Annotated in this window: 95 protein-coding genes, 4 tRNA genes and 3 pseudogenes (2 of these 102 only partly in view); 55 read left to right on the top strand and 47 right to left on the bottom strand. The window is 39.9% G+C overall.

Annotation, left to right across the window (positions count from 1 at the left end; all coding sequences use genetic code 11):
* Window positions 1-433, bottom strand: partial view of a ComEC/Rec2 family competence protein gene (locus CBM24_RS08160; RefSeq protein ID WP_088160834.1) — the 5' portion only. It extends 635 nt beyond the left edge of the window; only the first 433 of its 1,068 coding nucleotides appear in the window; it begins with the start codon at window positions 431-433; its stop codon lies beyond the left edge, outside the window.
* 565 nt (window positions 434-998) lie between these two features.
* On the opposite strand from CBM24_RS08160, the gene CBM24_RS08155 reads away from it, so the two are divergent.
* Entirely contained in the window at window positions 999-1,235 is a 237-nt protein-coding gene (locus CBM24_RS08155) for a hypothetical protein (RefSeq protein ID WP_088160833.1), read from the top strand.
* 8 nt (window positions 1,236-1,243) lie between these two features.
* Here CBM24_RS08155 and CBM24_RS08150 read toward each other — a convergent pair whose 3' ends face one another.
* The 4 genes from CBM24_RS08150 to CBM24_RS08135 all read right to left on the bottom strand — a co-directional run bounded on the left by CBM24_RS08150 (window position 1,244) and on the right by CBM24_RS08135 (window position 4,771).
* Entirely contained in the window at window positions 1,244-1,924 is a 681-nt protein-coding gene (locus tag CBM24_RS08150; protein ID WP_088160832.1) for a hypothetical protein, read from the bottom strand.
* Between the two features lie 206 nt (window positions 1,925-2,130).
* Window positions 2,131-3,591 carry an SIR2 family protein gene (locus CBM24_RS08145; RefSeq protein WP_198386063.1) on the bottom strand — a complete coding sequence of 487 codons (1,461 nt, stop codon included), beginning with the start codon at window positions 3,589-3,591 and terminating at the stop codon, window positions 2,131-2,133.
* Entirely contained in the window at window positions 3,588-4,136 is a 549-nt protein-coding gene (locus tag CBM24_RS08140; RefSeq protein ID WP_088160830.1) for a toll/interleukin-1 receptor domain-containing protein, read from the bottom strand. Before CBM24_RS08140 ends, CBM24_RS08145 begins: the two co-directional genes overlap by 4 nt.
* Window positions 4,137-4,159: 23 nt before the next feature.
* The gene (locus tag CBM24_RS08135; protein WP_088160829.1) at window positions 4,160-4,771 is read right to left on the bottom strand and encodes a TIR domain-containing protein; all 612 of its coding nucleotides are present in this window, start codon (window positions 4,769-4,771) and stop codon (window positions 4,160-4,162) included.
* 758 nt (window positions 4,772-5,529) lie between these two features.
* On the opposite strand from CBM24_RS08135, the pseudogene CBM24_RS08125 reads away from it, so the two are divergent.
* Both CBM24_RS08125 and CBM24_RS08120 read left to right on the top strand, forming a co-directional pair.
* Window positions 5,530-6,237, top strand: a pseudogene (locus CBM24_RS08125) (NAD(P)/FAD-dependent oxidoreductase); the annotation flags it as partial.
* Between the two features lie 53 nt (window positions 6,238-6,290).
* On the top strand, window positions 6,291-6,890 hold the full coding sequence (locus CBM24_RS08120; protein ID WP_232475724.1) for a transposase: 600 nt from the start codon (window positions 6,291-6,293) through the stop codon (window positions 6,888-6,890).
* A gap of 41 nt (window positions 6,891-6,931) precedes the next feature.
* On the opposite strand, the gene CBM24_RS08115 is transcribed toward CBM24_RS08120, so the two are convergent.
* Together CBM24_RS08115 and CBM24_RS28045 are read right to left on the bottom strand one after the other, a co-directional pair.
* On the bottom strand, window positions 6,932-7,759 hold the full coding sequence (locus tag CBM24_RS08115; RefSeq protein WP_410528386.1) for an IS3 family transposase: 828 nt from the start codon (window positions 7,757-7,759) through the stop codon (window positions 6,932-6,934).
* A complete protein-coding gene (locus tag CBM24_RS28045) occupies window positions 7,756-8,022 on the bottom strand; it encodes a transposase (RefSeq protein ID WP_185218669.1) in 267 nt (88 codons plus the stop codon). Before CBM24_RS28045 ends, CBM24_RS08115 begins: the two co-directional genes overlap by 4 nt.
* Before the next feature lie 63 nt (window positions 8,023-8,085).
* Here CBM24_RS28045 and CBM24_RS08110 point away from each other — a divergent pair.
* The 3 genes and pseudogenes from CBM24_RS08110 to CBM24_RS08105 form a co-directional block, all read left to right on the top strand.
* A pseudogene (locus tag CBM24_RS08110) lies at window positions 8,086-8,733 on the top strand (IS256 family transposase); the annotation flags it as partial.
* 474 nt (window positions 8,734-9,207) lie between these two features.
* Window positions 9,208-9,474, top strand: coding sequence for a transposase (locus CBM24_RS27500; protein WP_185218669.1), 267 nt, complete (start codon window positions 9,208-9,210; stop codon window positions 9,472-9,474).
* 20 nt (window positions 9,475-9,494) lie between these two features.
* A complete protein-coding gene (locus tag CBM24_RS08105) occupies window positions 9,495-10,298 on the top strand; it encodes an IS3 family transposase (RefSeq protein ID WP_198386062.1) in 804 nt (267 codons plus the stop codon).
* Between the two features lie 87 nt (window positions 10,299-10,385).
* Here CBM24_RS08105 and CBM24_RS08100 read toward each other — a convergent pair whose 3' ends face one another.
* The 18 genes from CBM24_RS08100 to CBM24_RS28035 all read right to left on the bottom strand — a co-directional run bounded on the left by CBM24_RS08100 (window position 10,386) and on the right by CBM24_RS28035 (window position 40,485).
* Entirely contained in the window at window positions 10,386-11,087 is a 702-nt protein-coding gene (locus CBM24_RS08100; RefSeq protein WP_088160827.1) for a phosphatase PAP2 family protein, read from the bottom strand.
* Between the two features lie 741 nt (window positions 11,088-11,828).
* Entirely contained in the window at window positions 11,829-12,152 is a 324-nt protein-coding gene (locus CBM24_RS28040; protein ID WP_353681976.1) for a DUF6660 family protein, read from the bottom strand.
* A 162-nt stretch (window positions 12,153-12,314) separates the two neighbouring features.
* Window positions 12,315-13,250 (bottom strand): cation diffusion facilitator family transporter, encoded by a 936-nt coding sequence (locus tag CBM24_RS08095; protein ID WP_198386061.1) that lies wholly within the window; start codon window positions 13,248-13,250, stop codon window positions 12,315-12,317.
* A gap of 282 nt (window positions 13,251-13,532) precedes the next feature.
* The gene (locus CBM24_RS08090) at window positions 13,533-15,692 is read right to left on the bottom strand and encodes a glycoside hydrolase family 97 protein (RefSeq protein ID WP_088160825.1); all 2,160 of its coding nucleotides are present in this window, start codon (window positions 15,690-15,692) and stop codon (window positions 13,533-13,535) included.
* Between the two features lie 12 nt (window positions 15,693-15,704).
* Window positions 15,705-18,209, bottom strand: a complete 2,505-nt coding sequence (locus CBM24_RS08085) for a glycoside hydrolase family 31 protein (protein ID WP_198386060.1) — start codon at window positions 18,207-18,209, stop codon at window positions 15,705-15,707.
* A gap of 9 nt (window positions 18,210-18,218) precedes the next feature.
* Window positions 18,219-19,970: a glycoside hydrolase family 66 protein gene (locus CBM24_RS08080; RefSeq protein ID WP_088160823.1), complete on the bottom strand. Its 1,752-nt coding sequence runs from the start codon at window positions 19,968-19,970 to the stop codon at window positions 18,219-18,221.
* An 80-nt stretch (window positions 19,971-20,050) separates the two neighbouring features.
* The gene (locus CBM24_RS08075; RefSeq protein WP_088160822.1) at window positions 20,051-21,514 is read right to left on the bottom strand and encodes a SusF/SusE family outer membrane protein; all 1,464 of its coding nucleotides are present in this window, start codon (window positions 21,512-21,514) and stop codon (window positions 20,051-20,053) included.
* Window positions 21,515-21,553: 39 nt separating this feature from the next.
* On the bottom strand, window positions 21,554-23,023 hold the full coding sequence (locus tag CBM24_RS08070) for a RagB/SusD family nutrient uptake outer membrane protein (protein ID WP_232475722.1): 1,470 nt from the start codon (window positions 23,021-23,023) through the stop codon (window positions 21,554-21,556).
* 36 nt (window positions 23,024-23,059) lie between these two features.
* Window positions 23,060-26,053 (bottom strand): SusC/RagA family TonB-linked outer membrane protein, encoded by a 2,994-nt coding sequence (locus tag CBM24_RS08065; RefSeq protein WP_088160820.1) that lies wholly within the window; start codon window positions 26,051-26,053, stop codon window positions 23,060-23,062.
* Window positions 26,054-26,265: 212 nt separating this feature from the next.
* Window positions 26,266-27,939, bottom strand: a complete 1,674-nt coding sequence (locus CBM24_RS08060; protein ID WP_088160819.1) for a DUF6377 domain-containing protein — start codon at window positions 27,937-27,939, stop codon at window positions 26,266-26,268.
* 1,088 nt (window positions 27,940-29,027) lie between these two features.
* Window positions 29,028-31,064, bottom strand: coding sequence for a heavy metal translocating P-type ATPase (locus tag CBM24_RS08050; protein WP_088160817.1), 2,037 nt, complete (start codon window positions 31,062-31,064; stop codon window positions 29,028-29,030).
* 5 nt (window positions 31,065-31,069) lie between these two features.
* Window positions 31,070-32,047, bottom strand: coding sequence for a hypothetical protein (locus CBM24_RS08045; RefSeq protein WP_088160816.1), 978 nt, complete (start codon window positions 32,045-32,047; stop codon window positions 31,070-31,072).
* Window positions 32,034-32,492 carry an MgtC/SapB family protein gene (locus tag CBM24_RS08040; protein ID WP_198386059.1) on the bottom strand — a complete coding sequence of 153 codons (459 nt, stop codon included), beginning with the start codon at window positions 32,490-32,492 and terminating at the stop codon, window positions 32,034-32,036. The genes CBM24_RS08045 and CBM24_RS08040 overlap by 14 nt, the downstream gene beginning before the upstream one ends.
* Window positions 32,493-32,530: 38 nt before the next feature.
* A complete protein-coding gene (locus CBM24_RS08035) occupies window positions 32,531-33,412 on the bottom strand; it encodes a bestrophin family protein (protein ID WP_088160814.1) in 882 nt (293 codons plus the stop codon).
* 249 nt (window positions 33,413-33,661) lie between these two features.
* Window positions 33,662-34,258 carry an HD domain-containing protein gene (locus CBM24_RS08030; protein ID WP_088160813.1) on the bottom strand — a complete coding sequence of 199 codons (597 nt, stop codon included), beginning with the start codon at window positions 34,256-34,258 and terminating at the stop codon, window positions 33,662-33,664.
* Between the two features lie 21 nt (window positions 34,259-34,279).
* Window positions 34,280-35,623, bottom strand: coding sequence for an efflux RND transporter periplasmic adaptor subunit (locus tag CBM24_RS08025; protein ID WP_088160812.1), 1,344 nt, complete (start codon window positions 35,621-35,623; stop codon window positions 34,280-34,282).
* Between the two features lie 6 nt (window positions 35,624-35,629).
* Window positions 35,630-39,952 (bottom strand): CusA/CzcA family heavy metal efflux RND transporter, encoded by a 4,323-nt coding sequence (locus tag CBM24_RS08020; protein ID WP_088160811.1) that lies wholly within the window; start codon window positions 39,950-39,952, stop codon window positions 35,630-35,632.
* A gap of 209 nt (window positions 39,953-40,161) precedes the next feature.
* Window positions 40,162-40,485 carry a DUF6660 family protein gene (locus CBM24_RS28035; protein WP_088160810.1) on the bottom strand — a complete coding sequence of 108 codons (324 nt, stop codon included), beginning with the start codon at window positions 40,483-40,485 and terminating at the stop codon, window positions 40,162-40,164.
* Between the two features lie 234 nt (window positions 40,486-40,719).
* Between CBM24_RS28035 and CBM24_RS08010 the strand changes: the two genes are divergently transcribed.
* From CBM24_RS08010 to CBM24_RS07990, 5 genes are all read left to right on the top strand, one after another.
* Window positions 40,720-41,742, top strand: coding sequence for an IS5 family transposase (locus CBM24_RS08010; protein WP_157698597.1), 1,023 nt, complete (start codon window positions 40,720-40,722; stop codon window positions 41,740-41,742).
* A 750-nt stretch (window positions 41,743-42,492) separates the two neighbouring features.
* Entirely contained in the window at window positions 42,493-44,172 is a 1,680-nt protein-coding gene (locus CBM24_RS08005) for a tetratricopeptide repeat protein (RefSeq protein ID WP_157698408.1), read from the top strand.
* A gap of 532 nt (window positions 44,173-44,704) precedes the next feature.
* Entirely contained in the window at window positions 44,705-45,100 is a 396-nt protein-coding gene (locus CBM24_RS08000) for a DUF3244 domain-containing protein (protein ID WP_088160807.1), read from the top strand.
* Between the two features lie 112 nt (window positions 45,101-45,212).
* The gene (locus CBM24_RS07995; RefSeq protein ID WP_088160806.1) at window positions 45,213-46,172 is read left to right on the top strand and encodes a helix-turn-helix domain-containing protein; all 960 of its coding nucleotides are present in this window, start codon (window positions 45,213-45,215) and stop codon (window positions 46,170-46,172) included.
* Window positions 46,173-46,751: 579 nt separating this feature from the next.
* A complete protein-coding gene (locus CBM24_RS07990) occupies window positions 46,752-47,099 on the top strand; it encodes a hypothetical protein (protein ID WP_088160805.1) in 348 nt (115 codons plus the stop codon).
* A gap of 59 nt (window positions 47,100-47,158) precedes the next feature.
* On the opposite strand, the gene CBM24_RS07985 is transcribed toward CBM24_RS07990, so the two are convergent.
* Genes CBM24_RS07985 through CBM24_RS07975 form a run of 3 tightly spaced genes read right to left on the bottom strand, consistent with a single transcriptional unit; the run spans window position 47,159 to window position 52,977 of the window.
* Window positions 47,159-48,538 carry a RagB/SusD family nutrient uptake outer membrane protein gene (locus CBM24_RS07985; RefSeq protein ID WP_088160804.1) on the bottom strand — a complete coding sequence of 460 codons (1,380 nt, stop codon included), beginning with the start codon at window positions 48,536-48,538 and terminating at the stop codon, window positions 47,159-47,161.
* A gap of 10 nt (window positions 48,539-48,548) precedes the next feature.
* Complete coding sequence (locus CBM24_RS07980; RefSeq protein WP_088160803.1) at window positions 48,549-51,617, bottom strand: SusC/RagA family TonB-linked outer membrane protein; 3,069 nt, start codon at window positions 51,615-51,617, stop codon at window positions 48,549-48,551.
* A gap of 7 nt (window positions 51,618-51,624) precedes the next feature.
* A complete protein-coding gene (locus CBM24_RS07975) occupies window positions 51,625-52,977 on the bottom strand; it encodes a TlpA family protein disulfide reductase (RefSeq protein ID WP_088160802.1) in 1,353 nt (450 codons plus the stop codon).
* A gap of 631 nt (window positions 52,978-53,608) precedes the next feature.
* On the opposite strand from CBM24_RS07975, the gene CBM24_RS07970 reads away from it, so the two are divergent.
* From CBM24_RS07970 to CBM24_RS07960, 3 genes are all read left to right on the top strand, one after another.
* On the top strand, window positions 53,609-54,025 hold the full coding sequence (locus CBM24_RS07970) for a hypothetical protein (protein WP_088160801.1): 417 nt from the start codon (window positions 53,609-53,611) through the stop codon (window positions 54,023-54,025).
* Between the two features lie 106 nt (window positions 54,026-54,131).
* Window positions 54,132-55,055, top strand: a complete 924-nt coding sequence (locus tag CBM24_RS07965; protein WP_088160800.1) for a response regulator transcription factor — start codon at window positions 54,132-54,134, stop codon at window positions 55,053-55,055.
* Between the two features lie 141 nt (window positions 55,056-55,196).
* Window positions 55,197-56,075: an RteC domain-containing protein gene (locus CBM24_RS07960; RefSeq protein WP_088160799.1), complete on the top strand. Its 879-nt coding sequence runs from the start codon at window positions 55,197-55,199 to the stop codon at window positions 56,073-56,075.
* Between the two features lie 556 nt (window positions 56,076-56,631).
* On the opposite strand, the gene CBM24_RS07955 is transcribed toward CBM24_RS07960, so the two are convergent.
* Window positions 56,632-57,582, bottom strand: coding sequence for a hypothetical protein (locus CBM24_RS07955; RefSeq protein ID WP_088160798.1), 951 nt, complete (start codon window positions 57,580-57,582; stop codon window positions 56,632-56,634).
* Between the two features lie 16 nt (window positions 57,583-57,598).
* Window positions 57,599-59,041 (bottom strand): hypothetical protein, encoded by a 1,443-nt coding sequence (locus CBM24_RS07950; protein ID WP_088160797.1) that lies wholly within the window; start codon window positions 59,039-59,041, stop codon window positions 57,599-57,601.
* 1,074 nt (window positions 59,042-60,115) lie between these two features.
* Here CBM24_RS07950 and CBM24_RS07945 point away from each other — a divergent pair.
* From CBM24_RS07945 to CBM24_RS07795, 31 genes are all read left to right on the top strand, one after another.
* On the top strand, window positions 60,116-61,096 hold the full coding sequence (locus CBM24_RS07945) for a toprim domain-containing protein (RefSeq protein WP_088160796.1): 981 nt from the start codon (window positions 60,116-60,118) through the stop codon (window positions 61,094-61,096).
* 638 nt (window positions 61,097-61,734) lie between these two features.
* The gene (locus CBM24_RS07935; protein WP_088160794.1) at window positions 61,735-62,148 is read left to right on the top strand and encodes a plasmid mobilization protein; all 414 of its coding nucleotides are present in this window, start codon (window positions 61,735-61,737) and stop codon (window positions 62,146-62,148) included.
* 16 nt (window positions 62,149-62,164) lie between these two features.
* The gene (locus tag CBM24_RS07930) at window positions 62,165-63,364 is read left to right on the top strand and encodes a relaxase/mobilization nuclease domain-containing protein (protein WP_088160793.1); all 1,200 of its coding nucleotides are present in this window, start codon (window positions 62,165-62,167) and stop codon (window positions 63,362-63,364) included.
* The gene (locus tag CBM24_RS07925; protein WP_232475721.1) at window positions 63,300-64,025 is read left to right on the top strand and encodes a ParA family protein; all 726 of its coding nucleotides are present in this window, start codon (window positions 63,300-63,302) and stop codon (window positions 64,023-64,025) included. The genes CBM24_RS07930 and CBM24_RS07925 overlap by 65 nt, the downstream gene beginning before the upstream one ends.
* The gene (locus tag CBM24_RS07920; protein WP_088160791.1) at window positions 64,022-64,390 is read left to right on the top strand and encodes a hypothetical protein; all 369 of its coding nucleotides are present in this window, start codon (window positions 64,022-64,024) and stop codon (window positions 64,388-64,390) included. The genes CBM24_RS07925 and CBM24_RS07920 overlap by 4 nt, the downstream gene beginning before the upstream one ends.
* Window positions 64,387-64,734 (top strand): hypothetical protein, encoded by a 348-nt coding sequence (locus CBM24_RS07915; protein ID WP_088160790.1) that lies wholly within the window; start codon window positions 64,387-64,389, stop codon window positions 64,732-64,734. The genes CBM24_RS07920 and CBM24_RS07915 overlap by 4 nt, the downstream gene beginning before the upstream one ends.
* Window positions 64,735-64,752: 18 nt before the next feature.
* A complete protein-coding gene (locus CBM24_RS07910; RefSeq protein ID WP_232475720.1) occupies window positions 64,753-65,052 on the top strand; it encodes a DUF4134 family protein in 300 nt (99 codons plus the stop codon).
* A gap of 34 nt (window positions 65,053-65,086) precedes the next feature.
* Complete coding sequence (locus CBM24_RS07905; protein ID WP_088160788.1) at window positions 65,087-65,401, top strand: DUF4134 domain-containing protein; 315 nt, start codon at window positions 65,087-65,089, stop codon at window positions 65,399-65,401.
* Between the two features lie 2 nt (window positions 65,402-65,403).
* Window positions 65,404-65,700, top strand: coding sequence for a DUF4133 domain-containing protein (locus CBM24_RS27700; protein WP_232475719.1), 297 nt, complete (start codon window positions 65,404-65,406; stop codon window positions 65,698-65,700).
* Window positions 65,681-68,161, top strand: coding sequence for a TraG family conjugative transposon ATPase (locus CBM24_RS07895; RefSeq protein WP_088160787.1), 2,481 nt, complete (start codon window positions 65,681-65,683; stop codon window positions 68,159-68,161). The genes CBM24_RS27700 and CBM24_RS07895 overlap by 20 nt, the downstream gene beginning before the upstream one ends.
* Before the next feature lie 30 nt (window positions 68,162-68,191).
* The gene (locus tag CBM24_RS07890) at window positions 68,192-68,854 is read left to right on the top strand and encodes a hypothetical protein (RefSeq protein WP_088160786.1); all 663 of its coding nucleotides are present in this window, start codon (window positions 68,192-68,194) and stop codon (window positions 68,852-68,854) included.
* The gene (locus CBM24_RS07885; protein WP_088160785.1) at window positions 68,851-69,510 is read left to right on the top strand and encodes a hypothetical protein; all 660 of its coding nucleotides are present in this window, start codon (window positions 68,851-68,853) and stop codon (window positions 69,508-69,510) included. Before CBM24_RS07890 ends, CBM24_RS07885 begins: the two co-directional genes overlap by 4 nt.
* Window positions 69,507-70,187 (top strand): hypothetical protein, encoded by a 681-nt coding sequence (locus CBM24_RS07880; protein WP_088160784.1) that lies wholly within the window; start codon window positions 69,507-69,509, stop codon window positions 70,185-70,187. Before CBM24_RS07885 ends, CBM24_RS07880 begins: the two co-directional genes overlap by 4 nt.
* A gap of 3 nt (window positions 70,188-70,190) precedes the next feature.
* Window positions 70,191-70,979, top strand: coding sequence for a hypothetical protein (locus CBM24_RS07875; RefSeq protein ID WP_088160783.1), 789 nt, complete (start codon window positions 70,191-70,193; stop codon window positions 70,977-70,979).
* Window positions 70,980-70,990: 11 nt separating this feature from the next.
* Window positions 70,991-72,130 (top strand): plasmid transfer protein, encoded by a 1,140-nt coding sequence (locus tag CBM24_RS07870; protein ID WP_088160782.1) that lies wholly within the window; start codon window positions 70,991-70,993, stop codon window positions 72,128-72,130.
* A gap of 11 nt (window positions 72,131-72,141) precedes the next feature.
* Window positions 72,142-72,762, top strand: a complete 621-nt coding sequence (gene traK, locus CBM24_RS07865) for a conjugative transposon protein TraK (RefSeq protein WP_088160781.1) — start codon at window positions 72,142-72,144, stop codon at window positions 72,760-72,762.
* A complete protein-coding gene (locus CBM24_RS07860; protein ID WP_088160780.1) occupies window positions 72,740-73,165 on the top strand; it encodes a hypothetical protein in 426 nt (141 codons plus the stop codon). The genes traK and CBM24_RS07860 overlap by 23 nt, the downstream gene beginning before the upstream one ends.
* Window positions 73,162-74,358, top strand: a complete 1,197-nt coding sequence (gene traM / locus CBM24_RS07855) for a conjugative transposon protein TraM (RefSeq protein WP_088160779.1) — start codon at window positions 73,162-73,164, stop codon at window positions 74,356-74,358. Before CBM24_RS07860 ends, traM begins: the two co-directional genes overlap by 4 nt.
* 11 nt (window positions 74,359-74,369) lie before the next feature.
* Complete coding sequence (gene traN, locus CBM24_RS07850) at window positions 74,370-75,209, top strand: conjugative transposon protein TraN (protein WP_088160778.1); 840 nt, start codon at window positions 74,370-74,372, stop codon at window positions 75,207-75,209.
* Between the two features lie 57 nt (window positions 75,210-75,266).
* Entirely contained in the window at window positions 75,267-75,698 is a 432-nt protein-coding gene (locus tag CBM24_RS07845; protein ID WP_088160777.1) for a hypothetical protein, read from the top strand.
* A gap of 101 nt (window positions 75,699-75,799) precedes the next feature.
* On the top strand, window positions 75,800-77,839 hold the full coding sequence (locus CBM24_RS07840) for a TraM recognition domain-containing protein (RefSeq protein WP_088160776.1): 2,040 nt from the start codon (window positions 75,800-75,802) through the stop codon (window positions 77,837-77,839).
* Window positions 77,840-77,868: 29 nt separating this feature from the next.
* Complete coding sequence (locus CBM24_RS07835) at window positions 77,869-78,468, top strand: M23 family metallopeptidase (RefSeq protein ID WP_157698407.1); 600 nt, start codon at window positions 77,869-77,871, stop codon at window positions 78,466-78,468.
* Window positions 78,469-78,474: 6 nt separating this feature from the next.
* Window positions 78,475-79,260 carry a DUF4099 domain-containing protein gene (locus CBM24_RS07830; protein WP_088160774.1) on the top strand — a complete coding sequence of 262 codons (786 nt, stop codon included), beginning with the start codon at window positions 78,475-78,477 and terminating at the stop codon, window positions 79,258-79,260.
* 6 nt (window positions 79,261-79,266) lie between these two features.
* On the top strand, window positions 79,267-79,821 hold the full coding sequence (locus CBM24_RS07825; protein ID WP_088160773.1) for a hypothetical protein: 555 nt from the start codon (window positions 79,267-79,269) through the stop codon (window positions 79,819-79,821).
* Between the two features lie 36 nt (window positions 79,822-79,857).
* On the top strand, window positions 79,858-80,715 hold the full coding sequence (locus CBM24_RS07820) for a hypothetical protein (protein ID WP_088160772.1): 858 nt from the start codon (window positions 79,858-79,860) through the stop codon (window positions 80,713-80,715).
* Between the two features lie 523 nt (window positions 80,716-81,238).
* The gene (locus CBM24_RS07815) at window positions 81,239-82,090 is read left to right on the top strand and encodes a DNA adenine methylase (RefSeq protein ID WP_088160771.1); all 852 of its coding nucleotides are present in this window, start codon (window positions 81,239-81,241) and stop codon (window positions 82,088-82,090) included.
* Window positions 82,091-82,098: 8 nt separating this feature from the next.
* Complete coding sequence (locus tag CBM24_RS27235; RefSeq protein WP_157698405.1) at window positions 82,099-82,275, top strand: hypothetical protein; 177 nt, start codon at window positions 82,099-82,101, stop codon at window positions 82,273-82,275.
* A complete protein-coding gene (locus CBM24_RS07810; RefSeq protein WP_232475718.1) occupies window positions 82,262-83,479 on the top strand; it encodes an ArdC family protein in 1,218 nt (405 codons plus the stop codon). Before CBM24_RS27235 ends, CBM24_RS07810 begins: the two co-directional genes overlap by 14 nt.
* A gap of 77 nt (window positions 83,480-83,556) precedes the next feature.
* Complete coding sequence (locus tag CBM24_RS07805) at window positions 83,557-84,078, top strand: hypothetical protein (RefSeq protein ID WP_088160770.1); 522 nt, start codon at window positions 83,557-83,559, stop codon at window positions 84,076-84,078.
* A 32-nt stretch (window positions 84,079-84,110) separates the two neighbouring features.
* On the top strand, window positions 84,111-84,752 hold the full coding sequence (locus CBM24_RS07800; RefSeq protein WP_088160769.1) for a hypothetical protein: 642 nt from the start codon (window positions 84,111-84,113) through the stop codon (window positions 84,750-84,752).
* 390 nt (window positions 84,753-85,142) lie between these two features.
* On the top strand, window positions 85,143-85,568 hold the full coding sequence (locus CBM24_RS07795) for a hypothetical protein (RefSeq protein WP_088160768.1): 426 nt from the start codon (window positions 85,143-85,145) through the stop codon (window positions 85,566-85,568).
* A 182-nt stretch (window positions 85,569-85,750) separates the two neighbouring features.
* Here CBM24_RS07795 and CBM24_RS07790 read toward each other — a convergent pair whose 3' ends face one another.
* Together CBM24_RS07790 and CBM24_RS07785 are read right to left on the bottom strand one after the other, a co-directional pair.
* Window positions 85,751-86,011 carry a hypothetical protein gene (locus tag CBM24_RS07790; RefSeq protein ID WP_088160767.1) on the bottom strand — a complete coding sequence of 87 codons (261 nt, stop codon included), beginning with the start codon at window positions 86,009-86,011 and terminating at the stop codon, window positions 85,751-85,753.
* A 395-nt stretch (window positions 86,012-86,406) separates the two neighbouring features.
* Window positions 86,407-88,149 (bottom strand): hypothetical protein, encoded by a 1,743-nt coding sequence (locus tag CBM24_RS07785; RefSeq protein WP_157698404.1) that lies wholly within the window; start codon window positions 88,147-88,149, stop codon window positions 86,407-86,409.
* Between the two features lie 101 nt (window positions 88,150-88,250).
* On the opposite strand from CBM24_RS07785, the pseudogene CBM24_RS27695 reads away from it, so the two are divergent.
* Window positions 88,251-89,033 (top strand): annotated as a pseudogene (locus CBM24_RS27695) (recombinase family protein); the annotation flags it as partial.
* A 733-nt stretch (window positions 89,034-89,766) separates the two neighbouring features.
* Here CBM24_RS27695 and CBM24_RS07775 read toward each other — a convergent pair.
* The 4 genes from CBM24_RS07775 to CBM24_RS07760 all read right to left on the bottom strand — a co-directional run bounded on the left by CBM24_RS07775 (window position 89,767) and on the right by CBM24_RS07760 (window position 94,364).
* Window positions 89,767-89,850, bottom strand: a tRNA-Leu gene (locus tag CBM24_RS07775).
* A 74-nt stretch (window positions 89,851-89,924) separates the two neighbouring features.
* Entirely contained in the window at window positions 89,925-90,803 is an 879-nt protein-coding gene (locus tag CBM24_RS07770; protein ID WP_075991755.1) for an exopolyphosphatase, read from the bottom strand.
* Window positions 90,804-91,169: 366 nt separating this feature from the next.
* Entirely contained in the window at window positions 91,170-91,712 is a 543-nt protein-coding gene (locus CBM24_RS07765) for a hypothetical protein (RefSeq protein ID WP_070570475.1), read from the bottom strand.
* A gap of 75 nt (window positions 91,713-91,787) precedes the next feature.
* On the bottom strand, window positions 91,788-94,364 hold the full coding sequence (locus tag CBM24_RS07760) for a phosphoenolpyruvate carboxylase (RefSeq protein ID WP_075991754.1): 2,577 nt from the start codon (window positions 94,362-94,364) through the stop codon (window positions 91,788-91,790).
* A gap of 386 nt (window positions 94,365-94,750) precedes the next feature.
* Between CBM24_RS07760 and CBM24_RS07750 the strand changes: the two genes are divergently transcribed.
* Window positions 94,751-96,943 (top strand): FUSC family protein, encoded by a 2,193-nt coding sequence (locus CBM24_RS07750; RefSeq protein WP_232475717.1) that lies wholly within the window; start codon window positions 94,751-94,753, stop codon window positions 96,941-96,943.
* Between the two features lie 31 nt (window positions 96,944-96,974).
* Window positions 96,975-97,955: a YpdA family putative bacillithiol disulfide reductase gene (locus CBM24_RS07745; RefSeq protein WP_088160764.1), complete on the top strand. Its 981-nt coding sequence runs from the start codon at window positions 96,975-96,977 to the stop codon at window positions 97,953-97,955.
* On the opposite strand, the gene CBM24_RS07740 is transcribed toward CBM24_RS07745, so the two are convergent.
* The gene (locus tag CBM24_RS07740) at window positions 97,948-98,565 is read right to left on the bottom strand and encodes a TetR/AcrR family transcriptional regulator (RefSeq protein ID WP_075991750.1); all 618 of its coding nucleotides are present in this window, start codon (window positions 98,563-98,565) and stop codon (window positions 97,948-97,950) included. The two genes, CBM24_RS07745 and CBM24_RS07740, sit on opposite strands and share 8 nt — an antisense overlap.
* 104 nt (window positions 98,566-98,669) lie before the next feature.
* On the opposite strand from CBM24_RS07740, the gene murB reads away from it, so the two are divergent.
* From murB to CBM24_RS07725, 3 genes are all read left to right on the top strand, one after another.
* Entirely contained in the window at window positions 98,670-99,686 is a 1,017-nt protein-coding gene (gene murB / locus CBM24_RS07735; RefSeq protein WP_088163488.1) for a UDP-N-acetylmuramate dehydrogenase, read from the top strand.
* A gap of 262 nt (window positions 99,687-99,948) precedes the next feature.
* Complete coding sequence (locus CBM24_RS07730; RefSeq protein WP_046671910.1) at window positions 99,949-100,458, top strand: RNA polymerase sigma factor; 510 nt, start codon at window positions 99,949-99,951, stop codon at window positions 100,456-100,458.
* A 31-nt stretch (window positions 100,459-100,489) separates the two neighbouring features.
* A complete protein-coding gene (locus CBM24_RS07725; protein WP_088160763.1) occupies window positions 100,490-100,735 on the top strand; it encodes a cytochrome b5 domain-containing protein in 246 nt (81 codons plus the stop codon).
* On the opposite strand, the gene CBM24_RS07720 is transcribed toward CBM24_RS07725, so the two are convergent.
* The 5 genes from CBM24_RS07720 to mgtE form a co-directional block, all read right to left on the bottom strand.
* A complete protein-coding gene (locus CBM24_RS07720; protein ID WP_088160762.1) occupies window positions 100,736-101,650 on the bottom strand; it encodes a PfkB family carbohydrate kinase in 915 nt (304 codons plus the stop codon).
* A 57-nt stretch (window positions 101,651-101,707) separates the two neighbouring features.
* Window positions 101,708-101,781: transfer RNA gene (locus tag CBM24_RS07715), tRNA-Asn, on the bottom strand.
* Between the two features lie 88 nt (window positions 101,782-101,869).
* Window positions 101,870-101,943, bottom strand: a tRNA-Asn gene (locus CBM24_RS07710).
* 50 nt (window positions 101,944-101,993) lie between these two features.
* Window positions 101,994-102,067 (bottom strand) — tRNA-Asn (locus CBM24_RS07705).
* Window positions 102,068-102,314: 247 nt separating this feature from the next.
* Window positions 102,315-103,691: a magnesium transporter gene (gene mgtE, locus CBM24_RS07700; RefSeq protein WP_088160761.1), complete on the bottom strand. Its 1,377-nt coding sequence runs from the start codon at window positions 103,689-103,691 to the stop codon at window positions 102,315-102,317.
* A gap of 684 nt (window positions 103,692-104,375) precedes the next feature.
* Between mgtE and CBM24_RS07695 the strand changes: the two genes are divergently transcribed.
* Window positions 104,376-107,186 (top strand): hypothetical protein, encoded by a 2,811-nt coding sequence (locus tag CBM24_RS07695; RefSeq protein WP_232475716.1) that lies wholly within the window; start codon window positions 104,376-104,378, stop codon window positions 107,184-107,186.
* Here the strand turns inward: CBM24_RS07695 and CBM24_RS07690 are convergent.
* The 3 genes from CBM24_RS07690 to sppA all read right to left on the bottom strand — a co-directional run bounded on the left by CBM24_RS07690 (window position 107,183) and on the right by sppA (window position 111,392).
* Entirely contained in the window at window positions 107,183-108,037 is an 855-nt protein-coding gene (locus tag CBM24_RS07690; protein ID WP_088160759.1) for an endonuclease/exonuclease/phosphatase family protein, read from the bottom strand. The genes CBM24_RS07695 and CBM24_RS07690 overlap by 4 nt on opposite strands.
* 181 nt (window positions 108,038-108,218) lie before the next feature.
* A complete protein-coding gene (locus CBM24_RS07685; protein ID WP_088160758.1) occupies window positions 108,219-109,409 on the bottom strand; it encodes a phosphoglycerate kinase in 1,191 nt (396 codons plus the stop codon).
* 216 nt (window positions 109,410-109,625) lie between these two features.
* Window positions 109,626-111,392, bottom strand: a complete 1,767-nt coding sequence (gene sppA / locus CBM24_RS07680; protein WP_088160757.1) for a signal peptide peptidase SppA — start codon at window positions 111,390-111,392, stop codon at window positions 109,626-109,628.
* Window positions 111,393-111,634: 242 nt separating this feature from the next.
* Here sppA and folK point away from each other — a divergent pair, with 242 nt between their 5' ends.
* Both folK and CBM24_RS07670 read left to right on the top strand, forming a co-directional pair.
* On the top strand, window positions 111,635-112,138 hold the full coding sequence (gene folK, locus CBM24_RS07675; protein WP_088160756.1) for a 2-amino-4-hydroxy-6-hydroxymethyldihydropteridine diphosphokinase: 504 nt from the start codon (window positions 111,635-111,637) through the stop codon (window positions 112,136-112,138).
* The gene (locus tag CBM24_RS07670; RefSeq protein WP_088160755.1) at window positions 112,119-112,463 is read left to right on the top strand and encodes an Hpt domain-containing protein; all 345 of its coding nucleotides are present in this window, start codon (window positions 112,119-112,121) and stop codon (window positions 112,461-112,463) included. The genes folK and CBM24_RS07670 overlap by 20 nt, the downstream gene beginning before the upstream one ends.
* Here the strand turns inward: CBM24_RS07670 and pssA are convergent.
* Together pssA and rho are read right to left on the bottom strand one after the other, a co-directional pair.
* A complete protein-coding gene (pssA, locus tag CBM24_RS07665) occupies window positions 112,460-113,146 on the bottom strand; it encodes a CDP-diacylglycerol--serine O-phosphatidyltransferase (RefSeq protein ID WP_088160754.1) in 687 nt (228 codons plus the stop codon). The two genes, CBM24_RS07670 and pssA, sit on opposite strands and share 4 nt — an antisense overlap.
* 74 nt (window positions 113,147-113,220) lie before the next feature.
* Window positions 113,221-114,720, bottom strand: coding sequence for a transcription termination factor Rho (gene rho / locus CBM24_RS07660; protein WP_088163487.1), 1,500 nt, complete (start codon window positions 114,718-114,720; stop codon window positions 113,221-113,223).
* 302 nt (window positions 114,721-115,022) lie between these two features.
* Between rho and CBM24_RS07655 the strand changes: the two genes are divergently transcribed.
* Window positions 115,023-115,343 carry the 5' portion of an MFS transporter gene (locus CBM24_RS07655; protein ID WP_088160753.1) on the top strand. It continues 1,407 nt past the right edge of the window, so 321 of the gene's 1,728 nt are visible here — the first part of the coding sequence; its start codon is at window positions 115,023-115,025; its stop codon lies beyond the right edge, outside the window.

Genomic DNA, 115,343 nt, shown 5'->3' with positions numbered 1-115,343 from the left:
CACCGATTGTTTTTTCAAAAGTTACACCTTCGACAATCCCTGTATCAGTCACGTAAGAGGGCGTTAAAATGATATGATTTTCTAATATATCCGGCTTTCTAAAATATTCAAAAATCAACTGCCCTGAATTAAATAATACAGTTCCTATAAGATCAGTCGCTTGGGGATCATTTTCGAACCAAGTAGTAAGACCCTCAATGTGATCATTATCAACATGGGTTAAAATTAGCAAATCTATTCTTTGGTCTTTATCTCTTATCAGCTCAACAGTATCACCAAAAGCTCCCATTATAATCTTACCTTTCTTATCCTTTTCGCAGTAAGTTTCCGCAGTTCCCCCGTCTATTATAATGTTTCTAATCTGGTCGTTTTCATCGGAAAAGGAAATCCAAATACAGTCGCCATTGACGGCTGGTAAAAATTTAGTTTGCATTAATAAAGTTTATGTTTACTAAGATAACAATGATTTTTTTAATAAGTGTAAACGTGCGCTGTACAATATTCTTGTGGTCAACATGCCCTATTTAACACATCAAGTTTCTATTTGTGTCTCCCTAAGTTCATTTCTTAAATGTGCTATTTTCGATTTACCCTCAATCAAGATTATTTCTCAAACCACGGAAAACTATTCACCTGTTTTACAACACGTTGATAAAGCCACCTTACATCGAATTAGTACCCAATTCTCTAGAGGCGAACTAGGATCACTATTATACACGGCAGACAAAACATCTAGCTTGACTGAATGATGATTTTATCCAAGTAACATCATGATGCACAAAATTGCAAAGAGCTGAACTAAATTTGTAATATACAAAAATAATTATCTAATTGATTTAATAAAACAACATTTCATTTTTCGGTCAAAAAGAATAAATGATGATTCAGAATAGTATTCTAAAGCAGCAGAAATTTGAAAATACATTTTTCAATCTTTAAACTTACTAATCTTAGATATAAATTCTATTGACATATAAATTTTCAAAAACCAAAAATTTATGAGTAGTGATAGAGATTACTTTAAAATATCTTACAACGAGTATATAGCATTGATTAATACAGATTACGAAAAAGATTCAAGCTTTGACCTCTGTTCCATTTCAATCGTTGAAGTGATCAAAACTTTTCACCATAATCGATCGGACTTAAATCACTACCGTATAAGCATCTATCATAGATCAAACTCTTTTTCGCCTCGTTTTGAGCAAAATTTGAAGAATTTTTTGGAAGCATAGAGCTAATTTTATTTCAATAAGTTTATTCCCTTAAAATCCCAATATTCATCCTGAAGGATATCTCTTTTACTTTTAATTTCTTCGACTAACTGGAGTACCTCTTCTGTAAAAACAGATTCGCCAAGATTCATTTCCACCTCTGTTTGAATCTTCCAGAGAGAATACGAAATCGTTTCAAGCTGATTTTTAAAAAACTCAATCCGCTCTTGACTAAGGTCATTATTTTCTCCCTCAATCCACTCCTCCAAAGAATATTTTTCCAAATCAAGAACATAGCTTTTTCCGGATTCAAATTGAAAGCCTAAATTTTGAGCAACTTTTAAAGACGCCTCGTAATTTAAATCGATCAATTGTGAACTATCGATGCTTATCGATTGTTTCTCTCTAGTCTGAGACAGGTATGGCAATATGATTTCCCTCATTGACTTTGTCAAAAGGCCTCTCTTTCTAAAATTAGGTGAGATGTACCAATGGAGATCATAAATCATATCATAAACTATCCCAACGTATAAACCGTCATCATTTTTGATAAAAAAACAAGGAAGTGGATCGAACTGAACTCCATTTTTGGTTTTTTCTAACCACACTTTTGCAATGTCAACATTCTTCTTCAATTCTCTTCTATGAATAGATGCTGATTCCCCTGTATTTGCATCATCCAGAATTTCTTGTAAATTTTCCTCTGTCATTGAGCACTATTTATAGGTTTAGTAGATACTTCAAAACTTTTAAATCGATCGAGACATCAAAGAATTTTTTCTTTTCGATCATTATCAAGTAGGCAATCATAACCTACAATTATAAATTTTAATATACCCTCGTTACCTAATATCAGTTCATTCTGTTTAATACTTGAGACCACAGCACCTCATTGTATACAAAACTCAAACGCCTTCTAAACCTTCTGTAATATATCTATTGTTTCGATAATTTTATCCGTTAAAGAATTTATAGAAAGATTTTCTTCTCCCAAATCCCTAATCTTAGAATATAATTCATTGTTGTCAGGATAGTAAGATGGAAGATCATTAACGACTGTCTCCCATAATTCCTTAGCTACTGACCCCGTGACACCAACAGGGATTGGAATGATATTGTTTTTTAAACAAATATCGAACTCTTCCAGCATTCCATCAGCTTTAACGATATCATTTCCTTCCTTTTTGTTTCCAAAAATAAAAATAGCGATTCCAGCCATTGAAATCATTTCATTTCGATTAATGGTACGCATTTCTTCTAAACTTAAACTTCCAGTTTGAACTTGAGGAAAAGGTCTCAAAATTAATAGATCATCCAAACTTCTAAAATTTGAATTTAACTTATAATCCAACGCACCATTAATTACAATACTCCCAATACCAATACCAAAACCTGATACTATTTTATATTTTTTGCTCGCTAATTTATAGCTCAAAGAGTGCACAAAATTTTTAGCATTTTCCTCACTAAACGGTGTATAATCATCTGAAGCTCCGGAAATGAAAATATTCTTTCTTTTAATCCTTTTTTCTATCTCAGAAAGAATGTCAGTTATTTCTGAATATGATTTAACAAGAATTGCCTTAATTCCATAACGTCGCAGGTCTTCAATTTTTAATTCTTGTCTGATATGGGCATACATGTAATCTTGATGATTTTCCTCTGGCTTTTTTCCCCCATCCTTGAAGTCATCCTCATTGACCTCTTTGAAAAAACAAAAATGGGTTGGTGTATTATCTCGTAATAATATCCTTATTCTACTTAATATATATTCAAGATTGGGATCATCAAAACTAAAACCAATAAAAAGGAAAGTTTTAGAAAGCAAATCGCCCCTTAATGCAGTAGAAAATAGCTCCTTCTTATCGTTATATGTTTCATAATCGTCTTTTGTCAAAACCGCTTCATCCGGAGAGTCTTTATCGCCATGCATCTTATATAAAATTGCATCTTTCTTCTTTATGTTGCTACCAAAATCTACATTGCGTATTTTTCTTTCAACAGTCTTCCCATAAGATTCTAAAGTTTTTTCTATTAATTGGTCATAATTAGTTGTCCAGAAAGTATCAATGTCTAAGCGAGAGAGAATAAAATGATTTTCACTGCCCTTACTAAGTGAGGTAAATTCATTCTTAATTTTTTCATTTATCTTACCTCTATTGAATTTATTTGTATGATATTGTGCAATTGAAATAAGATCATGCTCTTTTTTTATATCCAGTTTCAACTCTTCTGCAAGATCTTTCAATAATCCTTTCCAATCAACAAAACCAAGAGCAGCAGAAAGCCCGGCTCCAGCAAAAATGGCAGCATCTCCGTTGTTAATTTCTGTTATATATTGATTTATAAATAGTTTTTGCTCTGCTGTAAATTTCATTTTTGTAGCCATTTTTGTAATGGTATCCTTGATCCTTTATGCTCAACGTAATAAGTTCCAGGCACGAATGTATATTCAGAAGTTATGATAGGATAAATTTTTAAGTATTCAGATCCACTGAAAATATTATCTTCCTTTTCTGTAATAGGCATAATGGCTATATTTTCACCATATTTAAATGCATCTCCGTATCCCAGTTCCCAATTGCACCATCTCGAGCGTATAGCTTGTTCAGTTGCTAACAATATAAATTTTTCATTTTCTCTGATCTTTTCCTTAATTCTTGTAGCCGTATATTCATTCGTATTGGCAGGTATGCCCGAATCAAGCCAATCGACATATACGTCCACGCCTAGTTTATTAAGAAGTACAATAGCTTGCTGAATAATGTCCTTTTCATCATGCTTATGTGAAAGGAATACTGACGTCTCGTAAGAAAACTTTTTCCGTTCCCTTTTTTTCTCAGCTTGATTTTTTAGTTGAACAGATTCATTTAAGCTGCTAGCAACACTTGATAAAAGTTTTTTAGATAGTAAATTTTTCACGTGAATAGTTTAATAAATGCCCCTTAACTTATTTTACATAATTTGTAGTCCCATAAATTTTTACTCTTCATATATGCATTTTCAATATATTTTGCTGGATCCGTTAGAAAATCATCTTCTTCGATAATAGAAAAGTATGAGCCAGTCAATTGATCGAATGTTTTACAAGTTTTACAAGTGTACCTATCATTAGTTATTAAATTAAGACGATTATTTTTAATTATGTCAAATAGATAATTAGTATCCAAATATCTTGAAATACAACCATCTTGATTTTTCCTCCTTGAAACAATCCAATCATAATTACCATTTACTTTCATAATGACACCTAATATTCCATTTGTTTTTGACGCTCTCCCATCCCGGCTAATCTCTTTTAAAGAATATTCAATTTCCCACTCTATCCAATCGCTTTTTATCATATTAGGGGATATTATAACTATGGTCACCGATGTTCCATAAATCATATCTTTTAGATTGTTTTTTATGTTTTCCACCGAAGTAGTAACCAAATTAGGAGAGTCTGCAGTTTCCCCTCTATAATATTCAGCGTCCTTCCCTAACTTATCAATAATTTTATCCCGTAATCCCCTAGCCTCGCTATATTTGTAGGAAATAAAAGTCTCTCTTGCCATTTTCTAATAAAAAATATTAAAACCTATAGAATTAAGCATAGTTTAGCAACACACTTTCATACGAAAACCGCAACTCTATTACCTTAAACGAATATAATTAATAAAAATATCCCCGGTTACTAAAATAATCGCTGGAATTGAAATTCAAACAAGTTTTATGGCTACTACTATACTTTCACTAAGATAAGAAAAATTTTAACACATTTAAATAGTCAAATACACCAAAATTTTACACTAAATGTGTGTATACGTTGAATAAAATTCATATATAAGCCTGGCAATAAAATCAATATCCTCTTCCAATGTTTCAGAAAATCTCTCTAATGTTTTGGAAGGCATTCTTAATCTCTTTGTTTTACATTCGATGAATATTTTCTCGTTATCTGACAAGACAATCCAATCAGAGGTCTTGAGTGAATTCCGTTTGTATTCAAATACGATCTCTTCAGAAATAGTATATTCTTTCCCTTGACTATTTTTATTGAGAATTACGCCAACATATCTTTCAAAAGACTTACCAAAAGGATTAGCCAAATTGCATTCAGATTCTTAAATCTTAGTAATATAATAAACCTCTGAAAGTAGTTCCAAAAATTGTGATTAGAAAAGCACAAAGAATAGAAAATCAATTTTAAAAAAAAATAGATTTGATAATCGACTATTTCGACGAATTATTCGGAAGTTTTATTTCACATAGATTCTTATTTTTTTTGCTCTAATTTTGATTTCAACACATATGATAATAGATTAACATTACAATGAAAACAATCGAAAACGAGTTCGTAAAATGCGTAATTATTGGCTCTGGTCCAGCAGAATATAAAGCAGCAATTTATGCCGCTCGCGCAGATCTTTCTCCTGTTATGTTTACTGGGATGACTCCGGGAGGACATCTGACTCAAACTACTGAAGTTGATAATTTCCCTGGATATCCTCAAGGAGTAACTGGACCAATTCTGATGGAAGATCTCAGAATGCAAGCAGAAAGGTTTGGCACAGATATACGATTTGGATATGTAACTAAAGTTGACTTTTCAAAAACAGACGGCAATCATATATTGGAAATCGACGGATAAAAGAAAATTATTGCACAAACAGTAATAATTGCAACAAACGCAACAGCTAAATGGTTAGGTTTAGAATCGGAAGAAAAATATAATGGATTCGGTGTATCTGCCTGCGCTATATGTGACGGTTTCTTTTTCAAAGGACAAGATGTTGCAATAGTCGGGGCTGGAGATACTGCCGCGGAAGAAGCTACTTATTTTTCAAAGATTTATAATAAAGTTCACATGTTGGTTAGAAAAGATGAATTTAAAGCATAAAAAGCAATGTTCGCTAGAGTGATGGCCACATCAAATATTGAAGTACATTTGAATACGGAAGTTCAAGAAATACTTGGCGATGGAAGAGCAGTCAATGCTGTACTTGTTAAGAATAATATTAGCCACGAAAAAGAGACTGTAAAATAGACTGTGTCAAGGATAATAAATAGAAGTATTATTTTTGACATAGTATTATGAATATTAAAGAAAGCGATTTTGATTTTGAGTCCATGAAGGATAAAGCCCTGAAACAGTTAGGGAGCGGAGAATCACTTTATGGCAATAACGGAGCTTTTGCTCCATTAATGAAAAAGTTTTTAGAAGCAGCGTTAGAAGCAGAGATGGAGAGCCACATGGACGCGGCTCAGCGCTCCAGTGGTAATCGGCGTAATGGCAAGTCCATTAAGCAGATCCGAACTTCGGAGGGTACGATCGATATTGAAACACCCCGTGACCGTCAATCCAACTTCGAGCCCCAGCTCGTTAAGAAACGTGAGACTATCTTAGCTGAGAGCCTTGAGAAGAAGATTTTGGGTATGTATGGGCTCGGTATGAGTTTGCGTGATATTTCGAATCACATCAAGGAAATGTACGATACGGACATCAGCCACAGTACGCTTTCTTCCATTACCGATAAGATCATTCCTGAGGTCAAGGAATGGCAATCAAGAAGCCTGGATTCTCTTTATACGATCGTGTGGATGGATGCCATGCATTACAAGGTTAAAGAAGACCATCGTTTTTGTAACCCTCCCTATTTTCGGACTGGCATCCAGGCGAGTTTTCAAATTTAAAAATAGTTGTTATCAATAGGTCAATCTTTTTTAAAGTTGACCTATTGATAACATGCCGCCGGCAGGGCATCGTATTCCATTGGTGTCTTTCCTCCCAATGACTCATGTGGTCTTCTGTAGTTGTAATCCTGAATCCATTCTTCTGCAAGTATCTGTACTTGCTGTGTATCTTCAAAGAGGTAGGCATCAAGTATACTTTCCCGAAACGTGCGGTTGAAACGTTCAATGTAACCGTTTTGCATCGGCCTGCCTGGTTGAATGTACTGTATCTCTATTTCTTTGCCAGCACACCAATCTCGAAATTCCCTACTGATAAATTCAGGGCCGTTATCCGTACGGAAACGTGAAGGTTTTCCCTGCTCTTTTATGATGCGTTCCAATAGATAGGTTACTTTGTTTGCTGGCATACTGTGCGCAACCTCAATAGCGATGGCCTGTCTATTAAAATCATCAATGATATTCAGGGTCCTGAACTTGCGCTTATTGGTCAGTACATCGCTCATGAAGTCCAGAGACCATGTTCTAAGCGGCCTTTCTGGAATCGATAACGGTTGCTTTACCCGGGCTGGAAGTCGTCTCCTGACCTTTCTGCGACGGTTCATCCCCAAGAGTTGATACACCCTGCGGATTCGTTTGTAGTTCCACTTCAGTCCCTCGTGTCGGATACGTGAATAGTAAAGGTCCTGTCCTTCGGTTGGATACCGATCGGCCAGCTCTCGGAGCTTCGCTATCGTTTCGCTGTCGTCCTTCCTGTTTCTGTAATAATACATCGACTTGGGCAGGTTGACAACCTTGCAGGCCCTGCTGATGCTGATCTGGTGCATAGAAATAACATAAGCAGCCATATCCTTGCGCTGGCAGGGCCTCAGAACTTTTTTGAGAGTACGTCCTTGAGGATCTTGTGGTCCAGGGCAAGGTCCGCATACATCTGCTTGAGACGGCGGTTCTCTTCCTCCAGTTCCTTCATACGGCGCAGCTCTTGGCTGTCCATCCCGGAATACTTCTTCTTCCAAGTGTAAAAGGTGGCTTGGTGGACACCCAACTCCCTGCAGATGTCCGAAGTGCTTTTACCCGATTCATGTTGCTTGATCGCAGAAACGATCTGGCTCTCGCTGATTCTTGTCTTTTTCATTGTACTGTTCTAAGTTACGAATTTTCGCGTTTCAGACAGTCCGAATTTTCGGGAGGGTTACATTTTGTTTCTCGAGCAGTATACAATATCCTTGGCGTTGATCGAAAAGGGCACAAGCATTTACTGGGGATGTATGTTTCGGAAAATGAGGGTGCTAACTTTTGGCTGAGCGTACTGACCGATTTACAGAACCGGGGTGTGGAGGATATCTTAATCGCCTGTATCGATAATCTAAAAGGCTTTTCTGAAGCGATACAGAGTGTTTTTCCCGACACTGAAGTACAGACCTGTGTCGTGCACCAGATCCGTAATAGCTTAAAGTATGTGACCAGTAAGGACCAAAAGGAATTTATGAACGACCTAAAACCAGTTTACCGAGCCGATACATTGGATCTTGCCGGACTGCGGATGGATGAACTTCAGGATAAATGGGGTGAAAAGTATCCGGTGGTCATCGACTCGTGGCGGCGTAACTGGGATCGTCTGACCATCTATTTCCGATACGATAAATCCATCCGAAAATTGATCTACACCACCAATACGATCGAAGGATTCCATCGCCAGGTCCGTAAGGTCACTAAAACCAAAGGTGCGTTCACTTCAGACTTGGCGTTATTGAAATTGGTTTATTTAGCACATAAAAACATTAAGAAAAAATGGACGATGCCACTGGCCAATTGGGGAACTACGGCACAGAAATTAGCAATTTGATTTTCGGGAAGAATGGTGTTAGATTTGCAATAAGCAAAGTGGCTGAATTACCTTCTCGCGAGGAGGTAATTCAGCCAATGACACAGTTTATTTTACACTCCCACGAAATATACTATTCCCATATCTGGAATCTTTATTGCTATTGGTGTAAACCTTTCTTTCTCTTGACATAACTCTGTTAAGTTGTTAAATTCTCTTACCTTAATGTTCACTCCAGTCTAACAATTTTACTTCCTCAGAAATATACCATCTGTTAATTCCACAATTTTTAAAAATGTCACCTTTTAATATATCTCATCAAAAGAATAAATGACGAAACAAACAAACTTAAACAAGAAAAATAAAAGATAAATAAATTACTATTTACAATTTTAAAAATCCCAAATACAATAGATCCAAAAAATAGAGCAATTGTAACCCTCCCGAAAATTCGGACTGTCTGAAACGCGAAAATTCGTAACTTAGAACAGTACAATGAAAAAGACAAGAATCAGCGAGAGCCAGATCGTTTCTGCGATCAAGCAACATGAATCGGGTAAAAGCACTTCGGACATCTGCAGGGAGTTGGGTGTCCACCAAGCCACCTTTTACACTTGGAAGAAGAAGTATTCCGGGATGGACAGCCAAGAGCTGCGCCGTATGAAGGAACTGGAGGAAGAGAACCGCCGTCTCAAGCAGATGTATGCGGACCTTGCCCTGGACCACAAGATCCTCAAGGACGTACTCTCAAAAAAGTTCTGAGGCCCTGCCAGCGCAAGGATATGGCTGCTTATGTTATTTCTATGCACCAGATCAGCATCAGCAGGGCCTGCAAGGTTGTCAACCTGCCCAAGTCGATGTATTATTACAGAAACAGGAAGGACGACAGCGAAACGATAGCGAAGCTCCGAGAGCTGGCCGATCGGTATCCAACCGAAGGACAGGACCTTTACTATTCACGTATCCGACACGAGGGACTGAAGTGGAACTACAAACGAATCCGCAGGGTGTATCAACTCTTGGGGATGAACCGTCGCAGAAAGGTCAGGAGACGACTTCCAGCCCGGGTAAAGCAACCGTTATCGATTCCAGAAAGGCCGCTTAGAACATGGTCTCTGGACTTCATGAGCGATGTACTGACCAATAAGCGCAAGTTCAGGACCCTGAATATCATTGATGATTTTAATAGACAGGCCATCGCTATTGAGGTTGCGCACAGTATGCCAGCAAACAAAGTAACCTATCTATTGGAACGCATCATAAAAGAGCAGGGAAAACCTTCACGTTTCCGTACGGATAACGGCCCTGAATTTATCAGTAGGGAATTTCGAGATTGGTGTGCTGGCAAAGAAATAGAGATACAGTACATTCAACCAGGCAGGCCGATGCAAAACGGTTACATTGAACGTTTCAACCGCACGTTTCGGGAAAGTATACTTGATGCCTACCTCTTTGAAGATACACAGCAAGTACAGATACTTGCAGAAGAATGGATTCAGGATTACAACTACAGAAGACCACATGAGTCATTGGGAGGAAAGACACCAATGGAATACGATGCCCTGCCGGCGGCATGTTATCAATAGGTCAACTTTAAAAAAGATTGACCTATTGATAACAACTATTTTTAAATTTGAAAACTCGCCTGGATGCCAGTCCGAAAATAGGGAGGGTTACACAATAAATAATGGATAGTTTTCTCCTTTACCAATCCAATTCCACATTCCATATCTTTTAATAAATAAAATCCCTAGTATTCCAGAAATATAGCCTATAATACTTCCGAATAAAACATCTAATAAGAAATGAGCTCCTACCGCGACTCGCGTTAGACATAATATAATTCCTAAACAAACAATAAATGACGTCCAAAGAAGCTTAAAATACTTATCTGCAGGCATTAAAACTAAAAGAACAACAGTCAGGACAGTAAAAATTGTAATCGAATGCCCAGAAGGAAGACTATTGCTTCCATAATATGCTTTACCTATAATCACAAAACTATTTTCATGAAACGCTGATGCTGGTCTTGGAACTTTAAATAACCATTTCAAAGGGGAGCATATTAAACCAGAAATAATACTAGCTGATATAAGTGCTTCCCATAATTTAGGTATATAAACTAATAAAGGTGTGAGTAAGGAGAGAAAAATAAAAGCATCTCCTAGTTGTGTCAGATTGTATTGAATTAGTGGAAATTTTGCTAATTCAAAATTTAGGTAAAAAAAAGCTTCCTTCTGAATTTCTATATACGAATTAATAGAAAAAGCATCATTTAAATAAATATAAATGGTTATTATTAACAGTAGAATAAGTGGCAAATAAAGATAAGTGAGTTTTACTCTATTTACATTTAAAACGGTTTTTTCTTTCATTGTTTGATTAATCTTAAAATATTAGGCTTAAAAATTTTAAATACTTATTCTTATCCAAATACACCAGTAATCTTGTCTAAGAATAACTTTACACTGCGTTTATGAAAATTTTAATGTCTTATCCCTCTATAGTGTAAATAGGTATGTTTTATTTGAACAATAAAAGCTATAATCAATGCTATTAGAATTACAATTATAAAAAACACCATGAGTGGAGATCTTTTTCTTCTCTTATAGTGATTAGGAACACTTTTTACAACATTTCTTTTCCTTTTTTTAGTAGGAGATTGTCTTCGATAATACTTCTGCTTTTTTTTCATTCCAATTTTCAGATGTTAAAGCATTCTGTTATTTAATAATAATAAATCGATGATTTCGTGTAGAAGACATTGCTAAGGATATTCGTTATCAGACGACCGCCAATTACTATATTACTTTCAGGAAAATAGCATGCTTCAGAAAATAAATAGCAGGATGCCAAAACCAGTAATGACCTTGTTCTTAATATTGAATTTTATGATTATGCCAAACACAATGTATATCGCTAGTTAACATTTAAAAATCAAGCTTGCCCATATCTCGTGAACAAAAAAGGTAAGGAATAAAAGAAAGTAGTATAAGGTAGGAAGAATCAAATATTGCTTGATGACATTGATTAATCTTTTGGCATCACGCAGTAAGAAATCAAAAGTAATATATAAATATACATTATACCCTAACTCACTTAAATTTCAAATGAATTTAGGAGAAAAATTTTGGCGGCTGCCAGATAGTACCTGAATACTGGGAGAAAAAGCTACAATCCCACATTCTCATTTTTTTCTTTAAGAATAACTGTATTGGAACGTGCAATTCAGGAACATTAAAACTGAAGGAAACAACTGAGATACTACAGCATGTGCACTGGCAAAAGGGTGTACAATAATCGTCCTTGTCCTTGTCATGTCTATGGCTAGTTTCATTCGCGTATTTGGAAAGAGCTTCACAACTATTATTAATATCCCCACAAGGCACTGTAAAGAGTGCTAAGATATAAAATAACAATATAGCTGCTTTCCATCTCATATTTAAAACAAAAGTAATAAAAAAACTCCTTTCTTATTAATTTTGAATAAAATTATACTTACTATGCTTAAGTATTAGCAACACTATTTTTTATTGAGACCTTATATAATCTCTTATTTCATTTTTGTTTGCAAAGCCTTATAAAAATAGCTTTTTAATAAATTAGTCATGTACGTTAATGTCTTGCTGCCTCTTTGATTCAATTTGAAAAGTTGTATGCGACAGTTTAAAATCCTTTGTAGCCCTATCATTTAAAGCAGCAAGGATAATATCTGTATCCATTTTACTGTGCACCAAAACATGAGAACTCATAGCGTTGACGCCTGATGTGAGAGACCAGACATGGAGATCATGTATTTCTATTACGCCATCCACTTGTTCAAGTGTATTTCTCAGTTTTTCTATATCGACATCCTTTGGGGTGCTCTCCAACAAGACATTTATAGCTTCTTTCAAAAGTTTCCAAGTCCTAGGGAAAATAAGTAAGCCAATAGCAGCGGAAATGAGAGGATCGGCATAATACCAATCTGTAATCAGCATGATAATACCCGCAATCATCACCCCTATTGATGTTAACCCGTCAGATAAAACCTCAAAATAAGCACCTTTCATATTCAAACTTTCAGATGAATCTTTTCGTATGATTATGATTCCTATTATATTTACTATAAGGCCAATTCCCGCGACTAACATCATGCTGCCACTCTGTACCTTGGGAGGATCCATAAATCGCTGCCAAGATTCGAAAAGAACATAAATTGAGATAGCAAGCAGTACGACAGCATTTATAACTGCAGCCAATATCTCTGTTCTAAAATATCCAAAAGTCTTTTTAGAATTGGCTTTTCTTTCGCCAATCTTAATAGCAATAAATGACAAAAAAAGTCCAGCTACATCCGTAAACATGTGTGCTGCATCTGCCAACAAGGCTAGACTTTTTGTCAATATACCTCCTACGACCTCTGCAATTAAATAGGTTCCACTTAATCCTAAAACGATTAGTAGATTCCTTTTATGCCTACTGGATGCAGAAGGCTCTTTATAAGTTTGCTCCATAAAATATTTACCAATAATAAAATAGTACAATTTAACTGACAAGCAACGGCATTAAGAACACTTTGGAAATTAATTGATACAGAACTTAATATTCAACTGCTAATTACCACTAACAAATTCTTTCTATTTATATGTACATAAGTGACAATTGTTAAAATCAAATAATTCAAATTTCAGTATTTTTTATAAAAATGTGCTACAAATAATTTTAGCGATAGTATGTTCCTTAAATATAACTAATATCTTTTTCGTGGTCAATTTTTATACAAATTTTAAAATATAGACAAACGAGTCAAGATAATATGCTATATGAATGAAAATTAATTATAGTTCCACGATCCGAATAGCAAAGCCACCGCCAGGTGCAGACCTTTGTTTTAATTTACTTTTATTATTTATTTTAAGCTTTTTTATCACATAAGCCTGGGGATTGGTTTTGTAATGAGCATCTGGAGCATCAGCGTAGATCGTAGCTTCATATTTTTTGCCCGTTGTTAAAAAACCAAAATCCAAGATAGATTCATGTCCTTTCTCCCCGCTGACATTCCCGACAAACCATTCATTTTTACCTTTTGATTTACGGGCTATCGTTAGGTATTCTCCCGGTTCTGCTTCGAGATATAGGCTACTGTCCCAATCGACGGCAACATCTTTGATAAACTGAAAAGCATCGATAAAACGCTCATAATTCTCAGGGAGGTCGGCTGCCATCTGCAATGGACTGTACATGGTCACATACAATGCCAGCTGGTTGGCTAAAGTAGAATTGACATGGGATGTATTCTTAGGATTGATCTTTTGGATGTCCATCTCAAAGATGCCCGGTGTATAGTCCATCGGTCCACCGATAAGCCGCGTAAAAGGTAAAATGGTAACATGGTTTGCATGGTTACCCCCGAATGCCTGATACTCTGTGCCACGTGCAGACTCATTACCGATCAGATTGGGCCAGGTACGTGATAAACCTGTCGGACGTACGGCTTCATGCGCATTGACCATGATCTTATATTTAGCAGCTTTCTCCAAGGCATATTGATAATGGTTATTGATCCACTGACTATAGTGATATTCGCCTCGGGGAATAATATTGCCTACATAGCCACTTTTGACAGCCTCATAACCATTGTCTTTCATAAATCTATAAGCGCTATCCAAATAACGCTCATAATTGCGGACTGCTCCCGAGGTCTCGTGATGCATAATCATCTTAACGCCCTTTTGCTTGGCATAATCCCGGATGCCTGCCAGATCAAAATCGGGATAGGGCGTAACAAAATCAAACACATGATCTTTGGCATTGCCAAACCAATCTTCCCAGCCAATATTCCAGCCCTCGACTAATACGCCATCAAACCCGTGTTTTGCTGCGAAATCAATGTAACGTTTTACATTCGCCGTCTTAGCACCATGTTTGCCATGAGGCTTCACTTTGCTATAGTCCGTTTCACCTAGATGTACACTAGGAAGATCATAGGTATAGGACCACTCGCTCTTTCCGGTAATCATCTCCCACCATACACCTACATATTTAGTAGGCTTTATCCACGAAGGATCTTTAATTTTAGTGGGCTCATTGAGGTTGAGCGTCATCCGGGAAGCCAAAATATCTCTGGCATCATCACTCACCATAATTGTGCGCCAGGGGCTCCGAGCAGGCGTCTGCAAATTGCCCTTGGTCCCATTGGCATCGGGTGTCAGCCAAGATTGAAACACAAAATTTTTGTCATCCAGATTAAGATGCATACAGGCATAATTAATTAAAGCCGCTTCGTGGATATTGATATATAGCCCGTCGTCACTTTTCATCATCAAAGCCGTCTGTACACCTGTAGGCGAAAATGGGGTCTGCGAGGCATTGGGCGTAATCGCTTTGGCCATCAATCCTCTGATCTCAGACAGACGAGACTTGGTGTAATCATACTCCTGGGTATCGTAATCTCCTGGAATCCAAAAAGCTGTATGATCGCCATTCATTGCAAATTGCGTTTTTTCCTCTTTTACAACGAGATAAGTCATCTCCTTTTGCTCGGGAAATTCGTAGCGAAATCCCAAACCTTGGTCAAATAATCTGAAACGGACCACAAGTTTTCTTTTGGACGTTTTCTGTTGCAAGCTAATGGTTAGTTCGTTGTAATGGTTTCGAATCTCACTTTCTTCGCCCCAAACAGGATTCCAGCGCTCATCAACATGTTTGCTTTCTTGTGCCGTCTGTTCAAACTCGTCATACAGTGAACTGGACAACGGTTCTCCATTGCCTTCTCCTGCCCCTGAAAATTCAACTTTCTTGGTATTGCCGGTCAATTCCAATCCTAACTTACTGGGTTTGATTACAGCTTTGCCTTTATAACTCAAGGTATACGTCGGTGCACCTGATGCATCCAGTGAAAACTGAAGTTTCAATTTTCCCGAAGGCGAAAGCAGCTCTTGGGCTTGCAGTCCCAAAGTGATTAAAAATAAACTCATCAAGAGCGTCGTTTTCTTCATTTTTTATGATAATTAGTGGATTTTTATATTTTTCGCATTTCGATTATCCGTCAACTTAACGATACAGCTCCCCTGTTGGGCATCCCATGTCCAACTGGACTCATTTTTCTTTATCGTTGACGTTTGATTATTGTCCGCCACAGCATAGGGTATGGTCTTACCATCAATGGTGACGACATTGGGCTTGCTTTCAAGATGATAGCTTAAGTAGAGCTGTCTTCCTTTGGCAGGTATGTAGCCTTTATCCTGGGGCTGAATCGCTGTTTCAAAATCTCTTTCTGCCAGGGTTGTGCAGGTAAAGCGTGTCGTAGCACCAATACCTTTGAGATAATCCTGTGTCTCACCATCGTCTTCATAAAGTTCAAATGTAGCGGACTCTCCTTCATAATTGGGGAAGATATGGATATAAAGCGGATGTATTGGATCCTGACCGATATATTGCATGATCGGCATCATGGGTACGATAGCACCTTTTTTGACAAACATCGGAATTCGATTCAGAGGTGCTCGGTAGGCAATCTGCTGCCCACCCAGATATACCGTCTTTTTGTCGTTAAAATCAATCCATTCGCCATCGGGCAGATAGAGTTTTTTGATCCGTTCGCCTTTTTTCAGTACAGGGGCCACGAGGATTTCCTGTCCAAACATAAACTGATCATTGATCCCGATAACTTGGTCGTCTTGTGGAAATTCCATAAACAAGCCCCTTAATATAGGTAGACCTGTCTGATGCGCTTTGTACGCATGGGAATAGAGATATGGAAACAGTTGATATTTGAGTTCAATGGCTGTCTTGGCATTTTTTTCGGCGACCTCACCAAATAACCAGGGTTCGACCGCATTGTTGCCTTCGTGATGGGCACGGCTCAATGGATTAAAAATACCAAATTGCATCCAACGTGTATACAGCTCCGCCATAGCAGGGTAGTCTGTAATGTCTCCACAGTAACCTGAAATATCTGTCGTCCAGAATGGAATACCGCCAAGCCCCGCCGATAATCCGACCGCAACCTGATTGGCCAATTGACTCCAGCCTTCAGTCACTTCGGTTCCACTGCCACTATCGCCAGACCAACCAAAGGTATAGCGCTGAAGTCCAGCATATGCTGCGCGTGTCATCTGAAAGATCCGCTTGTTGGGATTACGCTTGTCAAACTGCTCTTTCACCACCTTATCCCAGGTAAGACCGTATACGTTGTGGATCTCGGCATGCATGCCTAACTGGTGTTGCATATGAAGTCTATCAACATCCTCTTCATTGCTCCAGGCAGGCTCCCCCATATCTGTCCAGAAACCACTCACACCATCGGCTAGGGGCTTCTGCTGGAGCTGCCCCCACCAGTCGGCCACAGATGGATTTGTAAAATCAACGACACCACAATTACCACCCCATGGCCAAGGCATATCATAAGATGTACCCGTACGACGGTCCTTGACAAAATATCCTTTTTGATGGGCCTCCTGCCACTGACTCTTATTTGATTGCGACACCACTGGATCTTGTGAGAGAATCATCTTAAAGCCTTTTTCATTCAGCTTTTTGAGCATTCCTTTAGGATCTTTATAATTTCCTTTACGCCAGTTGAAATCTTGCAGTTCCTGTGTCCAGCCTATATCCTGATAGATGATATCACAGGGAATTTCCCGCTTTCGAAATTCGGAAGCGATCTCCAAAGCTTGGTCTTCCCGTGTATAAAGTCCACGGCTCTGTGCAAAACCAAACGCCCACCTCGGTGGCATGATCGGTTTCCCAGTCAATGCGATATATTGCTGTTGGATCTCTTTATAATCCTTTCCATAGATAAAATAGTAGATGAAGGGACCATCTGGTGCTCCAAAGGAATAGGATTCTGTACTGCTGGTTCCAAAGTCAAAAGCTGTTTTATAGGTATTGTCCAAAAAAATACCATAATGGTAGCTGCTCATGAAAAAAGGAATACTCTTATACAATGGATCTTCTTGACTGCTATAACAGGGTTTGTCGCTATTCCACATCTTGTAAGACCGGCCTCTTCGATTGAGCGGCCCAGTCTTTTCGCCTAGGCCAAAGAATTGTTCATCGGGACGCAGTACTTTATGTGCCACCGTCTTGGTACCGCTCGTGCTGTGCCCAAGACTTTTATAATCACTGAAAACCAACTTTTGCCACTTATCGTAAATCAGCAATTGCATGGGATTCTTGTTGAGACGGACACGCAGCTTTCCGGTGAAGATTTCGAAGGTTGCCGGTTCGTTATTCACCTTGATTTCACCGATGTCTTCAAGCTGTTCATGAACTACTGCAAAGGAAGAATTCTTCCTTTGCAATGTGCCGCTGACATCATACCATATCCGAACAACAGAACTGCTGCAAAAATAAAGCTCCAACTTAGCGCCGTCGCTGCAATTGAAAGTCACCTTTCGCCCCTCGATCTGATAATCTTGGCATTGTGTCGCTTTCATCATCTGCCCTGCTGCTCCATGAACGATGGAGATCAGGCAAAACAGCATCAAATAAAAAGATTTTAGTTTATGCATAATAGGTTTTTAATATTCGATCACAACCATGTCCCAATACTTGAGCCCCGGCAGATCTATGGTCAATTTATTTCCTGTCTGCGCTTTAGTAAGCGGAATAGCGACGCCCCCTTGCATATCGGGCGATGCCAGCCATACACGCTTGACAGTACGTGTCACGTCGAGCTTGATCTGTAGGCCATCGATACTGGAGGGTTCCTGTTGGGTCCCATTGGTATCACGCCATTCCATAGTATTGGCATCCTTAAAATTGATCAAATGGATTACATCGCGGTTAGCAAAATATCGCCCATAGCTTGTAATACTGCCTGATCTTGCTTTACCATTACTGATAGTCAAAGCGTTTGTACCGGTGACACTAAAGACCGCGGCTGTACCACCATCTCGCAATACGTTTTGGTAAGCGACCATAAAGTCATAATATTGGATCAGCTTTTCCTTTGTTGTTCCTTTAAGCTGCAGGTTGTTATTTGCAAAATATTCATTGGTCAAATAATGTTCTCCCATTTCAAGGTGAGCCCCTCCATTGGCAAAGATGACCGCATTGGTCAGCAACACGCCTGGCTCATTGACAAAGCCTGCCTGATTGGACTTAGCATAGTTCATATAAGCTGCTAATACGGTATTCTTATTGTAATTGCTAAAACGGTCATTGTCTTGAATAATTTTCACCAATTCATCGTATGATTTGTTAGGATCCCAAACTTCGGTATATAAAAAATCAACAGCAGATGGTGCTATCCCAGACTCCTGACCGTATTGATTAACTGCATTCATCACGTGATACTTGCCCGGAAAAGCCTTCTTTGACGCTGCTATGAATGGGGCGTAGCGCTGCTCTAGTTTCACTTCTTTGCCAGTATAGTCATATAGTTTTCCGCGGTCTCCCAACTGATCAATATGATAGCCGTCAAAATTATAGACCGCAAATACATCTTGATGTCTTTTGTTAATGTAGGTCTGCCAGTCGGAGTTGCCGGGATCGACCAAATAGATATTGCTGCGAAAGGGTGCATTCAACGAATGCCTATCTTTCTCCTGATGTTGATTATCCTTAAAAAGGTACCATTGTTCGGATACCCCATCACTTGCCGCATTGGACAAAGCGCCATACAACAAGTTGTAGAACATCGCTTTCATCCCTTTATCATGAGCGGCCTGAATATAGCCATCCACGGTAGATTTGTAATTAGTCCGGCCGATGAGATCCAGCCAGGAATCAGCCGGATTGGATACTGAACCGGCCAAAGGTTTATGCTGATCCATCTGCCAGTCATAAAACTGGATTCCATTAATATGGAAACGGTTGAGCGTTTCGACATTGCGTTGTATTACCTGCTGATCAAGGCGATCGTAATTGGATACAAATCCATACCGTGGAAACTTGCGCCAGTCAGAAGATACATCAACGGCTATGCTGTAGAGCGGCTTTTTAGTTGTATCATCAGTTTTAAAAAGATAGACCATGTAGCCCCGAAAGTCTGTTGTAGGTGGTGTCCAGGTCCAGCTCAGCTGCGAAAGCGGCTCCTCTTTGATCAATTCGCCCAGATAGGTATAGGCGACACTCAAATTATTGTCGGAGATGGCAGCTGTAAATGTGATCTTTTCCCCAGGTTTATAAACAGCTTTATCTGTATTGATGACAGGCTTAAAATAGGTCTGCCCATAGGTGATCGGGTCTTTTTCAATATCGTAATAGTTGTTGCAGCTCGCGCTTAGAAGGATTCCGCCGGCAACCACAAGTCTGAATATTCGTTTCATCTGTAAATAATTATATCATGCACACAGAAGCTTATTAATTTCCTCCATTTTGTTGATGGAGGAAAAAGCTTAAGATTGATTTATTGTTTGATAATTGTGACTGTTTCCTGTAGCTGATCCAGTATGATACTGTATGTACCCGCAGTGGTCACTTTCCACTTATTATCTGGATTAGAGCCAGACTTGCTAAAGATCATCTGCTCGGTCTGCCCTGAGGGTGTCCTGCCATTTTGTGAAGCCAAAAACCATGCGCCATTCCAATCGGCCTGTTTATCGCAACTAAACTTTAATTCACCGGCTTTAAGTGTTCCAGACCAGGTAAACCTGTGGGGTGTATCACCCTTAACCATTGGGGTTGCTGTGGCAATATCCCAACCATTGGGTGTCGCATCGCCCACAAGATAAATAGCCGGAAACGATGTAAAAGGAGCAATGGTAATTTTATTGGCCCGTAGATCCAGTCTGATCTTATAGATTCCTTTATTAATCCGCCATTTATAATCATTCTTATTTTCACTTTCGGACCACTTGACGACAGGTAGGTCTGTTCCAACGCCTTGTTGATCTGTCTCTGGGCGCAAAAAGACAACGCTTGGATCAAAATCTGGCTTCGTTGCAATCTTAAACTCGTCGGTGCTATTATTAGAATTCAATACGGCATGATAGGTAAAAATAAAAGGGTCATTCGGGTCTTTCACCATAGGCTGAAAGGACCAACCGGTAAAGCCACCCACAAACCACAGTGCATCATACATAGCTCCCTCAATTTCAGTAATGACAATAGATCGATCGATCAGATTGACTTTGACTTGGTATAGTCCAGATTTGGCAACGGTAAATGGAACATCGTAGGGATCTGACTCCGACTCACGATAATAGAGCTTTTCATTATTTGTTCCTTTGTTGTATGAAGGTGTAAAATTGCCCAAGGTGCTGATAAACTTAAACTCGCCCCGGCTCAGTACACCTTGCCATATAAAGGCTCCTGGCGTACCCTGTATCGGATTCATCCTGCTGGCTTTGTTCGCATCCCAGCCGTTGCTTGTTGCGCTACCAAGGATATAGAGTGTTTCGGTAACCGGCTTGTAGGTTTTGATCTTTAAACTAATTATTTGAGACAACTGTGTTGCGCTTTGTCCGTCTTGGGTCTCTGCTATGACACGCGCTTCCAGCTGTGCTCCGCTTCCTGCTGTGATGCCAAGCTTTTCAATCAACAATTGATTAAAATCTTTGGTAACATATCTTTGTGACCGCAATCCTTTCTCAAAAGTACTGTTAATGGAAGGCTTAAAATCCTTACCTTTTTCACCGATTTCAAGGGTATACTTGATGGCTGCATTCGTTCCAAAATTAGAACCCGAAGTCCAGTCGAATACTACAGCTTCCTGCTCCGGGGCGGCAACATTCAATACAATATCTGATGTTGAGACACTGAGTTCTAAGGGACCATCGGGATAGATGACATTGCCAAAATCGTCTTTACAGGACTGACAGAACAAGGACGAGATCAAGATCAAATTGATAATATAATATAGTCTTTTCATCTTTTTAAATTTGTTAGTTGGTTAATTACCAAAATGGATTTAATAACCGGGATTCTGCTTCAAATTTGGATTGGCGTCAATCTCAACTTGAGGAATGGGTAACAACAAATGTTTTGCGGTGGCATTGAGCTTGCCGATGCTGTGCAGAAAGTTAAGCGCATACTGCCCGTTGTCCCAGCGAATCATATCAAACCAGCGTTGTCCTTCAAAAGCAAGTTCTATTCTTCTTTCGTGACGGATTTTTTCACGCATATCAGCTTGGGAAAGCCCTGTAATTGACTTTTTGTCGGTCAAACCTGCTCGTTGTCGCACCATATACAGGGGATCCACCGCTTGAGCCGTATTGCCGAGTTCATTGAGTGCCTCGGCTTTCATCAATAGCACGTCTGCATAACGTAACACAACGATATTGGCCGCATTGGTATTGTAATCGGGTGAAATGGACAATGGAACCAAAAATTTGCGCACGTTATATCCTGTGGACGACATATTGGATTTGTAGGCCTTACCGTCGAAAAGTGGTCCTCCTTCATACAAAACAGTTTTATCTTTGCGCAAGTCTCCAGTTTCGTATTGGGAGACAAACTCAGCTGTTGGCTGATTCCAACCGTAGCCGCCGCCCACCCAGCCCGAATTGCGTGGTCCCATATAGGTGCTCAGCCAGTTTGCCTGATTTTCATCGTCCCAAAATCCGGCCTTGGTAAGTCCATAATATTGTACTTCAAAGAGCGATTCGGCTGTATTTTTATGACGAGGCTCCCCCCCAAAACAATCACTATAGTCTGCATTAAGCACATACCCCAGCGACTCGACCTGATTGCATTGATCAATGCACAACTGATATTGTTTTAGTGTGAGGTAAACTTTTGCCAAAAGGCCTGCCGCAGCTCCTTTACTGACGCGTCCCTTATCCTGATCGGCATATTCCTCACGACGAGGTAACAGTGTAATGGCTTCCTTAAGGTCTGGTACAATGACTTCATTATAGATGCGTTCTTTGCTCACGCGAGCCGGTTTGAGATCATCTCCAGGTTTCGCGGGTACCAATGAAAGCGGCACATCGCCAAACAGCTGAACCAAAATAAAATAATAGTTCGCACGGAGGAATTTGGCTTCGCCAATCAATCTGTTTTTCAATTGGGGATCTATATCCATCGAAGGGACATTTTCCAAGACGGTATTACAATATAAAATACCGGGATTGGGTCCTCGCCAAAGATCAACCGCCGAAAAATTGTCTGGGCCAGTGGAAAAATTGGACAATTGGATCGTTTCTATTCCATCATCGCCACCACCTGCACCCACGGCACTATTCCCTGCCATAATGTCTAATGACCATATACGCATATTGTATAACTTGGGTCGTTGGAGTGGCTGATAAGCCGCATTGATCATTGCAACAGCAGCGGAAGCATCCTTGACGGATTCGGCACTGGGATCCTCAAGAGGTTCTTTATCCAAAAATTTTGAACATGAGCCCAACCAAAGGGGCATCGCCGCAAGGGCCATATAAAATATTTTTTTCATCATCATGAGTCTAATTAGTTAAAATCTAAGGTCCAATCCCAAGCTAAAGTTTTTTGTGATCGGGTAGTTACTATTGTCAACACCTCCTATCACTTCAGGATCGAAGCCAGAATACTTGGTCCAAGTAAACAAATTCTGCCCTGAAAAATAAAACCGCAACCGTCCTGCATGCAGACGTTTGGCTACAGCTTCAGGCAAGGTATAACCTACGGTCAGATTTTTCAGACGCAGGTATTTTCCCTGCTCAATAAAACGATCTGAATTACGTGTATTCTTATTGGGGTCGCTGTAAATCGCTCTCGGCACCTCATTGCTGGTTCCCTCAGCGGTCCAACGATCAAGAACCTTAGTCGTCTGATTTCGTATGGTATACATACCTTCCAAGGTAACCCTATTGGCATTATAGATCTGGTTTCCAGACACCCCCTGAAAGAATACTTCAAGATCTATATTTTTATAGGACAACTTATTATTCATGGCAAAACTCCAACTTGGTGTTGGATTGCCTAAATAGGTCCGGTCATAGTCATTAACAACTCCATCTTTATTGATGTCCCTAAATTTGATATCGCCGGGTGCCGTACTATTAGCGGGATCTGCCCCTTGATATTGATAAGCATAACTATTCACTTCGGCCCAGTTTTGAAAAATACCATTGGTCAAATAGCCATAAAATGATCCAACAGGCTGTCCAATGGTATGGGACTGATAACCGTAGTAAATAGGTACATCGCCATCAAGTCTAACGACCTTATTTCTATTATAGGAGATATTGAAATCGGTATTCCAAACCAATTCTCCTTTTAGGTTTTGGCTACGTAAACTTAATTCCCACCCCTTGTTTTCTACCTCTCCGGCATTGATCATTGGCGTATAGCTGTCTGAATATCCTGTCGTAATGGGCACGCTCATTTTGACAAGCATATCTGAGGTTTTTTTGATGTAAGCATCCATCGTCAACTGGATCCTGTTTTTGAAAAAACTTGCATCAATTCCAACATTCTGTTGTTTGATCGTTTCCCAGCGTATGCCCGGGTTAGGCATAACGAGTGGGTACAATGTCGAAACGGGAATACCATTGAAAACATATTGACCAGTTTTTAAGCGGGCTGATGCAGCATAGTTATCCAACACGGCCTGATTACCGGTAACTCCATAACCGATACGGAGTTTAACATCACTCCAAAAATCATTTTTGTTAAAAAAAGACTCTTCAGAGATACGCCAGGCGGCAGAAAAAGAAGGAAAAGTCCCCCAACGGTTGGCCGAAGCAATTCTTGATGTACCATCACGACGTACAGTGGCCGTAAGGAGATAGCGATTTTTAAACGTATAATTGGCGCGCCCGAAGAATGACAATAACGCCCATTCGTTGCGGCTCCCACCTACAGTTGGATCTAACAAGCCATTATTTAACTGGTTATTATTGTCGGAAAGAAATTCCTTGATACTTCCATTCATGTAATTATAATCATTGTTTTGCGCACTAGAACCTATCATCACATTGATTTCGTGTCCACCCCCGAAAGTATTTGCATAAGTGAGGGTATTGTCCCACAAATAGGTTAGGCTCTTGTTGAAACTTTCACTCCGATAGGAATTGGGAACGGGGATGGGTTTCCAATTGTATTTAGGCGAAAAGGTCATATTGTCCCAAGCCTTATAATCAAGGCCAAGCAAAGTTTTGAAGGTGAAATGATTCAAGAAATTTGCTTCCGCATAGATATTTCCAAGAAGATTATAGCCTTTCGTTGTATTTTGTTCAAGCATGGCAGTCCCGATCGGATTGCGCAGATCGCCATAGAATATAGCTTCATTTCCTGGCCCTGAATAGGTACCATCTTCATTAAAAATTGGTTGTGTAGGCAATGAGGCAAGCGTATTCAATACGCTATAGGAACCATTGTGTTTTACATCATGGCTTAGCGTGAGCGTATTGCCCAATTTGAGCCATGCTGTCTGTTTAGCTTCATTGTTAAACTGAAAATTATACCGTTTGTAATCGGTGTTTTTCACGATGCCATCCTGATTGAGTATACCAGCAGAGACGTAGTACGTATTCTTTTCTCCACCACCAGCATAACTAAGGGCATAATTAGCTAATTTACCTGTCTGTAGGAGCGCATCTAACCAATCTGTTCCTCGGCCAAGCAATGTAGGATCGGCAAAATCCGGTCGTTGACGGTTATTGTTGTTGGCCATCATCTCATTGTGCTGCGACGCAAACTGTTGTGCATTCAGCATTTTGGGTAGGCTCGTTGCCTGCTGAATCGCGTAATTGGCACTTGCCGTAATACTGCCTTTATTTTTATTACCCTTTTTTGTTGAAATCAATACAACACCATTGGCTCCCCTGGAACCATAAATGGCAGTAGCAGAGGCATCCTTGAGGATATCGATTGTCTCCACATCATTTGGATTGAGCGCATTGAGAGACAGATCCGTTGGGACGCCATCAATCACTAACAATGGAGCACTATTGTTGATTGATCCCAGCCCTCGAATCTGTATGGACACATTGCTTCCGGGCGCGCCTGAGTTGATAACCTGTACACCAGAGGCACGTCCTTGAAGCGCTTCGCCAACATTTGCCACAGGCTTATCTTTCATTGCCTCTGCACCCACAGACGCTAAAGAACCTGTCAGATCTTTCTTTTTAACGGTCCCATATCCAATAACAACCACCTCGTCAAGTGCTGTGTTATCCTTGACTAATATAATATTATAAATTGATGCATTGTCTACTTTTAGTTCCTGAGTCTTGTAGCCGATATAGGAGATGCTCAAAACTGAACCATGTGCAACGGTCATTTTAAAATGGCCATTTCGATCTGTCTGTACTTGTTGGGTTGTCCCCTTGTTGTTGACGGAAACAGCTTCAATAGCTAGCTTGTTTTCGTCTTTTACAGTACCCTGAATCTCCCTTTGTTGTGCAAATGAATTTAAACAGATCAAAATCATTGAAAGCATGAGAATGGGATACGTAAAACGTAATCGCCCCTGGTTTTTCATAAAATTTGATTTTTACGTATTACTTATAATTGTTATCTAATTTCGATTTGAAACTAGTGTCAAATCGCCCCCTAATTGGTTTATCCAAAAATAAGAGGATCAAAGAGCAGATAAAAGAGGTGTATCGCCAAATATAGAAACAACAAAAACGTAAAAACCTAAAAAACAGAATATTACATCAAATACAACAAAGAAATATATAGAAGATTAGGTCAATAATTTAGGGCTTTTCGACCTATTTTTGTGACCAATTCATCAAAATCTTCGCGCGGGACGGCAGCTTTATTTCTGAATTTGGTCCGGTAGGTATAAATGGTATTGGTTGAATAGTGCAGGAAACGGGCTATCTTTGCGCTGTCTGTAATACCCAAACGTATCAATGCAAAAATACGGAGTTCCGGGCTCAGTACTTCATTTGGCTTTAAGACGACTTGCATATCTGCGACTAACAGTGCATTGAAATCTTCCACAAAGTTCGGATACAAGTGCAAAAATACATGATCAAAAGTGGCGTATAATTCTCTTACTTCATGGTCGATCATATCGCGTGATTTAAGCATCTGCTTGAGCTCTTCGATCTTCTTGGCCATGACCATCTTGTTGAGCGAAATCTGGTATTTTTCGAGCTTATCAATATATAAGGAACATAAGTTTAGGAACTCACCGATATAGGCTTCTTTGATGTGATTGGTTTCTGCCAACTCGCTATTCATAGACAGCACTTCGCTATTGGTGGTATGAAGTTCGTCATTGGCTGTATTCAATTGCTGATTGAGCACCTGCAATTTTTGATTGAGTTCGAAGAGCTCTCTACGGACGCGATTTACCCGCTTCATCTGCCTGTATATCAAAATAACTGCTATAATGAGGCACAGCGATAGGATACTGACAATCGCTAGAAAGATTGTCAATTTTGCCTTTTGTTGTAATTCATTTTCTTGATAAGCTGAGTTTATGATTGGAAAGATCTGCGAAGCTTCATAGGTCCGGAAACGGGCATTACAAAATATAGCATCCTCCATTGACGATTTGATACAGCTATAGGCTTCTTCAATATGGTTTGACTTATACAATAAGGTCGCTAATGCCTGCATCGAGGCATTCTCCTTGATGGCGTTTTTAATATCACTAATCGCGGATAGCGTCAAATATTTGCGTTGAAGGTCAATATTTCCTTCCTTTTCATAGATATTAGCCAGGGCATAACATAAGATGGCATGTTCATGATCCTCTTTTCGGGAAAGATCAAGCATATACATCAAACTCTTTTTCGCTTCCTCAAATTTCCCTTCATCATGGAGCTTTTCGGCATAAACTATACGGTATTGACTACTTGCCGTGTCCAGTTCACTTAAGAGCGAATCGCGATAGCGGTCACTCCGAATAGCATACTGCCGATCGTCGGTATTTGAAAATGAATAAAATTTATAGAGCCTTTTCCACGCATCGTAATACTTGATCAACAGTTCTCTAGGAAGCTTGTTCTTACCTACAGTGGCCAATATTTTATAGGCGTCAATATACATACCTGCTGTGAAGTAAAATGAAGCAAGATCCAGATTACTTTCATTGATTTGGAAGAAATCGCCACTTCTTTTGGCTAATTTTACATTTCCCCTAGCATATATAATCGCAGAATCTAGTTTATATGAAGAATATTCTTGGTAAAGGAGCTTGTTTAATTCGTATTGTCCGGAAGTGTTATTTATTGATTTCTGAAGTTGTCGTCCCAAATCGTCTATTCTCGCTTCTTTGAGGGCCATAAACACTTCCTTTTTGTCGATCATCTGAAGCAGTTGTATCAACGCAGTATCCTGTCCAGTTCCTGCTTTACATAAGATAACCGATATAACAATCAACAGGACACATAAAACACGTCTATACATGATACTTTAAACCAAAAGTGACAAAACACAATAGTAACATTTTCTAGGCTTAAAACAAAACTAGCATATACTAATGTTATACATTTATCAAAAATAAAAAATTGCAAATATTCTGATAATATTTTGCGTATTAATACAAATCTTAAACGTTCTTAAAACCTTTATTGAATATTGACACACTTTTAACACCTAAAATCTTGACCTCAATTATCTGTTTATTATTTCTATAAATGTTAGTTGAGGGGATTATTATAAATAATTCGAATTCGTAATTTTGAACTACTAATCTAACAATCAACTTCTTCTAAAACACAATCAAATACTGTGAATACAGTACCTAACATTACTAAAATTTTAAGTTGATTATTGAATTTTAATGCCCTCTTCCTGAAATATGTATATATATATGTTTTATCTGAACGATGATTGTAATTATTGTTATAATGGACAGTATAATGACCATAAAAATCAAAAAGGGTGATTTTCTCTCTTTAAAAGACTTCTGGGATATAGTAGAGGTATGTTTTCTCTTTCTCCTCTTAACAGCAGGTTTTCTCTTGTGTACATTATGTTTTTTTTTCATTTCAATACAACTGGAACAATAAAAAATAGAAATCCTATATTAAAATTTGATAAAAACATAAATTGATACTCATTTGCATCAACAATAATTTTATAATCCTAAACTTCCTAATACAACATTTCTCAAAACCTATTTTTCTTTCAACACAGGTTAGAACAAAAAAAGCTACAAAAGTTAATGACCGTTTAGACTTATGAGAAAAACTTCACTAACACATTAATTATAAAGATACCCCAACATGATGCTGCAAGATTTACAGATGGAAAACAGGAATGTCGGACAGCCATGACCGATACTTAGACTAAACAATACCAACATATTTTTGATTCCTTCGTAAATTTGATAAATACAGTCTAATTGGATATTCCTTTCAAAGGCTAACAATAAGGATGTCTTGCTTTATTACAAAACATCCTAGATGATCATTTTATTGTATAAAAAAGCTAAGACCCTACTAAACATGATGTTTTATAGAATACTGTTTCCAATAACATTCAAATTTTATTTAAAATTTCATCCGCTGGATCCTTATAGCATTCAATATCGCAATTAGCGAAACCCCTACGTCAGCAAATACGGCTTCCCACATAGTAGCAAGACCTCCAGCCCCAAGAATAAGAACTATGCCTTTCACCACAAACGCTAGTATGATATTCTGCCAAACAATTTTTTTTGTTTTCTTGCCAATATTAATGGCTATCGGGATTTTAGAAGGCTTGTCATCCTGAATAACAACATCTGCTGTCTCAATTGTCGCATCGCTTCCAAGTCCTCCCATAGCAATTCCCACATCACTTAAAGCAACTACCGGAGCGTCATTTACCCCGTCTCCTACGAAGGCAACAGTTTCATTTTTTGCCTTCATCTCTTTTACTTTGTTTACTTTGTCTTCAGGCAAGAGATCTCCAAAAGCCTTGTCGATCCCCAGCTTATCTGCAACAAATCTAACAACAGTTGTCTTATCTCCGCTCAACATCGTCGCTTTTACATTGAGCTTATGAAGCATATCAATAGTCTTTTGGGAATCTTCCTTTATGCTATCGGCAATGGTAATGTAGCCCACAAATTTACTGTCTTTAGCCACCGCAATAGTTGTGTAGACAATTGATAATGGATCTAGATCATATTTAATATTGAATCTGTCCATCAGTTTAAAATTGCCGACCAGTAATTCTTTTCCGTCAATCTGCGCTTTCAAACCATGACCGGGAATCTCTTCAGTGTTTTCTAATTTTATGGAACTATCAACATCTCCTACATATTCGTGTATGGCCGTTGCTACAGGATGCGTGCTAAGACTTTCGATGGCATTTACGAGTTTTAGAATTTCAGCTTTATCGAAATCGGAATTAAAAACTACTTCTTGCACTTTAAAAACACCTTCGGTCATTGTACCAGTTTTATCCATTACTACATTCTTTATGGCAGCCATAGTATCAAGGAAATTACTGCCTTTGAATAAAATACCATTACGACTGGCAGCTCCAATACCTCCAAAATATCCCAATGGAATAGAAATTACCAATGCACAAGGACATGAAATTACCAAGAAGACTAAAGCTCTGTAAAGCCAGTCATTGAATACGTAGTTCTCTAAAAAGAAATAAGGTAGCAAACATATTCCGATTGCAAGAAAAACAACGATTGGGGTGTAGACTTTGGCAAACTTCCTTATAAAAAGTTCTGTAGGTGCTTTCTGGGATGTTGCATTTTGGACCAATTCCAAAATCTTACTTAGCTTGCTGTCCGTATAAGCGGTAGTCACCTTAACCTGAGCAACGGTATTTAGGTTGATCATGCCGGCAAGCACCGATTCCCCCTTGTTTTTGGTATCCGGTTTACTTTCACCTGTCAGTGCGGCAGTATTAAAAGAAGCACTATCCGTGAGCAGTTCTCCATCAAGGCCCAGTTTCTCCCCAGGTTTTAATTGGATAACCATACCTATCTGTGCCTCCTCGGCTTTAATAACTCTGGTCTGATTCTCCTCAACAATTCTCACTTCGTCCGGCCGCTGGTCCAGCAGGGCTTTTATGTTACGCTGTGCTCTTGAAACCGCCAACGTCTGAAATACTTCGCCTACAGCATAAAAAAGCATAACGGCCACCCCTTCGGGATATTCCCCGATAAAAAACGCGCCTATGGTTGCAATGCTCATCAAAAAGAATTCTGAGAAGACCTCTCCCTTGGCTATACTCTTAAAAGCATCTTGAATTACCGGAAGGCCTACGATTCCATAAGCTACCAGATACCAAACAAATCTGACTGTTCCTTTAAACCATTCCTGAGGCAGCCAGTTATCCAATGATATTGCAATAAGTAAAAGTAAAAGAGAAAGAATAGATGGTAGAAACATTTTAAATGGACTTCCGGTGGCATTACTGTGGTCATGACCGTCATCATCACTATGGCCATGATCGTGTCCGTCATTTTTGTAATGTTCCTCTTTTACCAATTCTCTTGCTCCGGCTTTAGAATAGACCTTTTCCGTCTGCGTACAACAGATCTGCTTGCCTTGCGCGTCATATTGATGTTTGTGATCCATAATATTTATTTTAAAAGGTTTTTTAATATTTTATCCATAAAGAATTGTTTCGAGACCTTATTTGCTTCACTTAGTACAACATCTATTGAAGGAATTGATTTCTCCAAATATTTCTCAGCCCTAATTATTGCATCACTTTGTTTTTTGATTTTCTCTGTTTCTTTCAAAGCGTCCGCCAGGGCAAGTAAGCTGAGTCCATGATCCTTCAGTATTCCCAACTGTTCGATCATCCAGCTAACTGCGTAAAAACCAAACTTGGATAGCGCCAGAGGATGGGTCTGCTTTTCTTCAACAGGTGGGAGTCGATTAAAGGGTGACTCAAGTATAGTATCAGTAAGGTAGTTTCTCAACTCCGACTTTTCATGTTCAATATCTACTAGTTCGACACATCCCTGTAATGATTGTGCATAAATACTTAACCAGCGTAATTTCCGACGAAACTCATGAATATCTGACTCCACGTTTCTGAAAACATATTTTCCATTCTGGGAAAAATCCATTATCTTTTCTATTTCTGAACGATAGAATTTAACAAGACGTCTGTGCTGCTCGTCTTTTGCCTTCCATTGGGTTTTGTCAATGTCACTGATGATTTTTTTTAATTGTTTACCATTCAACCAGTTTTTACGTTTGAGTAATTTATTAAGTTTCCTCACGACTTTTTCTAATTGTGCATCAAAATAAATCCCCACATCTTCTGGAATGCATTTGTCTTTGGTATACAATTTAGCAAAAGTGGTAAAATAGTCTATGCTCCCAAGCATGTCCTCCAATTGTTTAAATTTGTCCCGCATTCTTCTAAACTGTTTTGTTCTTGGACCAGTAACACTATATATCCTGGCCAATGCCTCCAATTGGAACAAAGGTGTTCTTAATCCATTCTCAAAAAGATACCGCCCGGGATTGTTCTCTTTCTTCGCCCCTTCAAACAAATCTGCGAGTTTTTGAAGATGCAGATCGAACTGATTATTATTCTGTTTCATGGCCGCTATTTTTATTGTCGGATAATTTTCTCAGAAATCGCTTGTACCACTCAAATTGATTTATTACGAAAATCAATAGGGTAATAACTGTTGCAGAAATTGCAAGAACAAACATGTTGAGTGCGATAGCTATTCCAACCGCAGCAATTGTCCAGAGGCCGGCTGCTGTGGTCAGTCCTATTGGCATACTTTTCTCAGTACGAAATCCTATACCGGCTCCTATAAATCCTAGGCCAGTTGCAATCGCCGCCAGCATTCTTGCCGTTGCAGACCTGTCTTCAGTCAAGTGGGCTGCAACAGATACAAAGAGACAAGAGGCAACACAGATACAGGCAAATGTCCTTATACCCATATTCTGCTGTTCTTTTTCCCGTTCTATACCGACGATGCTTCCTAAAACGAGAGCGAGTACCAATTTAGCAGAAAGCAAAAGTTCAAAATTCATATCCATAGAGTCTTTAGATTTTATTATTTACAGATATATTACATTTCATAATAAGAATCATTTTTGGGATTTGCCGGAATATCTATTTCTCCAATCATTTCCAAAAGGTTTATCTCGATGGTTTGTGCAAGCGAAGTCATTGGTGTATCAACTGGCGTACCCTCAAAAGGATCCTGCATAATGATGGCTGTCTTTTCAATGGCAATAAAGAGTATTGGTATAATCATGGTCATTACGATCTCAATAGTTAACTGAGAATCTTCGAGCCCGAAAGGCAAAATCGCGGCAAAGACGTAGATCAAGGTGTGTACCATCATGCTATATGATCTGGGAAAGACCGTATTCTTAATACGTTCACACTTACCCATGCTGTCGCATAACCTACCTATTGTTTCATTTAGCTGAACCTGTTGAATATCCGTTATCGCTCCACTGAAAGCGAGATGTCTGATTGCATTTGAATGTCTATCCAATATTGCATTGGGTATATTTGTGGCTTTTATCCCGTGGAAATGCAGATAAGCCTGAACTTTAGGTGAAAACTCCAGCTTTCGGAGCGATTCTCCCAGCGCATAAGTCCAGATAATTTGTCGGTCCACAAATTCTTTTATTTCGTATCGGGGACTTTCGGGAGCATATTGAATAAACTGCCTTAGTAAATTCCTGGAGTCATTAACAATAGCTCCCCATATTGTTCTGGCTTCCCACCAGCGCTCATAGGATTGAGCCGTTCTAAAGGCCAGTAGTAGGGAAACAGCCGTTCCGATCAGAGCAGGAATACTCAGCGGCAAGGATACTTTTTTAAAAGTCGGATGCATATCAACCACGCCGATCGATATGGCGAATATAGAGATCAGAATGAATTGTGTCTTTATCTCATTTATAAAGTACCAAATTGATATTTTTCGATTTAATAACATAACTGAATATTCTAGGTTTGTGAAGAACAATAATCATTCTTTATATTTTTAGACGGATGTACATTTAGATAATGAACAATTAATTATAAATCTTGGTTTCCCCCTTCCGAAACCGATTTCAATATTTTCAATATTGTTCATAGCAAAACAAAAATACAGTGTAAATGCTGGTCAAACACATCTTCAAGTAAATTCCATACCTGAAGGAGCTGTTGTCGAAATTTTTCATAATACTGCCAGCGGATCACTTCATAGTATATCCCGACTATTAAAGTTCATCAATATAACATTGACCTGTTTAAATCTATCCAGAACATTTTTTCCATATGAAGTCCAATAAGTGTGGTTTCGCAACATAGCCATATTTATAGTCTTCCATTCCTCATCCGAATAAACCCTGTGAAGGAAAATTTCAAACTCTCTCCTTATCGCCATAGCATATCTAGGATAAGTGGGTCTAGTAAAGTGAAAGAAATCAGCATCACAAAGTATCATTTCCACCAAATTCATCGGCGACTGCGGAAACTTTGTTGCTTCGATACAGGCCGATACCGAATTTATAAATTCGGTATCGGCTTTATATCTCGTCAGAAAACTTTTGGCTATCTGTTTACTTTTTTCCTCGTGTCCGGCGTAGGTATGAATATAACCACAGTCGTGAAACCAGGCGGAAACAAGTAATATTTCCATTTGGCCACCATCAAGACTATAGAATTGTCCAATTTCAACTGCTGCTTTCGCAACTTCAACTGTATGGGTAATGCCATGAAAACCCAAATCACCTGAAAGGTTTTCTTTTAGCAATGAGGAAACATAATTTTCAACAGATAACAACAGAGTTTTCATAATTTTACATTTACTTAGAAATTAATGTTCATGCCCACCAGTATTGCTCAATTTCGCATTGATAAAGAATGCCCCTTTGGTAACAATTTTAACTCCCTTAGGAATTTCTGTTACAGGAGTGATAACAGTGTAACCCAATTCAGAAACTCCTTTAACAACTTCGATCTTTTCAAAATTAATTTTCTTTTCAGTTTGCTTATTATCAGCAACATGATCATGTTTTTCCCCCGGTTTGTGATCATGGTCTTCTTCAGCTTTCTGGTCATGGCTTTCACCTTCTTTGTGTTCATGACCACCTTCCTTGTGACCAGCTTCAGGATCCTTATCCGTATGAACAAAAATATAGAACTTACCGTCAGCTTCTACAATGGCATCATTAGCAACAGTCGATGCCATTACATCTTCTACACTGACCATACCTGTAATGTTCATTCCGTCAATTAGCCCCGTTTTATTCCCTACTACAGTACAATGCACAGCTATTGTTTTACTTTCGTTTTCGAATGATGAGCCTATATTGAATACCTTTGCAGTGTAGGTAACTTTTGGATTATTGGTAATGGTAAAATTGACAACCTGTCCAATTTTCATATAAGGTAAGTCGCGTTCGAATACCTGAAGATCAAGATGCAAAAGACCATTATCGACAATTTCGACAACCGGAGAGGAAACATCTACATAACTACCTATCTTGGCCAGCTCATTGCTAATCGTACCACTGACAGGGCTTGTTACAACAAGTGCGGACCTTAGATTCTCCCTGTTAATACTAGATGGATTAATGCCCATCAACTGTATCTGCTTTTTTAATGATGCTTTACGAGCCATCAGTGCATTCAGGTCAGCAGTAGCTGTCTGGAGGTTTTTCAATGCACCAGCACTCCCTTCATTAAGTTCCTGTTGACGGCTCTGTTCCTGTTGTGCTAAAGTAATCCGACTGTCAATCGTTATGTATTCTTCCTGCAGCTGGATAAACTGTGGATTTTCTATTGTGGCGATCACCTGCCCTTTTTGAACATAATCACCCAGCTGCACTTTGAGACTTTTGACAACCCCTCCATACAGCGAGGTCGCATTTGCCTTCTTATTGTTAGGAACCCGAAGTGCTCCGTTGGCCTTGACGGTTGCTGTCAGATTTTTATTTTCGATGTCGCCAAGAGTGATCCCAACAGCCTTAATCTGTTCTTGTGTAAGTGATGCAATAGTAGAAGACTCTTCTTCTGCATGCCCCTCCTCACCACTAGCTTCTGCCTTCTTTGTCTCTTTCCTGGCTCCGCTCTCTTCCTTCTTGTCAGCCTGTCCGCCACAACTATATAAAAATGCTACAAGAACACCCGAAACTAATATTTTTCCTATAATTTTCATTTTGTATTATTTGTTATTGAAGTAATTGAATTGAATTGCTGATTGGTTGTACTGGTTTAGTACATCCAAATAGTTCTGACGGATACCTATTGCCTGGTTCAGGAACTGTCCTAATTCAGCAAAACTTATTTCACCTGTTCTATAACTCAGAGTCGCAGCACTGATTATTTCCTCAGATTGACGTAGTCCCGATGTTTCATAGAAATTCAGAAGAGAATAGTTTTTTTCTATTTCAGCAATAGCCGATGCCCTTTGTGTCTGGAACTGCTGGGTCTGATAAGCAAGTGTTTTTTCTTGCACTTCTTTCTCGGCAACCGCAACCCTTACTTTATTCCGGTAGGCGCCGCTCCCAAAAACCGGGAAAGAAGCCATTACTGAAAAACCAGTAAACGGATCTTTGGCACCCCACAGACGCTGACTAAAAAACCTTCCAGAAAACTCCGGTTTGTTCGTATTCTTCTGAACTTTGATATTGGAAGAAGCAATATTGACATTTTGTTCCTGCAAAGCAAGTACCGGATGCGAACTATTATTTTCAACTAGTTCAACTTCGATTTTCTTTAATGATTCAGCAATAGGAAGTAACCATTCGTTCTGATTCATGAGCATCATCAATTGTTGCTGCTGGACTGTCATTTCTTTCTTGTTCTGCTCAAGAAAAGCCCGTAGTTCTTTAAGTTTAGCTTCAGCCGACACCTGATCCAATTTAGCGACATCTCCTGTCCTGACCCTGACTTCAGTAGTTTTAAAGAGCATCGTGTAAATACTGTCCAATTTTTTAAAAAGCAGCTGTTTGTCCTGCAGGTACCAAAGCTGATAGTATGCGGTACGCACATCACGTTTGATTGCAGCATTCAATACATCGGTATTAAGTTCTGCATATTTTAACTGCTGCTTAAAATAATCTTTCCTTGCAGCATACAAGCCAGGCCATGCTATACTTTGAGAAACTCCGATTTTCAAAATTCCTACTCTATCTGATGGCCGGAAATCTTCATTTTCAGCAAACACGCCCGTTTTGGGAATATCGTTTGCAGTCTTGACGTTCAAGGAAGCACTTTTTACCTGTGCACTATTAACCCCATACTGTTGATTATTTTCCAACGCCGTGCCCACCGCTTTTTCGATAGAAATCCGTTCCCGCTGCTGGGCCTTGACCGTCGATAAACTTCCCAGACACACTAAGATTACCATTGTTATTGCCTTCATTTTACCGTCTCCATTTTTTTTGAGCTTCGAATTAAAAATAATGTACAGGAGGGGCAGCACAAACAGTGTCAAAAATGTTGCTGTGATCAATCCGCCGATCACCACAGTGGCAAGAGGTTTTTGCACTTCGGCACCGGCACTCGTACTAATCGCCATAGGTAAAAACCCGAGTGATGCTACAGTGGCAGTCATTAATACCGGCCGCAGACGGGTCATTGTACCCTCTTTTACTCGTTTGAAAACATCCTCTATTCCCTCTTTCTTTAGTTGATTGAACGTTCCGATCAGAACGATACCATTAAGCACTGCAACTCCAAACAGGGCAATAAAACCGATTCCTGCACTAATACTGAACGGCATACCACGCGCCATAAGGGCAAATACACCACCAATAGCACTCATTGGGATGGCCGTAAATATTAAGGCAGCTTGCTTAAATGAATGGAAAGTAAAATACAACAGCATAAATATTAACAATAGTGATACTGGTACCGCAATCATCAGACGTGCACTCGCCTTTTGTAAGTTTTCAAACTGCCCTCCGTAGGTAAAATAATATCCTGAAGGCAATTTTATCTTTTCGGACAATTGTTTTTGGATATCCTGTACCACACTTTGTACGTCCCGACCTGCAACGTTGAATCCAATTACTATACGCCGCTTCCCTGCCTCCCTGCTTATCTGGGCAGGTCCAAGTTTATACTCTATATTTGCAACCTGCGAAAGTGGAATCTGTATTCCCTTATCTGTTGGGATCATCAGGTTACTGACATCATCAATGCTACTCCGATGTGTACTATCAAGACGTACAACAAGGTCAAACCTTCTTTCATTTTCATAGATCTGACCTGAACTTTTGCCTGCAAAAGCCGTACTGACAACATCGTTGACATCCTGAATGGTCAATCCATAATTTGCAATCCGGGTACGGTCATACTCGACATTAATTTGTGGCAGACCGCTTACCCGCTCGACCTGTGGAGATGTTGCCCCCTGGACAGTTTGAATCACCTCACTGACTTCTTTTGCGTAGGATGCGAGTGAATCTATGTTTTCACCAAAAATCTTAACAGCTACATCCTGCCTTATACCTGTCATCAACTCGTTGAAACGCATCTGAATAGGCTGGTTTTTCTCAAAGAAAACGCCCGGTATAACCTCAAGCTTTTCCATCATCGCCTCTGCAAGTTCGTTGTAATTTCTGCCAGACTTCCATTCGTCTTGCGGCTTTAGTACGACCATTAAATCGGTTGCCTCGGGAGGCATCGGATCGGTAGGCACTTCAGCTGCTCCAGTTTTACCCACAACCATTTTCACTTCATCAAATTGCTTAATTATCCTTGAAGCCTGCATGGAGGTTTCGATACTCTGATTTAATGAACTTCCCTGCGGCAAAATACAGTGAAAGGCGTAATCCCCTTCTTGCAGTTGCGGAATGAATTCGCCCCCCATCCTACTGAAGAAAAATAAACAAACTGCAAAAATAGCGACAGTTGCTCCTACAATGATATATTTGATCCTGATTGCTTTTTGAAGCAGAGGCTGATACCAACCAGAAAGCTTATCCATCATTTTGTCGCTAAAAGTCTTTTTGTGACTTGGTTTTTTTGACAGAATTAACGCACACATCATCGGAATATAGGTCAGCGACAATATCAACGCTCCAAATATCGCAAAACCAACAGTTTGCGCCATGGGGCGGAACATCTTGCCTTCCACACCGACTAGGGTGAGGATTGGTATATAGACAATTAGAATGATGATCTCGCCAAAGGCGGCACTTGTACGAATCTTGGATGCGGAAAGGAAAACTTCATCATCCATTTCGTTTTGCGTTAGCCGCTCAGTAGATTTCCGCAGTCCAAGATGGTGCATAGTAGCTTCTACAACTATAACCGCACCATCCACTATTAATCCAAAATCGATCGCTCCAAGACTCATCAAGTTAGCACTAACACCAAATACATTCATCATACCTAAGGCAAACAAAAGCGCTAATGGGATAGCGGAAGCAACAATAAGTCCTGCACGGAAATTCCCAAGAAACAGTACTAAAACAAAGATTACGATCAACGCACCTTCGATCAGGTTTTTCTCCACAGTACTCATTGCCCTTCCTACTAAGTCGGTTCTATCCAAATATGGCTCAATTGTCACGTCATCAGGCAAAGATTGTTGAATTGTCGGTAGTTTTTCTTTTATCCGTTTTACTACCTCGTTACTATTTTCACCTTTAAGCATCATTACCACGCCACCCACGGCATCAACCTCTCCATTATAGGTTAATGCACCATATCTTACAGCACTACCAAACCTAACATCTGCAACATCACCTATATAAATAGGAACAGCTCCGGAATTTTTTACAACGATTTTTTTGACATCATCGAGAGAAGTTGCCAATCCGATACCCCTGATAAAGTAGGCTGTAGGCTTTTTGTCAATATAAGCTCCTCCCGTATTTTGGTTGTTCTTCTCCAGAGCCGTGAATATTTCAGGAATACTAACTCCCATAGCCCTAAGCTTATCAGGGTTTACAGCAACCTCATATTGTTTCAATTGACCACCGAAGCTGTTCACCTCAGCTATGCCTGGCGTCCCATATAGCTGTCTTGCCACGATCCAGTCCTGCATTGTACGCAGATCCTTCGCATTATACTTACTCTCACTACCTTTTTTGGGGTGAATTATATATTGATAAACTTCTCCCAGCCCGGTACTTACAGGGGCCATTTCCGGGGTACCTATACCCTGTGGAATCTTATCAACCGCCTCTTTTAATCGTTCGTTGATAAGCTGTCGAGCAAAATAAATGTCTATATCCTCCTCGAAAACGACGGTAATAACCGACAAACCAAAACGCGAGATACTACGGATCTCTTCAATCTTGGGCACATTTGCAATACTTTGTTCGATAGGAAAGGTAACCAGCTGTTCAACCTCCTGCCCGGCCAACGTGGGACAAGTGGTGAGTATCTGAACTTGATTATTGGTAATATCGGGTACCGCATCTATAGGCAACTTTGTTGCACTCCATGCTCCCCAAATAATAAGTAACAGGGTCATCAAACCAATAATGATCTTGTTCTTTATACTGAATTTTATGATACTGTCTAACACAATGTATTTTGTTATTTTAACATTAAAAAAATCGCGCTTGCTCTAGCACCTTAAAAGAAGGTGGAGAGGAATTACAAGTGTGTAAGGGGAATGATTAGACACTGAAAAGATTGGCTATAATCTTTATAAAGCCATAAATCAGTATTAAATCAGAAGCAATTTATATTGTTATAAAATGCAACAAATACCCATACTCTTTTAAAATGAACTTAAACGTAAAATTTTGGCGGTTGCCAAATAGAACCCGAATACTGGGAGATAAATTTAAAATCCGGAATTATTACTTTTTCCCTAGAAAAAATCTGTGTTAGCACACCTAATTCAGGGATTTCAAAATTGAAGGAAACAACTGAAATACTACAGCATGTACACTGGCAGAAAGGAGTACAATAATCATCACTATCATTGCTATGCCTATGCGTTGTTTCGTCCGCAAATTTGGAAAGAGTTCCACATGTATTATTCGTATCCCCACAAGGCACCATAAATAGCGCAAGGATATAAAATAATAATATTGTAGCTTTCCATCTCATATTTATAACGAAAATATAAAAAAAAACAAACAAAACTAAATTTAAAGACGACTTTATAGTTTTCTTGCTTTAATATGAGAATATTTATAGTTGAAGACCGTTGCAAAAGTGTTTGGTTTTTATTTTATTGATATTCAAGTTTTTAATTTGTTTCTTGTTGATTTTCGTTATATTTAAGGTATGGAAAAGACAGAAAAAGTTAGCTTTGTTGATTACATGGTTCAAAGACGGAAAATCAAGCAGGAATTCTTCGATCAGATCAATACATTGGTAAATTGGCATCCGATTTCAAATATTATCAACAAGCATTACCACAAAGGGGAAAGCAAAATGGGACGCCCTAGTTATTCTGGTCTTGTCCTCTTCAAAATGACACTTCTACAGACCTGGTATGGTCTGAGTGACTACGAAGTAGAAGACCGTATAAACGACAGTATCTCCTTTAGTCGCTTTGTTGGCATCAGTTTGGACGATTCGGTTCCCGATCACAGTGTTATTAGCCGTTTTCGCAGCTCGCTGACAGAAAAGGGTGTTTATGAGAATCTATTCAAGGAGCTGAACAAGCAGTTGAATAAACATAAAATATTGGTAAAACGTGGAGCTATCGTTGATGCCAGTATTGTTGATTCTCCGCTAAAACCAAAAGGCAAAGTTATTTACGAGATCGAAAGTGACCGTAGTGAACATCCTCGCGAAGATTCTGAGCTGGATAAAGAGAATAGTGAACAGTTATTGATCCAACAAGAGAGCCCGGGTGTTGACCATGAAGCTCGTTGGATAAAGAAGGCTGGGAAAACACGTTATGGCTATAAAAAGCATTATGTCACCGATACAGAAGGCCTGGTTCTGGGCGTGGTAACCACTCCAGCAAATGTAAATGAAATTGCCAATCTTCAACAGGTAATATCTTCGGCTGACCTTCCAAAGGGCATCCATATCTATGCTGACAAGGGATATCGTTCCTCTAAAAATGAGGAATTGATCAAATCAGGAAAGCTAAAAAGCAGGATCTTGCATAAGGCAAAGAAAGGAACAGCGTTAACCGAAAGAGAGAAGTTAAGAAACAAACTGATCGGCAAGATCAGGTTCAAAGTTGAACGGACCTTCGGGAGCATCCGGCGATGGTTCAACTCAAGCTGTGCAAGGTATAAGGGGATCGCCAAAATGCATACACAAAATCTAATGGAAGCCATGGCGTACAATCTTTACAGATCACCTGGGATACTTGTGTCCAATGCAATAAAAAACACAAATTAAGCAGTTGAAAAGGCCTCAAAAAGAGGATTTTTCAAGAAAACGCAACTAGATTTCCGAATCCAAATCGGAAAAAACTGCAAAAAAAAGCAAAAATAACCGATCAGAAAATATCAACATTATTTTGCAACGGTCTTAGTTGTCTATTATAAATACAACGACAATTTTAAAACTAGTTCATTAGTGCAATTGTCTCTCGTCCAAACATCCTACTCTATAAAAGAGTAATTATTTAAATCAATATTGGGGAAGTATTTAAATTTATATTAGTCATTCTAATATCGTGCAATTGATATTACAATTCAGCCATATTGTTTCTAATAAAAAAACAATAAATAAATGGCTTTATTTAAAACTGTAATATATCTTTTGACTAACGCTTTTCAAAGTATATGAACAACTTTACATACCTCTAAATCTCCATATAAGTATTTAAAGTAGATTTGTGTGAATTATTTATATTTCTTAAAAGTTCGATGTAAATAATTAAATTTAAGTATTATGGGAAAAGTCCAGTTTAAATCAACCAACTACGAATAGTACTTGTAAACAAGCGAAATGATCTATTCCAACAATTATTTTAAACAGTCATAAAAATAGCCCAGGTAATGATATAATCTGATTCAACTTTAATTCAGAGTAGAAAATTATATAAAATTAACCTCTTTAGTATACATCAAGTTCGATTGGCTTGAAAATAGACTATTATCAAACTATCATAAAATTCAAGATAAATTATTAATAAATACTATTATGCAATTTAGATTTATGTTTATCCTTTCCTTTTATGCCATTATTCTCTTTATGGCTGGCTGTGGGCAACAAAATTTGGATTTGCTATTGCTACAAAAAGCTCGAATTTTCGCAGAAAATTATCCTGATAAAGCGTTAAAATTCATTGACTCTATTTCTTCACCAAAAACCAATTTAAACAGAGAACAATACATGTATTATCTAGTTGCTCATACTCAGATATACTATAAAAATCATCTCCCTATTGAAGAGGATACACTTATATTTTATGCTGTTAACTATTATCAAAAAAAATCAAATAATCCCAAGCAAACCTCACTAGCATACTTTTACGCAGGTAACGTCATGAGAGAACAAAAAAAGTATGATGTAACAATGGAATATTATAAAAACGCCGAAAAATATGCACTTCTATCTCATGATGCCTCAACAATCGGTCTAATTAACTTCAATATGGGAGACCTTTTATCCGAACAAGGACGTTACAGAAAAGCATTAAATAAATATCAAAAAGCAGCTATCTACTATAAGCAATACCCTGACAAACTAGCATTTTCATATAGCTCTATTGGTAGAATGTATCTATTTCGCCAAAATCCTGATAGCGCCTTTCTTTTTTTCCATAAAGGACTAAAAATTGCAGAATATCTGGGAGGAACAAATTTAAGAAGACAATTGACAGAAAGCCTCTCAGTTGCATATGAACAGACAAAAGAATACAGAGCCTCCCAAAAATACCTATGGCAATCAATCTCTCTTAATACTGACAGTACCAGATTGCCACGATATTATCTAAACTTTGCATTACTCTACAGTAAAATGTCACTTGATGATTCTACAACGTATTATACAGCAAAGTTAAAAAAAGAGCTACCCACAATAAAAGACAATTATTTAAAATACAGCATATTAGACTACCTAATCCGTTACGAAAAAAAAAATAACAGGATCTCAACTGCTTTTGATTATCAAACAGATCGAATGAAAGTTCTTTATCAGATTATGAAAGAACGCGAGAAGCAGTCTATCTACAAAATAGAAAAAAAATACAACTATGAACAGATTACAAAGGAATATTTTGAAGCACTTACGATAAAACAACAATGGATAATTTTGTTAATGGGCATTGTAATTTTAGGAGGAATTTCATTTCTAACTTACAGTACAAGACAAAAAAACAAACTACATGCAATTGAAGGCAAAATAGAGACTTTGAACGGAATGAAACTCGACTTAGAATCTATGGTACAAAAAAAACAGCGTGACCTTCGAAGGACAATTCTATGGAGATTTGATATTACTAAAAAATTAATCAAACTAAATAAAGAAATCAACAAGAACAACAAAATTATATCAGATAGTAACTCGTTACTAAAGCGATTTAATACTATAGTCTATGGAGAAAATTCCTATGATGAACAGTGGGAAACACTGCACCAAGCCTTCCGTCAGGCTAGACCCGAATATTCGGAAAAAATAAAACAGTTATTCCCAGAAATTACTGAAACAGAATTTCGGATATGTATTCTTACCTACGCTGATTTCAGTGTTAAAGAAATAGCCCTTATTCTTCAACAAAGTCCAAATACGGTACAGACGCGAAGAACGTCATTAAGACAAAAACTTGGCGTACCTAAAGGCGGAGACATCTCTGAATCAATAGACAGCTTATGCGGTTGATTTTTTCAATCAAAATATTCCAAAAGAATTGGCATCAGCGCTAAGCCCCCTAATACATCGACCTTATAATCAAATATATAATCCGATAAAAACAACTTAAAATCAACGACTTTCCCTAACAAAAACGTCACAATATCATCTCCTAACTTAATCAACCTACCCCTTCAACAAAATAATTAATGCTTCATAAGATTTTATTGAAAAAAGGATTTTATTCAGATGATAAACTTTCACACATTATATCTTTTAAAAGTTAAAAATTAAATCCGCATAACTTTATCACATCCTTTCTCCAACGGCATTAATAATTAATAAAATTCCATTGTCATTTGTTAAATATAGAAAATGATACTACCATAACCTGATCAAAAACCTATATTTAAAAAAACACAATATACAGAAAATAAGAAACTTATAATTTATCAATAATAAAAACCTATACCTAAGAAAATTAAACCTATATATGTAATAGTTCAAAAAACCGCACCAATATATTTGACCACTAAAAGTTAAACCCAACAACACTTTTAGTATGAAAAAACAGATATTATTGATCGCATTATTATCAGGTGTTATTGCTGCTCCTGCTTTAGGAAGTTCACAAATCGCACCGGTTCCCAACAGTGCTTTAATCACCCAATCTGACGAAATTGATTTAAGAGGAAGAATCGAACCTGGTGAAATTCGTAGAATAGGTTCTGCTGTCTCAGCATTTTTGGAAACAACTGTAATTAGATCACAATTTCATTTTGATGGAGGAACATTGCAAATTTCCATTGCCAATGCTACAGGCACTATGGTATATAATCAGACAGTGTCCACTTCAATTGGCGAATTTTTAATACCAATTTCAGGATTTACATCAGGAAACTATTCGATAACATTTACTTCTACCTCAGGTGAAGTGACTGGAGATTTCGTATTATAAAAATTTAAATAATTCAGAGACCATGAATAAAAAACCAAAAATCATGATCTCTGAATTAAAATGCTTTACCAGAGCTTAGATATAAGTTCCCTAATCTGAATTTGGTAATAAAATGCGTAGAACGGTAACATATAAATTCAGTTCCCAAGCAATAACAGCAGATATCTCCGGACGTATTTCTGATTCATCCGGGAAGGTGTTACCTTTTGCTAAAACACAAAAAATTGTATTTCAAGAGGGAGTAATGTATATCCAATATTTCAGCCACTTTCTCTTCTTTCTAGAATTCACAACTTTTGTATTACATAACGATTTAAAAGCTAGCTATTTCAACCAAAAGAAAAGGCTTTTTTTAATTATGATGTTAGAAGGAAACATATTTTTATCAAAAGAAGATGGTACACAAATTTTACAAATAGAAAACGACACTTGTTACACAACATATAATCGTAAAGGGGAATTTCACTACTCTTTGGCTACTGGCAGAACTAGCTTTTGCTACATTATGCCCAGAACAGCATGGCTTGATAGAGCGAAAGGCCATTATCCCCATATTGAACAATTGCTAACTAGTATGAAAAAAGACAAAACAGTGTTTGGCAACCTTTCTCCGTGTCGGATAGATCCAACTTTACATACTTTGTTAGAACAAATGTTCAATTTAACAACCACAAATCCGATTGATTTGGAAATAGAATTGACAAAATACATTCAAGCAATTATTAACCAATATCAATTCTTACTGAATTTAAAATATTCCCAACGTGTTTATCAGATAAAAGATTATATAGAAAACAATTACACTGTTCTCCACTTAAACAATAAAGTCATCGCAAATTTATTTTTTATCACCGAAAAAACTCTCATAAAAACCTTCAAACAAGAATTTGGCATAACACCTCATTATTATCTAATGAACTACAGGATGGAAAAAGCCAAAACATTATTGATTTCGGACCGCATTTGTCCTTCACACGTTTATCCACTTGTCGGCTATTCAGATTTTCATAGTTTCAGAAGACAATTTAAAAAACACTTTGGTTTTCCACCATCTAAATGCTTAAAGCGCTAAGCATAAAAAATATTTTACATGAATTTCAATAAAGTGAACAAAAACAAACATTTATTCACAATAATTATTGAAAAATTCAAAAATTTGGTTTGTTTTTTCCTACTCCCCGGATACTTAATACTCCGAACTTTAACAATACATAAGGGACTATTATAAAGTCTAGATTTAGTCTGCATACCAAGGTACAGGCCATTTCTCGATGGTAATGTTTCGACAAGATAGCTGCCATCTTAATTGCTATCAATATCCGTTGGTATGCTTCACCGGGTCGAGATCGGATGTCGGGGCAGAGACGCACTTACTGCGATAGTACATTGAAAGACATCAGAAAATTGGGAAATCTCCCCCTGTTTAAAAATTGCAGGGGGAGATAGTTTAAAATAATTGAGCAAAAAAGGACAGATACATAAGATAAGAAAGAAAAAATACAACAAAAGAATATTGTATCCAGATAATTTCGCCATTACAACTTCAAGGAAGTTGACTGGCATACAAATAGAATTCCTCCATCGTATGGCTATGAGGTTAAATCGACATACACGTTAGTTCATGAAACTTATAAACTTAAAGTACTTAATTATGAAAACTTTAAAATCAAAATTTATTGCTGGCGCAACAGCGTTAACATTACTATTAGGCAGTTTTTTCATTGTAAACGCTATGGCAAAAAAGGTAGAAGTAAAACAAACAAGCTACAAATGGTTCCAAATTTCATCATCGACTGATTATGACACCAATGAGCCTGTAGCACAGTCGGACGCAGCCTATCTAGGAGAAGGAACAACACCCCCAATGGGCAATAACTGTTCAACTAATAACCCACATCAATGTGTATCGGGATTTAGTTCTGATCAGGTAAACCCTTCTACCAATGAACTGATCGACGACAATCAAGTACCGAAGTCAACGCCACGTACACGAAATTAACGTCACCTGATGACAAAGAAAGGGGGGCCAATGGCTCCCCTTTCTTTGTTTTGCTTAACTTATAGATCTTCGTACCCTGTATTCTGCTCTAGAAATGGATTCGCTGAAAGTTCTTTTTGGGGTATGGGATATACCTTATTTTTTTCTTCCCAGCCACCTTTTATATCTCCTATCACTTCGACAGTCATATCCCAACGCTTTAGGTCAGGCCACCTGTTTCCCCATTCACAGAAAAGTTCCTTACGTCTTTCCTGTACCAAAGTGTCAAAGATTTTGCTTTCGTCCAAAACAGTATTTTTTGTTAGTCCGGATCGTGTCCTGACCATATTCAGATCGTCCGAGGCAGATTTTAGGTCACCGATAAAGAGGTTCGCTTCCGCCCTGATCAGGTACAGTTCCGCTAGCCTCAAGACCGAATAAATCTCCTTGGCCGAACCTCCCGGTCGCCTGTTCCTGTATTTTTGTGGATATTGAACCTCGTTACCTCCTATCTTTTGTTCACCAACCCACAAAACTTTACGCAGATCCCCATCCTCAAAACTATTATATAATTCTTGCCTGATCAGATATGTTGGTGCAACAGCATCAGAAGAAGGAACAAAAAAGTAGCCTTCTGCCGTTTCCCTATCAGAAAGTACAGGAAGCAATGCCCAGATTATCTCCTTACTATCCAATAGAAATACCTTCTCCAGATCTTTTTCAAGGGAAAACTTACCGGAGTTGATAACTTTGTCAGCCTCATTCTTTGCCAAGCTATACTTCTTCTGAAATAAATATACCCGGGCAAGCAATGCTGCTACGGCAAAATAATTTGCCCTCTCGAATTTAAAGGACAGATTTCTTAGCACTTGCTGGGAAAAAAGAAGATCTTCTTCGATCTGTTTATATACATTCTCTTTTACAGTTGCGCCCATGATACGATTGATCGTATAGTCAACGCCCAATACCAAAGGAACATCTCCGAAAATATTGATCAGGTTAAAATAAATAAAAGCGCGCAAGAACTTCACTTCTGCAATAAGGTTGTTTTTAGCACTATTACCGATGCCGGTACTATTGCTGATGCCTTCAATACAGGCATTTGCTTTATAAATATACTCATAGGCCCGGCTCCACAGCGCATAGTTGATGCTATTAAATGGTGATATACTATTAATTTCAAATTCATTTGCTTCTCCTCCGTCCGCGGACAGCCTGATCTCATCGGCACTTAGGCCAGGATAGACAGTCAACGCTCCTCCACCAAAGCTTAATCCAGTCTCATTCACCATAGCAATGTAGATACCTAGGACCGCTTGGCTGGCATTAATGCTATCACTGAAAACTGTTTCAGTCACTAGCTCGTTCTTTGGCAATTCAACGCCCAGGAAATCCTTACACGCACTTAGATAACATGCCATTCCTAGAATGACTCCCATCATTAATCTTTTTATCTGCATAGCCCTATATTTAAAATTTGGCCTGAAAGCCCAAAGTGTATGTCTTTAATGGAGGAACACCGTAAAAACTCTGTGTCTCGGGATCATTCCCCTTATAATTTGTAATTGTAAATAGATTCTGCATCGAACAGAATATTTGGAGCTGTTCCGTGCCGATCCGTCTGAGTACCGCTACCGGAAGACCATAGGACAACGATATTGATTTCAGCCGAATAAACGAAGCGTCGCCATATACGGCATCGGAATCGATAAATGGTCTGGTCGCTCGACCAGCCGGACTACTGCTGTAGGTCGAGAATTTTTGAAATTGAGCAATATCGCCCGGCTTCTGCCATCTGTTAAGGAGCTCGGCGGGCATATTAGCGTTTCCTCCCGGCCGATAGTTATAGACCTGCCCGAGATAATTCTTACCCAGCTGTTTTCTGAATTCCGCCAAGATATCAAGCTGTAGCCTTCCATAACGGAAAGTATTGCTCAGCCCTCCAAAAAAACGTGGATCTGTATTACCAAAATAGCTCAAATCATTAAAATTGCCGTTTTTAGCATCTTGGGGCGTACTGCTTGTCGTACCATCATTTTTATAAAAGCTGAACAATCCAGTTTCGTGGTCTACTCCGGCATATCTGAAAAGATAAAGTGATGAAAGCGACCTCCCTATTGTATAGGTGGTTGCATATGCACTCTCTTCCAAGCCCGGAAAAGAGATCAGTTTATTTTTAGGTACCGTAATATTTAGGCTTGCGGACCAGGCAAAATTCTTCCCCTTGATCAACGACGCTTGGGCAACTATTTCGAAGCCGGCATTCTCAACTATAGCATCCCAGTTCTCTACCACACTTGAAAAGCCTGTCATCATGGGCAAAGTATAATTAACCAGCTGGTTGCCGGTCCTATTCCTGTACCAGGCTAGGGTAAAAAGAAGCCGATCTTTCATGAAGCCAAACTCGGCACCCACTTCCATTTTTTTTGTTGATGCCCAGCTGAAGAGGCTATTGCTTAGATTTACCGGAACATATCCCAAGCTATTGCCGTACCTATAGTCTGTTGGCCGCCATCTAGACAAGTAGTTGTAGTTTCCGGTCGCATCAGATCCGGTTATACCATAGCTCATCCGTAGTTTTCCATAGCTTAGGACAGGTACTAACTTTTTCACGGCCTCTTCCTCGCTAAATAGCCAACCTGCAGCTATCGACCCAAAATTACCAAACTGCCTCTGTGGCCCGAACTTGCTCGAACCGTCGCGCCTAAAATTTATGGATAAAAGATATTTCTTGGAAAGATTGAGGTTGACACGCCCAAAAATTGCTGCATACCGATATATACTTGATTGGTCCTGGGCATTTTTGACTGGCGCGCCAGAGATAGAACCGATCAGCTCGTCACTCAGGTAGCCTGACGCAAAAACCTGCCGCCCTACTTGTGAGCTATTCTGAAAGGTTCCACCTAGCAGTGTTGTAACCTGTAAACTATTCAGATTGAACATATAATTTAACTGTGGCTCCATAAGCCAGGAGGTAAACCGCCCCGCACCAAAACTTGCCTCAGCAAGTGGGTCAAAACCGGGAAAACGAGATTTTTTTGGTGTCGCGCTATACTCATCCGTAGACATGTCGCTGATCCCAAAATTTGTTTTCAATATCAGGTTTTTGACCGGAGTATAGCTCACTACCATATTAGAATTAATAGTATTGGACGCAATTTGGTATTTCTGCAGCAGGTAAGCATATGGATTTACGGGAGCCCCAACTCCATTCAAGGCAGCCCCATTATGATACCAAACCAGTTCACCAGCCTCATTTACTGGTTCTGGATAATTGGGTTGCAGATTTGCTGTCAGCAGTAAGTTTGGGGATAGAGAAGAATTGTTTTTACCATGGTTATAAGAACCTGAAAAATCAAAATTCAACTTTTGATCCTTAGTGCGATGGTGTATCCCTAAGCTCAGTCCAATCTTCCTGTCCGAAAAATTCCCCGGCATCATAAATGTACTATTGTGATAGTTCGTTCCAAAACGAAACTGAGTATCTGAATTCCCCCCGGACAGTCCCGCATTTATAGTGCTGCTAAATGAAGGTTTTCGGAAAAATTCCCTTATCCAATCTATATCCCTTCCAGAATCAAACAACATCAGGTCTGGCGCGTATGTACTGGAAACGGGATCGGCCGAGGGAACACGGTTGTCATTTTTATACGCCTCCTTTCGCATTTCAAGAAATTGTTCCGTATTCATCATTGGCATTGTCTCTCCTAATGAAGCTATTCCCATATTACTGCTCAGTGTTAGTTCCGTTTTTCCGGCTTTACCTTTTTTTGTTGTGATAAGGATCACGCCATTTCCAGCCCTGGCGCCGTAGATTGCCGTAGCGTCCGCGTCCCGAAGCACTTCAATACTTTCGATATCATTTGGGTTAAGTGTATTAAATGGACTAACTCCTCCATAGGAATTATTAAACATGCGGCCCGTACCCGGAGCTGCCATAGATCCAAAACTATTGATATTTTCATTCTGAGGGCCAAATGGTACCCCATCAATAATAAACAGAGGATTGTCCATCGGTACCGCAGCACCAAAATTTGTGTTGATCGTATTCTGGCCCCTTAGCTGCACCTTGAATGAAGAGCCCGGGATACCACTTGTCGACGAAACGACCAAACCCGGCACCCTCCCCTGTAAAAGGGACAAAGGGTTAGAAACCGGTTGCTTTTCTATATCTTCCGCCCTTATTTTTGTGACTGAGCCTAGGTTCATCCTTTGGGTATTCGTACCATACCCGATCACCTGTATTTCATCTAGCGTATTGTTTTTCTCCGTCAAGTACACGTTCATCGTCGAGCGCTTGTCTATGTTCTCTTCCTTCATCTCAAATCCGATACCCGTAAAGACCAATGTGCCATTCGGATCCGTTTTGAGCCGAAATCGCCCGTCTTTATCCGTCAGCGTTTTTAACATCCCCCCTTTCACAGAAACGGTCACTGAAGACAACCTCTTCCCGCCACCATCCATTACCGTACCCGATATCTGCTGGCTAAATCCATACATACCATATAGGATGCTTACAATAATTAAAAGTATTTTCATCGGTTATCTATTTATTTAATGATATGACTGCAACATCCACTTCACGTACTTCCTCGCGCATAACAATACCGTATTGCCGTAGATAGTCCTTTAACATAACTACATCCGTAAGTTCAGGAGGAAGGACCATGGATATCCTCTTTTCAATTCCAGTATCATTTATAAAAGGTATTTTATGCACATCCTCAAGATATTTTGTCAGCTTACCAAATGTGCCGTTGAAAGTTACCGGCAAGCCATTTTGTTCGGTTATATATGTTCCCTTGGGAATAACATTGTCCAACTTCCTCATTTTCGTTTTGTTCCAGGCAGATAAGACCCAACAGTTCAGTTTCCTTTTTTCATAGGTTACTTCATAACCAAAATACCTTTTGAGATCTTCTGCCACCATCGTCCGCACACGTTCGTAGGGAAGCAACGGGGTTTCTATTTCATAGGTAAACAGATTAGAAGGCTTATTTTTATCATTTCTATCCGATAGTATATCTGCGTGCTTTTTTTCATAAATAAGTCTAACTTGAGGAACTTTAGCGAGTTCTGGCATGGCAAATTTGAACAACTGTATCAATGGTCTATTGATAAATGTCATACGTTCGGTATTTTCGCCACCCGTATGGATTCCTATAGGCAGACCATCAATATAGGGACTAATGAACGAACTAAATAATACATCCGGTCTTGATCCTCCGTTCCCATTTTTGAACAATGGATATCTAAAATCATAGGATAACTGTACCCGCTTTTCCTGTTCATATAATGGATTATTTAACAGACTATCCCATTGAATCTGTTCAAAATCATTGCTCGACAGTATATTTACGATTGTATTGTCTTTTATCAATACATAGTGAGGTAGAAATTCGTGTGGGAAGCTAAGATCCATTACCGTATCCTTTACTATTGACATAAGGTCATAGGCTTTCCTTCTGGCAAGCAGAAATTCACGGATAGATTCGGCCGTATTTCTTGTTGAAGTGGAATTTACCAAAAGGTATTGAACTTCGGAAAAATTAGTCTGTAGCTGCGCTATCTTTGGAAAGGACTTGATACAGCTTCCGCACCATGTCGCCCAGAAGTCGAGGATAATCAGTTTTTTGTCACGATAATCATTTAAGGTTATCTGTTCTCTCGCTGACGGATGGTTAACCACCTTTAGCGGTGTGTTCCAGAGCAGCTCTGGGATGGTATCCCCAATCTTTAAGGGTTTGATTTGATCTAGCCCGCCAGCCCCGCTGTCCTTGCGGGGCGACTGGGCCGATAAACTAAACATATAAAAACACAAAGTAGATAGTAGGGCACTTTTTAACAATAGTATTCTAAAATTGGGCAAGAGCTCTCCCGCCCTAAAAAAAATATTCATTTTTTAGGTGTTTTAAAGAGTGACCTCAACAAGTTTTCTTTCCCGCCCGATCATAATCGGATCTTACCTCCTAAAACTGATACAGGTCACGTTAATAATAAATTGATTAATTGGAGAGCCAGACGAACGTTTGAATGGTATTTCACAAGGTTATATAATTGACGTCACGTTGTCCATGGCTATGAAAGCCAATAAATTGGCAAAGCCTGCCGAGCTACTCAGGGGCTGATATCAAGTTTTTGAGAAGTGTTTTTTTAAGATTCATAACTCGTTATTTTATAACGAGCCTTTTAAAAGGAAAAACGGGGTGCGCCTATTTTCCAACTGTTATCAGGCACTACCGCTAGGCCTAGAGTCCAGTCATCAATAGGGCATCACCCCGTGTTTTGCAATAATACAAAATTCCGGGGAGAATTTCCCTATCGCCTTGGACTCTATCAATTGCGGTAGTTTTGATAACAAGGCTCTTGCATATTTATTTTTATCGTAAAAATTTATCTAACCATGAGTAATAAGATTTTGACGATCACAATATAAACAAAAATACAATAATATTATAATCAAATACAACTATTTTACAATTTAAAATACAATTAAACTCAAGCTATATTGCATTATTATAATTATACTATTGGAAAAGGATAATAAAAATATACATAGAGGAAAGATCCTACATGAGATACTGAGAAATCATCCGCGAAGGATTAAAGATATCGTCGAAGATGCGGGTTATAAATATGGTACTTTTTATAAGCATAAGAATAATCCAGAGCTCTCGTATGAAATTATTGCCAAATATGGTAAAGTAATCAGTAGAGACTTATCAGTGGAATTTCCAGAAATGGCTGATTATCCCGCTTTAGCATTAGTAGAAACTTCATATAGAGCTCCTATGGACATAAAAAAAGAGCTGGAAGAGTTAAAAGAAAAGTACTCCATTTTTTTAAGTAAACACAATACTATCCTTGAATCTAATATTCAATTGAGAGAAGAGAATATTAGACTAAAAGAACAGATTGCAGAATTAAAAGCAAAATATCAATCTTAATATAGTCCATTAAAAATCACCAAATAAGCATCAAAACAATAATTAAAAACTGATATAGCATCTAGTAACCTGTACCTCCGCATGTCTTGACCCCAATTTACATGTTATGCAAATAGGTTGTACTGAAATGCATCCCATTATATTGGGAGTAATTGTTATTGAACTAATCATGCTCGGAGCGCAGGTAGCTTACTATTTAAGTAACCCTCTTAAAAATGATCGTATTTGGCATTTGCTTTTCCTCACGCTGCTACTCACGCTTAATATCGTGAATGGCTTTCTTCCCACCCCTGTTTTGGATATACCATTATACATCCAATATATCATTCGTAATGGAATCGGTATTTTTACTGTTTCCTTCTTCCCTATCCAATTTTTCAAAAAGCTTCAGATATTAGATAGGAAGTTTCAAGAAAAAACAGCAATCTCATTCCTTTTAATATTATCTTATCCTATTGTTTTCCTTATTACTTATAATACATTCAATGATCTAGACAAAGCCCATCGATACACGATTCTCTTGCCGTTTTTGAATAACATTACCATTATGGCGCCTATAGGAAAAACCATCTGGAACGTTTATAGAAGAAATATAGACCGGAAAGGATCTCCTGAAGAAATATTAGCTTTTATAATGCTGTCAACATGGTTATTTGTCTATCTTTCCATTCATCTAAACTGGGGGAAAACAATAGAGATCATTTTAATTAATATTGGACCAGCAACATTCAACATTCTCCTTCAGTATAATTACATCAAAACTTTGCGTTATGAACAAACGCATCTTCAACAGGTAAACTCATATGTCCCACAAAAAGAAGTTATCTCTTTCAATTGTAGAATTCATTTGCTTTCTAAAAGAGAGACGGAGATTGCCCTACTTTTATGCCATCGACTCCAACGCCAGCAGATTGCAGACAGACTTTTTATATCTGTACGAACCGTTGACAAACATGTCGAGCGGATATTTCTAAAAACAGGTGTTTCATGCAGAGAAAACCTTCTGGAAAAACTTAATAACTATTCATAGTTCCTTTCCTAAGTACTTAAAATTCAATAATACGTAAGTATTGCGTATACGGATACGCTATACTTACGCTATGCTCAGCCGTAGTTCAGACCTACCTTAGCTTTTAATTAATCTCGTGGTAAAAAATAAACACAGTGCATTATGTGGGCAAAAGAAATTGACAATCTTTATTCTGAAATGTTGGAACAGCTGGAAAAAATCAACGGCTCTATGCATGATTCCGTTGGAAAACTAAGCGTTTCACTTAGCCTAATCCGCCAAACTATGATTTCATTAAGAGAATTCATAAAAGTAAATTCTTTTATCGATGAGGAACAGGAAATTAAATTTTTCAAATACGTAAAACCTCGTTTTGCCGCATGGCAGACTTACTACATTGAATTGCATAATATTATTTCCTCCACCCCAATCGGTACAGATCAAATGATAAAGGATTATTATATAAACGAAATAGCCATAACGGACAGGTTCTTTAAGATAAATGCTTTTTACTTCCAGTATTACTTGAAAGATGAGCATTCAAAAGATAGAATATATTTTCTTCGTAGAAACAGAACTCAGTTTCCGCCCGGCTCAGAGATAATCGTGATTGAATCTGATTTCTCAACTGAACTGGATTATTTGTTCAGCAAATTTCGCGCTTATGAAATGCTAAGGGATTATATTATAAAAAGGGTAAAATTTTTACATCAGGAATCAGATCGCTCCAGGATAAATGAGCTCTCTGATAAAATGAAAAGATCATGGTCGGGCGATAAGATAGAACTGGTAGAGATAGCCTATGGAATTTATTATACCCAAAGATTGAATAATGGAAAAGCTGAAATTTCCGATATTATAGATTGGCTTGAAGAAAGCTTAAATACCGATCTCAGCCAAGCGTACAGGATGTTCGTCGATATAAGAAGAAGGAAAACGATAAGCTATACAAAATTTATCGACGAAATGCGTCATGAAATAAATGTCCACATTGAAGACTCCATTAAATACAGACCAAAATTCAATAGCCAAAACAAATAAACAGCAAATTCTTTAAGGAAAATAAGTTTAAGCAGCTGTTTTTCATTGTCACGAAGGCCCTCAGCATATCATTCTTAAAAAACGTTCGCACCTTTCAGTTATTCCAAACCCTCTTAAAGAGCTCTTAATCCATTATAACCGATCCCTAAAATCATATAACGTAAAAGTCTAACAAGATAAAAATGCGAAGTCCTTTCGGATTTCGCATTTCTAAATCTTAGCACTTATTGTCCCCTGTCGGTTCCTTCTTACAAATCCGACATTTGTTATTATTTTTAAGGACTATTGCTATCGTTAATTGACTTTGGCAATCTTCTGAACAGTATTGCCATTTTCTAATACTTCTGTAGGTTTATAGACCCATGAATGTGGCACTTTGTTTTTAACAAAGACTGCTCCACTATTTTGATCAAGCACAACTGTATTAGACAATCTCTGAGTCGGTATACGTTCAATAACCTTGTATTCTTTGGACGGCCTTTCCTCTTCAATCTTTACATATCAAAAGGATTTACCTTGCAATCCCTAGCGCAAATTTACATCCGTTAATCTACTTTTAAAGCTTGGAAAGATCGACAGTCATAATTCTTTCCTCCAATATATTTTGGTTCCATTCTGCATCTGATAGTTTATTCAAAGGTTTTTGCTGCCTGATCAGTTCATAACCGTTGCCTACATAATCTCTGAAATAAAAATCATAAGAGCCGCCGATAATACCTTTTGTAGGAAGATAAAGAAAACGATTAATCCCCTTTGTCCAATCGTAATAATCGGCTCCATTGGATGACCCAATAGTCCAGAATTGATAAGCGGTACCTGCTGACGTTTTGACTTCCTTTGAAAGATATTCCTTCCAGAGTCTCCATCCAAATCTGTAACTCGGAGCCACCACCTTTTTATCAAATTCAAAGGGTGAGAGTTCGCTTGGAAAAGACTTTTTAAATAGCTCTAGGTATTCTTTAAGTTCGACCTTTGGCTGTTTTAGATTTAAATAACCATAAACTGATGGAAAGGTATTTTCAAAAGAGACAATAGTGAATTTCTCTAACAAAGTATTGGGGGCATAAAAATATTTTTCACCGCTCTTTTTTACAGCAAGGAATTCACCAAAGAATTTTTGGTGATTTCCATATTCCGAACTGCTTGTACTGAAGCTTGGAGCAAAAAGTTCTTCTTTCAATGCTTCTATATCTAGAAGGTTCTTTATTATATTCGGATCTTTGATCTCTTCCCACCCTCTGCCGGTTATCAAATCTGGCAGTACCGAAAACAGAAACAGATTTTTGTTCCGGTCCTCATTTCCAGGAAAAAGAAAGTTGTAGATTTCAACATTATAATCAACCTTGTATAATTCATTTGTGTTTAGCAGGAAGTGTGATCTGATATCTTCTCTAATATCATTCTTTCCATTTAGCAACACATATTTCCGCTCTGAAGCCTCTGTATAGATTGTATGAGTGATCAGCAATAAAAAAAGAATATAGAACTTATTTAGTGAATTTTTCATTTTTAGTATTCGTAAATTATGGACACTTTCGACCCTTGTGCTTGTTTTTTGTCACATCCCGTTCATTTTGATTCAGGATAATATCGTTTGGTAATCTGTTTTCAATGATTCCTGTAGTAACAAGGGCATCGATTACATCATTGCTCAGATTTGGATTAAATGCTTTTAATTCGGATTTCATTAATCCCATAAATGTATCAAACCTGGAATGCATCCCATCATTTCTATAAAAATACTTACTTCCGTCCGGAGATTGATAATATTGAATCTCGGGATATCTTGTATTAAATTGACTGGATCCAAGACGATATTTCTCAGCTTCCAAATAGGCATGCCACACCTCATGGTACATAGTGGTTAACAGATATTCTTGGGTAGAGTTTTGCAAAATAAACTTTGACAGATCTACATGCGCATTATTCGGATGGATGCCCTGTCCGCCCCTTAAACCTCCGTCCTGTAATGGATTGGTATACTCTTTGGCATGAAACGTTAAATTTATCCTGGTCTGGCTACCACCAAATAAACTGTTTAAAAGCTGCGAAAGTTTACTTTCCGATTGCGTGAAATAATCTATTAAACCAACTGCACATGGATAGTCATCAAGCTGATGTTTTACTTTACTGTCTCCATCATCACCTCCATCGCCACCAGTAGATCCACCACCAGTTGGACAGCCACCTCCCACATTTAGCTCAACGATATTAAAAGAATGTACACATTGGACAGTTCCCTGAACTCTTGAAGCTGCCGCCCTTACGCGATTTCCAACATCTATATGGGACATACTGCCCTGTGGGACAATGATTCTTATATTTTGTTCCCAATTAATACTTGCACTGCCACCTACGTCAGCTAATTCTAAATTGAGCTGATCAACTATACTTTCAGGAATAATTCTATTAATAACCTCAGGCGTACATTGCATGGGGTTCAGATTAAAATTTCCGAGATAAAGTCCTGTCACCTCATAGACACAAGTTAAAGGAGCAGAGCCGTTACTCATTTTTTTTACAGGAAAATTCTCTTGCTGACTTTTCAAATAATCTATTAATATACTATTTTTTGCAAAGGTTTTTAGTCTTGTTTCAGGGAAAGAAAGCTCTTTTAATAAGAATCCCTTTTTTTGTAAATAATGTTCTATACTATCATAAAGTATGTTCCGAGTATCATAATATCCTTTAATTTGTACTTCAATGGGTTTATTGTCTGCTGTGAGTTTGATATCTAAAAATCCTAGACTTTGTTTATTTTTTGTAAACGGCACGTAAATGTGTTCTACTTTGCCACCAACATTATAAATTTTAATACATTCGTTCCAGTTCAATTTTTGAGCTTTTAGACCATTCCTATTTACGGTTGTATTAAAATCTCCAAAGTTCTTTAATTCTTCCATCAATGCTTTAATCAGCCCATCTTCTTTCTCGTAAGTTTGCTCTACTTCAAGCTCTTTATCCAAAATTGTACGGTTACAAGATTGGAACAAGAGCAAAGCTGTAATAAAATAAAATAGCTTTCTTTTAAAAATATCTATTATGAACAGGTTAATAAATTTCGTTCTAATATATTTATGTTACATTAAAGTTTCAACTATTTAAAACATCGTTTTTAAAAGGATTTTATAATCAGGAAGTTATTTTTTTAAAAAATTAAATTTTGCTACCCTTGTATTGTCAAAATCACTTCTGTGCTGTACAACTTATTCTGTAATGTAAGTCTATAATACGACGGTACATTTTCGACAATTATCCTTCCATTTCAGAATTTGTACGACGGTCCTTTTCTTCACGGATAAGAAGTCCTAAATCTCCGATTTCAAACCAAATCACCCCTTCGGGTGATTACCAAAGATTTGATTCAGACGAAATATCTCCTAATAAATCCTTTTCACTGAAGCTAGCCGGCCTAAAGGAACAATTATGATTCAAACTTGAATGAAAATCTAAACATGCCGAAAAATAATTCTGAAAATATTCTCCAATAAGTAAACTCCCCAATAATATAAACTTGGTAAGGAAAACCAAAACATTAATCATTTTGTCTCAGATCCAAACTGAGAAACTGATATTATTTAAATCTAGTTTCGATTTTCAATAAAACCTTCATTTTATAGACTATTATCACTTACACCGATTTATAAATACTTTTCTTTTTGACCGAAAATCAACCCTAGAAAAATCATTACCAAGCTTTCCACCTTGGGAAAACACCGACTGCACCATCACCAATTTTGCTCAATAAAGGAATCGTTCTTTGACATTGTGGGAAGAAGCATTTCCGTATAAAAAACGGAAATTATCGTGCAGTCAACATAGATCATCAGATCTATTTTTGATGAACCGAAGGCAGCCGGTTTCGGCAGGTATGTATTTACCTACGTGTGTATTCCCGAGAGACAGATTAAAGAGTTAGCCTTAATGTAGAGATACATACTCGATAATATCAATAATAGAAAAACAACCCATATACATATCCAAGGGGGCAAAGATTTGCTCCCTTTTTTTATTTCTGAAATATTTTAATCCAGCAATTTATGGAAACACAGCGAAACGCAAAACAGATCAAGGACGAAGTGTCATTGGTTGAGTTCCTTGCTAGGCTCGGCCATCAGCCTACCCACAGATCGGGAAGAGATCTTTTCTACAGGAGCATGCTCCGAAATGAAAATACACCTTCTTTTTGTGTCAACGACCAACTAGATGTATGGTTCGATCATGGAGGGGCTAACCTTTCTGGCATCAAGGGCGGGAACATTATTGACTTTGCTCTGGCCTATTGGCACCCAACAACATTCCTTGAAGTCCTGAATAAAATAAATGATATTATGTCATTACCCATCAGACAGATATCCTCAGATCCTTATCGACAGAAACGGCCCAGATTAAAAGGGACACGCGTCGCTAATTACAAAATCCAGGATATAAAAGAACTCGGCAACAATCCACCAATTACAAAATACCTCGAAAAACGAGGAGTTTTAGAGCAAGCTCAAGGTAAGATAAAAGAAGTATACTATGTTATTGAAAGTGGACCGAAAAAAGGAAGAACATATTTTTCAGCGGGATGGCAGAATGAAAACGGAGGATGGGAATTAAGGAACAGAATTGGACTATTCGAATTCAAAGCCTGCCTCGGTCGAAAAGGAATATCCTTTTTCAATGCATCCTCTGAAAAGCTGTCAATCTTTGAAGGCTTCCTTGACTATCTTAGCTGGCTAAAAGACAATCCTAACGCGGCCGATTCCATAATTGTACTAAATTCTGTGAACCTCCTGGATATTGGAATAGAGAAGGCAAAAACCTACCGCCAGATCAGCGCATATTTTGATCGTGACAAGGCAGGAGAAACAGCTTTTGGACTATTGAAGCACAAACTTCCACATGCAGAAGATTGCTCAGAAGTTTACACGGGTTTTAAAGACTATAACGAAATGCTGCTCGCCAGAAAACCTACTCTCCTTCCCTGGGAAGAAGAAAATATTTATGAGAAAATATTGGGAACCTACAAACGCTAAAATATACCGATTCCATTCACAAAAAGATTCCAGTTTTACAAATTAGCTGATAAGCTTAATATGTAATAACCAGCTTATCAAATATGCAAACATAGTGATTGGCGAGATAAGCATTAGGCTAGTAAGCTCATGATCTGGCTATGTAATTTGCAAATAAGCCATTAAGCTTATTTAGCACTAGGCAAATATGCAAATAAGCCACATAAACATGAGCCAAATAAGCTGATCGTCTAAGAACCTACTTTGCAAATTGGCTAAAAAGCGAAATATACAGATTGCTAATAGGCACTTAAGCCATCCTGAATAATTGTCCATTCCATCTATAAACTGACACCAATGACCGATCTAAACCGAAGCGGCAAATCACGTATAACCTTCATCCCTCACGCAAGCCCCGAAAGCTCCGCCCGCTCACAACGGAGTCTTCATTCAGGCATCAAACCACCTTGTGTTTTGCTCCCTGCAAGTTGTGTTTTCGGGTACCCCGAAAACCACCTTGCCTTTGCCCTGCGGTGCCCCTTTTGGGGAGCTGCAGGACAAAGGGGAAAAACCTTCGCAACTCGGTTTTTCTCTTTTAAAACGTGCTAAAGCAGATTTTAAGGCTAAAGCTTTATCGCAGTTAAGAATAATAAGTTCCAATGAAAAAAGTACAAAAGAAAGTCGGGAGACCTCCAATGCTGAGCGGAAAACGTACGTATATTATCAAAGCTAAACTTACCGAAGATGAATTTAAGGCTGTTCTAGAAATTCAAAAAAGATCCGGGCTAAACCGCATGGAACTGATCCGAAGACGTGTACTGGAGAAAGGTATAACAGGGACAATTAACACAGCTGAACTGCTCAATGCTTTAGATTCCATCGGTAGCGAAATGGGTAGAGCGGGAAATAACATCAACCAGCTTGCCAGACATGCCAACACGATCAATAAACAAGGCCGGTTAAATGAGCAGATCGTAAAAGATTTTAATCTTTTATTTTCGGACTATATCCATTTTCAACAAGAGCTTGAAAAGTTGCTCCGCCATATACTTCGGGCGATGAAACCACGATAACATTTATTCCGCTGTTATGATTGTCAAGATCCTCAAAAAATCAACAACTTTTAAAGCCGTTAATTATAACAGCGGAAAAGTTGACAAAAACAGAGGCGAACTATTGCTTGTCAAGAATTTTGGCGCACTTCAGGGAATGGAGAACCTACGGCCACAGGACTACATCAACTACCTACAAGCTGTCTCCACTCGCAGTACACGAATCAAATACCCCCAGTTCCATGTTTCAATATCCACAAAAGGCCGTCAGCACAGCAAAGAAGAACTCGCGGAAATTGCTCAAAAATGGATGGATGGCATGGGATATGGCGAGCAGCCTTACCTTTTAATCTTTCACAAGGATACCGATAACAATCACGTGCATCTGGTTTCAACCCGCGTGGGAAGGGATGGTAAGAAGATCTCGGACCGCTATGAGAAGCTAAAAGCCTATCGCGTACTAAATCAAATTATGGGAGAAGACCGGGAGCAACAACTGACGAGCCATCTGCAAAAGGCACTCTCCTATAATTACTCTACCCGAGCACAATTTATGATGCTGCTAGAGAATTTGGGCTATACTCTTGTCCGAAAAAATAATATGTACTGCATAAATAAAAATGAAACCGAAATTGGTCAGATCCAGCTATCTAAAGTGGACGAGCGAATCGCTTCGTACCAAAAAGACAAAGCCCGACTGATCCAGATCAGGGCTCTCATCGAAAAATATAAGCATAGCCGTGATCCATCCATCAAGTACAATGAGAATGGATACTACTCAAATCTAGCAGATTTCCTTCGCGATCAATTCGGTCTTCAGTTCGTATTTCACGGCAAGGATGGGAAAGCGCCTTACGGTTATACCCTTTTCGACCACTCAGGTAAGGCCATATATAAAGGAGCCGAGATTATGGTACTGAAAGAACTTATTGCCCCAAAACCTGATCATTTCAGCAGCATAGAGGTGAAAAAACTACCTAAAGAAAAACAGGCTGCTACTTCCAATGAACAGTCCAATCTGACAGCGAGTAACAACAGCAATATTCAACTGGAGGAATCATCCACCGAGCTTAACGGAGGGCAGTCAGCTGATCTGGCCAATGGCGCTCAGGATTTATCCGAATTTGAAATCCCCATACTTACAGTGGATATCAATATTGCAGATGATATCGATGATGAAGCCATCCTGGGGCGAAACCGTCGGCGCAAGCGTAAGTCCCGTACCAACACCAGATAATATTAATTCTTTAAATATCCGAAATATGGTCATTCTGATAGGAAATCAAAAAGGCGGTGCAGGTAAAAGTACACTGACCCTGTTACTAGCCAATTACCTGACTTCAGTGTATGAGCAAAAAGTTACTGTGCTTGACATGGACTATCAGCAGTCCATATCCAGTAAATACGAAAAAGCGAAGATCCTTGAAAATGAAGAACCTTATGAAATCGTCTCGGTCGATCTGGACCAGTTCCCGGTTTTACTGAAAGTACTCACGAAGAATCCAGATGAAACGGTGCTTGTCGACTTACCGGGTAAAATGGATGACGATGATCTCATTCCGGTCATACGTTCCGGCAACCTCATCTTATGTCCTTTTTCCTATGATGAATTCTCCGTGGATTCAACATTGCTATTTGCCATGGTCACAACAAAAATAAATAAAAAGGCTCCACTGGTGTTTATACCCAACAGGCTCAAACCCAATGTACGCTACGACACCCGAACGGAAGTGGATAAAGTGCTGGCAAAATTTGGAGCAATAACACCAGGCATCGCTGACCGCATTGATTTTCAACGCGTAACCACCCTCTATACGCCGGCAATCGTACTGCCCGCCATCCTGCCCATACTTCAATTGATATATGACAATTACATAAATAAGGAGGATCCAAAATGACCGAAATAAAATCGCTCGCCGACAGGCTCCGAAACGAGCTTCGCAGCAGTGAAACCGAAAACAAGACCCAAGAAGCTAAAAACAAAGAAAGCTCGCCCGCTCCCGGAAAAAAGCAAAAAAAATTATCTTCTGACGAATTAAAAGCTGATCTATTTTTTGATGCGATCCTCTCCTTTCAGTTAGAAACTACGGAGAAAAGCCTCATCCGGGTCGATAAAAAGACAATGAACCTGCTCAAACGGATCAAGCTCACAAAAGGAGTCGACATGAACCGCTTCATCGTTTACTGCGTCCACCAATACATTGACCAGCATCCCTGGCTTGCCAATTACATCAATGAAACCCTTAAAAATACAGCATTATGAACTGGACAAATTTCCTTTTAATCCTTACCCTATCCTATTTATTCTATTACGGTCTGAACCTGCTTTACGATCTTTTCATGAACCGAAAACCTTACTCTTCCCCGGGAAAGGATGATACGCTATTTTTTGAAGAGGATATCCAGCCACAGATCATAACCTATACTCCCAGCCCGGCTGCCGATCAGGCCGAAGAAGAAATTGAGCCTATAGTCGCCACAGTGCTTCCAAAGACATCAAGGAACATAAGCGGAAACGTTTTTTCAACTGGTGCAGTAAGCCTGAAAGAACTTTTCAATCTCGCCAAAAACAACCTCATCGAACATACCAGCACCATACCCTATTAAAAGATGTGGCATCGGATTATGTTATGGACGGCAATTGCCGTCCTTTTTTTTGCCTGGCCGATAAATGCTTTCTCACAGCCCGGTATCAATGAATTCTACAGCGCCACAGGTGAAATGCACCGCTGGTATTTCAGCTTCGCGGACCTGGTACTTGTCATCGGAGCCATATCGGGGATACTCGGCGGACTGCGTATCTATGCCAACTGGCAGTCCGGGAAACACCATCACATCGATGCCCAGGTCATGGGATGGCTGTTTTCCTGTCTCTTCCTCACACTAGTCGGTGTCTTTCTCAAAGCCCTCTACGGGATCAATTAACCCATTTTTCATACCCTTTAACTTCTTCTCTCAGATGACAGTAAAAACAAAAAAGCTGTTCGCATGTTCGGTGGCCATCCTCGGTGCAACAAACATGCTTTTGGCACAGACAGCAGGCGGAACCACAGGAATCAATGCAGCAACCTCCTCACTGACAACTTATGTCGACCCTGTCTCCACATTGACCCTGGCCATCGGGGCCGTTGTCGGTATCGTCGGTGGCGTAAGGGTCTACATCAAATGGAACTCAGGTGATAACGACATCAACAAAGAACTCATGGGATGGGGCGGTTCCTGCCTTTTCTTAGTACTCGTTTCAGTCGTCATCAAAGCCTTTTTCGGCGTCTGATCATGAACAGGTATTCCATCTACAAGGGGCTACAGAAGCCCCTTGTCTACCGCGGTTTCAAAGGGAAGTTCATCGGCTGGGGTATCGGCTTCCTGATTATGGGACTGGTCGGCGGAGGTCTCCTGGGGGCACTGACCAATATGTACCTCGGAGGACTCATCACCATACTGTCCATCGCCGGTGGCCTCACCTTCACCTTTTACCGCCAAAAAGAAGGCCTGCACGACAAAACCCGAAACAAAGGCGCCTTCATCCATTCCGTACACCTTAAAAAAAATTATGCACAGCGCTCATCCTAAAACAGTATTCAAATTGCCATATGCAGGTATAGATCATTTTAATCTTGAAGCACTGCTATATGGAGAACGTGGGGATTTTTCGGCTATCTTCAGTTTACACAATCCGGTCATGCACTATGGAGCAGATCCGGAGCCTTACCTGGCATATCATTCTGTTCTTCTTAACCTGATCAAGATCCTCGGTGAAGGTTATATCATCCAGAAGCAGGATATTTTCTCCCGTAAAATTTACCATGCTGAAAAGGCTACAGAGTTCCTGAAACAGAAATATAACGAGCATTTTCATGGAAGGGAGTATACAGTCATTACCACTTATCTTACCATAACCCGGCTGATCAAAAAAGGAGCATTTTATGTATACGATCCCAAAGTGCTCATCGAATTCGGACAGCAGATCGAAAAGGTCCACGATCTGCTGGAGGGAGCAGGATTAATGCCAAAGCGGCTTACCGAAAAACAGATCCATCAATACGTGTCCCGCATGCTCGCCATGGATTTTTCTTCGGACAACATCGCACTGGATAACCTCCTTGCAGGCGAAAAGGAGCTTGGCATGGGCAGCCGCTCGGTGCGCAGCATCAGCCTTGTCAATACCGATGCCATCGATCTCCCCGAAACGATAGGCACCTACACCTACAAACATGATGGGCGGAACCTGCGGGAATTTCCGGTGGACAACCTGTTCTTTTTACATCAGGTCCCCGATTACGGCTGCATGGTCTATAACCAGCTGATCGAAATTCCCGACCAGCAGCTCACCCTGAGCAAACTGGAACTCAAACGTAAACGCCATTCGGGGGTTCCCGACCCGGCCAATCTTATCTGTGTCGAGGATATCGATCAGCTGTTGGTGGACGTCGCTCGGGAGAACCAGTTATTGGTCAATGCCCATTTTAATATTCTCCTCTGCGCTGAAAACGACAAAATTGGAAAGGCCGCAAATTTTATTGAAGCCGCACTCTTCCAGCAGGGGATAATCCCTTCCCGAAATGCCTACAACCAGCTTGAACTCTTCAGGACTGTGCTCCCGGGAAATGCTGCGGAACTGAAAAAATACGACTGGTTTCTCACCACCTCGGATGCCGCCCTCTGCCTACTCTTTAAAGAATCCCTGCAGACCGATGAGGACTCCGACTTTCTGATCCGATTTACGGACAGGCAGGGGCTTCCCGTAGCAATTGATCCTTCGGACTTAGTCATGCGCACGGGAAGGACAAACAATCGTTCACGGTTTACGTTGGGGCCCTCGGGATCCGGAAAATCTTTTTTTATGAATGCACTGGTAGAACAATATTGCCAGTACAACATGGACGTGGTCATCGTGGATACAGGAGACAGTTACCAGGGACTGTGCAGCTATTATGGCGGCAAGTACATCACCTATACCGAAGAAAAATCACTTTCCATGAACCCCTTCGCCATGTCACAGGAGGAGTTTAATCTGGAGCAGAAAGATTTTCTGAAAACGCTAGTCGCCCTGCTCTGGAAGGGAGCTGAGGGGATGCTTACCCAGATTGAGGATTCGGTTCTTTCAAATGTGCTCTCCTCCTATTACTATGAACATTTTTGGCTGGATCCAGGTCCCCAGAATCCCCGGCGCCCGGAAAAGCTGGATTTCGATTCCTTCTATGTCTACTCCGTGGAGAGGATAAAGGAGATCACCGAGCAGGAGTCCGTCAATTTTGACCTGGACGAATACCGCTACGTGCTCCGTAAGTTCTTCTCCGGTCAGGAATTCGGCACTTTATTGAATGAGGCAACGGATCAGTCGCTGTTTACCGCTCCTTTTATTGTCTTCGAAATTGACAATATTAAGGAAAATAAGACCATTTTCCCCATTGTCACTCTGTCGATTATGTCCGTTTTTCTCCAGAAAATGCGGCACCGAAAAGACCGGAGAAAGGCCCTCATCATAGAGGAAGCCTGGAAAGCAATCGCGAGTCCACTGATGGCAGGCTACATTTTATACCTCTATAAAACCGTACGGAAATTCTGGGGGGAAGTGATCGTGGTAACCCAGGAACTTGGAGATATCCTGGGCAATCCGATTGTCAAAGACAGTATTCTGGCCAACTCGGACACCATCTGTTTGTTGGACCAGAGTAAATTCCGGGAAAACTACGATGCCATCGCAAAACTCCTTTCCATCACCGATACCGAAAGGCGTAAGATATTCACCATCAACCAACTGGACAACAAGGAAGGACGCGGAAGATTCAAAGAAGTGTACATACGGCGTGGGACAACAGGTGAAATCTACGGGGTGGAAGTCTCGATCTATCAGTATCTGTGCTACACCACCGAAAAACCTGAAAAAAATGCGGTACAGATCTATGTAGGCCAGCATGGCAATTATCAGCAGGGACTGAAAGCTTTTGTAAGCGATATGAAAGCCAGCGGACTCCAGTTGGGCGCATTTGTATCCAAGATCAATCAGATCGGCAGACCACTGCCAGCTTAACAGGGGTATTAACCTTAACATCTTTATATCATGGGAAAATTATATCTAATTCTGCTATTCCTCCTACTAGGGTACCATTTGCAGGCGCAGATCTATGTAGATCCTGCCGTAGCAGCCGCAACAGCTGCGCATGCTGCGGTCATAAATGGGCAGCTGAATACCACAAACAATAACCTCACCCTGATCCAGCGCGGTCAGCTTGCTGTAACCGGACAGCTCGTCATTGTTAATGATCTGCAGGATAAAATATACAAAGGGCTAAGTGAAGTATCTGCCGTCATGCGAAATCTGCTGGCGGTCAAGGATATTGCCGACATCAGCGCTGACATCGTGCACGATGTCAACAGGGCACTGGGCATTGCCGGAACAAATCCCGTACTGCTGCTTTTTGCTGAGCAGGGCGCAAGGGAGTTTAAAACCCGGGCAACGGCGCTCGCAACAGAAGTCAGTGCGTTCATCATGCATGGTGGGAAAGGGAACCTAATGGATTCCGGCGAACGTGCCAAGCTGCTCAACCGGATCGTTACGGAACTCACCATCCTGCGCGGAGTTGCTTACGGCATGTACCGCACGATGTACTGGGCAAAGCAGCGCGGAATCCTAAATTCGCTCAACCCTTATGCAGGATTTATCAATATTGATAAACGCATTGCCGATGATATCGTCCGCAATGCTAAATACCTCAAGCCATGAAAGCAATACTCGTCTTTGCCCTATCCTTCCTCTTCATTTCCCAAAAAAGCCATGCACAGCTGAACGTTGAACTGCTGCATCAATTGGTAGAGCATAGCAAAGATGAACATGAGCGGCAGTCAACGGCCCGCGATAAACAGGCCGAGGCCTCGGCAAACGAAGAGGTCAACCGCTCAAAAATGGATGCTTTAAAACAAAAGTACCGCACTTTGCAACAGCGTTTTCAGCTGCTCGGGTTTGCCATTGACGCTACCAAGATCGGAATACAGGCCGCCCCCCTGATTTCAGAAATCACCGAAAACCAGCGCAAAATCGTCCAGCTTGCAGCAGATGATGCCCTGCTCATCGCCATGGCCTATGCGACGGAAGCTGATTTAGCTGACCGGGCCTACATGCTCAGCAGATACCTTTATGCCCTCGCCATTAGCCTGGGGGATTTAAACCAGATGAAAGCGAGCGACCGCAAAATGCTCTTTGAACACGTGCTCACCGAACTCCAGCGCATAGCAGGGACATCCCGGGCACTGGCAGTCAATATGCAGTATTCGAAAAGAAAAAAAATGATTGCTTCCATGAATCCCTTCGGAGGCTTTGTCAACCGGGACCGGGAATTGATCAATGACATTCTGGCAAAACTCAAACAGATCAGGCAATGAAAATAAGAACATCCATTCTCCTGCCCTTCTGGCTGGTTCTGATGACCACGGCAGTCTATGGTCAGGGCGCCACCGTTATCAGTGATAGCAGGCATCTTGCTATTATCAATGAAAATGCAGCCGTACGGTATGCAGCAGAAACCACACATAACAGCTATCTGGGTAAAATAAATCAAAAACTCGATGACATCAAGATCAACATAACCTCGGTCATACTTGTGCAGGATATGATCTACCGCTCATTGGCTGAGGTCAATGGTATCCTGCGCACGGGTCTCACCGCTGGTCAGATCGGCGGTATGGCAAGCGAGATCATCCGGGAGTGCGAGCTGATGATCCAAACTGCAAAAGGTTCTCCCCACCTTTTGCTTTTCGCAGAAGATGTCGCTGCCCATATGAAAAGTCGCGGGGTCAGCCTGGCGATGGAAGTATCTGACTTTATCTTAAAGGAAGGCAGCGACATACTGATGGATTATGAAAAACGCGATGCCCTTCTCCGTAAGGTCGTACTTGAGCTGCGGGTTATGCGCGCCCTCGCCTTTAGTATGCACAGGTCGATGGAAAGGGCTAAAATACTCGGCATGCTACGAATGCTAAACCCTTATCAAGGATTTGTTAACCGGGATACACGCCTGGCTGATGACATCATCTATAAAATCAAGATCATAAAAGAATGACCTATGAAAATAAAGCTTATCCTTTTCGCTGGCATGGCCCTGCTTTCACTGGCCCCGGGGGTGGCGCAGAACGCCCGCCGGCTGACAGACCAGCACATCGTAAACCAACAGGAACGCATGGTTTTCAAACAGTGGGACAAAAAAAAGTTTACCCCGACCAAAGGTTTTCTTGGCCTCAACCCCAATTACTGGCTGACCTGGGCATGGCACCCCAACTACCCCAAAAACGATCTCCGCCCCCTGAGCAGCTCTGGCGCCCAGACCCAGCGTTTACTCCTTGTCGCGGCCATGCAGCATACCGAAGAGGAATATAAAAAACATGCCGATACGCTGCGCAATACCGCCCTGACTGAAATGGTCAATTATGCAGGAGCGCTGTCCCAGGCAGATCCCTTATGGCAGCTCTATTACAGCAAAGAGTTTCAGCCTTTATTCCAGATCTCTTCCGACTTGGCGCTTTCAGGAACGGAACAACCGGTGAAAGATTACCTGATACGCACCGGCACGCTGGACTGGTACCTGGAAGAAAGTTCTGCCCTTGCTGAACGCCTTGAAATTGCCAGGACAACAAACCTGGACCGCGGGTCGCGCATCATCGCCTACCACCGGATGCTGGGGGAATACCGGAAACTCTATGCTGCATGGGACGCAAAAAAGCAGCGCGCTAAACTGTTCCTATCCCTGACCCGCACAAACGCAGAAGCTAAGCAGTCAGGCCATCCTATCGTACTTCCCCTCGGGCGGACAGACTTCCAGATCGCGGATGATGTACTCCAAAAGTCCAAACTCTAAAATTAAACCCCATGAACCTGATAACAACGCTCACCTCAAATTTCCTGGCACAGGGACAGCCCGTTTCTGTGCCGGACTCCTTTAAAGATACCTTCAACTTCCTTCAGGGTGACGGTGTCTATGAATCGGGCATGATGCACTTTCTCAAACAGATGAAGGAAACCATCTGGACGCATTACGATGCTTTCATCGCTGATGCACAGGCACTCTGCGCTATTTTTATGCTTATTTTCTTCAGTATAAAGATCTATGAAATGATGGCCGGCGATAAGCAGCTCGAAATTATGCCCCTTTTAAGGCCTTTTGGCCTCGCCATGGTAATCCTCTGGTGGCCAACTTTTACGCGCGTTATAGCTTATCCGACTGATATCATCGCCAGTAAGACGGAAGCGATGTTCGATGGGAGCCAGACCGAAGTAAATGACCTGCGTGTCCAGCGCGCCAAATTGATGGTCGATCTCTCTGACCAGCTTTTTACTGTTCAGGCGCAGACCGAAACAGCAAAAACGGAAGCCGACGTCTGGTACAGAAGAGCATGGGATTCGGTCAAATCTACCGTAAAAGAAGGTTTTGCGGAAGTCTGGAACCCGATTGTCGAAATGCGCAACCGCCTCCAGGCCAATCTGGTCTTATTGGTCACTTCGATATTTGAAACACTGGCTATCTGGCTGCTGCGAATATCGGTGTATGTTATCTTTATCATTCAGATTATATTCTCCACCATTCTGATCATACTCGGTCCCTTTTCAGTAGCATCCAGTATCCTGCCTGCATTCCGTGATTCTTTTTCGACATGGATCGCTCGTTTTGTTGCCGTCAATCTGTATTCGGGTATTGCCTATCTGGTGATGTATATCGCTTCCCTCTTTCAACATTATGCCCTGGAGGCAGAAATCACCCGCTATCAGGCGCTGCTGGGAACATCAGGGCCCGATCTAGGGAAACTTGCGACATACATGACCTTCGGGGTATTTTCATTCGGAATGGTTATCGCTACGTTCGTTATCGGCGCGCTGACCATGCTCACCGTTCCCAGTATCTCCACCTGGGTTATTTCCACCAGTGGCATATCCTCCGCGGCCTCTACCATGGGAAGGGGCGCTTCAAGCATGTCCCGCAAGGCAATGGCGCTATTGATGAAACTAAAATAGAACAATACAAAATGATCATAAAGAATATAGAATCCAAAGTCCGCCTGGCAACCGTTCTATCGGCCGGCTGTCTTATTGCAGCGGTACTGATGGTGCTGTCGGTCTCCTTTTTTGCTTATCGTCAGGTGGCAAGTGCCCGCAAAAGTATTTATATCATGGATGCTGCAAACATACCCCTCTCCGCAAGACAGACAGATGTGCAGATGAACCGTGAGGCCGAGTACCGTTCCCATATCGCACGTTTCCATAGCCTATTTTTCTCCCTGACGCCTGACGACAGGTTTATCGAATACCAGATGAAGCAGGCCATGTACCTCATCGATGAAAGCGGAGCCCTGCAATACAACAATTTGAAGGAGAAAGGTTTTTTCAGCTCCATCCTCTCTTCAAGCGCGGTGCTGACGCTACGGACAGATAGCATCTACCTGGATATGCCCAAGCGTTATTTCCGCTACTACGGCACGCAGAAGATTGACCGTCGCAGCTCTGCCATCACCCGTTCCCTGATTACCGAAGGTTATCTCAGCGATCTTGAATTACGCTCAGAGAACAATCCGCACGCGGTACTGATCACAAGATGGAAAACACTCGAAAATAAAGATCTGCAAAATGTCCAAAAAAACACCTTTTAATCCCCGGTCTTCTGCCGACCACATATTTTTTTTGCAGCAGAAATTACAGCAGGCCCGAAATTTTGTACGTGGCTTTCTGCAGCGCTATCCCCTATATTTTCTCAGCGGCATGCTGATCTGCTTGCTTGCCTCAGGAATTCTTGCTTTTACCGTTATGCGTAAAAGTGCAACACATCGCATACCTGTTTTTCCTAAAGCACCTGCAAGCGGTACACTCAGCGGACTCCCAGGTGTTTTGGGGGCCTATGATGCCTTGCAGCAGGTCACAGCGATCCAGGATACTATCGCTACAATAATTGCTAAAGAAAGCCTGGATACTTCGGACAGCATCCGGCTCACAGATGCGCTCAAACGTTTTGAGCAGCTCCAGAAAACCATCTATCACCAAAATAATACCCCATGAAAATAGATTTTAGAAAACCGCGTTACGTGCTGCCTCTTATCTTCATCCCATTTCTCTGCATATTTTATTATGCCTATAAAAGCAGCTTCGGCAAACCTCAACCGGCACAGGCAGGAAAGGACTCCTTACAGACCGGATTAGCGAACGTATCCGAGCAGGTTCTTAACCGGAGCCTTTCTGATAAGCTGGAAGCTTACCGAAACCAATATAAACAGGCCGATGGTTATACCGCCATAGGACATCTGCTCGAGGAAGAATCGGCATCACAGCCGCTCGTCAATCCCTATAACGACAGGGAGAAGAAAATGCTTGACTCCATAGACCGGGAGCTCAAAGGTCGCTATGGCGGGGCTGCTCCCCGATCTTTCTCTGCTTCAGGCCGACGGCCACAGGCACGTAGCTCATCGGACGAGCAGGACAGGGCACTGGCAGATGCACTTGCCGCCGCAAGGCAGCCCGTTCAGCGCTCTGCTCCACAGACCCAATTTTCCCAGCCCGATCCCATGGAGCTATTTAGAAAACAGATGGAACTGGTGGACAGTATGGGCAAGGCAAACGATCCTGAATATAAGCAGGAGCAGCAACGCATCAAAAAATCACAGCAGCTAGAAAAGCAGCAGCAACTGCAAGCTCCCCTTTCCGTAAATAAAGCATCTTCCGTCGCCGCTATATTTAATACGGTAACCCCCGAGAAGGATGAGACCTTTATCACCGCCATGATCGATCAGGACATCAAAGGATATGCCGGTTCCCGCTTAAGGATCCGACTTTTGGAAGATATGATGGCGGGAAAATTTCTCATCAAAAAAGGGACTTATATCTATGCGCTGATAACAGGCTTTTCAGGACAGCGCGTAAATCTTTCCATATCGTCCATCATGAAAGGACAGCACATCCTCCCGGTACAGCTCGATGTCTATGACCATGATGGTCTTCCCGGACTGTATGTACCGGCATCGGCATTTCGGGAATTTGCAAAAGAACTGGGCGGCAATGCCAGCCAGGGGATTAACCTGCAACAGGTAGCCGAGAACAACAGTCAGCTGGTGATGAGCTTGGTGCAAAAAATGTTTCAATCAACAAGCACCGCGATCAATAAGATGGTTCGTCAGAATAAGGTAAAAATCAAATACAATACATTGATCTACCTGATCGATCGCCAGCAACTAAAGAATAATAACAAAACCTATTAACAACACATTAAATGAAGAAATTGATTTTTTTCCTGTCGCTATTGTTAGCGGGGCTCAACCTCATTGCACAACAGGATGCCGGAACCTATCGTGCCCAGCTTCCCGAGATTACCATGGACAGCACGAGCTCACTGCATATTATATCTCCCGAACCGATCCGTTACGTAGACATATCCTCCCACGCCATTGCCGGGGACCTGCCCGAAGAAAATGTCCTCAGGCTAAAATGGGTGCCCGATTCTACGGGCAATCTTTCTTCAGGAGCAGACAACCTGGGCGTCGTCACCGTGATCGGTCAGACTTTTATCGCCCAATATCAACTTCTATCGGCGACTGCCACCCGCGGCAATAAACTTGCCGCAAGTTATGATATCCTGCCCCAGCATATCCGTCCGCTCCATCTGCCTGTTGAAATCAGTACTCCCGAGCTGCGCAGCCACGCGCTGAGCCTGCTGGCCATGCGCAATCCTGCTGCTGTACGAAAAGCGAAACAGTATGGTATAAGGGCAGAACTGAACCATGTTTATACCCTGGGTGACCTAGTGCTGCTGGACATCACCTATCACAATAGCACCAACCTTGCTTATGATATCGATGAACTGCGCTTCAAAATCGAGGACAAAAAGATTACCAAGGCCACCAATGTGCAGTCCGTTGAGATCAGACCAATATGGCAACTCTATCCAACCGGTTCCTTCAAACGATCCTACCGGAATATATATGTACTAAAAAAGGCAACCTTTCCAGCCAGCAAGATCCTCAGTGTGGAACTTTCAGAGAAACAGATCTCCGGACGGACTGTAACCCTAAAGATCAGATACCGTGATATTTTGGAGGCTGACAGCTTCTAAATAAGCTAACGGGGCATTGATATACGGACATTATAAACCTAAGTAAAATAGAATCAGATGGAAAACTTAGTTGGTACCACGGTCATGATCCACCCTGAACTGACCAGTGATCCCATACATATGCAGGGCCGTTTTGGAGCGATCAATCATGTTCTTTACGAAGACTGGTCTTCCTACGTCCTGTTTCAAAATCAGATGCTCGGACTTTATACAAACGATGCGCTTCTGATGCTTGTCCCACCCGAAGTCCTCATGGAAAAACTGCGCAAAGACATTTATGAACTGGATATGGATCCCTCAGAAGTGGTTGACATCCTGGAAATGTACCAGTTGCATACCACCGGTAAAGCATCATTGCAACAGGAAGCGCTCGACTGGGCCATGACACACGACAAGATTTCAAAAGCAATCGTGTTCAGCGTGCAGGATTGGATCGATTATCAGATCGAACGGCTCGACAGGCAGCAGCGTCCGGGTATGGGAATTTAATCACACCTATTGGCCGGCAATTCTTAAGCCTTCGTTCACCAACCATTTAAGTAAAATCTATTTGCTCCCATTAGGGTTGCTTTCTTAATACAAAACAACTTATGGAAGAATCCAAAGAACAGCAGGCAACACACCGTTTCCTACAATTCGGCATTTATCTCTCCGTAGGCATTGATATTTTGATGTTCATTTACGCAGAGAAGATCATCGGACATCCGCTCAGTGAACGCTATGGCTTTTCTCACTTTCTTGAGCGGATGGCACGGATCGTTATTTACCACGATCCGCTCAACAGCAAGCTCTTCACCCTGATCCTGATCTGCCTGGTTTCTATCGGTACGCTCAGTAGAAAAGAAAAAGACCTCAATCCAAAAAATGCGATTGTCTATCCGCTTGTTGCTGGAATTTTATTTCTTCCGCTCTGCCTTTGGTGTTACGGGAAGCAGGGTATTTTCCCTCTTCCCTACACCAGCTGGTATGACCTCGGTTATATCGTTTCTAGCATTGTAAGTACACTGCTGCTACATATCGCGCTGGACAACGTCTCCAAAATTATCAGCTCCAAACTCGGCAAGGACCGATGGAATGTGGAAGAGGAATCATTTATGCAGCCCACAAAACCTAAAATCACACCATATGCGGTCAACATCCCCATGCTTTTCTACTTTAAGAAAAAAGTACGCAAAGGGTTCATCGTCATCGAAAATCTATTTAGGGGCTGCCTGGTGATCGGTACCCCCGGATCGGGCAAGAGCTTTTCGATTTTCATGCCCATCATCCGTCAGCTGGTGGCACTGGAGTGGACACTCTGCGTATTTGATTTCAAGTTCCCCGACCTTGGTCAGGTCACTTATTACCATTACCTGCTAGGCAAACAACAGGGTAAACTCAAAGGTTACAAATTCCATGTCGTTAACCTGACCGAGCCTGAAAAAAGCAGGCGCATCAACCCATGGCGCAGCGATTATCTTCAGACGCTGGCAGAAGCCTCCGAAACCGCTGAAGCACTCGTTGAGGCGATGAAAAAAGGGGATAAAGCTTCCGGCAGTGATCAGTTCTTCACGCAGTCCGCAGTAAATTTTCTGGCCGCCTGTATTTATTTTTTCAGTAAACATGAGGATGGCAGGTACTCCAGCTTTCCCCATGTGCTTGCTTTTCTTAACCGTTCTTATGAAGAAATATTCACGGTACTCTTCAGCAACAGGGAACTTGAATCACTGCTTTCGCCTTTTATGACAGCATTTAAAGCCCGGGCTTTTGATCAGCTCGAAGGGCAGGTCGGTACCCTAAAGATCTTTATCAGCCGTCTGGCAACCAAAGAAACCTTCTGGGTATTCTCAGGTGACGATTTTGACCTTAAAATCAGCAACCCCGATGCGCCGTCAATGCTCATTTTGGCAAGTAACCCCAATACCCAGAGCACAAACTCCGCATCCTATTCCGTGGTCATCAACCGCATTACAAAGCTGATCAACACCCGGGGCAATATTCCCGTAGGCCTAGTGGTGGATGAGGCTCCAACCCTTTACCTTTATAAAGTACAGGATATCATTTCCCAGGCCAGAAGTAACCGCGTTTCGGCCATTTTGGGGGTTCAGGGGCTGACCATGTTCAGGCAGCAATATGGCAAGGAGACAGCAGACACGATCACCTCCATCGTCGGAAATATCCTCAGCGGTTCCATCCGTGATAAGGATGGGCTTGAATGGATGGAACGCCTGTTTGGAAAAGTGAAGCAGATGGGCGAAAGCCTTTCTATCGATAGGTCAAAAACCTCCGTTTCGCTGAATGAAAAACTTGAACCCCTGATACCAGCAGGAAAGATTGCCTCTTTAAGGGCTGGTGAAATGGTAGGCCTGCTGGCATCGGATGCCGTAGACAGATACACGGGGCAATTTGAAACGACTGCTGTTAATTGCCGCATCGACCTTGATCTCCAGGATATCCGCAAGGAAGAAGAATCCTATCCCGAACTTCCGGTGTTTTATGACTTTGGAGACCATAAAGATGAAATTCTTTTGCAGAACTTCTACAGGATCAGTGAAGAGGTCGGTCAGGTAGTGGAAAAATTCAAGCCCTCCACTCCGCCCCGTCCATCATTTCAGGGTAAAGCCGTTAACCTAAAAGATATGGAAACATGATATTGAGAAGCAAGTTAAAAAGAGCTTCCATGAAAATAAGGTGGATTGTCCCAGTAGTCATCATCCTAATATCTGTTGGCAGCGTACTGGCGCAGCAGCGGCCGCCCAAACAGATCTCACTGTATACCACTATTGATACTGTTCTGACATCCGCAAACATTTCGGCTCCATTAATGCCTGCAAGACAGGCTAAGGTGGAAGCCGCACCATGGGAACCTGAGGTTTTCATGCCGCTGGCTGGCTATAAAATCTCTTCGACTTTCGGATGGCGGAGGCACCCCCTGACAGGGAAACAGCACTTTCATAACGGTGTAGACCTCCCCGCCCGTTCCCAGGTTGTCCGTGCGATCATGTCCGGCAGAGTTCAATCTACCGGGTATCATAAAAACCTGGGAAAATTTATCTGCATTGACCATGGTTTTATTTGCAGCATTTATGGACATCTCTCCCGTATAGCCGTGAAAAACGGACAGCTTCTTCCGGCAGGATTTCCTATTGCAATTACGGGATCTACAGGCCGCAGCACAGGAGAACACCTTCATCTCAGTATCCGTAGCAAAGAAACATACATTGATCCCTGGAAATTCTTACAGGGATTATTGACAAACTCAACAACAAACATTAATTAAATTTCTATGGAAAATCCATTTTTAGAAACTGATATCCCGGTGGCGGACCTAAGGAAACTCGGCCTGATGAAAAACGGTAAACCGGATCTGTCCAAAGAGGATATGGACGCCCTACTCGCCGGCCACAGGACGGACCTCATCTCGCTTCATGACATACATGGCGACGGCATTCATATCCAAAAAATGGATGCCAAGCTGTCCCTGCAACGTGATGCGAATGGCCATATGTCGGTACAGCTCCATCCCATTTACCGGGACATCAAGAAACATCCGATGCTATTGGATGTCGAAGCAGACCAGCTTGAGCAGGGGACGCTCACCCACGTACAGAAAACCTACCAGGCAGCAGATGGCAAGAAAAAAACATGGATCATTGAATATGACCCTGAGACCCGGGAATTTATTTCCTCTGACCCCGAAAAAGTAAGGTTACCCGCAAAAATCAATGGAGAGCAGCTTTCCGACCTTCAAAAAGAACACTACCGCAATGGCTCAGTTGTGGAACTCTCCGATGGTACCCGCCTGCAGCGCCGGGCAAGCAGCCGAAGTGGTGTCACTTCAAACAGGACGGCACTCTTGTATTCCCTCGTCCTCGATGGTGGTATTTCCTACCTATTGATGCGCGGGCTTCGAAATCTTTTCGGAAGCAAGACCGTACAGAAGGATCCCTACACCGAAGGATATCAGCGGGCACTGTTGGACATGCAACGGGCGCAGCAAATCACGCATGCCCCTACCCCAAAACAGGAAAATGAACAGCAACAGACCTATGGGAAAGGTAATTCCCGTTAAACACACATGCCATTGCTAAAGGAAATTGATCCAAAACTGCTGGATTATTTCTCCACTTGGATCGATTGCTTGGTTCCTGATAAGGTTACCGTTTCGGAAACAGCCGGCGTGGTAGAACCCTATATGGCAAGACAGCACTTCCTGTTCCATACGGCGCTCGATCTGCTCTGCTTCTGCCAGTTCTATCCGCACTGGACCCATAATCCGGGGACGAATGTTTTTTCGGCACTGGGGCTAAGACCCTCCGCAGGTCAAATACAGTCGCTCCGTGACCGGTTCCCAAACGCACGTATAATTGCTGTATTCGATGACGATCTATCTGGCCGCGTGTTCGACTGCAAAACTGCCCTCTGGGCAATAAATAGGGATGCTTCTTTCCTGCTGATCGAGGGTGAAGTCCATATTAAATACCGCAGCTCTGATTTCAGGACACCTGCCGACCGGTTTTCTTTGCACCGGTTCCGGACGCTTACAGGCATGCGGTCAAACTTTCGGACCATCAAGCCAAAAGGCTACGTGTCCTTTATGGCTATGCTCGCCAGCAGCACAAAAGTAAAATAGTGTAAAACCAGATGTCACAATTTAAATCTTAAAAAAATGAACGAAAACAATGTTGAATATTTAAAGAAAACGCTGGAAAATCTAGGATTTGGAACCAAGCTCAACGAAGTACTCGAAACAGCGATACGTCGCGAAATGCCAAGCTTTAGTCTGGGCATCACAACGCAGATGAGACCTGCTGAAAGCAAAGATCTAGGGTCAGAGCGAACTGAAAATCTGAACTTTAAGATCAATTTCAACCGCTCCAAAGACGGCGATATGTATTTTCTCAATGACTATAAGGTCACATTGACAAAGAAAAATGATCCGATTGTACGTGAGCAGACATTTGATTTAGCCCGGGATCATCGCATAACCGCCCTGGAGGCTTATAAACTCTTATCCGGTCTTGCCCTGGAAAAGGAAGTATTCTTAAAGACAAATAAAAGCGAAACCCAGCAGGGCAATTCGCAGTCCCAAAAGACACCTGTCTGGCTTAAGCTCAACCTGGATGTAACCGATGCTTACGGAAATCATCCGCTGCGCGTATTCCGTCCCGAATACGGCTATGACCTGGTGAAAACGCTGGCTAAATTTCCCATCAAGGACATCGAAAGCCCGGATAAATTACAAAATGTCCTCAGCACATTGCGGGCAGGGAACTACTATCACACGGATCTTATGATCGTAAAGAAAGCGATCCCTGTTTCTATTGCGGCCAACCCGCAGATGAAAACATTGGACATCTACGACAAGAATATGAATGAGATCCGTCATGAGACCATATTTCCGGAGCAGGTTAACGCTAAGAGTGATAAGCAGGAACAAGTGATTACAAATAACGCCAAGCAGGAGCACGCCCTGCCCTGGAAGCAGGAGCCTGATCAGCAGACAGACAGAAAACGCGGAAGATAAACCCGCAGAATAGAACCCATATATGGCATCATACCGAAAAAATTGAAACAACTGATTTCAAAAAAAGATGCTTTTAAGCTAATTATCCCTTGTCTGCAAGGAGATCGGGAAGTACCCGGCGCATCGCACCACGCTAACGCCGGGTGCTTTTCTGCGCCGGGTACTTCCCGAACACCTTTTGACACCCGCGCATGAAGGTCAGCAGCTGTTTTGGCACTGCTAATAAAAACTGCTGACCACCATGCCATTCCCCACTCAGAATACCCTATGTCAGGAGCGTTCTCTACCATTAAATTTCTAGCTATGAAGAAACTATTCAACCGCATAGACAGGATCAGGGCATCCGGATTCGCTACGCTAAACCTAGAGCAGTCTTCCCCTTACTACCATCTCAGCGGCCAGCGCTTTAAGGTATGTAGTATGGGCAAACCGGCCCTAAAATGCAGGGTAACACTTCTGGTGGATAACGTGCCGCTGGATTTCACCATAGATAATATTCTCTGACCCACTATATTCCGATCCTATGCACACCATTAGATTACGAACGCCCATCAGTTACTACGGCGGTAAACAGAAATTAGCCTCACGCATCATTTCCCTCATCCCTAGGCACACCTTATACTGCGAACCATTTATCGGCGGGGCCGCAATTTTCTTTGCCAAGCGCCCCTCGGAAATAGAGGTCATCAATGATACCAATGGGGAACTGATCAATTTTTATAGAACTGTCAAAGAAGATTTTTCAGCACTGGAAGCGGAAATCAGTACGAGCCTGCACAGCCGTGATCTCCACAGAAAAGCTTCCCTTATCTATAATAATCCCGATATGTTTGACCGGGTCAAAAGAGCCTGGGCCGTCTGGATACTGAGCACACAGTCTTTCGCAGGAATTCTAGATGGTACCTGGGGATTCGATCTGTCAAAAAACACCACAACAAAAAAAATCAATACCAAACGTCACGGCTTTACCCGCACTTTTGCACAGAGACTCCAACGCTGTCAGCTGGAATGTGCCGATGCATTATACGTCATCGCAAGTAGGGATACCCCAGAGAGCTTCTTCTACTGCGATCCCCCTTACTTTAATTCTGATCTTGGACATTATGATGGTTACACAGAGAAAGACTATGAGGACCTGCTTAATCTGCTAAGTGGTATCAAAGGGAAGTTTCTGCTTTCCTCTTACCCCTCGCCTATCTTAAAACGCTTCACAAAGAAATATGGCTGGCAGAAATGGTCCATCAATCAAAAGATTTCCGTCAATGCCAAAGCCGGTAACCAGAAAACCAAAACTGAGGTGCTGGTGGCAAACTATCCCATAGGCCAGCAGCTCGCCGTTCAATTGACCATACCGGATACTGACGATCCTGAATAACGAACAATATGGAAGAACATTTTGAAACACTAATGGGTAAACTCCGCCAGTTATATACCCAAGGGAAAGAAATAGGACTTTCGCTGGAAGAAGCGGTCATTTACGGTACCGACTATGCCGATGAATGGCCCATGGAGGAATTTGATAAATCTAGTCAACAGGAGGATCAAGATGGCCAACCCTAAAATAAAATCGCTCCATGAGCAGGTCGCAGCCGATCTGATCGAAAGGCTTAAAAAAGGAACAGCGCCATGGCAAAAGCCATGGAATGACAGCTCTGCCACATTAGAATTTCCTTATAATGCAATTACCGGAAAGCGTTATAAAGGTATTAACATATTTTCACTGCTTTCAGCCGATAGGGCTGACCCCAGATGGATGACTTTCAAGCAGGCTGCAGCTATGGACTGGCAGGTCCGAAAAGGCGAAAAAGCGAGGCTCGTCCAGTATGTAAAAACCCAGGATCTAATTCCTAAATTGGATGATAAGGGCAAGAAAATACTGGATGAAAACGGAAAACCCATCAAAATTTCTGTCCCGCTTGACCATGCCATTGTTACCGCAGCATGGGTATTTAATGCGGAACAGGTCGATGGTATCCCGCCAATGGCAAAAGAAACAGCACTTGCCCGGGACTGGGATCCAATTCTAAGGGCAGAAGAACTCGTAAGTCTCACTGAAGCTAAGCTATTTCATAACATGGGAAACCGCGCATTCTACAATCTGCATACGGATTCGATAACCATGCCCTTAAAGGAACAGTTTTCAGGCGCAGGCCTCTATTACGGCACCCTGTTGCATGAACTGGCGCACTGGACAGGCCATAACAGCAGGCTCGACAGATCTTTGTTCAATAAGTTCGGTACAGAAGCTTATGCGCGCGAGGAACTGCGCGCAGAAATAGCTTCGATGCTCATTGGTCAGGAGCTAAAGATAGGACATGACCCCGGACAACATGCCGCTTATGTGAAAAGCTGGATCCAGCTCCTCACTGATCATCCCTTTGAAATCCATGCTGCCGCCGCAGATGCTGAAAAAATATTAAACTACCTATTGACTTTTGAAAGAAAGCTTGAAATCAAGCAGTCAAATGCAAATGAGATCAAGCCTGAGCAGGCTATTCCTGAGTTAAAAAAAATAGGACTTTTTATTGGAGATGAGATTCCTTACAAGGATAACATCTTTAAGGTAACAGGACTGTTAAAAAAAGGACGGTTTCGGATGGAAGAATTAAATAGCGGTCGTTTTTTTGCCCTGACAAAAAATGATGAACTCTACAGGTCGCTGATCAATTGCAAACAACAATTGCAGCAAACAAGAATTAAAGATTCAAAACCAGACCTGGAACCTGTAAAAGAAGATATTTCTGTCCCAGTCCCAAAAAGATAAAGCAGACGCTTCCATCCTATTACTATTTATTCAGCTGTAGTATCCGGTCCTACTACTGTCATTAATAATGATTTTTTATGAAAATAACAGATTCTCAACTGTTCGATAATTCCCGGCCCTATTACCATGGCACAGATGCAACCTTTGATAAATTTGATGCCACATTTAAAGGTAGCAATACCGGCTGGGACAATACAAAACATGGCTTTTTCTTTGCTGACAAAAAAGAAAATGCATTACTGTTCGGTGATATCCTGATCACCGCGTACCTTGATATTAAGAACCCCATAGACTTACGCCTTCACTCCATCTTCTCTCTAGAAAATCAGGCCTCCCTCATTTGGGAAATCCTCACAGGGGACCAGCTTGAAGCAAAAAAAGCTCTTCGCAAACTCAACCGGGAAATAAGCCTGGGTGAAATCGGTGATCTATATGACAGTCTGAACAGTGAAGACAGTCATCTCATGTTTGAGAAAGCTGGATATGATGGCATCATATCCAGCCTGGGAGACGACCATCCTGAATTCGTTGTGTTCCATACCTCCCAGATTGAGATCATCTCCATAGAGAGGCAGAATTTTATAGGACGATCTCGTTAATCATATTTCATTTAAAAGTTAATGATGTCATTATGAAAATAGAATTAAAAGAAATCCATCACAGCGCGCAGCTTAGTGAGGAAACACATGCCTTCACCGCTAATCTTTATATCAATGGAACACACGCAGGCTACGCCAAAAATAATGGCCATGGAGGCGCTACCTATTATCAGGCGAAAGACGAGAAAGGAAAGGTTCTCATTAAGGAAGCTGAAAAATATTGCGCAGAACTGCCGCCAAGAAATACTGAAGACAAATTGCAGGATGATCTTTTATGGGATATGGATCTAGCGCAGTATATTGATGATCTACTTCATCTTTATCTGGAGAAAAAAGAAATAGACCGGTTCAATACCAAATTGAATAAACGCATGTTAGATGGTCTCGTCTTAGGCATCCCAGATCAATCGTTCCGCGGTTTTATATACCCCTTGCCAATGGTACAACTACTGGCTCACCCAAAAGGACCGGAAATAGTGTTAAAAGATCTCTCTGAAAAAGTCCTTCCTTTGTTAACGGATGGGAATAAACTCTTAAATACCAACATTCCAGAAAGTATTATTAAAGCAGCAGGTTTAGATGAGCAGCAGTATGTAAAACCGTTGGTTAGAAATATTCGGTATGGAATGATTCCATATAAAGAAGAAGAAAGCAATAGAAATAGATCCAGATAATGATCTAATAATTGGATTATTTGCTGAAAACAATTCGGAAGCTACTTTCGTGAATAGAAAGCAGGTTGAAAACTTAATATCGGTTTCTTGTCTGTGACCTTAACCACTCATCAAGCATCCGTTCTCTTTCCTTCCTCCTTCTCGATTCCTTTTCTCTGCGGTCCACAACAAAAATAAAGGGTATCCAAATACCCATACCAATACACCAAAGAAGTAAGGAATTACTTCCCGACATATTCATCGCAACAAATAAAGTGCCGCACGAGACAAACAATGTAAATAAAAAATATAATACCATTCCCATAATCAAATTGAGTTTAGTTCCTAAACTCAATTTACGAAATATACCACTGTAATACAAATGTTTACACAATAAATATGCAATTTTACATGAAAGAATTAATTGATAAACACGTATTGATACACCCTCTATTACCTATCGATCCTGCACAGAAACAGGGGCATCTCGGCACAATTTCCTACGCAAGTTATGACAATGAGATAATGGAAGTCAGCTTCGAAGATGGTGAAAAGTCTCTTTATCTTACAGATGCCCTGCTAGTATTCAAATCGATTCGAGAGTTGTCCCAGACCATAAAAGAACAGCAACTATTAACTGAAAAAAATCTCAAGACCTTCATGGACGTCTATTTAATCCTGAAGAATGAAGGTCGATCACAAGTACCTAAAGCATTCCACATGATATTATCAAATAACCAAATACTGAGTCTAGCTACAGTATCGCTAACAAGCAGACTTGAATTGACTCTTCCCGAAGACATGCACCCATATTGGCAGAAAGGGCCAAAGCGTTAACAATTAATAAAAGAGATTGAAATAAAAGGAATTTGAGGCTAAAAAGCATCACGAGATCTAGAATAGGACACATTTTCGCAAGAAAATTAAAAGAGATCCGGATTCTTATGACGATTTAGATCAAAGGGGGTACGTCGTGGCAAATATTGACTTTAGTTTTCTAAAAAAATAGAAAACTAAAACTATAAACGATATCTTAGAGAAATTGACCGCCCTATGTCATTCGCAAACTCAATATCATTTTCTGAACCTTCAAAATGCCATCTGTCTTGATTTTTTTTTAGTTTCTGAACCATGCCATCAAGAAGAATAGAAATTTCAGAAATCCCCCTATGTAATTCCTTCTCTAAAATTCTAATTTGAAAATCTTGGCCTTTAAAAGTTATTCTAAATGATTGTGCTGGTATATTACTTTGTGCTAGTGTATCTATTGTCTCTTCCATATTTCTACCTGTAAATTTAATAAAAGGCTTTAAAATTAGATATCAAAAAAGGTTAAAAATCCTGTTTAGCTTTTTTTATCCATATCGATGATATATTGAATATCTATCCTATTTTCCCAAACCTATTGTTCACTGACCTATGCATCAACTTAAAAAAATTACGACAATCTCAGTAATTGAATATTTTAAAAAGTTAGAAATAGAAATATCCGAAGAAGACGCATCTTTAGTACTGGAGCATTTAACTGACATCGCTAAACATGCTCTTGAAGATTATTTTAAGTCTCTAATTAATCAGACAAAGTAATCGCAGCATTATCAAATTTTGATGACAAATTTAAGAATGTGAATTCAATCTTTTCTGATTGTAGTAAATTGTTCAGTTATCCGAATATCTAATCATCTCCCAAATTTCTAAATTCAGTAGACATCAATCTCTCTTTAGAAGGAATTGACCTGATAAAATCCATAACATACTGATTAAACGACAGGTAACTATCCAAAACACTAGATTTCAACTCATTAAAAGACGTCTTTTTATCAATTTTCAATAGCAACTTCCTCCGATAAAGATGGTTGTTGATCAAAATTTCCAACTTCACTTTTCCAGCTCTTATATATTCAGTAAGGCCAATTAAGCCATCGATATGAAGAATTACTAAATCTTTTATCTGAAACCCGATAATCCCAAATTCCTTAAGTTCATTTATAAGCTTATCCCGTTCTATTTTGAACCATTCAATCATTAAACTTTCAATACCAGGAACCGTTAGATTAATATCATAGACAATTAGGATCGGATATAATCTTAAAGATTGCGGCTTATAATTTTGATCAAATATAAACTTCTTTGTTAAACTTAACTTGATCCTGGTAATTAATTGCATGATTGCTTTTTCAGGTCCCTCTGTACTATAGTATTTCTTTTTTATTTCCTCTTGAATACTATTGATGTTAAAAGATTGTTTGGTAACCCCAGAAATAAAACTATCTTTAACTTCCACCAAAAAAACTTTGTTCCCATTCCGGACATAGTAATCGGGTTCTGAACTTTTCATTTTTTTTTTCATTTCAGCACCAGAAAAATTTAAAACACTTTTATTCTCATAGGCTCTTTTCATCAATTTGTAAACAAGATAACCTTCGGAAAAATGAGTAGTATAATCCGCTCGAAAACGATTTTCAGAAATACCTAATGCTGGATTTGATTTAACAATTGATTTACAATCCCAATAAATAGAATTATAAACCTTATTAAATATCATAGCCCTATTGATAATGACGTATTCGTTTTCTGACACTAAATAAAGAGGTTTGTTCCGAATAGGTAAAAAATCAAACTCTTCTATATTTTCTTTGTTTTCCTCGATATCATTCTGATGGTTATATAATTCCAGAAAATCTTGACTCACTTTATCTTTACCATTTATCGTAATTGCATCGCCATTGCAAAGCATTAATAGCGGGAATATTTTAGTAGCATAGTCTTGAAAACTAGTAATCTTCTTCGAAGCGAGATAAAGCTGAAATAAATTATTATTATATGAACAGAGAAAATCCATACAGTGTTTTACCTTTATCAATTGATAAATTGCTTGCTCAAGACTGAAATAACTAAAATCATAACTACTGATAAGTGAAGCCGTAGATAACCAAGTAGCCCTCAATATTCCTGAATATTCCGCTGGTACTGTTTTGCCAATACTATCTTGCCTATCAGCGAAAATTTCATTCATTTTAATATAAGCAATAAAAAAATCTAAATGTGACTCATCAAAATTTACTTCCATATTATGCTTCACTTCAGGAAGGCTAATTGCCAATATATTCATTTTCAAATTTGTATAATGGTTTATTAATATAAGCCGTGCACCTCCACCGATCTCCTCTCTATAACCATGAAAAATTTTAGAAATTATTATCTCCCCCATTTTTCCTTCGGTCCCGAACCAATAGATAATTTGGCGTTGAATTTCTATTATTTTTTTTTGTAAAATAGAATTCATTACTGCTATCATTTTCAGCGTAAGTGCTTTCCCATAAGGTTCTAAAATTTCCTTTGGCTCTCTGGTGTCGTAATCGAAAATTTTTGAAAATACAACAATAAGAGACATTTTTAGTTTGGAGTGAGCTGACATACAGAATATTAAAGGTTAATAATTAATCATTTAATGATAAAAATACAATTATTTTACCATTTTTTTTAGTAAATTCACCTTAGATATTAAACCCAATTAATATGAATGTTGCCAATTTATATATCCGAGTTAGTACAGATGAACAAGCAGAAAAAGGATATTCACAAAGAGATCAAGAAGAACGCTTAAAAAAATTCTGCGAAATAAATAGGATTACAATCCGTCAAGTAATATTCGAAGATCATTCTGCAAAAACTTTTGATCGTCCAGAATGGAAGAAAATGCTTCTTGACTTAAAGAAAAATAAAAGTAAGTCCAATATTCTGTTATTTACAAAGTGGGATAGGTTTAGTCGAAATGCGGGCGATGCATATCAAATGATAAGTTTGTTAAGGTCTTTAGGAGTAGAACCCCAAGCTATCGAGCAGCCGCTTGATTTAACGGTTCCTGAAAACAAAATGATGTTGGCATTCTACTTAGCAGCTCCTGAGGTAGAAAATGATCGCAGAGCGTTAAATACGACAAACGGTATGAGAAGAGCGCGAAAAGAAGGAAGGTGGATGGGCCCCGCTCCTGCAGGATATAGAAACTGGCTAAATGAATATGGGAAAAAGTCTATTGAGCTTAAAGAACCCGATGCATCACTCATGAAATGGGCATTTGAAGAACTGGCTAAAGGTGTCTATAATACGCAACAAATTCACCTTAAAGTACGAGAGAAAGGCTTGGATATCTGCAAAGCTTATTTTTGGAAGTGTATTAAAAATCCTGTGTACTGTGGACGAATTGTGGTTCCTGAATACGAAGGTGAAGAAGAATACACGGTGAAAGGCCAACATGAGGCTATTATCTCTGAGTATACATTTAACAAAGTTCAGGAGATCTTAGACAAGAGAAAAAGAAATAAGTACCGAACAAAGATTGTCACAAGAGAAGAATACCCCTTAAGAGGATTTCTCATATGTCCTATATGTTCAAAACCATTGACTGCAAGTAAATCCAAAGGTTACAGTCAACATTATGCATATTACCATTGCAAACTTCAATGTAGGCAAAGATTCAATACAGAAATAGTCCATCAAAAATTCGAGCAAGAGCTTGAAAAATTTGAGCCTAGAGCTGATGTTATTGGATTATACTCGACGATTTTACAAGAGCTGTATACGCAAAGAACAAAAGGCAATTTAACTGAAAAAGTTGAAATTGAACGAAGAATTAGGTCCCTCGAGGATAACACATCTAAAGCGAGAGATCTTTTAATTAGAGGAGATATCGATCCTCAAGATTTCAAAGAATTAAAATTAAAATATACAAGTGAGATTAACGAGCTTGAGGAGAGGCAACAAACTCTAAAAAATGCAAGAGGGTCAATGGACATTTTTCGAACTGAAAGTATCAGTAAATTCAAAAATATGGCCTCTATTTACAGGAAATGCAATATCGAGCAAAAACGTAAATTAATCAGTTCGATTTATCCCGAAAATTTGACGTTTTCAGGAACAAGTTTTCGAACTGCTAGGGTCAACCATTTCTTACACTATATCTATTTGATTAATAACGAATTACGTCCAAAAAAAAAGCAGACAAATCTTAATTTTAAAGAGTTGTCTGCTAAAGTGCCCAGGAGCAGATTCGAACTGCCACGCCCATGCGAGCGCCACCCCCTCAAGATGGTGCGTCTACCAATTTCGCCACCTGGGCTCATATTCACCTTTGGTATCACAAAAATAAAGATTTTTCGCTCTTTTACAAGTCGAAAATCGCTTTTTACAGCATTATTTTACTAAATTCCTATTGATCAAGGTTCTAATTACACCGTCGACAAGTCCAACCCGTGGAACAATGATTTGTTTTAGGCGGCCGTGCTTCATAATCGTCAGGAAAATCTCACTTGCTGGTATAATTACATCCGCACGATCTTCGTTCAAACCCAATAAAATAATACGCTCTTTCAAAGAAAAGGAAGATAAATGCTCATATACCGCTTTCAATTTGGCATAAGATAATGGTTTATCCAATTTTTCATTGGAAAGACGCGCAAGCTTATTAATATTTCCGCCAGTACCGATCCCAACCACTTGCTTATACATGTGCGTATTGCTTCGCACCCATTCTTTCAATTCATCCCAGGTTTCTGTCTTATCCTGATTGTCCAAAATACGGATCGTCCCTAAGTTGAAAGATCTAGAGTTTACCAAGACACCATTGGCGAATAACGATAATTCAGTACTACCACCACCAACATCAATGTAAAGATAAACTTTATCTTTCTCCATCTTATTATCCCAATGACTATTATAAATAATCTCAGCCTCTTTTGCCCCTTCGATAATATCGATGTTTATACCATTTTTCTTGACTTCCGCAACAATGTCGGCCCCATTTCGTGCATCACGCATGGCCGACGTCGCACAGGCCATATAATCCTCCACGTGATAAACATCCATCAACTCCCGAAAAGCCTTCATCGTTTTGATCAAACTCTCGGCTTTCCTTGGTGAAATTTCCTGATGAATAAACGCATCATCTCCCAAACGGAGTGGAACACGTAACAGTGTATTTTTCTTAAAATTATATTGATCTTTCTGTCCTATAATGTCAGCTATCAAAAGACGGACTGCATTGGAGCCTATATCTATTGCGGCGTATCTCACTTTATATACGATTTCATTAAATTACGCTAAAATAAACACAGTTATTAAAAACTATGTTATACAAATGTTAAGTTATCATTAATTTAACAAATAACAAACGATTATTACAAGGAATTCTTGCGCATAAAACACCTGATATAGTCTTATAACAACTAAAATTCCGGTTTGATCAAAAATATGACCTCATTTCCCGATAAATTCATCTCGCTGACAATCAACCGACTCAGGATACAGGTAGCACATCCTATCGAAATGAAGTACCTGGTTCAATTCCATACAGAAAATCCATTATTGCCAGCAAAAAACTCATAAAAAAAGGAATATTCATTTTAATGAATACTCCTTTCCTTCTATTTACCTTATTTCTTAGTGATGGTGTTCTTCAACTTTACCACCAGCTAACTTATAGATCTCTTCCACTTTTTTCAAAGACTCTTCTGAAAGGTGGATAACGTCTTTGTTTGTATTGTGTTCTTCATGAGACAATCTTGTATTGATCTCACCTTGTTTTTCAACCACTAGTGCTAAAAATGCTTTATCGTTGAATGCCGCTGTACTGTCCGAACCAATTGAAGCCGGAACTTGAAATGCAGGTACACCACGTTGCGCATCGCCAACATGCAATTCTTTTGCTAAATTGTCTAATTCTGGCAACACTGTTGCGTAAGCTTCTTTAATCTTTGCAGCTACATTTTTCACCTCTGCTGAGGTAGATTGTTTTGCAGCTACATCGGCAAGATTTACCAAATAGTTTCCATTTTCGCCAACGAATTTAATCATTGCAAAGGCATCACCATCCGCTAAGGATGCATTAGAGTATTGACGCTGTCTATCTGCAGCTGTTTGACCACAAGATGCAAATAATGTACCCGCACAAGCCGCAACAATAAATAACTTATTAATCTTCATATCAATTTTGTTAACTATACAAAAGTAGATAAAATATATGTTCTCCGAAACCCTATCCGTGAAAAGAAAGAAAAATTACGCAACATTTCTTCCGGCATTCACCACGCCAAAGATTGTACGCGCTATTAACTTCGAATAATCTTCACGTTGTGCATCAGTCAGCTGATCCGAATTCAATGCACGAATCGCAAAATGCTGTATAACCAATAACGGTAATACAATTCCCTCGCGCGCTAAAATAGACTCACGATCCACAGGATAGTTCTCCATCAATTTTGAGGTTCCGCTCAATTTTAACAAATATTCTTTTGTTATCTGGTACTCGGCATACAAAGTTTTCCAAAAATCACCATAAATAGGATCATCTTTCATGTATGCTGTAATATCAAAGTTTGACTTTGTCATCGACATCATACAGTTGTCGATCAATGTCTGGAAAAATCCCGATGAAACATATAATTGCTGTACGTCCTTCCAGAGGTTATTTTTTTCAGCCCATTGCAATGCTGTTCCGACACCATAAAATCCGGGAATATTTTGCTTCAACTGGCTCCATGAAGTTACAAAACTAATCGCCCGCAAATCTTCCAGTCGCAATTCACGGCCTGAGTTACGTTTTACAGGTCTACTTGAAATATTGATCGAGGATAACGCTTTCAATGGCGACATCGTCTCCAAATATGGTAAAAACAATTCATTCGTGCGTAGATCCATAAACTTATGGTGACTCAACTCAGCTAGCTTATCAATGATCTCCTGTTGATGTTTGGTTAAAGTATCGCCCACACGTTGTTTTAAATCTGAAATAATGCCGGCATGCAAAAGTTGCTCAATATTAAACCGCGCTGTATCTAAAGATCCGTACTGGCTACTGATTGTTTGTCCCTGAATCGTCAATTGAATATGATCGTTGGCAATCTCCTTACCCATAGATGCATAAAAACGTTGCGTTTTACCACCACCACGTGCTGGAGGCCCACCGCGACCATCAAAAAATACCAAATCAACATCGTATTCGCGTGATATCGCCGTAAGTTCGATTTTTGCACGATAGATCGACCAGTTCGCCATCAGATATCCACCGTCTTTGGTACTATCAGAATAACCCAACATAATCGTCTGTTTGTTTCCTCTTCGTTTCAAATGTGCCTTGTACTCCTTATTACTGTACAAGGTTTTCATCACGTCCGCTGCTCTCGTCAAGTCATCAACGGTCTCAAACAAGGGCACAAAATCGATCGTTAAAGCATCCTTCTTCCATCCAGACCATAAAAATAATTGACGCAGTCCCAAAATATCACTTGCTTGCTGGCAATTACTGATGATAAAGCGTTGTGCAGCTCGCTCAGAACCGGAACGTTGAATCTCCTTTAATAATTTTATCACGCCCGAAGTATCTTTCGTTAACGGATCCGCATCCTCTCCCACCGTTAAGTCAAGTTCTTTGAATTTTAATGCTTTTTGCTTATCACTTTCACTAAGCTCCAGATAATCCAATGGCATTCCAGTCTTTTCCTGGTTGTGCTGAATCAGATAATTGGTAGCCTCACGTAATATGCGGCTGTCTTGTCTGATATCCAATGTGGTAAAGAAACAACCAAAAGTCATCACTTTACGGAGTAGATCATCAACGATCTCTACAAAAAGCCCGTTGTGATATTCCTCCAAAACATTTTTGATTGCTTTTAGATTCGTGATGATATTATCGGTTTCGTCAGCAGGATGTTCGACCGGGTTAAAACTATTTTCGTAGAACAATGTCTGCAGATTTTCCATATACTCCTCCACACCTCTAAATGTGATGCGTCGTCTAACGATACGGAAATCTCTATAGTAACATCTAAATAAGATAGTACGTAGCAATGCGGCAACTTTCTTGGTGCTATCAACACTTACGTTAGGATTCCCGTCTCGGTCACCCCCCGGCCAAAAACCAAGCTCAATCAATTGTTTTACCTCTTCGGTATCGACATCCAATTCATCATCAATGAACGACTGAATCTCCGATGCCACTTTATAAAACACGTTTTCCAAAAACCAAGCTAAGCTCGCTGCCTCATCAACTGGAGTCGGTTTATTTTTATTGATGAAAGGCGTTTTCCCCAATTGCTGTAACAGCAGGTGAATACTATGAATATCGTTGGTCTTGATTGCATCGATCAGGTCGTTGATAATACCCAATACCGGTCCCGGATAAAATTGAGTAGGATGTGCAGTCAATACAAGACGTACAGAAAAATCCTTCAATTTTGACACAATCTTACGGCGCATATCTTCGCTACCTTCGGCGTTTTTAATTAATGCCCCTAAGACATTTTCATCATCGCCACGACCCACCATCTGAAATGACGAGTCTTCGATCGCATCAAATAAAACAACCTGACGCTCTATATATTGAACAAATCGAAATAACAAATCAATACGTTGCTCTTCCGAAGAAAATTCCTCATGCTGATCGAAGAAACTCTTTATGATCTCATCAGGAGTTAAATGCTGATCCACACCCTTTTCACATTGCTTTGCAAAAAATGGTAATAAAGTACCGGTATCTTTAACACGTTGAAATGGCAATGTTAAAAACAAACTTTTGAAAAGCTCAAAGCGTGTCAATACCTCGTCCTGAAAGACGGCTTCATTTTTACTTTGCTTCATATTTAAATCTTTGAAAGTGGTCAAGAGAGTTTAGGTGACTCTTGAATTTTGTAATGTCTCTGAAATTACCCTATGGCTCCAAATATAACAATATTATAGCTAAACAAATAAAAAAATATAAATTAATCAAAAAAACAATTAAAATTTTAAAAACATACTAACAAATTTTAGTAATTTTTCATTTTTAACACATTAACATAGTACAATATGGAAACGACCAGTGTCGATCCCTTAGTTCATAAATCCCGGCTACAAAATGAACCTTTCTTGGTCAGACAGAAACCAACCAGCTATATCGCTATCATCCGTACAAAAAAGAGCAAACATAGCAGAACAATTGTTTTTAATATGAAAAGCAATTTATCTAAGTTTGTACTATACACATTATGAAACAGACACAAGAAATAAAAAGTTTTTTCTATAGCCAATATTTTGCAGATGGACTCCGAATTACCATCGGATGTATCGTGCCTGTCCTGATCTTTGCAACCATCGGGCAATTTACCAATGGAACCATTGTCTCTCTGGGAGCGCTTTTAGTAGGCTTATCGGATACCCCCGGTGCCCCTAGCCATAGAAGGAAAGGAATGATTGCGGGTGCGATATTAACTACTTTAACTTTTATTTTAACCAATATAGTCAATCAAAATGTATATCTATTAGCAATTTTTATCGGCGTAGCCTGCTTTATATTTGCCATGTTTGCGGTTTTCAATGGAAGAGCCGCCAACGTAGGTCTCATGTGCATCCTGATGATGTTGATCCATGTGCAGATTCACTACCCTCTTGCAGAGGCCATCAACTATCTAGGTTTCTACACTTTAGGTGGTTTATGGTATATCGCCATTAGTCTTTCCATCACCCAAGCACGTCCTTACAGGCTGGCCGAACAGGAACTATCAGAAACAATTCGCTATGTTGCTGATTACATCCGGCTAAAAGCTAATTTTTACGATGCTAAAATTGATAATGATAAAAACTACCTCAAACTGATCGACAAACAAGTTGAAGTCAATCAGCATCAGGAAAACCTACGGGATGTATTGTTTCAAAGTAAACGATCGATAAAAGACACCACAAAGGTAGGACGTTATTTAACCCTCGTTTTCAACGATATTGTCGATCTCTTTGAGCAAAGTATGGCGGCGCACTATGATTACAATACCATCAGCGAACGCTTTGGACCTACAGGAATCTTGGAAGATTTCAAAAATGTGATTTTAAAATATACCAATGAGCTTGACAATTTAGCCTATCAGCTGAATACAAATACACAGCCAAAACCACTGTATGATTTCGACTCGGATCTCAGTCGTCTTCACACTAAAATTGATCAACTGGATAAAAATCAACAATACAGCACATTTGCTTTACGCAAGGTGTTGATTAATTTGCGTGACCTGGTTCGCCGGATCAAAAATATCTATGGTTACTCGCATCTACAACCTGACGATGTCAAAAGAAAGGAAATTGATGACGCAAAACGCTTTGTTCAAAGCTCTGCAATTGATTTTAAGAAGTTCCGCGAAAATCTTACCCTAAAATCCACCATCTTTCGGCACGCCTGCCGTATGGCAATTGTCATGTCGGTCACCTATTATGTGTTTGAGGTCACCAATATCACCAATAATGTATACTGGATCCTCCTCACCATTATGGTTATCCTAAAACCTGGCTTCGGACTCACAAAGGAGAGAAATATCCAGCGTCTCATCGGCACAACGATAGGTGGACTCATCGGAGCCCTCATCCTGTTAACCATCCATGACCCAACTATACTATTTGTTCTCTTGGTATTCTTTTTTCTGACGGCATATAGTTTATTCCGCGTCAACTATGTTATTGCGGTACTTTTTATGACACCCTATGTATTAATTATGCTGAGCTTCGTCAGCGCCAATACCCTCGACGTCACGAAAGAACGCATATTGGACACCTTTATCGGGGGCATGATTGCATTCTTATCCAGTTATATTATTTTTCCAAATTGGGAAAGCATGCAAGTCAAGGAGTCTATGCGAAAGCTACTCATTGCCAACTACAATTACATCTTTCAGGCATTGAAAGAAATTGCAGGCCAAGCGCCTTCCATCACGGATTACAAACTAACCCGCAAGGCAGTCTACGTCGAAACGGCCAATATGGGTTCGACGTTCCAGCGCATGCTTACCGAACCCAAGAAACGTCAAAAATATAGTAAGGAAGTCAATAAATTCGTCATATTCAACCATATTTTAGCTTCTTTTTCGGTGACATTAATGAACCATCTCGACGAAATGGACAATAATTATATCAATAAGGACCATGTCCGGACGATCCGAAAAATATTAAGCTCCTTGGAGCAGTCCATTCAACTGCTACATTCTGACGATAGCGTCAATGCATTTATTCCTTTGGCGATCGAAATTCCCAACGACCAATTTGATAATACAGATGTCAGTTCGGTTGATGGGCAGCTATTGACCGAACAGCTGGACTTTCTCAATAAAATTGCGCAGGACCTGCATAAAATAGTTCAGGACCTTCATGCTAAAAGCACAGCAATGTCAGAAAATGAACTGTCTAAGGCTTTAAGCTGATTTATTCTTTAAAATTCTCGACATTTATACCATGAGCGATACGATAACACGGTACGACCTGATTATAGTTGGCGGCGGGCCAATTGGCTTAGCTTGCGCCTTAGAAGCCAAAGAAGCAAATTTAAACTATCTTATTCTTGAAAAAGGCTGTTTAGTCAACTCACTGTATAATTACCCCCAAAATATGACCTTCTTCTCTTCCTCCGAAAGATTAGAAATAGGTGATATTCCCTTTGTCACAACCAACCCCAAGCCAAAACGCATGGAGGCTTTGGAATATTACCGACGTATACAGCAAAAGTTCGCACTGAATACCCATCTTTTTGAAGAAGTACTGGAAATTAAGAAAGAGGATACGGAGTTCCTGGTCAGTAGCAACAAAAGCATGTACCTGACCAAAAAAGTCATCATCGCCACAGGTTTTTATGACATACCGATGTTGCTCAATATCCCGGGCGAAGAACTTCCCAAAGTTAGGCATTACTACGATGATCCACATTATTATAGCAGCCAGAAGGTGATCGTTGTCGGCGCCAGTAATTCATCCATTGATGCAGCGCTTGAAACCTACCGAAAAGGAGCGCAAGTTTCTTTGGTGATCCGTGGTAGCGAAATCAGCCGTCGGGTAAAATATTGGGTTAAACCTGATATTGAAAATCGAATTGCTGCTGGTGAAATCGATGTGTATTATAATAGCCACTTAACAGAAGTTACTCCAACTTCTGCACATATCCAAACACCAAACGGTATCGTCGAACTCGATAATGATTTTGTACTGGCTTTAACCGGCTATCGCCCGAATTTTGATTTTTTGAAAAAGATCGGAATTGATATTCCCCAAGAGGCACCTTGCATTCCTAGCCATAATGAAGAAACAATGGAAACAAATATAGCCGGGATTTATTTGGCAGGCGTCGTTTGTGGTGGCTTAAATACCCACCTTTGGTTTATTGAAAATTCACGAATTCATGCCAAACAGATTATCGAACATGTTCGCTCAACACTTATTTAACGACTTGAAAACGTAAACCATTTAAGAAGATTTTCATCATTTTCTTCTGTAAACTGAGAATATGATCGAATTCTTCTTTTGTTGGGAACAACATGTTTTTCATATCCTTTAATATGCCCATACGCATACCGAATAGTGAATACAGAAGAATCCGCGCAGTTTCATTGATATCTTCAACCTGTATCTCCCCAGCATCGATACCAATATTGAGAATCTTCTCAATAATTTCTACTTCACGTAGATAAGATTCTTTGAACACCTGCTCCAACTCATCCGGAAGCTCTTTCACCATCTTCATGGTGTATTCAAATAAATTATAATATTGATTGATAATCTTGACCCGCATATCAATAGAATACATCATGATCTCCTCAAAGTCGCCTCCCTGCGCAATGACATCCTCGATATCCTCGATCATTTTATCAATAACGTATTCGAAAACTGCAGAATATAAGCTATTCTTATCGGGAAAATAATAATACAGCAATGCTTTTGAGAAATTGAGATCTTTGGCTATTTCCGACATCGTTGTCTTAGCCATTCCAAAATGTGCAAAGCGCCTCGTCGCAGCTTCTAGAATTTTGATTCTTTTTACATCTGCATTACCCATTAAACTTATATTTTTTATCGTTAAATAAACGGTTTATACTATCTTTACCGATTATCATGCTAAAGATAGCTGATTTTTTTGAATTTCTGAAAACTAAAGTCAATATGAAATTAAACATTCAATCGAATATATCTTTAAAAGCTTTCAATACGTTTGGAATCGAAGAAAAGACAAATTTTCTAATCGAAGTGAATGACAATGAAACATTGACCGAAATTTTTAAAAATGATATTTTTAAAGAGAACTTTTTTGTTCTTGGAGCTGGTAGCAATGTCCTTTTCACCAAAGCATTCGAAGGATATATTATTCGAATGAACAGCAAGGGTATACAAGCAAAGCTAGATGGCGACGATGTCTATGTCACAGCGCAAGCTGGAGAGATCTGGAATGACTTCGTTTGGTACTGTATCGAACATAATTACGCTGGCATTGAAAACATGGCCCTGATTCCCGGCACTGTCGGGGCTTCACCCGTGCAAAACATCGGTGCCTATGGTGCGGAGTTAATGTATGTCTTTCACGAATGTCAGGCTTTCGATACGCATACCGGCAACTTTGCCACATTCAAAAAAGAAGATTGCAATTTCTCCTACCGTGACAGCATCTTTAAAACAGCTCATAAAGGACGGTTTATCATTACCCAGGTAACCTATAAGCTTAGCCGAACAGCTCATATCAATACAACTTATGGTGCAATAGAAGCCGAACTCGCTAAAGAAAATATAACGAACCCAAGTATTGCCGATATCGCAACCATTGTCTCCAAAATCCGTGTAGAAAAGCTCCCTGACCCAAGTACAGTGGGAAATGCCGGAAGTTTCTTTAAGAACCCCGTAGTTACAGCATCGACTTTTGAGCCTCTTCAGAAAGAATACCCCACAATACCGCATTATCCAATGCCTAATAATGAAACAAAATTGGCTGCTGGATGGTTAATAGAACAATGCGGTTGGAAAGGAAAAGAATATGGACAAGCAGGTGTATGGAAAAATCAGGCACTTGTACTAATAAATAGACAAAACGCTACAGGACAGGAAATTTATAATCTATCGGAACAAATCATAAGTGATGTAGCCAACAAATTTGGCATTAAGCTGGAGCGTGAAGTTAATTTACTGTAAAGATTTAAAAAAAGTAAAAATATTTTTTTTAAATCTGAAAGTGAAAGAAAAACAGGCTTCACTTTAGTAAAACATCACTTTGAGCTAATTTTATTTACTTAAAGTTAGCCTGCGCAAACGTTTGCTCTGCTTAAAATAATCTTAAAATTATATTAACAAATCTAATTTTGCTATTTTTGGCGCATTATTTGCCTCATACTTAATGAACCGCATTTTATAAACGTACTGTTTTGTAAAAAGAACAGTTATAATTCATTAAGCTATGACAAAGAATGAATTTGACACCATGGTTATTGAGCAATCGGACTCATTAAAACTCTACGCCAGAAATTTTACCAGTGATTACGAAGATGCCAACGATCTCGTTCAGGACACTATCCTGAAAGCTGTGACCTATTTTAAAAATTTCAAAGAAGGAACCAATTTGAAAGGATGGCTTTACACCATCATGAAAAATACGTTTATTAATAACTATAGACGTATTGTGAAAACCAATTCTTTCATTACGAAAGACGAGGATATTTCTAACGCTAACCTCCTATTATCCGCCTCCTCAAATCAGGGCGAAAGCAAATTTGTCATGGAAGACATCCATGAAGCTTTATCTAGTCTTTCCGAAGAATACTACATCCCATTTTCACTGTACTTTGAAGGGTTTAAATACCACGAGATATCTGAACATTTAAATATCCCTATCGGAACGGTAAAAACAAGAATACATGTCGCTAGAAAATTAATGAAAAGATCACTATCGGCATATAAAGTAGCCTAGTTTTTCTATCTTCGCCTTTTTACAATTACGAATGGCAGAAGAATTATCGGAATACAGCAAAAGCCAACTGGCTTTACGTAATGGTCAGGACAAACCACAGATCTGGGTTGCTTATCGCGGATTTATCTATGATGTCGGAGAAAGTAGACTGTGGAAAAACGGGATGCATTACGAACATTGGGCCGGACAAGATCTAACTGAGGAGCTCCAAGAAGCCCCTCATTCAGAATCTGTATTTTCAAAATTTCGGATCGTCGGAAAACTGAAAGATCAATGATTATAAATTAAACTGAGATAGGGCAACAAAAGCATTCAAGCGCTTTTGTATGTCCTCTTCGGTAAGATCAACCAAACGATCTGTTCCAAATTTCTCTACACAGAATGAAGCTAGCGCAGAACCAAAAATTAACGCGTTCTTCATGTTTGTAAAGTTTATACTTTTTACTTTGGCAAGATAGCCAATAAAACCTCCTGCAAAGGAATCCCCCGCGCCAGTTGGATCAAACACATCTGCTAATGGTAGAGCTGGAGCAGAAAAAATCTGATTCTCTCCAAAAAGAAGCGCACCGTGTTCACCTTTTTTGATAATTAAATATTTAGGTCCCATTGCTAAAATGGCTTTTGCAGCTTTAACCAGAGAATACTCTTCTGACAGCTGTCTCGCCTCTGAATCATTGATGGCTAACACATCAACTTTTAGAAGTACCTTTCTTAGATCATCCATGGCAACATTCATCCAGTAGTTCATCGTATCCAGAACCACCAGCTTAGGTTTGTGTACCAAGCGCTCCAACGTTGTTAATTGTATTTGAGGTGTAAGATTACCCAAGAGAAGATACTCACAATCCTGATAACTTTCAGGAATAATTGGATCAAAATCAGCCAATACATTTAAGTCTGTCGCCAAGGTATCACGGCTATTCATATCGTTATGATACCTGCCTGACCAAGAAAAAGTTTGCCCACCAGTAATCACCTGGACACCCGTAACATCTATACCACGGTTCCTGATAAGATCGAGATTGTCATTTCCAAAATCCTCCCCAACAACACTGACCAATTTGATTTGATCACATAGATATGATGCCGCCAAACTAGCAAATGTACCGGCACCACCTAGAATTTTGTCAGTTTTACCGAACGGTGTTTCTATTGTATCGAAAGCCACCGTACCAATAATTACTAAACTCATAGTTTTTTAATAAGCATGGTAAACAAAAAAACCGGCGTAAAGCCGGTTTCAATATTGCTCCTGAAGCTGGGCTCGAACCAGCGACCCTCTGATTAACAGTCAGATGCTCTAACCTGCTGAGCTATTCAGGAATTTATTTTTCGAGAAATTCCTTTCTCATAGAGTGTACAAAAGTAGTACATTTTAATTTTATTTGCAAATAAAATATTTGCATTGTTGCTCCTGAAGCTGGGCTCGAACCAGCGACCCTCTGATTAACAGTCAGATGCTCTAACCGGCTGAGCTATTCAGGAATGAAAAATTGAATATTTTAAAAACCCCGGTTATGTAAGTTATTAAATTGCTCCTGAAGCTGGGCTCGAACCAGCGACCCTCTGATTAACAGTCAGATGCTCTAACCTGCTGAGCTATTCAGGAGTGTTTTTTCAATTTTTCCGGAGACCCTATCGCGTTTCCGTGATGCAAGTATCGGAAGATTATTAGAATACTACAAATTTTTTGAGCACATTTTTTACAACTTCCTAAATTCCAATTAGAATAATTTATTTTTATTTTTCATACTGCTCCACAAAATCCCCTTTTCAGCACTTAAACCAACATTATCCTCCTTTTACCTTCAATAGCTATTAGCTGATCAATGGGCAATATTGTAAATTCAGTACGATTATAGTAGCACACCTTTCAAAATAAGCGTCGCTACACTAAAATAAATCAGCAAACCTGTTACGTCGACTAATGTCGACACAAAAGGCGCTGAAGAACTCGCAGGGTCGGCCCCAAGCCGTTTCATCACAAAAGGCAACATAGACCCCATCAACGATCCCCAAAGGACAACGCCGACCAGGGACAAAGAAATAACCAATGCAACCAACACCCAATACTCACCATAGCTATGCGCAAAAGACTGCCATGCCATAATCCTTATAAAACCCAGCGCTCCCAAAATAAGTCCCAGCAGCAAACCCGACAGAATCTCTCTTCGCATCACACGCCACCAGTCCCCCAAGGTAACTTCCCCCAAGGCCATCGCCTGAATAATTAATGTTGACGCTTGCGAACCGCTGTTCCCACCACTGGAAATAATAACAGGCATCAGCGCAAACAACATAATCGCACTTGCCATTTGCTCCTCGAAGTGCTCAATAACTGTAGCGGTCAAAAGTTGCCCCAAAAAAAGCACAATAAGCCAACCAGCTCTTTTCTTGACCAAGTTCTTAATAGACACATCCAGGTAAGGCTCATCCAAAGCCTCTGTTCCCCCGATACGCTGCATATCTTCCGTGTACTCCTCGTTTGCTACCCAAAGAATATCATCGACAGTCACTATCCCCAACATAACCCCCTGTTCGTCGACAACAGGCAAGGCCACTCGGTTATTCATCCGGAAGATGTTGATTGCTTCCTCCTGGGGATCGTAAGCATTAAGCGAAATCAGACGATGATCGATCAGTTCGCCAACGACTCTATCTGGCTCCGCCATCAGCACATCTTTAATCCGAATATCATCTACCAGCTTCCCATTTCCATCAATCACATAGAGTACATCTATCGTCTCCGAATCTCTGCCATAACGTCTAATATGTCCCAATATTCGTTCAATACTCCAGTGCTCTTTTACGGTAATATAATCGGGGGTCATTAGACGCCCAACGCTATCTTCTGGATAGCCCAACAACGCCAATGCTTCAACACGATCTTTGGGTGGTAATAGTAAAATTAAATGCTTAATATCGTCCTTCATTTCTGAAAAAAAAGAAGTCCGATCGTCGGGGGGTAACTCGTTAATTAGTGCGCTAATTTTCGCTTTAGAAAGCTTCTTAAAAATCCTGTTTTGAGTAGGAAAATCCAGAATACGAAAAACGTTAACTGCGCGATTCAAATTTAATGATTCAATAAATAGTGAGCCATGTTCGGGCAACTCATCAATCAGCTCCTCTACTTCTGAAATATTTAATTCATTCAAAAATTCTTCCAGCCCAACAAGATCTCCACTTGCTATCAATTGCTCTATTTGATTCACCTGCATTTCCAGTTCTTCCATATCTCCTATCAATTTAAAAATCCTACATCTACACAAAATTTATATGTTACAAAAATCGCTTTTTTAAAGTAAATTCTGCATAAAAAAATAAATAATAAAAACCTGCTGCCTGTCGCTGTAATTGGGATAAATACCCCCGCACAACGTTCAATGCTCAAATCAAAAACAAGACATTTTGTCATCAACAAAAACTAAAGAGAAAACCGTTCTCGCCAATAACTTCAACAGGTCTAGACAAAAGAAAGACGACGAAATTTATCGTCTAATCACCGATCCATTTTTTTATCGAATAAAATAAATCAGACGACACCCAACTCACCAACAGCGCCCCCAAAAGCAACAACCCACGGTCGTCAGATTTTTATACAAAAAAAGCAAACAAATTTTCCAAACACAGTCTTAGAATCGCCAATTATTTAAGTATATTCGCCGTATGCTTTAACCTGTTCAATATAGCGCATTTTTTCAGAACAACCCATTATTATCAGGTTATTTTAAAGAAAAAACAGGATAAAAAAAGCAAAACATAAAAAACATAAAGACCTAATATTCAAAGAAAAAACAATTTAAAACAGAACCTAAAATTCATATAAACAGGAATAATAAAACTAAAAAAAATAGCAAACACACGATATACAGAAATTAATGAGACATAAAAACATAATTATCAATACATTATCATTATTGTCATTAATAATATATTCACAAAAAAGTTCGGCTCAATTTTTTGAAGACAGCCAAGCCCCTTTAAGCCAAAAATGGTATAAGATTGAAACGAAGAATTTTCAACTTATTTTCCCCGAAGAAATGAAGAGCAAGGCCCCTACCCTAGCTGACCAGGTTAACCGATCGCTGCGTACAACTTCTAGAAACTACAAAATAACACCACGGAAAATTCCATTCATTATCCATAACACGAATCTACAAACGAATGGTTTTGTACAGTTGTCTCCACGTAAATCTGAACTGTACAGCACCGCCGGAGCAGAGCCAGACAATCAGACCTGGCTACCCAATTTGATCCTGCATGAGTCAAGACACGTAAGTCAATTTGACAAATTGACAGGCAAACTACGCGCTCCATTTTTTGAACAATTAGCCCTAGCCTACTATGGACTGACCGTCCCTTCTTGGTATTTCGAAGGGGATGCAACGCTAACAGAAACGATATATTCGGAGGGAGGAAGAGGAAGATTACCCGCTTTTGAAATGCCAATCAAAGCAAACTTTCAATCGAATCACAACTATAGTTTTAATAAATATTTACTGGGATCCTATAAAGATATTGTCCCGAGTTACTATACAATCGGCTATCTGATGACCTCCACTTTAAAATCAGAATTACCCTCGAATTATGAAGCCGACCTCTTTTCAGAGCTTAACAAAAAACCGCTATACCCCTATAATATCAATCGCGTTTTAAAGAAAAAAATAGGTGGAAATAGTGCCTATTTATACAAGAAAACAATAGCAAATTTAGATGCCATATGGAATAAAAAAACAAGCGATTATCAATACCAGAAGTACACAGAAATAAACAAAAAAAACAACAATTATTACAACAGTAATTTATTGCCGAAACACAAGAACGGTCTGATCTATTTTATTAAACAGAATCCACAAAAGACCAATGCAATTTACACCTATGATACGGCAACAAACACAGAAAATAGGCTCGTCAAAACCGGCATACAGTTGACGCCACATTTTGACGTAAACAGCAATTACATCTTATGGGATGAGCTGCATAAAGATCCGCGTTTCAACAAGAGAACATACAGCGTCATCAATATCATGAATCTCAAAACAGGGAAAATTAACCAGCTCAGCAAACAGACGAGATATTATTCACCTATTTTTAGCCCACTAGACGAAACCATCGCCTGTGTTGAGGTAGATTTATCCAACGACAGCTATCTGACGCTTATAAACCTTAAAAACAACAGTATCATCAAACGGATTAAAATAGGTAATGCCGAACAGCTCCAACACCCAGCTTTCAACCCCCAAGGAGATAAAATAATAGGTATACGATTATCCCAATATGGAACCGCATTATGTGAAATTGACCTGAATAATAACAAAATCACCAACCTGACACCATGGGGTAACCAACAATATGAAAGACCGCAATACCTTTCAGGTATGAAGATTATCACAAAAGCTAACTTCAATGGTATCGATAATATCTACACTATTGATCTCTTATCTGGTAAAAAACAGCTGCTGACAAAGGCACAGTTTGGCGCGTTCAACCCTTTTTACGACAAGGACACAAGGCAATTATTCTTCAACGATTACCAATACAATGGCTACAAAATCGCCCAAACATCCATAGACACAACATTTGATATCCGTCCCGAAACAGATTATTTTTCGCATTACTATAGCACAGCACTAATGAAAGACAGCGTAAAAAATATCGCTTCAGTCTCAGTAGATACTAGTCAGCACTACCAAATTGTTCCCTATCGTGGACTAGGTAGAACGTTTAATTTCCATAGTCTTTCGCTAAGTAGCAGCAATTTTGAAAGCTTCGACAATTTTAAACCCGGAGTCTTCTGGTTATCAAACAACATCTTAAATACCACACAAATTGCACTGGGATATGAATATGATACCGACATCCGAAAAGGAGTATATTCGGCAGAACTGACCTACAACAAGTACTTCCCAAAATTCTCACTACGTTATGAAAACAGAGGGCAAATCGCAGCAGCAAGCATCCCTAATAAACCGGACAGTAGCATCCGTTTCGACTGGCGCGAGCATTATATATCGTCACAGATCTCCATCCCACTCTCCTTTTACAGAAGAGACTACGTCTATTCCACTGGGTTCAACCTGGCAACAGCTTATCTAAGGCGCTATGATCTTAGCCGAACAGATGTCAAAAACTTTAATTACGAGACTGCATTTCCATTAACATACCAGCTTTACCTCAATCGCAATGCGCGTATGGCCAGCATGGATCTCTACCCAAGATGGGGGCAAAATTTTAGCGTCACCTATCGGCATACCCCCTTCGAAAACAATGCAAAAGGTGAAATTCTATCGGCACGAACAGTATTTTATCTACCTGGATTCATGAGCAATCACGGCTTTCAAATCAGACTGAGCGCCCAAACAGGATCAGGAATTTATCAATATATCAACGACATCCCTTTAGTGAGTGGATTTAGCTACTACAAATATGAAAAAATAAAAAACACAGTATTGGTTAACTATCGCTTCCCCATAGCTTATCCCGACCTTGGATTAGGATCCTTAGCTTATATTAAACGTGTAAAAGGTGGAATATTTGCCGATTATCAAAACATACACAAACACAGGGAGATTTCACCAAAAAGTTTTGGGGCCTATCTATCGCTTGATTTCAATGCTTTCAGATACCCACTTCCAGACTTCGAATTCGTCGTTAAAGGCACCTATATCAATGACAACACGACAACGCAACGTATAGTTCCAACATTCAGTTTAAACTACACCTATTAAGGATGAATCGCCCAGTTAAAATTCAGTGCCAAAGCATAATGATCCGACAAGGGCAGCCCTTTAATATTAGTGAATAGATTATTTTCTATGTTATAATCCCGGGCAGTAAGACTTAGGTGACTGCTGCTCCGGTAAAGAATCTTATCGATAGATTCGCTCTGATTGCCGATAGACAACATATGTGGAGGCTTAAACTCATGCCGCACCTCTGGTACTAAGCCTCCATTTTCGAGCTCAACCCAGCTGTCAACCAATGTTGTGGAATCCATAAAATCATGCAGATTATCATCACAAAAACTATAATGTGCATTAAAATCGCCCATTACTATAAGTGGCTTATCGCTCGAATGCTCTCCGATATAATCACGTAGCTGATTGAGATTATCCCGACGTGCACTCGAAGCTTTCCTGCTATTCTGTGCGTTCGCATGAACGTTATAAACATCCAACCAGACTTCAGGAACGATTTCTATCTGAACTAGGGTAAAGCCTTTCGGTGTTAGAAAATCTGCTCCCGTACGTTTCTTCCAGGGTACGCGAACAACATCGGTCATTGGAAAATGAGACAAGGTATTGAGACCATCACCAAAGGGAACACGCCCTTTGGTTCTTGTGCGATATGGATGTAAATTCCCGCCCCAATATAAACTTCTATTATAATTGAAATCCTCCTGTACATTAACAATATCAAAAGGATTGATCTTCTTTCCAATTTCAGCAATACTTCTACTTCTGCCTGTAATCGCAGAAGAAATAATCCCGGGCAAGCCCGCTACATTATACGTCAGTACCGAAAAAAAACCAGAACTACCTTTTTCTTTACTCTTATTAGCATCCATCAATATCTGCATATATAACCCATGTCATGATAAATTTAGCAAATACAATAAAAACTCACCAGTACTACACAAACATTTAACAGATAATTGATTTAATCTGACATTACATCAATAGTTTAGTACATAACACAGATCTTTTTTAATAAAAAAGGGACAACATAACGTTGTCCCTTTTCTAAAAATTTGATTTATATTAATCTTCAAGTGCCTTCACACCTGGAAGAACTTTTCCTTCCATGTATTCCAAAAGCGCACCACCACCTGTACTGACGTAACTTACATCCTCAGTCATACCAAATTTACTTACCGCAGCAGCTGAATCACCACCCCCTATTAAAGAGAATGCACCATTTTTCGTTGCTTCCACAACAGCATCAGCAACAGCTTTGGTACCCTTAGCAAAGGTATCAAATTCAAAAACACCCATCGGACCATTCCAAAGAACTGTTTTAGAATTCTTGATGATCGCTGCGAAATTTGCAGCAGACTCCTGCCCGATATCAAGACCTTGCAAATCTGCCGGAATTTTATCATTTGGTCCATCATACACATTGGCATCGTTTGAAAATGCATCTGCAATCTGAGCATCCGTAGGAATAACCAGGTTTACACCTTTTTCCTTCGCTTTTTTCACCAACTCATTCGCTAAATCAAGTTTATCAATTTCAACCAATGATTGACCAATTTCACCACCTCTAGCTTTGATGAATGTATAAGCCATACCTCCACCGATCAAAAGATTATCAACTTTATCCAATAAGGCCTCAATTAACTGAATTTTATCAGAAACTTTTGCACCTCCCATAATAGCCGTAAAAGGTCTAACCGGATTGTTTAATACTTTTTCTGCGTTTCCAACTTCTGCTGCCATCAAGTAACCGCTATATTTAGCTCCCGGGAAAAATTGTGCAACAATTGCTGTCGAAGCATGAGCCCTGTGCGCTGTGCCGAAAGCATCGTTTACATAGATATCACCTAATTTTGACAACTTTTCTGCAAACTCAACATCTCCCTTTTCTTCTTCTTTATAGAAGCGAAGGTTTTCTAGCAATAAAACCTGACCAGCTTGTAAAGCTGCAGCCTTTTCTACAGCCTCTGTACCGATACAGTCATTGGCAAACTGAACATCAGTACCTAAAACCTGTGAAAGATGAGCAACAATATGTTTTAATGAATACTTATCAGTAGGACCATCTTTTGGCCTTCCTAAGTGGGACATCAATATCACGCTTCCACCATCATTCAAAATCTTCTTTATTGTTGGAGCCGCTCCCTGGATACGATTATCATCCGTAATATTGAAATTTTCATCCAAAGGCACGTTGAAATCCACACGTACCAAGGCTTTTTTACCTGCAAAATTTAAATCGTCTACTGTTTTCATTATGTAACTTTATTGATTTGGGATTAGGTCGTTTTGTCAAACGAACAGCTAAATATAAAAAAAAGCATTTGCTTTCATTAGAAATAATTATTTATTAATGGCAATTCTTACCTTGGATCGAACTTCTCGTCACACAACGTAAGAATTACCTCTATCGTCATAAATCATAATAATCTATAACCATCCGACGATTGGACTCCCTTTGCGAATCAATTGCTAGTGAATCTCAACGCTATAAGGCAATCTCGCCTGCACACCCGTCTGTGCGGTAGCTTTTTTCATGACATCAAAATAACGATAGTATTCGCCCATTTGCTCTTTTGCAAGCCAAACTTGGACTTTTTCTTTTGAGTTATTCAATATTGAGGTAAAAGGATCCTCTTTCTCCGGATACTGGGACACTTTGTATTTGCTCAAGTTGGCCTTTTTAGCGGCAGCCTGAATAGCGGCATCCAAGTTTCCGAGACGGTCAACCAATTTATTGTTCAGTCCTTGCGCACCGGTCCAAACTCTTCCCTGCCCAATACTATCAACATCAGCAATGGATAATTTACGGCCATCCGCAACAACTTTCGTAAATGTACCATATACTTTATCAACTTCCCGCTGGATGATATCCCTTTCTTCTGCTGTCAACGGGCGATCAAAGGAAGTCATCAAATCGGCAAACTTACCCGTTTTTACACCATCGTAATGTACTCCAATCTTATTGTTCATCAGATTTTGGAAATTAGGAATCACGCCAAATACGCCAATAGATCCTGTAATCGTGGTTGGTTCGGCAAATATCGAATCCGCTGCCGCTGAGATATAATACCCTCCTGATGCAGCTAAATCTCCCATGGAAACAATGACAGGCTTCACTTTCTTGGTCAAGATAACCTCCCGCCAAATAATATCTGAAGCCAAAGCAGATCCACCTGGTGAATTAACACGCAAAACAACAGCTTTAACCGCATCATCTTCTCTTAATTTTCGTAGTTCGCGGGAGAATTTATCACCGCCGATTTGGCCAGGTCCAGTACCCTCACCGTCAACAATTTCTCCGGCAGCATAAAGAACCGCGACTTCAGATCCACTCGCATCGTCTTTTATCTTTTTATTATAATCCAGTAGAGAAACAAACGATATTTCATCTTTTTCCGAAATTTTCAAACGTTTTCTCAAGTCTGACAAAAGTTCGTCTTTATACAACTTGGCATCCGCAAGCTTATATTTTACCGCATCGTCCGCATCCCGAACACGATAGTCATTCGCTATAGCCCGTAATGAATCCGCAGCAATATTTCTGCTCGCTGCTATTTCATTAATAAAAGTACTGTATATACTTCCCAAATATGATGTTACCTGCAAACGATTGGGATCACTCATTTTATTCAAAAAGTAAGGTTCAACGGCACTTTTAAATGTACCCACCTTCACAATCTGCATCTCTACCCCAACCTTATCCAAGAGGTCCTTATAGAACATCGTAGAACTTGCCAAACCTCTAAAATCAATCGTTCCTTGTGGATTAACATATACTTTATCAGCAATGCTCGCTACATAATAGGCCTTTTGGTCATACCCGGCATTATAAGCAACAACAAATTTCCCGGTTTTCTTAAAGGCCAAAAGTTCGTCCCTTAATTCCTTTAAGCTCGCAAAACCAACACCGATATGACTAGCATCTAAATAGATCCCTTTAATATTCCCATCCGTAGCTGCATACTTGATCCTCGCTAAAATATCGTCTAGTCCAATATTTTTAGTGGAATAACCTGGAAGATTGAGACTACCCAAAGGATTTGCTTCACTTCTCTCTGTAATATCATAATCAAAAGATAGGTATAAGACCGAGTTGCTTTTAACAACTATCTCCTGATCAGAGGACGCCGAACTGATGATCGCCCCAATAATTCCCATCAAAACAATAAACAACACAACAAAAGAGATCACAATCCCCGTAATTGTTGCCAGTACGTACTTAAAAAATGATTTCATATTTTGTAATTAAATCCGATCCATAAGATATCTTCCAATAGAAAGACCTATTTTTCACTAAAGGTAATGCAATATTTTTTATTCACCCAGTCTTTTATTTCAACTACAACATATTTTATTCGCGAAATTAAGATGCCTAGCCTGAAAAAAAACTTACATATCCAAAGATCATGAATACCCTAAATCCAAAGAAATAGCCGAAATTCAAACAACTAAGTTCCACAAAAGCTTAATTTAGCATTATGAATAAGATTTATATACTTTTGGGCACTAACCTTGGAGATCGTTTTCAACAGCTTGATCTAGCAAGAAAACAACTTGAAACACATGTTGGAGCAATTATTGAAGTTTCTTCGATCTATGAAACAGCGGCCTGGGGAGTTGAAGACCAACCGGCCTTTTTGAATCAGGTCGTTTTAATAGCGTCCGAGTTACAGCCTTTGGCATGCTTAGATCTAACACAACATATCGAACAGGAATTAGGACGTATCCGTATAAAAAAATGGGGTGAAAGAGTAATTGACATCGACATACTCTACTTTAACCGGGAAATCATCGACTTGCCCTCACTGCAGATTCCACACCCTTATATCGCCGAACGGAGGTTCACACTCGAACCATTGGTAGAAATAGCTCCGGGTTATATCCACCCCGTTTACAAAAAAAATAACGTATATTTATTGGATAAATGCACAGACGACTTACCTGTAAAGAAAATTAGCGACGATGAACCATATCGACATTGAACTGATCCGCCAAAACATGTTTGACAGCCACGAATTAATCAAACAATTTGTATCCATGTATCTTATTCAAACACCTGTAGATCTCGACAAGCTCCGACAGGCGCTGGCTGAAGGTGATCTTCAAAAGATTGGTGATACAGCCCATCATATCAAACCGACAATGGACTATATCGGCGCCTTTCACTTAAAAGAAAAATTTGAGGAATTAGAGACCAATGCAAAAAATGAGGAGTCTCTCGAGGGCCTTCAGGCCACCTTTGATATTATAGATATCGAAATGAAAGAGCTCCTGTTTGAATTGGAACAATATGAAAAAACGATCTAAACAAGATCGTTTTTTTTATTAAAATGCAATGCCGATAATAGGAAATATAGAACTAAAATAATCGGTAAAGCCATAAATTGACCAACAATAAACAAGATCAACGTCAAGATCAAAAATATAAAGCGAAACTTATTCGTTTTCCAGTCCATCGAACTAAATTTCATCGAAAACAACCTAATTTCACTCACCAGAAGATAACTGGTTAGAAGAATACTAACGATTAATACAATCGGATTTAAAACCAATTGCGGGTACTTGTCTGCGATATAAGGCAATGAAAGCACATAAAATGTATTCATTGGCGTATTCAAACCAATGAAATCAGAAGTTTGACGCTCATCCAGGTTGAACTTCGCTAAACGTAAGGCTGAGAAAACAGTAATGATATAGCCCAGATAAGGCAACAGAGAGCCGTCAGGAAATACCTTTGTCAATAAGGTAAACATGATTGTCCCAGGTAAAAAACCGAAACTGACCATATCGGCCAACGAATCAAGCTCTTTTCCGATTGGTGATTTAACATGAAGAAGTCTTGCCACCATTCCGTCAAAAAAATCGAATATCCCGGACGCAAAGACACAAATAGTAACCACTTGAATATTGCCTTGCAATGCCATCAATACAGCGATACAGCCACTAAATAAATTTAGGCAAGTCAGTAGATTTGGGATATGTTTTTTCATTTACAGGATCTATTTTTATAAAAAAAGCCATCATTCGATTAAAATGATGGCTAAAATATCAAAATTTGATGGGATTACCCATTCATACTGATCAAAAATTCTTCATTTGATTTAGTTCCACGCAATTGACCTTGTAAAAATTCCATGGCCTCTGTAGAATTCATATCAGATAAGTGGTTACGAAGTACCCAAATACGTTGTAATGTTTCTTTGTCTGTCAATAGATCATCACGACGTGTACTGGAAGCTGTGATATCGATCGCAGGGAAGATACGTTTGTTAGCCAACTTACGATCCAACTGTAATTCCATATTACCTGTACCTTTGAATTCTTCAAAGATAACTTCATCCATTTTAGAACCTGTATCTGTTAATGCTGTTGCTAAAATTGTCAATGAACCACCGTTTTCGATATTCCGGGCAGCACCAAAGAAACGTTTTGGTTTATGTAAAGCGTTAGCGTCCACACCCCCTGACAAAATTTTACCAGACGCAGGCGCAACTGTGTTATATGCACGAGCCAATCTTGTGATTGAGTCTAACAAAATAACGACATCATGTCCACACTCTACCATACGTTTAGCTTTCTCAAGCACAATATTAGCGATTTTCACGTGGCGGTCAGCCGGCTCATCAAATGTTGAAGAAACAACTTCAGCACGCACACTTCTCGCCATATCAGTAACCTCCTCAGGACGCTCATCGATTAATAAGATAATCAAATAAACTTCTGGGTGATTCTTTGCAATAGCATTTGCAACCTCTTTCAACAAGTTTGTTTTACCCGTTTTCGGTTGAGCAACGATTAATCCACGTTGACCTTTACCTATAGGCGTAAATAAATCCATGATGCGCGTAGAGTAATTTCCAACGCCCATATCCAAATTTAAACGCTCATCAGGGAACAATGGTGTCAAATAATCAAATGGCACACGGTCACGAACCTCAGCAGGATTTTGTCCATTGATAGCCTCAACCCGTACCAAAGGGAAGTATTTTTCACCCTCTTTAGGTGGGCGGATACAACCACGTACCGTATCTCCCGTTTTCAAACCAAATAATTTGATCTGAGATTGGGATACATAAATATCATCAGGAGAAGTCAAATAGTTGTAATCTGATGAACGTAAGAAGCCGTAACCATCAGGCATAATCTCCAATACACCCTCATTAACGATCACATTATCGAAATCTGTACTTGAAGAAGTGTTTTCTGCTTTAGGAGTTTGTGTTGCTTTTTCAGGTTGGGGACCTTTATCTGCTGATGGTGCGTCTTCGGTTGCAACCGGGGTTTCGTCATGCTCAGAAACTTCACGTTTTCTTACCGTGACAGGTTCCGCAGTCTTTACGGTCCGCACACGTTTACGTGTACGTTCAGCATGTTCCTGATTATCATCCTCTACTTTAGCTGCTTTTTCAGCTGGCGCTGGAACTGCTTCCTCTTCCCCACCGGTATTGCTAATTCTTTCGATTAATTCTTGTTTACGCAATTTATCAGCATCTGCGATACCGATCAACTTAGCAATCTCGCGCAATTCCGATACGAGTTTAGCGTTTAATTCGTTAATATCCATTAATGTGTTGTGTATGATTTTTGGATTTTTTTTTGAGCTTTTTTCTGAATTCTGATTACACACTTAAACAAGTTTCCATGATTAAATGTGATGAAGAACTTAATGATTTCTTTTAAACCCGAAGTGGATTAAATATTGAGAACCTAGACAAAGAAAAAAACAAATTTTGTTATTTCAAAATATTTCAAAAAAAATATTTACTATTGTAGCTAGTAAAACGATTTAACAACATTTTTAGATTGAATTTTATATTTTTTTCATAAGTTCGTACCTTTCAAAATTTAAGTTTTTAGATCCCTTATATGGAACAGCAACAAACTAAAACCAATTACCCCGCACTCTACACATTGATTATTGTGTTTTTCTTTTGGGGGTTCATTGCGGCAGGGAACAGTGTTTTTATACCGTTCTGCAAAAATTACTTTCATTTAGACCAGTTTCAATCCCAGTTAATAGACTTTGCTTTTTATACAGCCTATTATATTGGTGCATTGTTACTATTTATTTTCAGTTCAATCGGAGGAAAGGACCTGGTTGGAAAATGGGGATATAAAAAGAGTATCGTTTACGGTTTACTTTTCTCGGCCTTGGGTGCAGCAGCCATGATTGTTGCTGTCGAAGTA

Source organism: Sphingobacterium sp. G1-14 (assembly GCF_002196555.1).
In the GTDB taxonomy this organism is placed as follows: domain Bacteria; phylum Bacteroidota; class Bacteroidia; order Sphingobacteriales; family Sphingobacteriaceae; genus Sphingobacterium; species Sphingobacterium siyangense.
This window is presented reverse-complemented; position numbering and strand designations above follow the sequence as displayed.

What these genes read in the sequence shown, in the direction of transcription:
- CBM24_RS08085 (WP_198386060.1), bottom strand. Translation starts at nt 18,209, where the DNA reads ATGCATAAACTAAAATCTTTTTATTTGATGCTGTTTTGCCTGATCTCC.
- CBM24_RS07745 (WP_088160764.1), top strand. Translation starts at nt 96,975, where the DNA reads ATGAGCGATACGATAACACGGTACGACCTGATTATAGTTGGCGGCGGG.
- CBM24_RS07915 (WP_088160790.1), top strand. Translation starts at nt 64,387, where the DNA reads ATGAACTGGACAAATTTCCTTTTAATCCTTACCCTATCCTATTTATTC.
- rho (WP_088163487.1), bottom strand. Translation starts at nt 114,720, where the DNA reads ATGGATATTAACGAATTAAACGCTAAACTCGTATCGGAATTGCGCGAG.
- CBM24_RS07725 (WP_088160763.1), top strand. Translation starts at nt 100,490, where the DNA reads ATGGCAGAAGAATTATCGGAATACAGCAAAAGCCAACTGGCTTTACGT.
- CBM24_RS27500 (WP_185218669.1), top strand. Translation starts at nt 9,208, where the DNA reads ATGAAAAAGACAAGAATCAGCGAGAGCCAGATCGTTTCTGCGATCAAG.
- CBM24_RS07995 (WP_088160806.1), top strand. Translation starts at nt 45,213, where the DNA reads ATGCGTAGAACGGTAACATATAAATTCAGTTCCCAAGCAATAACAGCA.
- traM (WP_088160779.1), top strand. Translation starts at nt 73,162, where the DNA reads ATGAAAATAGATTTTAGAAAACCGCGTTACGTGCTGCCTCTTATCTTC.
- CBM24_RS08045 (WP_088160816.1), bottom strand. Translation starts at nt 32,047, where the DNA reads ATGAAACAGAATAATAATCAGTTCGATCTGCATCTTCAAAAACTCGCA.
- CBM24_RS07690 (WP_088160759.1), bottom strand. Translation starts at nt 108,037, where the DNA reads ATGCAGATATTGATGGATGCTAATAAGAGTAAAGAAAAAGGTAGTTCT.
- CBM24_RS07955 (WP_088160798.1), bottom strand. Translation starts at nt 57,582, where the DNA reads ATGAAAAATTCACTAAATAAGTTCTATATTCTTTTTTTATTGCTGATC.
- CBM24_RS08070 (WP_232475722.1), bottom strand. Translation starts at nt 23,023, where the DNA reads ATGGCCCTTGCGGCGATGCCCCTTTGGTTGGGCTCATGTTCAAAATTT.
- CBM24_RS07825 (WP_088160773.1), top strand. Translation starts at nt 79,267, where the DNA reads ATGCCATTGCTAAAGGAAATTGATCCAAAACTGCTGGATTATTTCTCC.
- CBM24_RS08135 (WP_088160829.1), bottom strand. Translation starts at nt 4,771, where the DNA reads ATGGCAAGAGAGACTTTTATTTCCTACAAATATAGCGAGGCTAGGGGA.
- CBM24_RS07790 (WP_088160767.1), bottom strand. Translation starts at nt 86,011, where the DNA reads ATGGAAGAGACAATAGATACACTAGCACAAAGTAATATACCAGCACAA.
- CBM24_RS07810 (WP_232475718.1), top strand. Translation starts at nt 82,262, where the DNA reads ATGGCCAACCCTAAAATAAAATCGCTCCATGAGCAGGTCGCAGCCGAT.
- CBM24_RS08075 (WP_088160822.1), bottom strand. Translation starts at nt 21,514, where the DNA reads ATGAAAAGACTATATTATATTATCAATTTGATCTTGATCTCGTCCTTG.
- CBM24_RS08120 (WP_232475724.1), top strand. Translation starts at nt 6,291, where the DNA reads ATGAATATTAAAGAAAGCGATTTTGATTTTGAGTCCATGAAGGATAAA.
- CBM24_RS07815 (WP_088160771.1), top strand. Translation starts at nt 81,239, where the DNA reads ATGCACACCATTAGATTACGAACGCCCATCAGTTACTACGGCGGTAAA.
- CBM24_RS28035 (WP_088160810.1), bottom strand. Translation starts at nt 40,485, where the DNA reads ATGAGATGGAAAGCTACAATATTATTATTTTATATCCTTGCGCTATTT.
- CBM24_RS07910 (WP_232475720.1), top strand. Translation starts at nt 64,753, where the DNA reads ATGTTATGGACGGCAATTGCCGTCCTTTTTTTTGCCTGGCCGATAAAT.
- CBM24_RS07925 (WP_232475721.1), top strand. Translation starts at nt 63,300, where the DNA reads ATGATGAAGCCATCCTGGGGCGAAACCGTCGGCGCAAGCGTAAGTCCC.
- CBM24_RS08100 (WP_088160827.1), bottom strand. Translation starts at nt 11,087, where the DNA reads ATGAAAGAAAAAACCGTTTTAAATGTAAATAGAGTAAAACTCACTTAT.
- CBM24_RS07840 (WP_088160776.1), top strand. Translation starts at nt 75,800, where the DNA reads ATGGAAGAATCCAAAGAACAGCAGGCAACACACCGTTTCCTACAATTC.
- murB (WP_088163488.1), top strand. Translation starts at nt 98,670, where the DNA reads ATGAAATTAAACATTCAATCGAATATATCTTTAAAAGCTTTCAATACG.
- CBM24_RS07760 (WP_075991754.1), bottom strand. Translation starts at nt 94,364, where the DNA reads ATGAAGCAAAGTAAAAATGAAGCCGTCTTTCAGGACGAGGTATTGACA.
- CBM24_RS07785 (WP_157698404.1), bottom strand. Translation starts at nt 88,149, where the DNA reads ATGTCAGCTCACTCCAAACTAAAAATGTCTCTTATTGTTGTATTTTCA.
- CBM24_RS07985 (WP_088160804.1), bottom strand. Translation starts at nt 48,538, where the DNA reads ATGCAGATAAAAAGATTAATGATGGGAGTCATTCTAGGAATGGCATGT.
- CBM24_RS08050 (WP_088160817.1), bottom strand. Translation starts at nt 31,064, where the DNA reads ATGGATCACAAACATCAATATGACGCGCAAGGCAAGCAGATCTGTTGT.
- CBM24_RS07720 (WP_088160762.1), bottom strand. Translation starts at nt 101,650, where the DNA reads ATGAGTTTAGTAATTATTGGTACGGTGGCTTTCGATACAATAGAAACA.
- CBM24_RS08000 (WP_088160807.1), top strand. Translation starts at nt 44,705, where the DNA reads ATGAAAAAACAGATATTATTGATCGCATTATTATCAGGTGTTATTGCT.
- CBM24_RS08090 (WP_088160825.1), bottom strand. Translation starts at nt 15,692, where the DNA reads ATGAAGAAAACGACGCTCTTGATGAGTTTATTTTTAATCACTTTGGGA.
- CBM24_RS08030 (WP_088160813.1), bottom strand. Translation starts at nt 34,258, where the DNA reads ATGAAAACTCTGTTGTTATCTGTTGAAAATTATGTTTCCTCATTGCTA.
- CBM24_RS07960 (WP_088160799.1), top strand. Translation starts at nt 55,197, where the DNA reads ATGTGGGCAAAAGAAATTGACAATCTTTATTCTGAAATGTTGGAACAG.
- CBM24_RS07920 (WP_088160791.1), top strand. Translation starts at nt 64,022, where the DNA reads ATGACCGAAATAAAATCGCTCGCCGACAGGCTCCGAAACGAGCTTCGC.
- CBM24_RS07935 (WP_088160794.1), top strand. Translation starts at nt 61,735, where the DNA reads ATGAAAAAAGTACAAAAGAAAGTCGGGAGACCTCCAATGCTGAGCGGA.
- CBM24_RS08040 (WP_198386059.1), bottom strand. Translation starts at nt 32,492, where the DNA reads ATGAATTTTGAACTTTTGCTTTCTGCTAAATTGGTACTCGCTCTCGTT.
- CBM24_RS07820 (WP_088160772.1), top strand. Translation starts at nt 79,858, where the DNA reads ATGAACGAAAACAATGTTGAATATTTAAAGAAAACGCTGGAAAATCTA.
- CBM24_RS07870 (WP_088160782.1), top strand. Translation starts at nt 70,991, where the DNA reads ATGAACCTGATAACAACGCTCACCTCAAATTTCCTGGCACAGGGACAG.
- CBM24_RS07890 (WP_088160786.1), top strand. Translation starts at nt 68,192, where the DNA reads ATGGGAAAATTATATCTAATTCTGCTATTCCTCCTACTAGGGTACCAT.
- CBM24_RS08025 (WP_088160812.1), bottom strand. Translation starts at nt 35,623, where the DNA reads ATGAAAATTATAGGAAAAATATTAGTTTCGGGTGTTCTTGTAGCATTT.
- CBM24_RS07835 (WP_157698407.1), top strand. Translation starts at nt 77,869, where the DNA reads ATGAAAATAAGGTGGATTGTCCCAGTAGTCATCATCCTAATATCTGTT.
- CBM24_RS07875 (WP_088160783.1), top strand. Translation starts at nt 70,191, where the DNA reads ATGAAAATAAAGCTTATCCTTTTCGCTGGCATGGCCCTGCTTTCACTG.
- CBM24_RS07965 (WP_088160800.1), top strand. Translation starts at nt 54,132, where the DNA reads ATGCAAATAGGTTGTACTGAAATGCATCCCATTATATTGGGAGTAATT.
- CBM24_RS07670 (WP_088160755.1), top strand. Translation starts at nt 112,119, where the DNA reads ATGAACCATATCGACATTGAACTGATCCGCCAAAACATGTTTGACAGC.
- CBM24_RS08155 (WP_088160833.1), top strand. Translation starts at nt 999, where the DNA reads ATGAGTAGTGATAGAGATTACTTTAAAATATCTTACAACGAGTATATA.
- CBM24_RS07765 (WP_070570475.1), bottom strand. Translation starts at nt 91,712, where the DNA reads ATGAAGATTAATAAGTTATTTATTGTTGCGGCTTGTGCGGGTACATTA.
- CBM24_RS07740 (WP_075991750.1), bottom strand. Translation starts at nt 98,565, where the DNA reads ATGGGTAATGCAGATGTAAAAAGAATCAAAATTCTAGAAGCTGCGACG.
- CBM24_RS07905 (WP_088160788.1), top strand. Translation starts at nt 65,087, where the DNA reads ATGACAGTAAAAACAAAAAAGCTGTTCGCATGTTCGGTGGCCATCCTC.
- CBM24_RS08145 (WP_198386063.1), bottom strand. Translation starts at nt 3,591, where the DNA reads ATGAAATTTACAGCAGAGCAAAAACTATTTATAAATCAATATATAACA.
- CBM24_RS07980 (WP_088160803.1), bottom strand. Translation starts at nt 51,617, where the DNA reads ATGAAAATACTTTTAATTATTGTAAGCATCCTATATGGTATGTATGGA.
- CBM24_RS28040 (WP_353681976.1), bottom strand. Translation starts at nt 12,152, where the DNA reads ATGAGATGGAAAGCAGCTATATTGTTATTTTATATCTTAGCACTCTTT.
- CBM24_RS28045 (WP_185218669.1), bottom strand. Translation starts at nt 8,022, where the DNA reads ATGAAAAAGACAAGAATCAGCGAGAGCCAGATCGTTTCTGCGATCAAG.
- CBM24_RS07880 (WP_088160784.1), top strand. Translation starts at nt 69,507, where the DNA reads ATGAAAATAAGAACATCCATTCTCCTGCCCTTCTGGCTGGTTCTGATG.
- CBM24_RS07860 (WP_088160780.1), top strand. Translation starts at nt 72,740, where the DNA reads ATGTCCAAAAAAACACCTTTTAATCCCCGGTCTTCTGCCGACCACATA.
- CBM24_RS08080 (WP_088160823.1), bottom strand. Translation starts at nt 19,970, where the DNA reads ATGAAACGAATATTCAGACTTGTGGTTGCCGGCGGAATCCTTCTAAGC.
- CBM24_RS08105 (WP_198386062.1), top strand. Translation starts at nt 9,495, where the DNA reads ATGGCTGCTTATGTTATTTCTATGCACCAGATCAGCATCAGCAGGGCC.
- CBM24_RS07895 (WP_088160787.1), top strand. Translation starts at nt 65,681, where the DNA reads ATGCACAGCGCTCATCCTAAAACAGTATTCAAATTGCCATATGCAGGT.
- CBM24_RS07885 (WP_088160785.1), top strand. Translation starts at nt 68,851, where the DNA reads ATGAAAGCAATACTCGTCTTTGCCCTATCCTTCCTCTTCATTTCCCAA.
- pssA (WP_088160754.1), bottom strand. Translation starts at nt 113,146, where the DNA reads ATGAAAAAACATATCCCAAATCTACTGACTTGCCTAAATTTATTTAGT.
- CBM24_RS07945 (WP_088160796.1), top strand. Translation starts at nt 60,116, where the DNA reads ATGGAAACACAGCGAAACGCAAAACAGATCAAGGACGAAGTGTCATTG.
- CBM24_RS27235 (WP_157698405.1), top strand. Translation starts at nt 82,099, where the DNA reads ATGGAAGAACATTTTGAAACACTAATGGGTAAACTCCGCCAGTTATAT.
- CBM24_RS07830 (WP_088160774.1), top strand. Translation starts at nt 78,475, where the DNA reads ATGGAAAATCCATTTTTAGAAACTGATATCCCGGTGGCGGACCTAAGG.
- CBM24_RS07930 (WP_088160793.1), top strand. Translation starts at nt 62,165, where the DNA reads ATGATTGTCAAGATCCTCAAAAAATCAACAACTTTTAAAGCCGTTAAT.
- CBM24_RS08060 (WP_088160819.1), bottom strand. Translation starts at nt 27,939, where the DNA reads ATGTATAGACGTGTTTTATGTGTCCTGTTGATTGTTATATCGGTTATC.
- sppA (WP_088160757.1), bottom strand. Translation starts at nt 111,392, where the DNA reads ATGAAATCATTTTTTAAGTACGTACTGGCAACAATTACGGGGATTGTG.
- CBM24_RS07845 (WP_088160777.1), top strand. Translation starts at nt 75,267, where the DNA reads ATGGAAAACTTAGTTGGTACCACGGTCATGATCCACCCTGAACTGACC.
- CBM24_RS07990 (WP_088160805.1), top strand. Translation starts at nt 46,752, where the DNA reads ATGAAAACTTTAAAATCAAAATTTATTGCTGGCGCAACAGCGTTAACA.
- folK (WP_088160756.1), top strand. Translation starts at nt 111,635, where the DNA reads ATGAATAAGATTTATATACTTTTGGGCACTAACCTTGGAGATCGTTTT.
- CBM24_RS08150 (WP_088160832.1), bottom strand. Translation starts at nt 1,924, where the DNA reads ATGACAGAGGAAAATTTACAAGAAATTCTGGATGATGCAAATACAGGG.
- CBM24_RS07975 (WP_088160802.1), bottom strand. Translation starts at nt 52,977, where the DNA reads ATGAATATTTTTTTTAGGGCGGGAGAGCTCTTGCCCAATTTTAGAATA.
- CBM24_RS07800 (WP_088160769.1), top strand. Translation starts at nt 84,111, where the DNA reads ATGAAAATAGAATTAAAAGAAATCCATCACAGCGCGCAGCTTAGTGAG.
- CBM24_RS07730 (WP_046671910.1), top strand. Translation starts at nt 99,949, where the DNA reads ATGACAAAGAATGAATTTGACACCATGGTTATTGAGCAATCGGACTCA.
- CBM24_RS07795 (WP_088160768.1), top strand. Translation starts at nt 85,143, where the DNA reads ATGAAAGAATTAATTGATAAACACGTATTGATACACCCTCTATTACCT.
- CBM24_RS07805 (WP_088160770.1), top strand. Translation starts at nt 83,557, where the DNA reads ATGAAAATAACAGATTCTCAACTGTTCGATAATTCCCGGCCCTATTAC.
- traK (WP_088160781.1), top strand. Translation starts at nt 72,142, where the DNA reads ATGATCATAAAGAATATAGAATCCAAAGTCCGCCTGGCAACCGTTCTA.
- mgtE (WP_088160761.1), bottom strand. Translation starts at nt 103,691, where the DNA reads ATGGAAGAACTGGAAATGCAGGTGAATCAAATAGAGCAATTGATAGCA.
- traN (WP_088160778.1), top strand. Translation starts at nt 74,370, where the DNA reads ATGAAGAAATTGATTTTTTTCCTGTCGCTATTGTTAGCGGGGCTCAAC.
- CBM24_RS08005 (WP_157698408.1), top strand. Translation starts at nt 42,493, where the DNA reads ATGCAATTTAGATTTATGTTTATCCTTTCCTTTTATGCCATTATTCTC.
- CBM24_RS07685 (WP_088160758.1), bottom strand. Translation starts at nt 109,409, where the DNA reads ATGAAAACAGTAGACGATTTAAATTTTGCAGGTAAAAAAGCCTTGGTA.
- CBM24_RS08065 (WP_088160820.1), bottom strand. Translation starts at nt 26,053, where the DNA reads ATGAAAAACCAGGGGCGATTACGTTTTACGTATCCCATTCTCATGCTT.
- CBM24_RS07750 (WP_232475717.1), top strand. Translation starts at nt 94,751, where the DNA reads ATGAAACAGACACAAGAAATAAAAAGTTTTTTCTATAGCCAATATTTT.
- CBM24_RS08035 (WP_088160814.1), bottom strand. Translation starts at nt 33,412, where the DNA reads ATGTTATTAAATCGAAAAATATCAATTTGGTACTTTATAAATGAGATA.
- CBM24_RS27700 (WP_232475719.1), top strand. Translation starts at nt 65,404, where the DNA reads ATGAACAGGTATTCCATCTACAAGGGGCTACAGAAGCCCCTTGTCTAC.